88 protein-coding genes, 2 pseudogenes and 1 riboswitch are annotated in these 115,343 nt (G+C 46.0%); of the genes and pseudogenes, 55 read left to right on the top strand and 35 right to left on the bottom strand.

Going from position 1 to position 115,343, the window contains the following annotated elements; genetic code table 11:
* Positions 1-44: 44 nt before the first annotated feature.
* On the bottom strand, positions 45-1,706 hold the full coding sequence (locus L5M11_RS08535; RefSeq protein WP_263191872.1) for an MFS transporter: 1,662 nt from the start codon (positions 1,704-1,706) through the stop codon (positions 45-47).
* Between the two features lie 891 nt (positions 1,707-2,597).
* Between L5M11_RS08535 and L5M11_RS08530 the strand changes: the two genes are divergently transcribed.
* Both L5M11_RS08530 and L5M11_RS08525 read left to right on the top strand, forming a co-directional pair.
* A complete protein-coding gene (locus L5M11_RS08530; protein ID WP_263191871.1) occupies positions 2,598-2,891 on the top strand; it encodes a YciI family protein in 294 nt (97 codons plus the stop codon).
* 211 nt (positions 2,892-3,102) lie between these two features.
* Positions 3,103-4,110: a class I SAM-dependent rRNA methyltransferase gene (locus L5M11_RS08525; protein WP_263191870.1), complete on the top strand. Its 1,008-nt coding sequence runs from the start codon at positions 3,103-3,105 to the stop codon at positions 4,108-4,110.
* 82 nt (positions 4,111-4,192) lie between these two features.
* On the opposite strand, the gene L5M11_RS08520 is transcribed toward L5M11_RS08525, so the two are convergent.
* The 3 genes from L5M11_RS08520 to L5M11_RS08510 form a co-directional block, all read right to left on the bottom strand.
* Positions 4,193-4,642: a carboxymuconolactone decarboxylase family protein gene (locus L5M11_RS08520; protein WP_263191868.1), complete on the bottom strand. Its 450-nt coding sequence runs from the start codon at positions 4,640-4,642 to the stop codon at positions 4,193-4,195.
* Positions 4,643-4,679: 37 nt separating this feature from the next.
* A complete protein-coding gene (locus tag L5M11_RS08515) occupies positions 4,680-5,582 on the bottom strand; it encodes a helix-turn-helix domain-containing protein (RefSeq protein ID WP_263191867.1) in 903 nt (300 codons plus the stop codon).
* A 413-nt stretch (positions 5,583-5,995) separates the two neighbouring features.
* Positions 5,996-8,158, bottom strand: a complete 2,163-nt coding sequence (locus L5M11_RS08510) for a glycoside hydrolase family 97 protein (RefSeq protein WP_263191866.1) — start codon at positions 8,156-8,158, stop codon at positions 5,996-5,998.
* Between the two features lie 267 nt (positions 8,159-8,425).
* Here L5M11_RS08510 and L5M11_RS08505 point away from each other — a divergent pair, with 267 nt between their 5' ends.
* From L5M11_RS08505 to L5M11_RS08495, 3 genes are all read left to right on the top strand, one after another.
* Entirely contained in the window at positions 8,426-9,205 is a 780-nt protein-coding gene (locus L5M11_RS08505) for a tRNA (adenine(22)-N(1))-methyltransferase (protein ID WP_263191865.1), read from the top strand.
* Between the two features lie 284 nt (positions 9,206-9,489).
* Complete coding sequence (locus L5M11_RS08500) at positions 9,490-10,020, top strand: NUDIX hydrolase (RefSeq protein ID WP_173244689.1); 531 nt, start codon at positions 9,490-9,492, stop codon at positions 10,018-10,020.
* Positions 10,021-10,168: 148 nt separating this feature from the next.
* Complete coding sequence (locus L5M11_RS08495) at positions 10,169-10,777, top strand: tRNA-uridine aminocarboxypropyltransferase (RefSeq protein WP_263191863.1); 609 nt, start codon at positions 10,169-10,171, stop codon at positions 10,775-10,777.
* Positions 10,778-10,924: 147 nt separating this feature from the next.
* On the opposite strand, the gene trhA is transcribed toward L5M11_RS08495, so the two are convergent.
* Positions 10,925-11,608, bottom strand: coding sequence for a PAQR family membrane homeostasis protein TrhA (gene trhA / locus L5M11_RS08490; RefSeq protein WP_263191862.1), 684 nt, complete (start codon positions 11,606-11,608; stop codon positions 10,925-10,927).
* 495 nt (positions 11,609-12,103) lie between these two features.
* Here trhA and L5M11_RS08485 point away from each other — a divergent pair.
* From L5M11_RS08485 to L5M11_RS08445, 9 genes and pseudogenes are all read left to right on the top strand, one after another.
* A pseudogene (locus tag L5M11_RS08485) lies at positions 12,104-13,479 on the top strand (hypothetical protein).
* A gap of 167 nt (positions 13,480-13,646) precedes the next feature.
* A riboswitch (TPP riboswitch) is annotated at positions 13,647-13,745 on the top strand.
* A gap of 201 nt (positions 13,746-13,946) precedes the next feature.
* Positions 13,947-16,106, top strand: coding sequence for a phosphomethylpyrimidine synthase ThiC (gene thiC, locus L5M11_RS08480; RefSeq protein ID WP_263191860.1), 2,160 nt, complete (start codon positions 13,947-13,949; stop codon positions 16,104-16,106).
* A 2-nt stretch (positions 16,107-16,108) separates the two neighbouring features.
* Positions 16,109-18,049, top strand: a complete 1,941-nt coding sequence (locus L5M11_RS08475; RefSeq protein WP_263191858.1) for a bifunctional hydroxymethylpyrimidine kinase/phosphomethylpyrimidine kinase — start codon at positions 16,109-16,111, stop codon at positions 18,047-18,049.
* Entirely contained in the window at positions 18,042-18,941 is a 900-nt protein-coding gene (locus L5M11_RS08470; protein ID WP_263191857.1) for a HesA/MoeB/ThiF family protein, read from the top strand. The genes L5M11_RS08475 and L5M11_RS08470 overlap by 8 nt, the downstream gene beginning before the upstream one ends.
* 1 nt (position 18,942) lies before the next feature.
* Positions 18,943-19,146: a sulfur carrier protein ThiS gene (gene thiS, locus L5M11_RS08465; protein ID WP_263138807.1), complete on the top strand. Its 204-nt coding sequence runs from the start codon at positions 18,943-18,945 to the stop codon at positions 19,144-19,146.
* A gap of 1 nt (position 19,147) precedes the next feature.
* Positions 19,148-19,912: a thiazole synthase gene (locus tag L5M11_RS08460; protein ID WP_261761582.1), complete on the top strand. Its 765-nt coding sequence runs from the start codon at positions 19,148-19,150 to the stop codon at positions 19,910-19,912.
* Positions 19,909-21,024, top strand: coding sequence for a 2-iminoacetate synthase ThiH (gene thiH, locus L5M11_RS08455; protein ID WP_263191856.1), 1,116 nt, complete (start codon positions 19,909-19,911; stop codon positions 21,022-21,024). The genes L5M11_RS08460 and thiH overlap by 4 nt, the downstream gene beginning before the upstream one ends.
* 102 nt (positions 21,025-21,126) lie before the next feature.
* Positions 21,127-21,390, top strand: a complete 264-nt coding sequence (locus L5M11_RS08450) for a chemotaxis protein (protein WP_131524079.1) — start codon at positions 21,127-21,129, stop codon at positions 21,388-21,390.
* A 5-nt stretch (positions 21,391-21,395) separates the two neighbouring features.
* Complete coding sequence (locus L5M11_RS08445) at positions 21,396-23,612, top strand: putative metalloprotease CJM1_0395 family protein (protein WP_263191855.1); 2,217 nt, start codon at positions 21,396-21,398, stop codon at positions 23,610-23,612.
* A gap of 147 nt (positions 23,613-23,759) precedes the next feature.
* Here L5M11_RS08445 and L5M11_RS08440 read toward each other — a convergent pair whose 3' ends face one another.
* The 4 genes from L5M11_RS08440 to cmoA form a co-directional block, all read right to left on the bottom strand.
* Positions 23,760-24,668, bottom strand: a complete 909-nt coding sequence (locus tag L5M11_RS08440) for a LysR family transcriptional regulator (protein WP_263186397.1) — start codon at positions 24,666-24,668, stop codon at positions 23,760-23,762.
* A gap of 203 nt (positions 24,669-24,871) precedes the next feature.
* Positions 24,872-26,731 carry a M3 family metallopeptidase gene (locus L5M11_RS08435; protein WP_263191854.1) on the bottom strand — a complete coding sequence of 620 codons (1,860 nt, stop codon included), beginning with the start codon at positions 26,729-26,731 and terminating at the stop codon, positions 24,872-24,874.
* A 295-nt stretch (positions 26,732-27,026) separates the two neighbouring features.
* A complete protein-coding gene (gene cmoB, locus L5M11_RS08430; RefSeq protein WP_263191852.1) occupies positions 27,027-28,019 on the bottom strand; it encodes a tRNA 5-methoxyuridine(34)/uridine 5-oxyacetic acid(34) synthase CmoB in 993 nt (330 codons plus the stop codon).
* Positions 28,016-28,747: a carboxy-S-adenosyl-L-methionine synthase CmoA gene (cmoA, locus tag L5M11_RS08425; protein WP_263161336.1), complete on the bottom strand. Its 732-nt coding sequence runs from the start codon at positions 28,745-28,747 to the stop codon at positions 28,016-28,018. The genes cmoB and cmoA overlap by 4 nt, the downstream gene beginning before the upstream one ends.
* Positions 28,748-28,897: 150 nt before the next feature.
* On the opposite strand from cmoA, the gene L5M11_RS08420 reads away from it, so the two are divergent.
* The 11 genes from L5M11_RS08420 (at position 28,898) to L5M11_RS08370 (ending at position 43,408) form a co-directional block, all read left to right on the top strand.
* Positions 28,898-31,708, top strand: coding sequence for a transporter substrate-binding domain-containing protein (locus L5M11_RS08420; protein ID WP_263191851.1), 2,811 nt, complete (start codon positions 28,898-28,900; stop codon positions 31,706-31,708).
* Positions 31,709-31,892: 184 nt separating this feature from the next.
* A complete protein-coding gene (gene aspS / locus L5M11_RS08415; protein WP_028759851.1) occupies positions 31,893-33,671 on the top strand; it encodes an aspartate--tRNA ligase in 1,779 nt (592 codons plus the stop codon).
* Between the two features lie 312 nt (positions 33,672-33,983).
* Entirely contained in the window at positions 33,984-34,730 is a 747-nt protein-coding gene (locus L5M11_RS08410; protein ID WP_263186401.1) for a YebC/PmpR family DNA-binding transcriptional regulator, read from the top strand.
* Between the two features lie 104 nt (positions 34,731-34,834).
* A complete protein-coding gene (gene ruvC / locus L5M11_RS08405; RefSeq protein WP_006081743.1) occupies positions 34,835-35,356 on the top strand; it encodes a crossover junction endodeoxyribonuclease RuvC in 522 nt (173 codons plus the stop codon).
* A complete protein-coding gene (gene ruvA, locus L5M11_RS08400; protein WP_028759853.1) occupies positions 35,353-35,970 on the top strand; it encodes a Holliday junction branch migration protein RuvA in 618 nt (205 codons plus the stop codon). The genes ruvC and ruvA overlap by 4 nt, the downstream gene beginning before the upstream one ends.
* Positions 35,971-36,017: 47 nt before the next feature.
* The gene (gene ruvB / locus L5M11_RS08395; RefSeq protein ID WP_028759854.1) at positions 36,018-37,022 is read left to right on the top strand and encodes a Holliday junction branch migration DNA helicase RuvB; all 1,005 of its coding nucleotides are present in this window, start codon (positions 36,018-36,020) and stop codon (positions 37,020-37,022) included.
* Positions 37,023-38,022: 1,000 nt separating this feature from the next.
* Positions 38,023-40,542: a TonB-dependent receptor plug domain-containing protein gene (locus L5M11_RS08390; protein WP_131524072.1), complete on the top strand. Its 2,520-nt coding sequence runs from the start codon at positions 38,023-38,025 to the stop codon at positions 40,540-40,542.
* A 223-nt stretch (positions 40,543-40,765) separates the two neighbouring features.
* Positions 40,766-41,446, top strand: a complete 681-nt coding sequence (locus L5M11_RS08385) for a response regulator transcription factor (protein WP_028759856.1) — start codon at positions 40,766-40,768, stop codon at positions 41,444-41,446.
* 226 nt (positions 41,447-41,672) lie between these two features.
* Positions 41,673-42,800 carry a M14-type cytosolic carboxypeptidase gene (locus tag L5M11_RS08380; protein ID WP_105252564.1) on the top strand — a complete coding sequence of 376 codons (1,128 nt, stop codon included), beginning with the start codon at positions 41,673-41,675 and terminating at the stop codon, positions 42,798-42,800.
* A gap of 12 nt (positions 42,801-42,812) precedes the next feature.
* Positions 42,813-43,130 carry a zinc ribbon domain-containing protein gene (locus L5M11_RS08375; protein WP_105252563.1) on the top strand — a complete coding sequence of 106 codons (318 nt, stop codon included), beginning with the start codon at positions 42,813-42,815 and terminating at the stop codon, positions 43,128-43,130.
* Entirely contained in the window at positions 43,127-43,408 is a 282-nt protein-coding gene (locus L5M11_RS08370) for a YeaC family protein (RefSeq protein ID WP_028759859.1), read from the top strand. The genes L5M11_RS08375 and L5M11_RS08370 overlap by 4 nt, the downstream gene beginning before the upstream one ends.
* 303 nt (positions 43,409-43,711) lie before the next feature.
* Here the strand turns inward: L5M11_RS08370 and ansA are convergent, their stop codons facing one another.
* The gene (ansA, locus tag L5M11_RS08365) at positions 43,712-44,725 is read right to left on the bottom strand and encodes an asparaginase (protein ID WP_263191849.1); all 1,014 of its coding nucleotides are present in this window, start codon (positions 44,723-44,725) and stop codon (positions 43,712-43,714) included.
* Between the two features lie 137 nt (positions 44,726-44,862).
* Positions 44,863-46,710: a signal peptide peptidase SppA gene (sppA, locus tag L5M11_RS08360; protein WP_263186402.1), complete on the bottom strand. Its 1,848-nt coding sequence runs from the start codon at positions 46,708-46,710 to the stop codon at positions 44,863-44,865.
* Positions 46,711-46,875: 165 nt separating this feature from the next.
* On the opposite strand from sppA, the gene L5M11_RS08355 reads away from it, so the two are divergent.
* Positions 46,876-48,894: an NADPH-dependent 2,4-dienoyl-CoA reductase gene (locus L5M11_RS08355; RefSeq protein WP_263186403.1), complete on the top strand. Its 2,019-nt coding sequence runs from the start codon at positions 46,876-46,878 to the stop codon at positions 48,892-48,894.
* A gap of 386 nt (positions 48,895-49,280) precedes the next feature.
* Here the strand turns inward: L5M11_RS08355 and yfaE are convergent, their stop codons facing one another.
* The 5 genes from yfaE to ubiG form a co-directional block, all read right to left on the bottom strand.
* Positions 49,281-49,706 carry a class I ribonucleotide reductase maintenance protein YfaE gene (gene yfaE, locus L5M11_RS08350; RefSeq protein WP_028759862.1) on the bottom strand — a complete coding sequence of 142 codons (426 nt, stop codon included), beginning with the start codon at positions 49,704-49,706 and terminating at the stop codon, positions 49,281-49,283.
* Between the two features lie 38 nt (positions 49,707-49,744).
* Positions 49,745-50,875: a class Ia ribonucleoside-diphosphate reductase subunit beta gene (gene nrdB / locus L5M11_RS08345; protein ID WP_263172069.1), complete on the bottom strand. Its 1,131-nt coding sequence runs from the start codon at positions 50,873-50,875 to the stop codon at positions 49,745-49,747.
* 74 nt (positions 50,876-50,949) lie between these two features.
* Entirely contained in the window at positions 50,950-53,238 is a 2,289-nt protein-coding gene (gene nrdA / locus L5M11_RS08340) for a class 1a ribonucleoside-diphosphate reductase subunit alpha (RefSeq protein WP_263191847.1), read from the bottom strand.
* Between the two features lie 503 nt (positions 53,239-53,741).
* Positions 53,742-54,413, bottom strand: a complete 672-nt coding sequence (locus L5M11_RS08335; RefSeq protein WP_263138850.1) for an HAD family hydrolase — start codon at positions 54,411-54,413, stop codon at positions 53,742-53,744.
* 1 nt (position 54,414) lies between these two features.
* Positions 54,415-55,125 (bottom strand): bifunctional 2-polyprenyl-6-hydroxyphenol methylase/3-demethylubiquinol 3-O-methyltransferase UbiG, encoded by a 711-nt coding sequence (gene ubiG / locus L5M11_RS08330; protein ID WP_263191846.1) that lies wholly within the window; start codon positions 55,123-55,125, stop codon positions 54,415-54,417.
* Between the two features lie 385 nt (positions 55,126-55,510).
* Here ubiG and gyrA point away from each other — a divergent pair, with 385 nt between their 5' ends.
* The 3 genes from gyrA to L5M11_RS08315 all read left to right on the top strand — a co-directional run bounded on the left by gyrA (position 55,511) and on the right by L5M11_RS08315 (position 60,766).
* Entirely contained in the window at positions 55,511-58,261 is a 2,751-nt protein-coding gene (gene gyrA, locus L5M11_RS08325; protein ID WP_263191844.1) for a DNA gyrase subunit A, read from the top strand.
* Positions 58,262-58,396: 135 nt separating this feature from the next.
* Positions 58,397-59,488, top strand: coding sequence for a 3-phosphoserine/phosphohydroxythreonine transaminase (serC, locus tag L5M11_RS08320; protein ID WP_131524063.1), 1,092 nt, complete (start codon positions 58,397-58,399; stop codon positions 59,486-59,488).
* A 357-nt stretch (positions 59,489-59,845) separates the two neighbouring features.
* Positions 59,846-60,766 carry a LysR family transcriptional regulator gene (locus L5M11_RS08315; protein WP_263167341.1) on the top strand — a complete coding sequence of 307 codons (921 nt, stop codon included), beginning with the start codon at positions 59,846-59,848 and terminating at the stop codon, positions 60,764-60,766.
* Here L5M11_RS08315 and L5M11_RS08310 read toward each other — a convergent pair.
* The 3 genes from L5M11_RS08310 to L5M11_RS08300 form a co-directional block, all read right to left on the bottom strand.
* Positions 60,763-61,623 (bottom strand): YjjW family glycine radical enzyme activase, encoded by an 861-nt coding sequence (locus tag L5M11_RS08310; RefSeq protein ID WP_263191900.1) that lies wholly within the window; start codon positions 61,621-61,623, stop codon positions 60,763-60,765. The genes L5M11_RS08315 and L5M11_RS08310 overlap by 4 nt on opposite strands.
* A 26-nt stretch (positions 61,624-61,649) precedes the next feature.
* Entirely contained in the window at positions 61,650-63,197 is a 1,548-nt protein-coding gene (locus tag L5M11_RS08305) for a YjjI family glycine radical enzyme (protein ID WP_263191843.1), read from the bottom strand.
* A gap of 376 nt (positions 63,198-63,573) precedes the next feature.
* Entirely contained in the window at positions 63,574-64,764 is a 1,191-nt protein-coding gene (locus L5M11_RS08300; RefSeq protein WP_263181372.1) for an amino acid aminotransferase, read from the bottom strand.
* Positions 64,765-65,199: 435 nt separating this feature from the next.
* On the opposite strand from L5M11_RS08300, the gene aroA reads away from it, so the two are divergent.
* The 10 genes and pseudogenes from aroA (at position 65,200) to L5M11_RS08250 (ending at position 75,399) form a co-directional block, all read left to right on the top strand.
* Complete coding sequence (gene aroA / locus L5M11_RS08295; RefSeq protein ID WP_263181373.1) at positions 65,200-66,480, top strand: 3-phosphoshikimate 1-carboxyvinyltransferase; 1,281 nt, start codon at positions 65,200-65,202, stop codon at positions 66,478-66,480.
* A gap of 186 nt (positions 66,481-66,666) precedes the next feature.
* Entirely contained in the window at positions 66,667-67,359 is a 693-nt protein-coding gene (gene cmk, locus L5M11_RS08290) for a (d)CMP kinase (RefSeq protein WP_168827070.1), read from the top strand.
* Between the two features lie 99 nt (positions 67,360-67,458).
* Positions 67,459-69,129 (top strand): annotated as a pseudogene (gene rpsA, locus L5M11_RS08285) (30S ribosomal protein S1); the annotation flags it as partial.
* Positions 69,130-69,202: 73 nt separating this feature from the next.
* On the top strand, positions 69,203-69,490 hold the full coding sequence (gene ihfB / locus L5M11_RS08280; RefSeq protein ID WP_006081718.1) for an integration host factor subunit beta: 288 nt from the start codon (positions 69,203-69,205) through the stop codon (positions 69,488-69,490).
* A 122-nt stretch (positions 69,491-69,612) separates the two neighbouring features.
* Positions 69,613-69,888 carry a LapA family protein gene (locus tag L5M11_RS08275; RefSeq protein ID WP_028759876.1) on the top strand — a complete coding sequence of 92 codons (276 nt, stop codon included), beginning with the start codon at positions 69,613-69,615 and terminating at the stop codon, positions 69,886-69,888.
* Between the two features lies 1 nt (position 69,889).
* Positions 69,890-71,050: a lipopolysaccharide assembly protein LapB gene (gene lapB / locus L5M11_RS08270; protein ID WP_113940394.1), complete on the top strand. Its 1,161-nt coding sequence runs from the start codon at positions 69,890-69,892 to the stop codon at positions 71,048-71,050.
* Positions 71,051-71,095: 45 nt separating this feature from the next.
* Positions 71,096-71,791 carry an orotidine-5'-phosphate decarboxylase gene (gene pyrF / locus L5M11_RS08265; protein ID WP_011846776.1) on the top strand — a complete coding sequence of 232 codons (696 nt, stop codon included), beginning with the start codon at positions 71,096-71,098 and terminating at the stop codon, positions 71,789-71,791.
* A 186-nt stretch (positions 71,792-71,977) separates the two neighbouring features.
* The gene (locus L5M11_RS08260; protein WP_131524058.1) at positions 71,978-72,799 is read left to right on the top strand and encodes an SDR family oxidoreductase; all 822 of its coding nucleotides are present in this window, start codon (positions 71,978-71,980) and stop codon (positions 72,797-72,799) included.
* 70 nt (positions 72,800-72,869) lie between these two features.
* A complete protein-coding gene (locus L5M11_RS08255) occupies positions 72,870-73,412 on the top strand; it encodes a DUF2058 domain-containing protein (protein ID WP_028759879.1) in 543 nt (180 codons plus the stop codon).
* A 229-nt stretch (positions 73,413-73,641) separates the two neighbouring features.
* Entirely contained in the window at positions 73,642-75,399 is a 1,758-nt protein-coding gene (locus L5M11_RS08250) for an acyl-CoA dehydrogenase family protein (protein WP_168827074.1), read from the top strand.
* Between the two features lie 102 nt (positions 75,400-75,501).
* Here the strand turns inward: L5M11_RS08250 and dacB are convergent, their stop codons facing one another.
* Together dacB and L5M11_RS08240 are read right to left on the bottom strand one after the other, a co-directional pair.
* Complete coding sequence (dacB, locus tag L5M11_RS08245) at positions 75,502-76,998, bottom strand: D-alanyl-D-alanine carboxypeptidase/D-alanyl-D-alanine-endopeptidase (RefSeq protein WP_263191841.1); 1,497 nt, start codon at positions 76,996-76,998, stop codon at positions 75,502-75,504.
* 59 nt (positions 76,999-77,057) lie between these two features.
* The gene (locus L5M11_RS08240) at positions 77,058-77,234 is read right to left on the bottom strand and encodes a hypothetical protein (protein ID WP_006081710.1); all 177 of its coding nucleotides are present in this window, start codon (positions 77,232-77,234) and stop codon (positions 77,058-77,060) included.
* Positions 77,235-77,663: 429 nt separating this feature from the next.
* Between L5M11_RS08240 and L5M11_RS08235 the strand changes: the two genes are divergently transcribed.
* Together L5M11_RS08235 and pssA are read left to right on the top strand one after the other, a co-directional pair.
* Positions 77,664-77,996, top strand: coding sequence for a DUF1904 domain-containing protein (locus tag L5M11_RS08235; RefSeq protein ID WP_028759882.1), 333 nt, complete (start codon positions 77,664-77,666; stop codon positions 77,994-77,996).
* Between the two features lie 11 nt (positions 77,997-78,007).
* The gene (pssA, locus tag L5M11_RS08230) at positions 78,008-79,321 is read left to right on the top strand and encodes a CDP-diacylglycerol--serine O-phosphatidyltransferase (protein ID WP_028759883.1); all 1,314 of its coding nucleotides are present in this window, start codon (positions 78,008-78,010) and stop codon (positions 79,319-79,321) included.
* A 153-nt stretch (positions 79,322-79,474) separates the two neighbouring features.
* Here the strand turns inward: pssA and emrD are convergent, their stop codons facing one another.
* Together emrD and ampC are read right to left on the bottom strand one after the other, a co-directional pair.
* Entirely contained in the window at positions 79,475-80,707 is a 1,233-nt protein-coding gene (gene emrD / locus L5M11_RS08225) for a multidrug efflux MFS transporter EmrD (RefSeq protein WP_263186411.1), read from the bottom strand.
* 407 nt (positions 80,708-81,114) lie between these two features.
* Positions 81,115-82,272 (bottom strand): class C beta-lactamase, encoded by a 1,158-nt coding sequence (ampC, locus tag L5M11_RS08220; protein WP_411569096.1) that lies wholly within the window; start codon positions 82,270-82,272, stop codon positions 81,115-81,117.
* A gap of 435 nt (positions 82,273-82,707) precedes the next feature.
* On the opposite strand from ampC, the gene L5M11_RS08215 reads away from it, so the two are divergent.
* On the top strand, positions 82,708-83,472 hold the full coding sequence (locus L5M11_RS08215; RefSeq protein ID WP_263186414.1) for a tRNA-uridine aminocarboxypropyltransferase: 765 nt from the start codon (positions 82,708-82,710) through the stop codon (positions 83,470-83,472).
* Positions 83,473-83,620: 148 nt separating this feature from the next.
* Here L5M11_RS08215 and L5M11_RS08210 read toward each other — a convergent pair whose 3' ends face one another.
* Together L5M11_RS08210 and L5M11_RS08205 are read right to left on the bottom strand one after the other, a co-directional pair.
* Positions 83,621-85,678, bottom strand: a complete 2,058-nt coding sequence (locus tag L5M11_RS08210; RefSeq protein ID WP_263186416.1) for a PhoX family protein — start codon at positions 85,676-85,678, stop codon at positions 83,621-83,623.
* 419 nt (positions 85,679-86,097) lie between these two features.
* Positions 86,098-87,213 (bottom strand): tyrosine-type recombinase/integrase, encoded by a 1,116-nt coding sequence (locus tag L5M11_RS08205; RefSeq protein WP_263186417.1) that lies wholly within the window; start codon positions 87,211-87,213, stop codon positions 86,098-86,100.
* 590 nt (positions 87,214-87,803) lie between these two features.
* On the opposite strand from L5M11_RS08205, the gene L5M11_RS08200 reads away from it, so the two are divergent.
* The 4 genes from L5M11_RS08200 (at position 87,804) to L5M11_RS08185 (ending at position 91,442) form a co-directional block, all read left to right on the top strand.
* On the top strand, positions 87,804-88,331 hold the full coding sequence (locus tag L5M11_RS08200) for a hypothetical protein (RefSeq protein ID WP_263181381.1): 528 nt from the start codon (positions 87,804-87,806) through the stop codon (positions 88,329-88,331).
* Between the two features lie 168 nt (positions 88,332-88,499).
* A complete protein-coding gene (locus L5M11_RS08195; RefSeq protein ID WP_105252539.1) occupies positions 88,500-88,838 on the top strand; it encodes a hypothetical protein in 339 nt (112 codons plus the stop codon).
* 347 nt (positions 88,839-89,185) lie between these two features.
* Positions 89,186-91,174: an ATP-dependent DNA helicase RecQ gene (locus L5M11_RS08190; protein WP_263181382.1), complete on the top strand. Its 1,989-nt coding sequence runs from the start codon at positions 89,186-89,188 to the stop codon at positions 91,172-91,174.
* On the top strand, positions 91,167-91,442 hold the full coding sequence (locus tag L5M11_RS08185) for a hypothetical protein (protein WP_028759892.1): 276 nt from the start codon (positions 91,167-91,169) through the stop codon (positions 91,440-91,442). Before L5M11_RS08190 ends, L5M11_RS08185 begins: the two co-directional genes overlap by 8 nt.
* Positions 91,443-91,528: 86 nt before the next feature.
* Here the strand turns inward: L5M11_RS08185 and eco are convergent, their stop codons facing one another.
* The gene (eco, locus tag L5M11_RS08180; RefSeq protein ID WP_113940406.1) at positions 91,529-92,080 is read right to left on the bottom strand and encodes a serine protease inhibitor ecotin; all 552 of its coding nucleotides are present in this window, start codon (positions 92,078-92,080) and stop codon (positions 91,529-91,531) included.
* A gap of 641 nt (positions 92,081-92,721) precedes the next feature.
* Here eco and L5M11_RS08175 point away from each other — a divergent pair.
* The 5 genes from L5M11_RS08175 to L5M11_RS08155 all read left to right on the top strand — a co-directional run bounded on the left by L5M11_RS08175 (position 92,722) and on the right by L5M11_RS08155 (position 99,937).
* Entirely contained in the window at positions 92,722-94,026 is a 1,305-nt protein-coding gene (locus L5M11_RS08175) for a cation diffusion facilitator family transporter (protein ID WP_263191839.1), read from the top strand.
* Positions 94,027-94,521 (top strand): MarR family winged helix-turn-helix transcriptional regulator, encoded by a 495-nt coding sequence (locus L5M11_RS08170; protein ID WP_173496893.1) that lies wholly within the window; start codon positions 94,027-94,029, stop codon positions 94,519-94,521.
* 211 nt (positions 94,522-94,732) lie between these two features.
* Positions 94,733-96,826 carry a prolyl oligopeptidase family serine peptidase gene (locus L5M11_RS08165; protein ID WP_263186789.1) on the top strand — a complete coding sequence of 698 codons (2,094 nt, stop codon included), beginning with the start codon at positions 94,733-94,735 and terminating at the stop codon, positions 96,824-96,826.
* Between the two features lie 268 nt (positions 96,827-97,094).
* Positions 97,095-98,720, top strand: a complete 1,626-nt coding sequence (locus L5M11_RS08160; RefSeq protein ID WP_263191838.1) for a phosphoethanolamine transferase — start codon at positions 97,095-97,097, stop codon at positions 98,718-98,720.
* A 188-nt stretch (positions 98,721-98,908) separates the two neighbouring features.
* On the top strand, positions 98,909-99,937 hold the full coding sequence (locus L5M11_RS08155) for a GGDEF domain-containing protein (RefSeq protein ID WP_028759897.1): 1,029 nt from the start codon (positions 98,909-98,911) through the stop codon (positions 99,935-99,937).
* Between the two features lie 462 nt (positions 99,938-100,399).
* Here the strand turns inward: L5M11_RS08155 and L5M11_RS08150 are convergent, their stop codons facing one another.
* Positions 100,400-101,449 (bottom strand): DNA-binding protein, encoded by a 1,050-nt coding sequence (locus L5M11_RS08150; protein ID WP_109277765.1) that lies wholly within the window; start codon positions 101,447-101,449, stop codon positions 100,400-100,402.
* Between the two features lie 204 nt (positions 101,450-101,653).
* On the opposite strand from L5M11_RS08150, the gene L5M11_RS08145 reads away from it, so the two are divergent.
* The 3 genes from L5M11_RS08145 to L5M11_RS08135 all read left to right on the top strand — a co-directional run bounded on the left by L5M11_RS08145 (position 101,654) and on the right by L5M11_RS08135 (position 104,384).
* Positions 101,654-102,667 carry a tyrosine-type recombinase/integrase gene (locus tag L5M11_RS08145; RefSeq protein ID WP_037431571.1) on the top strand — a complete coding sequence of 338 codons (1,014 nt, stop codon included), beginning with the start codon at positions 101,654-101,656 and terminating at the stop codon, positions 102,665-102,667.
* A 26-nt stretch (positions 102,668-102,693) separates the two neighbouring features.
* A complete protein-coding gene (locus L5M11_RS08140) occupies positions 102,694-103,449 on the top strand; it encodes a helix-turn-helix domain-containing protein (protein ID WP_050991421.1) in 756 nt (251 codons plus the stop codon).
* A gap of 74 nt (positions 103,450-103,523) precedes the next feature.
* Positions 103,524-104,384, top strand: a complete 861-nt coding sequence (locus tag L5M11_RS08135) for a sterol desaturase family protein (RefSeq protein WP_037431573.1) — start codon at positions 103,524-103,526, stop codon at positions 104,382-104,384.
* A 66-nt stretch (positions 104,385-104,450) separates the two neighbouring features.
* Here the strand turns inward: L5M11_RS08135 and lspA are convergent, their stop codons facing one another.
* The 6 genes from lspA to L5M11_RS08105 all read right to left on the bottom strand — a co-directional run bounded on the left by lspA (position 104,451) and on the right by L5M11_RS08105 (position 112,415).
* The gene (gene lspA, locus L5M11_RS08130) at positions 104,451-104,987 is read right to left on the bottom strand and encodes a signal peptidase II (RefSeq protein ID WP_105934545.1); all 537 of its coding nucleotides are present in this window, start codon (positions 104,985-104,987) and stop codon (positions 104,451-104,453) included.
* Positions 104,988-104,991: 4 nt separating this feature from the next.
* On the bottom strand, positions 104,992-105,312 hold the full coding sequence (locus L5M11_RS08125; RefSeq protein WP_105934546.1) for a P-II family nitrogen regulator: 321 nt from the start codon (positions 105,310-105,312) through the stop codon (positions 104,992-104,994).
* A 77-nt stretch (positions 105,313-105,389) separates the two neighbouring features.
* The gene (locus tag L5M11_RS08120; protein ID WP_109277767.1) at positions 105,390-108,530 is read right to left on the bottom strand and encodes an efflux RND transporter permease subunit; all 3,141 of its coding nucleotides are present in this window, start codon (positions 108,528-108,530) and stop codon (positions 105,390-105,392) included.
* Between the two features lie 75 nt (positions 108,531-108,605).
* Positions 108,606-109,547: an efflux RND transporter periplasmic adaptor subunit gene (locus L5M11_RS08115; protein ID WP_109277768.1), complete on the bottom strand. Its 942-nt coding sequence runs from the start codon at positions 109,545-109,547 to the stop codon at positions 108,606-108,608.
* Complete coding sequence (locus L5M11_RS08110) at positions 109,544-110,884, bottom strand: TolC family protein (protein WP_140907667.1); 1,341 nt, start codon at positions 110,882-110,884, stop codon at positions 109,544-109,546. Before L5M11_RS08110 ends, L5M11_RS08115 begins: the two co-directional genes overlap by 4 nt.
* A gap of 631 nt (positions 110,885-111,515) precedes the next feature.
* Entirely contained in the window at positions 111,516-112,415 is a 900-nt protein-coding gene (locus L5M11_RS08105) for a cation transporter (protein ID WP_011711494.1), read from the bottom strand.
* A 77-nt stretch (positions 112,416-112,492) separates the two neighbouring features.
* On the opposite strand from L5M11_RS08105, the gene cadR reads away from it, so the two are divergent.
* Positions 112,493-112,900, top strand: coding sequence for a Cd(II)/Pb(II)-responsive transcriptional regulator (gene cadR, locus L5M11_RS08100; RefSeq protein WP_025265560.1), 408 nt, complete (start codon positions 112,493-112,495; stop codon positions 112,898-112,900).
* On the opposite strand, the gene L5M11_RS08095 is transcribed toward cadR, so the two are convergent.
* Together L5M11_RS08095 and L5M11_RS08090 are read right to left on the bottom strand one after the other, a co-directional pair.
* Positions 112,878-114,866: a cytochrome c/FTR1 family iron permease gene (locus L5M11_RS08095; RefSeq protein WP_105935173.1), complete on the bottom strand. Its 1,989-nt coding sequence runs from the start codon at positions 114,864-114,866 to the stop codon at positions 112,878-112,880. The two genes, cadR and L5M11_RS08095, sit on opposite strands and share 23 nt — an antisense overlap.
* 149 nt (positions 114,867-115,015) lie before the next feature.
* A partial coding sequence (locus L5M11_RS08090; protein WP_263191832.1) for a Tn3 family transposase occupies positions 115,016-115,343 on the bottom strand: 328 nt, incomplete at its 5' end.

Genomic DNA, 115,343 nt, shown 5'->3' with positions numbered 1-115,343 from the left:
TGCATTGCTGCATGTCGCCTAATGTGTATCGCTGTTATAAAGAGCTAACTTTTATTCGTTAATTTGCTTGTGGCTTTCGTGATTGAGTGGGTCTTGCGGTTCATCGCTGCACTTTGATTATTTGAGTTATTTTGTTCGACAATGTCTTGGTCGACAAATAATACGGCAATGCCTGCACACATCATCAAGACGCCACCAGTGATCAGTGCATAAATAGGTTGACCATCGAACAGACCATTGAGCACTAAACCCAGCACACTGGCGGCAAGAAGCTGCGGGATCACGATGAAGAAGTTAAAAATCCCCATGTAAACGCCCATTTTTTGCGGGGGTAACATGCCCGACAACATGGCGTAGGGCACAGATAAAATTGACGCCCACGCGATACCGACACCTATCATAGGCAGCCATAACAGGCTTGGGTCTGTAATAAAAAAGAAACTAATCAAACCTATACCACCACAGAACATATTGACTGTGTGGGTCAGCTTGATGCCAATACGCTTAGCCAGCATAGGAATAAAAATCGCGGCAATGGCGGCAAAACCATTGTAGGAGGCGAATAGTACGCCGACCCAATCTGCGCCGTCGTTATAAGCTTGGGACAACACATCGCTGCTGCCAAAATGGTAAGACGTCACGGCGGCAGTGGTGTAAATCCACATGGCAAACAGTGCGAACCAAGAGAAAAACTGCACGATCGCCAGTTGATGCATGGCTTTGGGCATATGGAACAAGTCATCGACCACGCTAAATACCATGCCGAGCTTATTGCGTTCAGCGGGTTGTGAATTGCCCAAACGCAGTGCGCAATACAGTTGTAATGGGCCAAAGGCGAAAATCCCTAAGCTCAAAATATACAGTTGCTTGTCTAAATCCTGCGCCCAAATAGCGAAGGTGAGCAGGGCGCCGAGACCCATCCACACGATGGAGGCAAATTGATAGTCCTTGCGGGTACGAGTGCGGGCTAAAGTTTCATCTTCAGCATCGGCTTGTTTTGCGTTAAAGGCGGCTAATTCTTCAGGGGAATATTCTCTTGACGATACGACAGTCCAACTGACGGCGAGCAATAATACTGTGCCACCGAAATAGAAGGCATAACGCACTGAATCGGCAATTTCCCCCGCTGGTGCAGTATTCGCAACATCAAAAAAGTGAGTCAAAATATAGGGTAAGGCCGAAGCCACCACAGCGCCAATGCCGATGAAAAAGCTTTGCATGGCATAGCCTTGAGTACGTTGGCTTTTCGGTAAATTGTCACCGACGAAGGCGCGAAACGGCTCCATGGCGATGTTGATCGAGGCATCCATGATCCATAACATGCCGGCGGCAATCCACAGGGTAGGCGAGTGCGGCATGATAAAAATGGCAAGGGTAGTAAAAATCGCGCCAATCAAAAAATAGGGGCGGCGACGGCCAAGGCGTCCCCAAGTATTATCACTCAAATAACCAATAATAGGTTGAACCAATAAACCCGTTAGCGGCGCGGCAATCCATAGTATGGGAATTTCATCGATAGAAGCCCCTAAGGTTTGAAAAATGCGGCTGACGTTGGCATTTTGCAGGGCAAACCCAAATTGAATGCCCAAAAAACCGAAACACATATTAAAAATTTGCCAGAAACTCAGCTCAGGTTGTTGCTTGAATGCATGCGGCAACTGAGGCGCTGCGGCTTGATGGGGATCTTGCTGGTGATTCGAAGACATTGAACTTCCTTTCTGTTGCCGGCAGTCGTTCTGCCTTGAGTGCTTATTGTTTTAATTGTTTTGCCTAGCAATGGATTGGCACTGTACTTTGCTTTTATGTGGTGAGCTATTTCATCACAGTCAAGAGCATACAATAAAAGCCAAGAGTCAGATTCATGGCTTATTCATGGTAGTTTCGCGCATGCCATTAATGAGTGTACTCTGTGAAAAAATGGCGAATATACTCCTCCCTCAGAAGCATATTCGCCGATAAATTCATTTCAAATTTGGACCTAACACCTTAATTCAAAAGGATTAGCCCAAGTGAGTGGCCTAAAGCCAGTCAGCAGAAAGAACTTAAGCCTGATAGCAATCCTTGTATGTAACCCTATCAGAAACGACCTCACAGATTTCAAACCCCACAAGCAGAGGGTGAAACGAGCGGATTTATAGTAGCCTCGGCGTAGATTTTTGCACAACTGCTTACATACGTATTCATCATGGCTTAGTAACTGGATGGAAACATAGGCGTAACGCATCTAGACGGTTTATCAATAGTCATAGGCTTGCTGGAATGCTCAAATAACTCTCTAATCTTGTTAGAATACTTGATGATCAGTCATTGCATTATTTTTCAGAAAAAAGTGTATTGTTATTGCGGATGTTAACTGAGTGATAAAATCAACCGCAGCATAACTGACGGCGAATTCAATGCACTTAATAAGAGTCAGCATGCAATAAATATCCAGTACGGATGCCGATAGCTTGACTCGAAAGTCGCGCACTCTGCACTATGATAATAGCCAGCCTAGATATGGTGGGATCAGATAGGTACTTAGCTTATGATGATTGCCAGATTAAGCGTTTTTCGTTCGATTATTTTAAATTTGTTCAGTTGATTAAAGGATCCCTATGTTTGTTGTCTCGCTTACCTATAAAAAGCCAATTGCAGAAGTGGAGTTACATTTAGCCGCCCATATTGCTTATCTTGATGAGTATTATGCCTCAGGGACTTTTGTCGCCTCAGGTCGTAAGGTGCCACGTACCGGTGGCGTCATCCTCGCCAAGGCTGAAAGTCGCGCGGCACTAGAGGCTATTTTGCAGCAAGATCCTTTCTGCATTGCCGATGTCGCTGAGTTTGAGGTGATAGAGTTTGTGCCGACTAAAACGGCGCCAGGGTTAGAGCCGTTGCTTGAAGTGATTTAACCTACATCTTTGTTTGAAAATTATTCCGTGCATTTGGTTATAACAGGCTTGGCGGGTTGGGGGACATAGAGTTCCCCCCATTTGGGTGTTAGTCGGTGTTTATGCTGTTTTCGGGGCGAACTTTTCCGATATTCTGCGACCTAGTTTGGTATTATGCCGTTTTCCCTCTTGAAACCTTACGCAGGTTTCCGCTGCGCGAGTCCCGCTTTTTATGTCTATTCAAACGCTGTTATCGACGGCTCTGGCGAAACGCCATGATTTTTTACAACAAGCTGAACAGGATCAAACCGATTGTTTTCGGGTGTTCCATGGCACAGTCGAAGGCGTGAGTGGCTTGAATGTCGATCGCTACGGCGATGTTTGGCTAGTGCAGAGTTTTCATCAAACCTTAACCGACGAAGAGTTGGTTGATATCGGCACTGTTTTGTTGCAACAGGCCGATTTGCCGATTGTGTATAACGATCGTTCATTAGGCCATTCCCGTGTATTGAATGCCTTATCACCCGCACTGACAGAGATTGCAAGTTCTGAGCGAGTAATGCAGGAAAATGGCATCAAGTTCAGCACTAAACTGCGCCACGAAGGACAAGATCCGCTGTTATTCCTCGATATGCGTATTGGCCGCGAATATGTGCGGGCACACAGCCAAGATAAAACCGTGCTGAATTTGTTTTCCTACACCTGCGGCATTGGTACTGCGGCAGCCATCGGCGGCGCGACTCAGGTGATGAATGTTGATTTTTCTTCCTTTGCTTTAGCGACGGGTAAAGCGAATGCGGCATTAAATCAGGTGTCGAATGTATGTGAGTTTGTGCAGAGTGATGCGTTTCCGGCATTGCGCCAATTGGCAGGCTTGAGTGTGGGAGGGCGCCGCAATCAAAAATTACCGAGTTATCCCAAATTGGCGCAAACCCAGTTTGATCTGGTGTTCCTCGATCCGCCGCGTTATGCCAAGAGTGCTTTTGGTATTGTCGATTTGGTCAATGATTATCAAGGTTTGTTTAAGCCCGCATTAATGGCAACCAAAGTCGGTGGCACTATCGTTTGCTGCAACAATGTGGCGAAAGTCGAGCGCCAAGCATGGTTTGACAGTTTAGTGCGCTGCGTTGAAAAACAAGGCCGTACAGTCACTACGCACACTTGGCTCGATCCCCATGAGGATTTCCCTTCGTTCGATGACAATCATCCACTTAAAATAGTGGCGCTGACATTAAGTTAACTATACAAACGGCATAGTGATAAGAACTACATAGTGATATCAACAAGCAGGGCACCCGATTCGGTGCCCTTTTTATTTGCCGCTAGATGGGCTGTAAATGGAAGGCTATCGCGATGCGGTTCCAGCCATTAATGGCAATGATTAAGCTGGTGAGGTCGACAATTTCTTTCTCGGAATAATGCTCTGCAAGCGCCGCATATTGACTGTCATGCACGGGGGCAGTAGCAACTTGGGTTAAGATTTCTGTCCAGAGCAGCGCTGCACGTTCCCGTTCATTAAAGATTCCATCGACCTCCTGCCAAGCGGCAAGTAAATCTAAACGCAGCTGTTCTTCACCGTCGCTTCTGGCTTCCTCGGCGTGCATTCGCTGACAAAACGCGCAGCCATTGAGTTGCGATGCTCTGAGCTTGACTAAATGCACCAGTAATGGTGCAAAGTGGGAATCACCGGCCGCTTTGTCTAAGCTTAACAGTGCGTTGGCGAGTGCGGGTTGTAGCTGGTAAATTTGCTGGCGTGGTATACGTTCTGACATAAAAGCCTCCTATAAGCTGAGGCTTCAATCTAAGCTGTTAGCGCGACGTAGGATTGGAGATTTGCGACATTTTACGCTTTTTGTATTGTCCTAGAGTTTGCTGTGTCACCCGTACAAAGTGTTGATGTAGATGGGCTTGATCGTAAAATCCGCAATCGAATGCGACTTGCACTAGGCTGAGGTTAGGTGATTGGCTGAGTAAGTTTCGGGCGATTTTGACTCTGTTTAATTGCAGTAACTGCGCGGGTGACAATCCGGTTTCTTGTTTAAATCTTCGTTCAAATTGACGGCGGCTTAAGGGCAGTTGCCTATAGAAATCCTCTAAGCTGGCTTGGGTTTGAGTAAGCTTTGGTAAACTCGCCTGCACTAAGCTAATCATAGCGCTTTTATGTCGAGATAAGGCCGCATCACATTGCTGCTGGGTGAGCTGCAATAACCAGTGCTCAAGTAGGGCGACGCGTTGGGTTGGCTGATTGGTTTCCGCCAGTTGCGATAGCAGTTGATCCAATCCTGTTAGCTGCAATTGCGTCGCATCAATAGCCTTCATTGATGCGGCAGACAGAATATCTTGCAGTTCAATGCCAAGTAAATGAAACGCGCCGCCGGGGTGAAAGCGAACTGTCATCAGCTCGATTCCTGGTAAAAAGGCGTGGGAATGTCGGCTCTGACCACAATGAAATAACACTTGAGGTTCATCGCCACTGAGTGTTTGAGTTGGGAAATAGAAATGCAGGCTAGTGCCGCCGTCTGGATAAAATGTCTGTTCAATGTTCTGCGGTAAATCAGTCGCAACGCGTAAATGAAAGTAGCGCTGCACCCAAGGGCGAAGTGGCGCTAAGGGTTTAAAATGGCTAAAGCCTAAGTGCGCGAGTTCAGTTTCGAAACGTTTAAAGCTGCGCATTTCTAATAAATTTGCCCGATATCGCAAGCTGAGCACCATAAGGAAGAAAGGAAGGTCAGATTAATCTAACTGAGGCATTTTTGCACCTGTGTTGGTTGTACGCCTTCGCCTTGTGCTGCTGTGGTCTGTCTATGGTGTTTGCGAGGGTATTTAAAGCCTGTTCATTCGGTTCATGCTGATTTGTTGGCCTAGGCACGAACTGAATTTACGCCAACATCAGCTAAGACGCTTCAAGGGGGATTAACTTTTACGTTTTGTATTGGGATAAACAGGTGCTATCTGGCAATAAAAAGTCACCAAGGACAAGGTACATCCTTGGTGACTTTCTGTTGTTTACTCTGTATTTTTACACTCGCTCAAACACTTAGTTAACGCGCTAACGTTAACATGCTGAATTTAAAGAGTTAAACCTAAAGTGCTGAATTTAAAGTACTAAACTTAAAGTACTAAATCTAAAGTACTTTGAATCTGATTGCCGTGCCGCCACTGCTGGCGAGTGCGAGGTTTAGGCTATCTTTAGCGCTCACCTCTTTTGTTTCAATCACATAATCATAGGGATTTGTTTTCCAATCGGCTTTTGCGCCATCGCGGTAAATTTGTGCTTGATAACGTTTATTCGGGGAGAGGAAATCCAGTTTGACCGTGACCTTGCGTGCGGTTTCATCCGTGAGTGCGCCTAAGTACCAATCATTTTGATCCTTCGCTTGGCGAGCAAAGACCACATAGTCACCGACTTCACCGGCCAGCGCGACACTTTGATACCAATCTGTGGGCACATCACGGATAAATTGGAAGGCATCTAAGTGCTTTTCATAATTGCGCGGCAGATCCGCTGCCATTTGGATTGGGCTATAGAGCACAACGTACAAGGCGAGCTGTTTGGTCAATGTGGTTTGCACACGATTTTCTGCATCCAACCCTTTGGGCGCTAAGTCAAAAATCCCTGGGGTAAAGTCCATTGGACCCGCAAGCATGCGGGTAAAGGGTAACATGGCCGTATGTTCAGGGCTGTTTGGTGGGCTACCCCAAGCATTGTACTCTTGGCCGCGGGCACCTTCGCGGGAGATCCAGTTCGGATAGGTTCGGCGCAGGCCTGTGTCTTTAATCGGCTCGTGGGTATTGATACTGATGTGGTGTTTCGCTGCTTCAGTGACATTGTGCAAATACTCACCGACCATAAATTGGCCGTCGTGCCACTCGTGACGGGTAATGCCTTTGTCATCTATGCGCTTGATTTGGCCACCATCGGCGACATAGCCCGTCTTGACTTGAGTAACACCATGCTGCTCATACAGGGCGAAGGCATCAGCCATTTGATCGCGATAATGGGTGACTGAACCTGCGGTTTCATGGTGGCCGATTAAACGTACATTTTGCTTTGCTCCGTAGGCTGTGATGGCGGGCAGATCGAAATCAGCATAGGCCTTGGTAAAGCTAAATTGATCGCCGTTGTGGAACCAGTCGCCGTCCCAACCTTCATTCCAACCTTCTACCAGTACGCCATCAAACTGATATTTAGCGGCGAAATCCATATAACGCTTTGTTTCACTGGTGGTTGCGCCATGGGTTGGGCCCGAGCCCCAGGTATTTTCGTTTAAGTGCATTCCCCACCAAATACCGACGTATTTCCCTGGTTTTACCCAAGTAACATCGCCGAGTTTATTGGGTTCATTGAGGTTTAGGATGAGGTGCGAATTGAGTAGCCCAGTTGCTTTGTCGGCAATTTGAATGGTGCGCCATGGCGTATAAAAACCCACTTGGGTTTTGACGCGAATACCATCTGACCAAGGCGTGAGATCGGCCTTAAGTTTGCCATCGCGCTGTTGATCTAAGGTCATGGCGGCAAAGTCCACCAAGGCGGCTTCGTGGATACTTAAGTGCGTACCATCCGCGAGTTTAAAGGTGAAGGGGGTATGGGCTCTATCGACGTCTTTAAGCGCTGTGGTGCGATATAAATATTCGTAGCGATTCCAGCCGCGGGCAGGGATCCACCATGCAGTGGCTTTATCGCTCTTGCCGACATTGAACTCGGTTAACTCGTCAGTGATGGATAGCGGCGAATTGGCGGGCAGGGCAGCTTGTGGGGCTAAGTGATAGCGAAAGCCAATCCCATCGTCAAAGGCTTTAAATTCGATTTCGAGTTGCACCTTGCCATTACTTAATACAGCAGTCAGTTGATTGTGTTGATCGCGGATCCATTCCTGTTCGCCCCAAGGTTGTTGCCACTTTTCATCAGCACTTTTTTTATCGCTGCTTTTTATCTGCAATCCTTGACCGAGTTCGCCAATGGATTGAAAAACTAAGCCTAAGCGGCTCGGTTCTATGACTGTTTTACCGTAAAAATCGATTTTATATTCGGGGCGGCCAGTATCATCACTCAAGCTGATTTGAATTTGTTGGTTGGGTGAGCTGACGGTAACGGTTTTAGCAAATACGTTGGCACTAAAAAGACTCGTGACCGCAAGGGCGATGGCTGTAGGGCTTAATAGCGCTTGCGATAGCTTTTGGCACGATGAGCTCTGGCGAGTGTGGCTGTTTGTTAAGTGGCAGTCTGTTACGTGACGGGCAGTTAAGTCGCTGCGAGTGAACTGAATAGGGTTGGTCTTGATGAACATTCCTTGATCCTTGTTTTTATAACGAATGTGACTCACAGCATACTAGTGGCGATGGCTTTTTAACCGCAACGGCCTGCATACGTATTCACCATATTAAGGCGTGGCGTAACAGACGTGACGTGAAGCACTGCGAGGGCACGAACAAAAGATGTGGTTTGCTTTTGACTCGGGTAAACTGCGCGCTTTCTTTTTGCTTAAAAATGCAATTTAGCGTGGGATTTACAGTGGGATTTACAGTATTTGGAGCCGCAGTAGTAAGGTCAAACCGTGAAAATTAGCCAACGTTTACAACAGATAAACAGCATGATCACTGGTCATTACGATCATATTTGGGATTGCTGCTGCGATCATGGTTTGCTCGGTATGCTGTTGTTAAAAAGGAATGCTGCCCGCCAAGTGCACTTTGTCGATTGTGTCCCTTCGCTGATGCAGGCGCTTGAGCTGCGTTTACAACGTTTCTTTCCCGCTGACATATCAGGCCAAAATCTACACTTAAACCCACATTTAAACCCAGACATAGACCCAAACTTAAGTTGTCACACTCAGTGGCAAGTGCATTGCCTCGATGTCATGGCTTTACCGCTCGAGCAAACCAGTGACAAAGATAAACAGTTGATTATCATCGCTGGCGTGGGTGGTGAATTGCTGGTGGAATTAGTGCGGGCAATTTTAGCTCAACACCCACTGCGGCACCTCGAGTTTATTTTGTGTCCCGTGCATCATAATTACTATGTCAGGCAATCACTTTCGGCCTTAGGGCTAGGGCTTAAGTCGGAACACTTATTGGAAGAGAATCAACGTTTCTACGAAATCCTCCATGTCAGTACAATCGTGGCTCCAAATGGTCTGCCTATCACTGCTACGGGGTCGTTAATATGGCAGACGTTAGATGAAGCAAGTTTGCCGCGAGCACACCGCTACCTGTCGCAGGTGATTGGCCATTACCAACGCATGCCGGCGCACAAGCAAACTCCTGAAATTATTCACGCCTATCAGCAGCAATTGGCCCAGCTCTTGAGTGAGCATAGTGAGTTTGAATGCGCTTGAGCATTTTTCCGCTTGGGCATTACGTTGAGAACTAAGATGAGAACCAAAGATGAGCAGCTAAGATGAGGATCAGGCGAAAGAGCTGATGCATCGCGATCTCGTTGTTAATATTATGGGTAAAACGATTTTAGCATAAACCGTTAACAATCAATATTGTAATCGTTAAAACCTATTAATCACTCGGACTGGACTGAGTGTGATTATTGCCTCTGTGGCAGTTTTTGATCTGCATTTGGCGCATTTTCGTTTATGCTGCGATTCCTTTTCGGCAAATGGCTACGACGATGCGTTTATTGAGAACTACCCAAGATCCTGCGGTTAACCTACAGACGGCACGCGTTTTTTATCGCAGAGCTGCCCGCGCGATAGTGTTATCGGGTGAAGACATTTTGCTACTTTATACCCAAAAATACCGCGACTACAGCTTACCCGGAGGCGGAATTGATGATGGCGAGAGTCTCGAAGATGGACTGATCCGCGAGCTTCAGGAAGAAACCGGTGCCTTAGACATTCAAGTGTTAGCGCCCTTTGGTCGCTATGAAGAGTTTCGACCTTGGTACCGTGAAGGAGCGAATGTAGTGCACATGGAGTCATTCTGTTATGTGTGCCGTATTGACATCACACTGGGTGAGCGTGGTTTAGGTGAGACTCGATTAGAAGCCCATGAGATAAAAAATGGCATGCGGCCTGAATGGCTTAATATTCATCAAGCTATCGCCCATAACGAAGATATTCAGCGCAATCATCCCCATAAAGGCCAATCAATAGAACGTGAAACTTTTCTGCTAAAACAGATAGTGTTGGAATGTTTTTAATTTTTATCACTTTAAAATCATGTATTTAATGTATGATTTTATTTCACGCATAACTGAGTGAGCAGGGTTTGGTTAGCGATTAAACGTCGTTATTTCAACGTGCTCTTTTAAGCTGATACTGCTTCGAGCCTGTTCCTAACATCGCTAGATGTTTAATGTTATTTCTCATTCTTTTGCAGCAGCAAGGAAGGCAATGCAGATTATTTTATTGACCCACGAGCGCGAGTTAACCCGCAAAACGAATACTGGCCAACTCGCGTTAGCCGCATTCCCTGAAGAGGTGAAAAGCATCGTCTGGTCGAGAACGGCACCTGATAACGATTTAGTGGCTATGTTGGCATCGCAGCAGGCTAAACTGTTGTTTCCAGCAAGTGATACTGAGCACACTGGGCCCATTGATCATAATGCCTTAGATACGGTTTTAGCTGAGCCAGCGCTCTCGAACGCACAAGCCTTGTTAGTGCATGCGCAATCTACAGTTATAGCAGCACAACGAATGCCGAACCAAGTGGTGATTTTAGATGCGACTTGGCAGGAGGCGCGTAAGATGCTGCGCCAGAGTCCCTATCTCAAAACAGCCGCACGAGTCAGTTTGCCGCCACTTATGCCTGAATCCGCCTTTATATTGCGGCGTAATCAGCAAGAAGGGGGCTTGTGTACCGCAGAATGTATTATTGCGCTTTGGCGCCAGTGTGGCAGAGCAGAACAAGCGACGGTATTAGCGTCGCTGTTTACTGAATTGAATAGCCGTACTTGATTGCGGTGTTTGAGAGAGCGTTCGAGGAAGTGTTTGAATAGATAATTAACGACTTTTAGCTTTGACCCATAGATAAATCACCGTCAGCTGAATCACCATCTGTTAAGTCATAGTCATTTAAATCACTATCAGTTAAATCATAGTCATTTAAATAACAGTCAGATATATACACAGAAAGTGGCTCATGGCACCGCCGAGCACAAACAAATGCCAAATGGCATGGTTGAATGGAATGCGTTTACCGACGTAGAATACAACCCCTAATGTGTAAAATAACCCACCTAAGATCAATAGATTAAACCCTACCTCTGACATCGCCGCCGTTAAATCGCCCATCACAGTGACACATAGCCAGCCCATAGCGAGATACAAGACTAAGCTTAACTTTTTGAATTTGTGAATAAACAGTGTCTTAAATAGGATCCCACCAATTGCAAGCGACCAAATGGCCGTTAAAATCACTATCGACTGCGTGCCTTGTAAGCTTATCAGCATCAAAGGTGTGTAAGTTCCTGCAATTAAACAGTAAATAGCGCAGTGATCGGCGATCTTAAGTTTATGTTTCCAGCCTGAATGGCTAACGCTGTGGTATAAGGTTGAGCATAGAAAAAGCACTATGATGCTCGCACCATAAATGGCAACGCCTGTTAGTTGAATTGGCGTTAGATGATCTTGCCCTTTGAGTAACATCAGTACCAATGCAACTATGCCTGCGATGACGCCTAAGCCATGGGATACGCTATTAGCGATTTCTTCTTTAATACTATACGGCCCAGACTTAGCTGAGATGTTAGCTGGGTTTTGTTGTTCGATAACACTTTGACTCGACATGGTAGATACACACTCGCAAACGATAATGACTGAGTCTATCAGTTAGGAAAATAAACCACCATATTTAAGCGTACACTTGTAAGCTTAAATTTCGTGATTGGCTTCTATTTTTCATCTTTTAGATTTTTAACGCCGTCTTGCACTCCCATCAGTGCATCGCATTGATGATGTTACTCGCTTCAAGACGTGAGATTTAACATTCAATTTAGCGCGATTATGATCCCAATTCCCAGCCTTATTTGTCTTAACTAACAAGTGACTTATCAAGCACTGGCGTAAAGTACTGTGCTTGTAGCGTGTTGTATTCGCGTTGAACTTTACCCTGTTTGCCTCCTCTAATCTGCGTTGAGCACTCGTAAGTAAATGCAATCAATAGATAATTCGCTTTCAATATTCACCAACCCGATATTGGATTGATATTGAATTAGAGTGTAATCGTTCCACGTTAAGCATCATTGAAATCAATGGATACTATACAAAACCTAAGGATGGATTTTGCCTTTTCAACATCAACCCAAGGCCGCGCCTTTATTGACAGCATCTCCTACAGCGATAGCGATTGGAGATGATGTCGATAGTGCTTTGCTGATTTCGGTCACATCGCCAGAAGGTGAGACTTTTATCGCCTTTGATCATCAGCTCGGTGAACTGGATGCTGCTCAAACGCCTGTTTTTACCACTGATACGGAGCCATTAGCGTTCAATAGCGATGCAGGTCATTCAGCCTCTAAGCATGACATCAAAGGCATAGCTCAAGATAAAACCCAAGATTTGGTACTGCAAGAAATCCATGCTGAACATCAAGATCAACATCAACATAAATTGGTTCCTGAGTCTGAATCCAAACCTGAACTGTCTGGGACGATACAAACTAGTGCTCAGGGATTGGGGACGGGATCCGTTTTACGTGCTCGTCAGCCATATTTCAAAGAATTAAGTCTGTTATTTTTTGTGGTCTTAGTGCATGCGTGTTTATTTTTACTTATCTGTATTTTGTGGCGCCCGCAGTTAAATCCCTTCGGATTGAAGGAAATAGAAAGTCGTGGCCCTAAAGTGGCAGCGATCAAGGCTTACTTTATTTATGCTCCCGCGGTAGAGAAAGCCGAAACCTCAGAGTCCGAAACTGAGATAAAGGCCGAGGATAAGACTGAAGCGACAAGTTCTGTTACGCCTACAATTGTTCCCACGCCTCCAACTCAAGTTAAGCCTCTGCCAATACTTGAAAAGGTCATGCCTGAAACAATAGCACCCGAAAAGGCCGTCTCTGAAAAAGTAGAATCAGAAAAAGTGAACCCAGATACGGTTAAACCGAACATCACTCAATCGAGCCAATCTCAATCAAAGAAAACTCAATCAATTGCCCCAAGTGATGAACAACCCACTGAAACGATGGCAATAAAACCAACGAATACGTTGGATACCTCAGAATTAAAGCCGCAGCTTGGCGCTAAGAGCTCGCCTGCAGCAGAAGGTGAGATCACAATAGCGACAAGCTCAAGCATGATTTATTCACGCAGCAATATTTTGAACGTCAGCGCGAGCAAGCGCTCGATGATCTCGTCATTGAACAGGCCGATAAGTTCACCCGGAAATCGAATATGAGTGAAATGAGCCCAGAGATGGAGGTGCTATTTGTCCCTAATGCCGATGATTTCGGTGACACAACGAGTCTAGATTTACCCTTAGACCCAAATCGTATTGTGCGTAAAGGGGATACTTGTTATCGCGTGGTACAAGTCGGCACTCAAGTTAATCCTTACGCCGAAAATTTAGGCTTCCCATTTGACTGCAGTGGCAAAAAAATCAATCAAGCTATTGATGATGCCATTCAATCTCGATTAAACAAAATGATGCTCAAACCCCATAAATAGTGACTTTCTTTCATGATCTATTTTCACGATAATCACAACTTTGCTAGTTTAATTTAATTTACTTAATTAAAAACAACAAATTATGAATCTTTATTTTGGATTGGTAGTTAAGGTTTTTAATTACTTTTTTCCTTGTTTGTTGCTGCCGCTTCTGTCTATACTGCGCACTCATCTTGTCGGAGTGCCTCTTGGCTGAGACCGTTTATTCGGGATCCGTTGAACCTGATCAGGTTAAAACCTGCGAAGGAAACAAGCGTAATAACACATATTAAATCGCCAAAATAGACGGCTTGAACACCTGTTAACTCAGCAGTGTTTTAAGACTTAATGTTTAGATTTAATTGTTATTGAGCAGGGTAACTCAATTTTTGAAGCCAGTGTTGGCCACAAAAATTGATTGCCGTGTCCAGCTATCAACAACTCAATTCTCCAGACAAGCAACTCCATTTTTTAACGTGAGATTGCTTATGTCCAGTTCAAACCAAAACCCAGCTGTAGCTGCCAATTCGATAGAAATAACAGCGCCAGAATCGACAATCCCTAATAAATCGACAGTGCCTAATAAATCGGCTGAGTCTAGTCAATCAATCGTGCCTAATAAATCGGCTGAGTCTAGTCAATCAATCGTGCCTAAGGCGCCGAGTCGCCGCGAAACCCGCGCGCAGGCCCAAGCCTTTATCGATACGTTAGCGCCGCTGCAACATCCTAATTCACAAAAGATTTATCTCGAAGGTTCAAGTGCCGATATTCGCGTTGGCATGCGACACATTCTGCAGACTGACACGCTGGTGGGCGGAACAGATGATGCGCCTATCATGGAGAAAAATCCGCCAATCCGAGTGTACGATTGCGCCGGACCTTATTCCGATCCTGAGGCCGACATCAATGTGCGTCTAGGCCTTGGTAAATTAAGACAAAACTGGATCCTAGCCCGCAACGACACAGAGCAATTACCCTGTGCCACCTCAGATTTTACCCAACAAAGACTCGCCGACGACGGTTTAGACCATCTGCGTTTTGAGGCAGGTTCGAGTGCAATTGTCCGCCCACGCAGAGCGCTTCAGGGTAAACGAGTCAGTCAATTACACTATGCCCGTCAAGGGATTATCACGCCCGAAATGGAATATGTGGCGATCCGCGAGAACATGGCACTCGCCGAAGTACAGGATGAAATCCTCAATCGTAAAGCCAAGGGCGAAGCCTTTGGTGCCTTAGTTGGTGAACCGATTACCGCCGAATTTGTCCGCGCCGAAGTTGCCCGTGGCCGCGCGATTATTCCGCTGAATATTAACCATCCCGAAGCCGAACCTATGATTATCGGGCGTAATTTTCTGGTGAAAGTGAACGCCAATATCGGTAATTCTGCGGTGACGTCTTCCATCGAGGAAGAAGTAGAAAAGCTCGTCTGGTCTACCCGTTGGGGCGCGGATACTGTCATGGATTTATCCACGGGTCGTTATATTCACGAGACCCGCGAGTGGATCATCCGCAACTCACCAGTGCCCATCGGCACAGTGCCGATTTATCAAGCGCTGGAGAAAGTGAACGGCGTAGCAGAGGATTTAACCTGGGAAGTGTTCCGCGATACCTTGATTGAACAAGCGGAGCAAGGTGTTGATTATTTTACGATTCATGCTGGTGTGCTGCTTCGTTATGTGCCGATGACGGCTAAACGCGTTACTGGGATCGTTTCCCGCGGCGGTTCAATCATGGCCAAATGGTGCTTGAGCCATCATAAGGAAAACTTCCTCTACAGCCATTTTCGTGAGATCTGTGAGCTTTGCGTCGCCTACGATGTATCCCTGTCTTTAGGCGATGGTATGCGTCCAGGCTCGATTGCCGACGCTAATGATGCCGCCCAGTTTGCAGAGCTTGAAACCTTAGGTGAACTAGTCAAAATCGCGTGGGAATACGACGTGCAAACCATTATCGAAGGGCCGGGACATATCCCGATGCAGCTCATTAAAGAGAACATGGACAAGCAGTTAGTTCACTGCGACGAAGCGCCGTTTTACACCCTTGGCCCACAAATCACCGATATTGCACCTGGGTATGATCATTTCACCTCCGGCATAGGCGCGGCCATGATAGCTTGGTACGGCTGCGCTATGTTGTGTTATGTCACGCCAAAAGAACACTTAGGATTACCGAATAAACAAGATGTTAAGCAAGGTTTGATTGCCTACAAGATTGCTGCACACGCCGCCGATGTGGCGAAAGGTCATCCGAGTGCGCAAATTCGTGATAATGCGCTGGCAAAGGCGCGTTTCGAATTCCGCTGGGAAGATCAATATAACTTAGGACTCGATCCTGAAACCGCGCGTGCTTATCACGATGAATCTTTACCGCAGGAATCCGCTAAAGTCGCGCATTTTTGCTCTATGTGCGGCCCTAAATTTTGTTCGATGAAAATCACCCAAGATGTTCGCGCCTATGCCGCTGGCTTAGAGGCGGCACAAGCGAAAGCGGAGCAAGTTGAAGCGGCTGCCCAAGCCATGCAAGTCACAATCAAGACGCCGCAGGAGTTGGAAGCGGCAATGGCGCTAAAATCGGCACAATTTGCTGCCTCGGGTGCCGAGATCTATCAGGTGATAGACAAGCTTGTCGCCGATGTTGAGGAAGCCTAATTATGCAGGGTATTCATGGGGGGAAATTGCCCATGAATACCGAGCGCCCCGCGATTGTTTGGACTATAGCTGGTTCAGACAGCGGCGGCGGTGCCGGTATTCAGGCGGACTTGGCCACGATTCAAGATTTGGGTTGTCACGGTTGCAGCGTGATCACCACAGTGACGGCGCAAAGCTCAGTGGCGGTCACTTTAGTCGAGCCCGTATCAGCGGCGATGTTAATGGCTCAGTTGACCACTTTACTTTCAGACTTGCCACCCAAAGCAATTAAAATCGGCTTACTGGCAGATCAAACTCAAGTGGCATTGCTGGCAGATTGGATCGCGAGTTTTAAAATCCACTATTCATCTGTGCCTGTCATTGTCGATCCTGTGATGGTCGCCAGTTGTGGCGATGCATTAGCAGTAGATAACTGTCAGGATATAAAAAGTACGGCTAAATCAGCCTTAGATTTTAGGCCTTTCAAAGGTTTAATCGAACTTATCACACCCAATGTGCTTGAACTTGGGCGGTTAACTCACAGTGATGTTTCAACGAAAGCACAATTCGCTGCTGCAGCACAGGCTTTATCCCAGAGTTTAGATTGCAGTGTGCTCGCTAAAGGGGGCGATGTGAGCTTTGGCAGCACTGATATTCTTGATGATACTCATGCTAAAACTCACGATAACACTCATGCTCAAACTCAGGCTAACGTTCATGTTAGCACTCTCGATAGCAACGGCTGGGATCATGGGCTGGCCGAGGATTATCTGGTTTGCCATCAAGTACGCGCGAGCTCTGAGCTGCATCAAAATGGGCGCTTCTGGTTAGCCAGCCAGCGGGTTAATACCCGTCATAATCATGGTAGCGGCTGCACTTTGTCATCGGCCATTGTCGCCGTGTTAGCGCAAGGTTTTGTATTGCAAGATGCGGTGGTTGTTGCCAAAGCCTATGTGAGTCAAGGTTTAAGCGCAGCGATTGGCTTAGGGCAAGGTCCAGGGCCGTTGGCCCGTACGGGTTGGCCTAATGACTTGTCCCGCTATGCCAAGATAAGGCAGTGTTGTGATAATGGTATCAATCAACACCTTGATGTTGGTAATGATTTAGTTGCAACAGTTTTATCCGCAACAGATCAGGCAACCGCTCAGGTAAGAATAGCCTCGACGCAACCTCAAAATATTTTATCCCACGGTTTTAAAGTGCTCGATGCCGATCTTGGTGTTTACCCTGTGGTGAGTGACTTAACCATGCTGGAGAGTTTGTTAGCTGCGGGCGTTAAAACCCTGCAGTTACGGATAAAAACCGACATCAGCGAATTAACTACTGCAGCGCCAGCCGAATCTAATTTAGGCAAGTCTGCGCTAAGTAGATGTGAGTCAGGCAAATCTAAGTTAGGCGAACCTGAGTTAATTGGCTCCGAATTAGAAGCACAAATTCAAACGGCCATTGCCTTAGGTAAGCATTTTAATGCGCAGCTTTTTATCAATGATCACTGGCAGTTAGCGATAAAATACCATGCATTTGGGGTACATTTAGGCCAAGAAGATCTCGCCGTTACCGACTTAGCGGCCATTCAAGCCGCGGGGCTCGCGCTAGGCATATCGAGCCACAGTTATTTCGAGTTGCTATTGGCGCATCAATACTCGCCATCCTACATAGCGCTTGGGCATATATTCTCAACCACGACGAAGCAAATGCCTTCGGCGCCCCAAGGGCTCGCAAAACTTAAACATTATGTGGCGTTACTCCAAGACCACTATCCCTTGGTCGCCATTGGCGGCATCGACTTAGCTAATCTGGCAAAGGTGAAAGCCACTGGGGTCGGCAATATTGCTGTGGTGCGCGCAATAACCGAGGCTCAGGATCCAGTCGCAGCATTTGCAGAGTTGAGCCAAGCTTGGGAGCAATGTAGCTTGTCTGAAGAACTGGCTGTAAAGCATGAGTTGGTTGCTAAGCATGAGTAAAAACCAACCGCTTGCTCACGCAGAGGTTCTTTGCGACGGTACACAAAGCGCTCATACACTCAGTGATGCTGATTTCATGCGTTATTCTCGGCAAGTCTTATTGCCAGAGGTCGGTGAGGCAGGGCAATTGCAATTGGTCGACGCCAGCGTTGTTATTGTAGGGCTTGGCGGCTTAGGGCAATTGGCGGCGCAGTATCTGGCTTGTGCTGGCATTGGCAACTTGACCTTAATCGACATGGATAAGGTTGAAGTATCAAATCTGCCAAGACAATTGTTATTCAACGATGCCGACATTGGACTCAATAAGGCCCGAGTTGCCAAGCAAAAGCTCAAAGGCTTAGCGCCACATTGCACTGTTACTGCCCATGAAACAGCATTTAGTGCTGAGACATCAGCTCATCACTTCGCTGAGGTTTTACAATTAAAACAACAGGGTAAAAGAGTGCTCGTGCTTGACTGTACTGATAACTTTGCGACCCGCCAAGCCATTAATCGCAGCTGTATCGAAGCTGCTTTACCTTTAGTCAGCGCGTCAATCGCAGCATTTAGCGGCCAATTGTTTGCAGTCGATCAAGTGCAGTTCCCCTCTGGTGGTTGTTATCACTGTATTTTCCCCGTACAGACGAGAGTGTCACAGAGCTGCAGTACCCAAGGCGTACTTGGGCCGAACGTGGGCGTGATGGCGTCAATGCAATCTTTGGTGGCTATGCAACTTTTGTTGAATATGGATAGTTGTAATGAATCGAAAAGTGCCTTGTTGGGGCGTTTTTGGCGCTTCGACGCTAAATCACTTTCATGGACTGCGGCGATATTAACGCGGGATCCCCATTGTGACATATGTGGCCCCAAAGGGGCTTATCTATCATCAAATAAAGATAATCTTGAGGTTTGATATGATTTTAATTCACATAAATAATATCCCACAGTCGTTGACTGAACCGACGTCACTCGCGGCTGTGATCCTCGCGCAAGATATTGCCCTCGACTCAGTTGCTATCGTGTTGAATGCAGAGGTGGTTCCGCGCAACCGCTGGCAATCTATTCTCTGCCAACATGAAGATAAATTAGAACTTTTTTCAGCAGTGGCGGGAGGCTAATATGTTAACGATTGCCGATGTGGAGTTTGAATCACGGTTATTTACCGGAACGGGAAAATTCAGCAATAGCCAAGTGATGCTTGAGGCGATAACGGCTTCAAAATCGCAGTTAGTGACAGTCGCGATGAAAAGAATTGATTTTAAAATGGGGCTTGATGATTTACTCACGCCGTTACGTCAAGCGGGTGTGAGGCTATTGCCTAACACTTCGGGGGCGAGAAACGCCAAGGAAGCGGTGTTTGCGGCAGAGCTTGCCCGTGAAATGCTGGGAACTCATTGGATTAAGCTCGAAATCCACCCCGATCCTAAGTACCTGATGCCCGATGCAATTGAAACCTTAGCAGCGGCCAAGATTCTCTGTGATAAAGGTTTTATCGTGATGCCCTATGTGCATGCCGATCCTGTGCTCTGTCGCCGCTTGGAAGAGGTGGGCTGCGCTGCTGTTATGCCACTGGCGAGTCCGATTGGCAGTAATCAAGGTTTAGTCACTGAAAGCTTTTTAAAAATCATCATAGAGCAGGCGCGGGTGCCAGTGGTGATTGACGCTGGCATTGGCGCACCTTCACAGGCTGCGCGGGCAATGGAGCTGGGCGCCGATGCTGTGCTCGTCAACACCGCCATCGCCAGCAGCGCGTCGCCGATAGTGATGGCCGAGTGCTTTAAAGAGGCGGTGCAATGCGGCAGACGGGCCTTTGAAGCTGGGCTTGGCCGAGTACAAACGGGCGCGGTACAGACCAGTCCTCTGACAGGATTTTTAAATCAATGAGTTTTGTAGCGGAATTTGCCAACATCCCACGGGATAAACTGTTACTCGATTTGTATTCTTGCACAGCCCAAGATGTCGAACGGGCGTTAGTGAGTCCAGCAGGGGATTTGCGCAGCTTACTGGCCTTGTTATCACCTGCGGCGGAACCTTATATCGAAACCATGGCGCAGCACTCTGCGGCGCTTACGCGGCAGCGATTTGGCGCGAATCTGGGCATGTATTTACCGCTATACTTCTCGAATCTGTGCGCTAATGATTGTGATTACTGTGGCTTTAGCATGAGTAACAAACTCAAACGCAAGACCTTGAATGAGCTGGAGTTGATGGCCGAAATGGCCATTATCAAAGATAGGGGTTTCGATTCTGTTTTACTGGTGTCGGGTGAGCATGAAACTAAGGTTGGTATCGATTATTTCACGCAAATGTTGCCGCTGGTAAAGCAGCAATTTAGCCATGTGGCGATGGAGGTTCAGCCCATGAGTGAGGACCATTATTGCCAGTTAGTCGCGCTAGGTTTAGATGCTGTGATGATTTATCAGGAGACCTATCAGCCCGAGACTTATGCTCGTCACCATTCCCGAGGTAAAAAAATGGATTTTGCCTATCGTTTAGCAACACCGGACAGAGTTGCGGCGGCGGGGGTCGATAAAATTGGTCTTGGGGTGTTACTGGGGCTGGATGATTGGCGTTTAGATGCGTTAATGATGGGATACCATCTCGACTATTTGGAGCGGCGCTATTGGCGCACTCGCTTTAGTATTTCGCTGCCAAGGTTAAGGCCTTGTACTGGCGGGATCACCCCAAAAGTTATTCTATCGGATTTAGGTTTAGTACAAATGATTTGTGCATTTAGACTTTTTAATCATCAGCTTGATATCAGCATGTCGACAAGGGAAAGCCCTGAGCTGAGGGATAATCTTTTATCACTTGGAATTACTCAAATCAGTGCGGGTAGTTCGACACAACCGGGCGGCTATCAAGCACCCGACAGTCAACTCGATCAATTTGAGATAAGCGATGATCGCAGCGTCGAGCAAGTCATCGAACAGATGCAACGGCAGGGTTTTAATCCCGTATTTAAGGATTGGGAAGCCAATTGGATCACAGGATAAATAAGACCGTAAATAAATGGTGAGAATGCGGATAAAACCTGTACTTTTGCAGGTGATTGGTCAATAATTGACCCATTAATCACAGCGTGCAGGAATACCGTTATGCAAATCCAATCTGCTTATTCATCCGGTCTGCAAGGCTTGCAAAGTGCTCAATCTGGGCTCACTCAAGCAACAATAGATGTGGCTAAACCTACACCGACTCAAAGTGCGGCTCCGGCTGAATCTACAAGAGATGTTGCGCAGCCTGATAAAACCTCGGCATTACTTAACGCTAATGAGTCATTAAGACAAGGGGAAGCGTCAACAGAAGTGATTGAAACTGATTCTGAAACGATAGGTTCGATCATTAATATTAAGGTGTAAATATCATGTCGGTTGTGGCGCTATCACCTAAGGTTGGAGCGCCATCCTCTTCATTTTCGGCACATGATAAGATGCTCAGCTCGAATCTAAGCCAGAGTCAAAGCCAGAGTCACGCTAATAGCACTTATCAAGGAGCCAGCGCTCACACTGCAGGCTCCGCAAAAATTGAAGCGAGTGGTGTCCATGAACTACAGGTTACTGGAACTTCATTTGCTCCAGTTCAAGCCACGCCTATTACTTCATTAGCTGCTAACGTTTCTCAATCTCTCCACTCATCACCGAATGTGTCTTTTGCTGCTTCTAGTGCTGTTTCATCAACTACTGCATCTGTACTTCCTGTACTGAATGGTGCAAGCCAAGCACCCAAGATCGATCCTTTTTCCGTACCAACGCCAAGGAGCAATCCTCAGGTAAATACGTTAAATGATCGAGCTAGCTTACATGCCGATGCGAGTTTTAGTTTGTTAACAGGACCAAGATCCATTTCTGGTGTACGCGGGGGACAGATTGCGGCACCTATTTCTACTCAGGTATTTTCGCCAGTCGCGGGTACGAGTAATAGCGGACTTGGGGTAAATTCCTTGGCTACAATAAGTCCAAATCTCAGTGTAACGAGCAATATTCCCGTTGATATTTTTACGCCTCTGAGTCCATCAATTGGCACTAGTGGTACTGATATTCCTGCTTTCAATCCATCTAGCACGGGTGATGTTTCTCCAATAATGCCTGATTTAGCTGCAGTGTTTGGACCACAAACTATCTTTACTGGAACTGCGTTAGTTGATCCCACTACGTCTGATTCTGCAATCAACAGTTCTGTAAATAAGAGTGCTGTAAATAAGAGTATAGCAACGAGTGCAGGGCCTGTTGGCCAGTCAAACTCTGCGCAAGCCGTAGATCAATCCGCTAGCAATGATGTTGTTCAACCGACTGTGGCAGAGCAATTTACTCAAGTTTTCGGTGAAGCTGAGGCTCAAGCTAGTCCTGTAGATGCTCCTGCGACAGCGTCTAACCCAGATGATAGTCAACAAGTCTTAGCTGCTGTCTTTGCCCCAAATGATAATCAGCTTGAAAAGCAAGTACGGGAAGAAGAATCGCAGAAACAGCAAATTGCAGCAGCGGAAGAGGCAAAGCAGCAATCACTGGTTCAACAGGCTCAGGAACAAGAGATACAAGCCCAAGAAAAAGCGCAGGCGCAACAGCAACAACAGGTTGATTCACTTAAGGCCAGAGATTCTGAGGTTAAAGCCCATGAGCATGCCCACGCAACCGTCGGAGGACAATACGCTCAGAGCCCGAGTTTTAAGTATGAAAAGGGTGCTGATGGCCAACGTTACGCCACCGATGGCGAAGTGCAGATTGATGTCTCTCCTGTGGGAGGCGACCCGCTTGCAACGATAAACAAAATGAAGCAAGTTTATGCCGCAGCAATGGCTCCTGTTGACCCGTCATCAGCGGATATCCGTGTTGCCGCGGAAGCCTTGCAAAAAATGAATGAAGCTAAGGTGATGCTGGCAGAGGAGCGACAAAAACAAATTGTTGACTTGCAAACGGCTCAAACATTAATAGACGCGGATGCTCAAATCAAAGAGTTGCCACCGTTAGAAAAACATACACCTGTGGTGACGGGAGATGTTGATGAGTCAGGTAATATTGTTCAACCCCAAGAGGCTGTATTCACCCCAGCCTCTACTGCGCTTGATAAGCTAAAACAAGCGATCGAGGCGCAAACGGTCAACACGAGAGTCATTGATACGGGTTCGAAAACCTCTTCTGATATCAGTGACTCAGTCACTACATCGACCACAGTGGAAACGATTGAGCCACCGACCGCAACTTTAGCATTTGGAGAAGCTTCAACTTCAGCGGATTTAGCGACGGGTTTTATCTCAAGATCCGATAGTGTTGCAAGCCGTTATTATGCCGCGGTTGCACAAGCTAGTGCCGGACCTTCAGCTCGTGTCGATATGACGTCGCAAGCCAATATTCAGCCTTCTTATCTGGCATCTTCAAATGATCTGCCTAGCAATTTGCAATCTACGGATGTTTTGTCCGCAAACAATGTAAATGAGCAGTCTTCAAATATCAGTGCTAGCGCGAATACGAATGTGTCTTTGCAGAGCGAGTTATATGTTGAGGATGACCTCTTGCAGGAGACGGGATTTATTCAGCCGCAATATTTGGGTTATCAACAAGCACGCTATGTCGACTTTAGTGTGTAAGATTAGGCTTTAACTATTCCCATGATTCGCTGTTCATCATCTTTTTCGAAACAACCTCTCAGTACCACTAAGAACTAAGCATTTTATCAGCAGTTGGCATTTATCATTTGGCTCACTCGAATTGATAACTCTTTTTGTATCTTGCTGTTAATGACTATTCGTCATTTCAATTCCATGCTGTTTTAAAATCAAGGAAGCAAGCAGTTTTGATGCAGGCCCTTGTTGATCTCTTTTAGGGATCACTAAGCTCAACATGATGCGACGTTTTTGGCTGCCCTCAAGATGTAAACGTACTAGATTACCCGAAGCCAATTCTTCTTGGACTAAGAAAGAGGGGATCCAACAGAAACCAATGCCTTGATTTAAAATGACTTTAGCTTCATGGAAGTTAGAGACAGTCCAGCGCTGCTCAGCTTTGAGCCAGCCGATATCAATGTTGGATTGCACTCCAGTATCTTTAATCACTAACTGTAAATATTGTGCCAGTAGTTTATCGTCTTCAATTGTGCCTAAGTCAGCGAGTGGGTGATTTGGATGACAGACGAGGTAGAGTTCTTGTTCACATAAGGGTTCGGATAAATACCCTTTAGGCGGCACCCCTGCACAGATAGCAATATCGACTTTACTCTGCAGAATGAGCTCTTGAGTGCCGGTGATCACTGAGTCCAGCATGATGATTCGAGTGCCACGACTGTGGGGTAGAAACGCATTGAGGGCACACACTAAGCTTTCCATCGGATAGATAATTTCACGGGCAATCGTGAGTGTCGGCTCCCACCCTTGTTCAAGATTACTCGCAAGTTGTTCTAACTCGTTGACGGCTTGGGTGACATGCCGTGAGCGGCGCAGCAGCACTTCGCCCTGCGGGGTGAGATAGGCTTTACGGCCTTTGACTTCGAGTAGCTCGATACCTAATTGATGCTGTAATTTGGCAACGGCATGGTTAAGTGACGATTGACTCTTGTTGAGTTTTTCGGCCGCTTGGGCATAGCCGCCAAAATCGACCACCGCTTGCAAAATACGCCATTGTTCTAAGGTAGATTTAGCTCGAGTCATTATAATCTCAAAAAACCGATAGATTGAGGCTTATAGTGGCCACTTCTTACGACTTTTTCAATTAAATATCATAGAGTCAGTCGTTTTCACGACATACAGCTAACTATGTCGCGCTAAGTTATTAAGGTGATAGAGAGGCGAATCATGACGATTAGCTGTGTTTGCGCCCGAGCGAGTCACAAACACATCCTAAGCATTAACACTTAAAACGCACAAGAACCTGTTGCGTCGAAAGCTTGGGTGTTGGAATTGTCAGCATGTTCTGAAGCGGTGCTATTTGAAATTCTTTGGATCAGCGCAGCACTATCAACGGGGGCGCCAATGACCGCTTTTAATTGGTCACTTAAGCTCAAAGCGTCTTCATTGATGACTAATACATTGAATAATTTTAGTTTGTCTTGGCAGTTGAATGTGGATTGAGCTACCAGCTGGGCTAGCGATGCTTGCCAGAGTGATTGGTAGTAGAGCGGTCCTTCGTTGGCGATAGCATTGAAGCTATAAGGATAATCCTGTGTTTGTGGCCAGTCTTGACCAAAGCTCGCATTAAACTCCGCACCGAGATCGGGGTAGACTTGTGCACTTGAGTTTTGGTAAAAGTTGACTGCAACCTTAGCGCGAAAGACTTTAAGCTGCTTCGAATAAGCTTTAGCCAGTGTTTCACGCTCCTGTAAATAGGTGTGCTCAAACTGCGGAAAGAGTTGATGGCGCAGTACTTCTGCTAACCAAAGACTCGCCACAAAATAGCTATCTTGACTCTGTCCCATGGCATTGTTGAGGTAGAAATGGCTCGCTTTAGCAAGAGAAGTGACAGCCTCTGCGATAGACTCGGTTAATTGCTCAATGTCTTTGTAGTTACTCAGCTGTGGCTTGAGATCTAAAGCTTGTTGTCCAAATTGCTGGCCGAGTACACTTTGGCGCAATGTCTGCTGTTGACTACCTTGCTGTGGATTTGGGTTGTACGCCACATAGATTTCACCTAACAATCTTTGCTGGTGGTAGACCCTAACGATATGCGGCCGATTAGGAACGGTTGGTATTTTCTCGACCTTAGCGGTTTCTATGGTCTCAAAGTGTAAACCAAACACTTGCAGATAAGTAAAGCTGCGACTCAAGACGTCAGAGGTTTGCCATGTCGGCCCCTTGGCTGATGCTTGTTGTGACAGGGTTCGCCCAATATCCCAAGGAGCCACCTGCAGATCTTGGGTTTGGCTATCGAGAAAGGCTTTGACTAATTCAGGGGACGATAACTGCTGCGAACTAAGCGCTAATGCGCTGTAATCGGTAAAGCCTGCAGCAGTGGCGGCTTGTTGGCGCTGCTCAGCAATTCGCTCTAATGCCGTTTGGTTGGTTTCACTGGCTCTGGCTTGGTAGGCCTGCCATACATTTTGGCGACATACGGCGTTTTCTTGCGTCAGTAAGTAACTGGCGATAGTGCCAGAAAAGTCGCTCTGCTTTGAACTGTCGGGCTTCGGCTCGTCACTTTTATCCTCTTTTTTATGCAGATGTTGCTGCTGAGTCACTTCGGGTTGGCATTGGCTGTCATTGAAGGCAAGACTAAATTGTTGACTGCCTAACCCTTGGCTTATGCTGGCTTGTGCAGTATGTAATTTCGCTTTCTCCTCGGCGCTCCAATGCTGTTGTAGTAACTGTTTAAGCTGTTGGCTCAGCAGTATTTGTTCTGCATTGCCTTGGGCTAAGGCGTAGGCTAGTTGACTCCATTCAGTTTGGCTGAGAAGTTGCGACAGGGTGTCGGCGAGGTGTAGCTGGCATTGCAGTAGACCCTCGCGTTCCTCGCTTGGTAAGTTAAACCCACGGTAATAGTTGAGCCTGTCGTTGATATTATTAAGCCCTAACATCTGTTGCTCAAAAATAAGCGCGCGCTGGGCCAAGGTTAATTCAGACGCAGTTAAACGTGCATTGGCGAACACAGTCGCGAGATCAATACTTGGCAAACGCAGGCATTGTTCAACTAAGAGGGGAACAGGGCTTGGCGCCGCATAGGCGGCATTCGTAACATAAAGGCTCAAGCCAAACAGGCTAACCAGTAAAGTGGGTTTTAACATGGGTTATGTGTTCTGCATCTGTGATGGAATGAGTTAACTTTGACTTAGTATCCAATTGAGTTAGCTTCAAGTCATTGTTATGCATGAAACCCTGTTCTGTTCTGGATGTCAACGATAAGGGTGGGAGTCGCAAATGTATTGCTATTCAAGGAAGGAGTTACACTGAGCTGCTGAACACTTACATATTCCAGATGTACTAGAGGAATGGTGTTCTTTCGGCTTTTGATATCAGCCATTACCAACTCAAACTCTGAGGACGTAATGACTGATATTCGCTTACTTCAGACTGAAAAGGTTAGTTTAAATCCTGATTAGGCTGATTTTTTACTGCGATAATCGTGGCGCGTTTGGGCGCAGGATAACCTTCAACCGTTTTGGTGATGTCGTTAGGATCTAGGTATTCAACCAGTGATTCGTTGGGCATCCAGTCGGTACGGCGTTGCTCGGCAAGGGCTGTGACATCGGTATCGACACAACGGATATCAGTGAAATCACACTTTTTTAACCATAGCATGAGCGCGGCAACGGACGGAATGAACCATACATTATTCATTTTGCCATATCTATCTTGAGGCACGAGTACGGCATTTTCGTCGCCATCTATCACCAAGGTTTCTAGCACGAGCTCACCACCGGTGCGCAATTGATCACGCAGCTGTAACAAGTGATCGATAGGCGAACGTCTGTGATATAAAACGCCCATGGAGAAAACTGTGTCAAATGCATCGAGCGGTGGCAGCTCTTCAATACCCAATGGTAACAGGTGTACAGGGTGATGTGTGCCCGCTAAACGTTTGACGGCTTCAAACTGACATAAAAACAACGGCGAAGGGTCGATACCGACGACACGTTTGGCATCTGAGCCCAACATGCGCCACATGTGATAACCACTGCCACAACCGACATCGAGCACAGTGCGGTTGTTTAGCGGCGAAATATGTTGCTTAACGCGGTCCCATTTCCAGTCACTGCGCCATTCGGTATCGATGTGGATGCCATGAATGTGGAAGGGGCCTTTACGCCATGGCATAAACAAACGCAGCAGGTTTTCAAGCTTCTCTTTTTCGCCTGGGCTAAGTTGCTCGCCGCTACCGACGGTCACGCTATCGATAAAATCTATTTGATCTGGTGCAGGATAGTGCAGCTTGTTGAGCACTTTTTCCCACTTTGGCAGGTTGCCGTGTTTATGATCCCGTTGCCACTTGCCTAAAATGCTCGGCAGGGTTTCGAGCCAGTGTTGTAGATTTGAATCGGCGATTTGTTGGTAAAACGAGCTAAAGCTGATCACTTGATGGCCACCATAGAAGCAAAGTTAAAGCATTGGAACCAGAGACTAAAGTGACTAAAGCCTTGGCTGGTGAGTCGTTGTTGATGCGTGGTTAAGGTGTCTGGCTTCATGACATTTTCCAGCGCACTGCGTTTTTGGCTGATCTCAAGTTCGCTGTAACCATTAGCGCGTTTAAAGTCTAAATGTTGCTCTTCCAATAGGGTTTGGATAGGAGCATCTTCGAAGCGAATTTTTTCTGATAGTACTAACATCCCGCCGGGATTCAGACCTTGATAAATCTTCGCTATCAGGGTTTCTCTGTCTTCTGGCGGTAAAAATTGCAAGGTAAAGTTGAGTACCACCAATGACGCATTTTGAATATCGATATCGCGAATATCACCGCAAACCAGATCGACATCCGTATCGCTGACATAGGCATTCAGGTTCTCTTGGCAGCGTGCGACCATAGATTCACTGTTATCTACAGCAATAATGCGACATTGGCGGCCTTGGATTTGGCGACGAATACTTAAGGTCGCAGCACCGAGTGAGCAACCCAAATCGTAAATTTGAGTATTTGGCATGACGAAACGATCTGCAAAATCGCCTATGGTATTGATAATTTGCGCATATCCAGGCACTGAGCGGCGGATCATGTCACTGAATACGCCTGCTACACGGTTATCAAACTGGAAATCGCTAATATGCTCGCTCGCTTGAGCGTAGATAGTGTCTTGAGAAACGTTCATCTGAGATTTTTCATGGGAATTCAACTGTGCATTTTAACGAATCAGAGCGATTAGCAGCAAGTCTCATGCTAGTAATTTGCGATAAATTTTTGTCTAATACTTAATAGATAACAAAATCGTTACATGTACATCAAGTACTAAGGGCTCAACTTGAAGTTTGTGATCCACTTAATTGTGATCTTGTGCAGCTGTTTTTTGAGCATAACGGGGCAGGCAAGTCCGTTGTCCTCTGAGCCATTAATCATCGTTATGGGTGAGGATAGCTTTCCCTATCAATATGTCGACAACGATGGCGAGCCGACTGGATTACTGGTTGATTTATGGAAAGAGTGGGCTAAACAAAGCCATACCCAAGTCGTTTTTGTGGCGCGCCACTGGCATGAGTCCCTTGATCAACTGCGGCAAGGTAAGGCGCAAGTGCATATCGGCATGGGGAAAATCCCAGAGCGAGAGCAAGAATTTGATTTTGCAGTGCCCATTGCGGATGTGGGCACTTTTTTGTATTTGCATAAATCCTTGCAGGGCAAAAAATCCATCAAAGAACTGATCCCCTTTCAAATTGGTGTGGTAGCGGCTTCATCCCATGAAGCGGAATTACACCGTATCGAACCGCAGCTTGTGTTTAAACGCTACGAAAGTCGTGAGAAATTATTGGCAGGGGTCGCCGCGGGCGAGATCGTAGTCTTTGCGGGGTTAGAAGGCTATTTGAAAGATCCCGACTCATCCCAAGAGATTGCCGCAAACTTTCCCAATACTGCCCGCCTTCAAATTAAGGCGATGCAGTTTGTACCCGCAGTTCAAAAGGGCAATCTTGCATTAGTCGATAAAATCAATAAAGGTTTCACTGCGCTCGATGCGCACTTTATTCAGCAAACGGAGCGACGTTGGCTTGGCTATCAACGTCAACAAGCTGGACTCGTTATTTCGATGCAACTGGGCGTCGAGCCTTTTGTGGACTTAGGTGTCGATGGTTTACCCCATGGCTTGTATGTGGACATGTGGCAGCTTTGGTCTGAGAAAACGGGTATTGCCGTTGATTTTATTTCTGGTGATATGAACTCTAGCGTGGACGATGTTCGTCGTGGTCTCGCCGATGCCCATATAGGTTATCCTGAAAGTGATGATGTTAAAACGGGCCTTACTCAGGCTTGGCATTTATATACAGTGAAGAGTCGACTCTTTCTCTATCAGCAACAGTTAACCGATTTAGACAGCTTAAAAGGTAAACGTATTGGTGTGGTGCCGACAGCGCCTTATTTGGTGGATTTGCGTAAAGCATTACCCCAAGTGTCACTGCGTTATTACGACAGTATGGATGCCATGGTGGCGGGGGCGAGGTCTGGAGAAGTTGTCGGTTTTATCGCCGCGGGTGCATGGACATCCCATTATTTACTGCTCAATAAAGGCTGGTCTGACTTTAGCCAGTATCCTGATCTCGAATTTAGCACCAACATTTATGTGCTGACCCGTAGCGATGATGCTGGCCTTACACAGAGGATAGCCAATGGGTTTAACAGTATTAGCAATCAAGAATTTGCTGAGATTGAACATAAATGGATGCTCAATCCTAAAGATCATGTTTTTACCCAAGCTGAGCGCCATGTCAGCTTAAGCCCCGCTGAGCAGGCCTATGTGGAAAGCGTAGGCGAGCTCAAAGTCGGTTATCTAAAACAATGGCCACCGATGGAGTTTATGGATGAACAGGGTGAGTTTGCGGGGATCAATAGCGATATCGTCAAATTGCTCAAGGAACAACTCAAACTTAAGCTCACGCCCGTTGCCTTTGATGATTGGCATTCGTTAATCGAGGCGTTGCAAAAGGGCGAGGTGAGTTTAGCCGGCAGTGTCGCGCAAACGGCGGAGCGCCAGCAGCGTTTAGCGTTTAGTGAAGCCTATTGGCCATCGCCGTGGGCCTTAGTGTCGCAACTGGAACAAGTCTCGGTTTTTAATATTGCTCAGCTCGCAGGTCAAAGGGTGGCTGTGGTTGAGGGATATCATTTAGTGGCGCAATTGATGAGTCTGGAGCCTTCGCTCAAGTTAGTCATAGTGCCAAATACGCAGGCCGGATTAGCGGCCGTGACGAATGGCAATGCGGATGTGTTTATCGATAAAGTGGTGACTTTAGCTTCTGAGCTTAAAACCAGCCACTATCCGACACTGAAAATGTCGCTGCTCAGTGATCTCGCCGATCAGCATAGTCATATTGGTGTTTATCCTCAATTTGCGCCGCTGGTGCTGCTGATTAATAAAGCTTTGGCTTTGGTTGATGCTCAACATCAGCAAAAAATATATACGCGCTGGGTGTCATTTTCTGTGGCGACAGAGAGTGCTAAATATCTGCAATGGCTGCGTTATATCGTATTTGGCGTAATAGTCTTATGCTCAGTGATGGTGGCGGTGTTGTTAGTGAATCGCCGCTTAAATCGTGAGATCACCCAGCGATTGGTGGCAGAAAAACGTTTGCTGCATGTGGCTAATCATGATGCTTTAACTCAGTTGCCCAATCGCGCCTTACTTGATGACAGACTAACCCAAGCTTTGCTATCTCATCGCAGAGAACAGGCACATTTCGCTTTGTTATTCATCGATCTCGATGGTTTTAAACAAATCAATGACCAACACGGTCATCCCATTGGCGATGAATTACTGGTACTGGTCGCCCAAAAGTTAACCAAGGTTATCCGTGGCTCAGATACCGTTGCGCGATTTGGCGGCGATGAGTTTGTTATCCTGCTAAATCGTGTGCAAGATCTCGATGCCGTTACCCAAGTAGCTGATAATATTCTACAGGCACTGTCGAGCCCTTTGCTTATTCTAGGCGTCAGTGTCAGCATAGCCGTTAGTATCGGCGTGGTGATTTACCCCCGCGATGGTGACACAGCGATAGGTTTGTTGAAAAAAGCCGATCAGCTGATGTACCAAGCAAAAAGTAGCGGCGGGCGTTGTTATCGCTCAGCTTGATGTTTTTTTGAACGCTCATGCTCAGATAGTGCGTTCGCCTCTAGTCAAGGGCGTAAAACTGTTTGATACTTCACCGCCTAAGTGTGAAGTACTTTGGTAATCGGCATTATTTTACTATAATGCCGCTTTTATCTCGTTTTGATTATTTCCAAAGCACCGGTTTCCGGATAAAGGATAGAGTTAGATGCGCAGTCATTATTGTGGAGACGTCAATAAGTCTCACGTTGGACAAGAAGTTACCTTGGTAGGTTGGGTTAATCGTAGCCGTGATTTGGGTGGCGTTGTCTTTTTAGATTTAAGAGACAGAGAAGGTCTCATCCAAGTGGTCTATGATCCAGACTTACCTGAGGTGTTCAATGTCGCTAGCACGCTGCGCGCTGAATTTTGCGTTCAGGTCAAAGGCTTAGTTCGTGCCCGTCCTGATAGCCAAGTCAATGGTCAAATGAAGACGGGTGAGATTGAAGTCTTAGGTCAAGCCTTGACGATTATCAATGCTGCCGATCCACTGCCATTGAGCATGGATAACTACCAGAACAACAGCGAAGAGCAACGTCTTAAGTATCGTTACTTAGATTTACGTCGCCCAGAAATGGCGCAGCGATTAATTTTCCGCGCTAAAGTGACCAGTTCTGTGCGTCGTTTCCTCGACTCAAACGGTTTCTTAGACATAGAAACCCCGATCCTGACCAAGGCAACCCCAGAAGGTGCCCGCGATTATTTAGTACCAAGCCGTACTTATAAAGGTCAGTTCTTTGCCTTGCCACAATCGCCGCAGCTGTTTAAACAGTTACTGATGATGTCAGGCTTTGATCGTTACTACCAAATCGTAAAATGCTTCCGTGATGAAGACTTACGTGCCGACCGTCAGCCAGAATTCACCCAAATCGATATCGAAACGTCTTTCATGAGCTCTGAGCAAGTGATGGCGAAAACCGAAGAGATGATGCGTGGTCTGTTCCTTGAAATGCTGAACGTCGATCTCGGCGAGTTCCCGCGCATGACCTACAACGAAGCGATGCGTCGTTTTGGTTCAGATAAGCCAGATTTACGTAACCCATTAGAGCTGGTGGACATTGCCGATTTACTCAAAGAAGTGGAATTTGCGGTATTCTCTGGTCCTGCGAACGATGAAGAAGGCCGTGTTGCTGCGCTGCGTATTCCGGGCGGCGCTGCGCTGTCTCGTAAGCAAATCGATGATTACACTAAGTTTGTTGGCATCTATGGTGCTAAAGGCTTAGCATGGATGAAGATTAATGATCTAAGCCTTGGCTTAGAGGGCATTCAATCACCTGTGCTGAAATTCTTAAACGAAAGCATAGTCAATGAAATCGTCAGCCGCACTGGCGCGCAAACTGGTGACATTATCCTGTTTGGTGCAGATCAGGCGACTGTGGTTGCCGAATCTATGGGCGCACTGCGTCTTAAAGCGGGTGAAGATTTCAGCTTATTACAAGGTGAATGGCGTCCACTGTGGGTAGTTGACTTCCCAATGTTTGAGAAAATCAACGGCAACTTCCACGCGGTTCACCATCCGTTCACCGCACCGCGCGGCGTAACGGCGGCAGAACTTGAAGCTAACCCAGCAAATCGCGTTTCTGATGCTTACGATATGGTATTAAACGGCTGCGAATTAGGCGGTGGTTCAGTGCGTATCCACAACCAAGAAATGCAGTCTGCGGTATTCCGTATTCTGGGCATTACTGACGATGAGGCTAAAGAGAAATTCGGATTCCTGTTAGAAGCGCTGCGTTACGGCACACCGCCACATGCTGGTTTAGCGTTTGGTTTAGACCGCATCATCATGCTGATGACGGGCGCAAGCTCAATCCGTGATGTGATGGCGTTCCCGAAAACCACCACTGCCGCTTGTCCGCTGACTAACGCGCCTGGTTTTGCCAATCCGCAGCAATTAGCTGAACTGGGTATTGCCGTGGTTGAGAAAGCTGTTAAAGCGGAAGACTGATCTTTTGTAAGAGGGCTTTGTAAGGCGACTTTTGTAAATCGACCTTATTCAAATCGACATTATGTAAATCGTTTTAGTGTAACTCGTTTTAGTGTAAGTCGATTGACGTTAGCCTTGTCAGTTATTTTTAGTCGTACCGAAAACCGAGGCATGAGCCTCGGTTTGTTTTAGTGAACCGCCATTCCACCGCTTATCAATATCTGTTAGTTCAATCCTTTAAGTAAATAGCCGTTATTTAGTCTCATTCCATATTCGGCTCTTGATAAGCTTTGCGATGGCACCTAGATGATACCTAAGTAGAGGAGACTTCCCATGGCAGGTCACAGTAAATGGGCCAACATTAAGCACCGTAAAGCGGCTCAAGATGCTAAACGCGGTAAACTCTTTACTAAATTCATTCGCGAGTTAACCGTTGCAGCCCGTGAAGGTGGCTCAGATCCCGACTCTAATCCACGATTACGTGTCGCCATCGATAAAGCCCTCGGTGGCAATATGACCCGAGAAACGGTTGAGCGTGCGATTAAACGCGGCGCCGGTGAATTAGAAGGCCAGCAACTCGAAACCATTCTCTATGAAGGTTATGGCCCAGGCGGCACTGCTGTGATGGTTGAAACCATGACGGACAATCGTAATCGTACTGTGAGTGGTGTACGTAATGCGTTTAGTAAATCGGGCGGTAACTTAGGCACGGATGGGTCGGTTTCTTATCTGTTCACTCAGCGTGGGGTGTTATCCTATGCGCCGGGAACTGATGAAGATGCATTGATGGAAGCGGCGCTTGAAGCGGGCGCGGAAGATATTGTCAGCTATGATGATGGTGCTGTGGATGTGTTTACTGATCCCGTTGATTTCTATACGGTGAAAGAGCAGCTCGATAAAGCCCATTTTGTGGCGGATAATGCCGAAATCGCGATGATAGCCTCGACGAAAGCTGAGCTTGATCTAGAAACCGCCGAAAAATTTATGCGCCTTATCGACACCCTTGAAGATCACGATGATGTGCAAGAGGTGTATCATAATGCGGAAATCTCCGATGATGTGATGGCAAGCCTAGGCTAGATAGAGTGTGAGCTGAATTGGGGCTTCAATTGATGCCAATTTCAACTCGCAAATGCTAACGTAGGAACAGGGACGCAAATGTAGATCCCATATTAAGGTATTGAATGGCAATTATTTTAGGTGTTGACCCAGGTTCACGGATCACAGGCTACGGCGTGATCCAATGTCAGGGACGGCATCAGATTTACCTCGGCAGTGGTTGTATTCGCACTTCGTCTGAAGAGCTGCCTGGCAGGCTCAAGCAAATATTTGATGGGATCACTGAGATTATTCGTCAGTATCAACCGGACGAATTTGCGATTGAGCGCGTATTTATGGCAAAAAATGCCGATTCTGCGCTCAAGTTAGGCCAAGCACGCGGCGCGGCCATTGTTGCTGCCACAGTCGCCAATTTACCTGTGGCCGAATACAGTGCGACTCAAATTAAGAGCGCCGTCGTGGGTACGGGGCGAGCACAGAAAGCCCAAGTACAACACATGATCCAACAACTACTTAAATTACCCGCTGCCCCACAAGCTGACGCCGCAGATGCACTCGGTGTTGCTGTGTGTCATTATCACACCAGCCAGAGTTTAATTGCATTGAGTGGCCGGGCAACGGCAAGAACATACGGACGGTACAGATGATAGGTCGTTTACGGGGCGTGCTCGTTGAGAAACAAGCACCAGAAATTTTGATCGATGTTAATGGTGTTGGTTACGAGTTGCAGATGCCGCTTACTAGCTTTTATGAGCTGCCTGAAGTTAATCATGAAACTATGGTCTACACCCACTTTGTGGTTCGTGAAGATGCACAGCTTCTCTATGGTTTTATCACTAAGCAGGAAAGGGCGTTATTTCGCTTACTGATCAAGACCAATGGTGTCGGTCCCAAGCTCGCACTGACCATTTTATCAGGCATGACAGCCGCAGAATTTGTGGGCTGCGTTGAGCGCGATGACATAGTGACCTTAGTGAAATTACCGGGTGTCGGCAAGAAGACCGCCGAGCGGTTACTGGTAGAAATGCGCGATAAGCTCAAGAGCTTGATGGAAGCCTCCGCAGGCTCAGAGCGTGAGTTCGTGCTGCAATCCAATTACTCACCCGCACCGACAGTCAATAGCGCCGAAGAAGATGCTATTTCAGCTTTAATTTCACTGGGTTATAAACCACCGCAGGCGAGCAAATCGGTTTCTGCAGCCTACAAAGAGGGCATGGATTCAGAAACCCTGATCAAAGCCGCCCTTAAATCGATGCTTTAATTGAACAATGATGATAATTAAGATGAAAGCTGCGATAAGGAATAACAATGATTGAGGCAGACAGACTCATCCAGCCGCAGATCCAAGCTCAAGATGAATCCATCGACAGGGCGATGCGCCCTAAAATGCTCGATGAATACACGGGTCAAGATGACACTCGGGCACAGCTTAAGGTGTTTATTCAAGCGGCAAAGAATCGTAATGAAGCCTTAGATCATATGTTGATTTACGGTCCGCCGGGATTGGGTAAAACCACCTTAGCCATGATTGTTGCGAACGAGATGGGGGTGAACATTAAATCCACCTCTGGGCCTGTGCTGGAAAAAGCGGGCGATCTCGCCGCACTTTTGACCAATCTCGAATCCGGTGATGTGTTATTCATCGATGAAATCCACCGATTAAGCCCTGTGGTGGAGGAGATTTTGTATCCAGCGATGGAAGATTATCAGCTGGATATCATGATAGGTGAAGGGCCGGCAGCGCGCTCTATCAAGCTTGATTTACCGCCGTTTACTCTAGTGGGTGCGACAACACGGGCAGGAGCTTTGACTTCACCACTTCGGGCGCGTTTTGGGATCCCGCTACGGCTTGAATTCTATAACATCAAAGATTTAAGCACCATAGTCACGCGTTCGGCGCAGGTGATGGAACTGGATATTGATGCTGAAGGTGCATTTGAAATCGCACGCCGTTCACGTGGTACACCGCGGATAGCTAACCGACTGCTTCGCCGCGTGCGGGATTACGCGCAGGTGAAGCATGATGGCGCTGTCACTAAGTTTGTTGCCGACCATGCACTAGACTTGCTGGATGTTGATAATGAAGGTTTCGATTATATGGACCGCAAGTTACTACTCGCCATTATCGATAAGTTTATGGGTGGCCCAGTTGGACTCGATAACTTAGCTGCAGCCATAGGCGAAGAGCGCGAAACCATTGAAGATGTGCTAGAGCCATTTTTGATCCAGCAAGGCTTTATCCAACGCACGCCCCGCGGCCGTATTGCAACCGCACGGGCATATCAACATTTTGAGTTGATCAAACCCGAGTAAATATCAGTTTGATGATTTATATGGTTAAGAGGCGGCCTGAGAGTCGCCTTTTTTATGGGAAAAATTTACCTTTGCATACAATTTGGGTGAAGTAAAAGCGATATTTAAACAAATTAAGGGGCGGTAATTGGAGGGGATAATGAGCTTTTATGAGTTGATAGGTATAAATTCTCATTATTAAATTGTATCAAAACTCCAAAGTATTATGGCTGTTTTCAGCTCGTTATTTAGACGTTAATAATGGATTTTATATAGAAATCTATATATTTACAGCTATCTACTGATGCCCTTTATTTATCAACAAGTGTATCAGCGTGGTGTGTTTGTTGAGCTAAAGTCTGAGATCTTCACTATTAAGGTTGATTTTTTCTCTGAGATTAATTTAATTCAACAAATTGGATTTAGGCCATTAAATTCTCAAAACAAATAGTCGCTACAGTTACCTTTTTTAGGTTTTTCATACGGAACAACTTGTAATGATATTGTTTTGTTTTTATTGATGGCTTTGTTTTTATGCATAGATAACACAATTGATGCTGATTGTATCTTTTGTTATGTACTGATTTAGCGAGATTATCTTAATTATTATGGCTATTTCTAGTTGCTCACGCCTATAGATATGCAGTTTAAGTGGTAGTTAATCAATACTTCATTCCAATTCAAGGCTCTCGCTGTATCGAATAAGTGTGATGTATATCACACTTATTGGTATTGAATATGTTTCGCAAAAGTAATTTGTTAACAGTGTTAATCACTGGTAAATCATTATAATTAAGGCTTAATCTCTGTGTAATTATATATATTAAGTCTTATTGAAAATAAAAATCATAAAATTAAACAAATTAACTCAAATTTATTAACATTAATTTTTTATTGGTTAATATTTTGAGCATTGACGGAGTTAAAGTGAATCATCAGTATCGAGTGCAACACTAGTACAGCAATAGTTGTACAAGCTGTAAGCATAAAAATAATAGTAAGATCTAGGGAGCATTCATACATGATCAAAAGAACGAAAGTTGCGTCAGCTATTAATTTAGCTATCGTTGCATCTATCACTACAGGTGCATTTGTTACGTCAAGCGCATTTGCTGCTGAAGAAAAAGCAAAAGTTGAACGTATTGAAGTTACAGGTTCACGCATTCAACGCCAAGATATGGAAACAGCATCTCCTGTGACCGTTATCGATGCTGCTGCGATTAAAGCGGAAGGTTTCACTTCTGTTGACCAAATGCTGCAAGTACAGACTTCGATGGCGGGTGCGGCAGTGGGTTCAACCACAAACAACGGTGCTGACGGTGTTGCCCAAGTTGACTTACGTGGTATGGGTTCACAACGTACGCTTGTGTTATTGAATGGTCGCCGCATGGTTAACTCAGGTTCAGGCGCTGATAGTGCAGTGGATCTGAACTCGATTCCAGTCGCTATGATTGCGCGTGTTGAAATTCTGAAAGACGGCGCATCAGCGGTTTACGGTTCTGATGCCATTGCTGGTGTAGTGAACATTATCACGAAGAAAGATTTTGAAGGTTTCCAGTTCGATTTTAACGGCAGTGGTACAGATAAAGGCGATGGCGAAAGTGGTGATGTCAGTGCACTATACGGTTTTAACACCGATGGTGGTAATTACACCTTTGGTGCCGCTTTTTCTGACCGACGTGGTGTGATCCAATCTGATCGTGATTGGACTAAACCTGGTGCGAGTGGAATTATACCAACGGGTTCACTAGATGGTATGGTTCAAGATGCTAATGGTAATTGGGTAGCACAAACAGAGACTTATGATTTCACCCAAGATAGCTACTATCAAACACCAAGTGAACGTCGCAGTTTATTTGCTAACATGACTCAAGAGCTGGGTAATGATGTTGTGTTAACTGCAGATGCTATTTATACCAACCGTCGTTCTCATCAGCAAATGGCAGCTCAACCTGCACAGCTATATCTTGATGTCTGTGGTCAACCAGATGCAGATCCATTAAAGTGTTTAACACTTGATAGTGATATGATTGCTGCAGGTATTAAGCCTGATGATCATGGGCAAGTCTTCTATGCTAGACGTATGAATGATGTAGGTCCTCGTATTTATACTCAGGATACTGATACTTGGCGTTTATCAGGTGGTCTAGCGGGTACTTTAGACGTTCATACAGGTATGAACTGGGATGTTACTTATACATTTGGTAAGAACAAAGCAGAAACCGCAGTAGAGAACTCTATCAATGCTAGCGATATGCGTAACGCTATTTATGCTAATCCTGATGCTTGGTTGAGTGGTGCACCACTTACACAAGCGATGAAAGATGCTGTTGGTTATACAGAGGCTGCAAATGGCGGTAATGAACAACAGACATTATCTGCGGGCTTGAATGGTGAGTTGTTTGATTTAAAAGCGGGTGCCGTTGGTTTTGCGATTGGTGCTGAATACCGCCGTGAGAGTGGTTTCTATAATCCCGATCCAATTGTTGTCGCAGGTGAAAGTACTGCAGCACAGCAAGATCCAACCGATGGTAACTACAACGTTATTTCGATTTTTCAAGAAGTAAGTGTGCCTTTCACCGAGAAATTAACGGGTGAATTCGCGCTGCGTTTAGACGATTACTCAACATTCGGTAAAGCGACCACTTGGAAAATTGGTTTAACATACACTGCAACAGATGACTTAATGGTTCGGGGTGTTGCGGCTACAGGCTTCCGTGCTCCAAGTGTTGCTGAATTATATGGTGGTAATTCGGGATCGTTTGATTACCTTACAAATCCTTGGTTGTCAGATGATGAACAGCCAGGACAAATTTTGGTAAACCGTACTTCTGATCCAGATTTGAAGCCTGAAGAGTCAGAGTCTTATACTGCTGGTTTAGTGTATTCGCCAAGCTATCTTGATGGTATGTCTCTGACATTAGACTACTGGCGCTTCAAAGTGGATAACGCGATCGCCCGTTTAGATACTCAGGCTGGCTTAGATGATTGTAAAGATGGCATTACGTCAGCTTGTGAAACGTTTAATATTACCCCAGAAGGTGACTTGCGTAATTTAACGAATGCGTTAACCAACGTAGGTTATCAAGATACTAGCGGTATTGATTTTAACTTAGCCTATAACTTTGAAGGCTTAGGTTTGGATTGGAAAATCAGCAATGACACTACATATTTATTGAACTTTGAGCAGGATAATAAAGATTACACTGATACTATCGACGGTAACTTCGGTGCTTACGCTAAGGTTCGTAATAACTTCAGTCTCTCAGCTGGTCAAGATGATTGGAGTGTTATGTACTTCAACCGTTATATTGGTGAGATGACAGACTTGGCGAAAGGCTATGATGTTGACTCAGTGCTATACCACAATATTTCTGGAACATATCACATCACAGATATGACAACTGTTAGTTTAGGTGTGAAAAACTTCACTGATGAAAAACCATCACGTGTTTCTAACGGTAGTGATGGTGGCACAGTTCCACAAGTATATGACACAATCGGCCGCGTGATTTACGGTGGTGTAACGGTTAAATTCTAAGCTAAGTTCAGACTCTTAGTTTCTAAAAAGCGCCTTAGGGCGCTTTTTTATTGGGAGTTTACGAGATGAGTTTAGATTCGCTAATCATCAGTTGATTGGTTGTTAATATCGTATTTTGTTCACAGTTTTCAACATCACACTTCTTAACTAATGTAATAGCGCTAGAGTCGTCTCGATTCGCATGGTAATATAAATGATATAGATTCTCGTTTGGGCTTTAAGGATGAGTAAAATACTCTTGGTCGATGATGATCCATTGTTTAGCGTTTGGTTAGCTGATGCCCTATGTACGCAAGGGCATGAGGTTAAGTGTGCGGTTAATGGCATCGAGGGTCTGGCATGCATTGAAAGTTTTGCTCCAGACATCATAGTGCTTGATTTAGTGATGCCACAGATGAATGGATTTGAGTTGCTAAAAGCGCGTGAATGTTCAACGCCAGTATTGATGATTTCAGCACGTGACAATGAAGATGATCGCATCACTGGTTATGAATTGGGGGCAGATGATTTTCTGAGTAAGCCGTTTAGCATAAAAGAGATTTTTGTCCGCTTACGAGCCTTAGAGCGGCGTCTCTGTGCCGGTCACTCTCACTCGCCGCAAATGGCGACTGTGGCGGCTAAAGTGATTAACTTCGATGAAATGAGTTATAGGATCACTATTGGCACCCGCTATGTCGATTTGACCCAAACCGAGTTTAAATTATTTAAATATCTTTTTGAAAGAAAAGGCCAAGTCATCACTAAGCAAGAGTTGCAGCGCTCAGTGCTACAGAAAGATTTGGGCCGATTTGACCGTAATCTGGACATGCATATTAGTAACACTCGCCGCAAGCTAGCCAATATCAGCTTGCCGCGTAATTTGATAAATACAGTACGAGGCCAAGGTTATAGTTTTATGGTCTAATATCTTCATTAATTTATAGCGAAAGGCTCTTTTTTTTGTGGATTTTAGGCGTGTTAACTGGTTAATTAAAGGCCGATTGCAAGTGTCTTGACTGAATTTAATGGCTTTCGTTTTCCCCTTGGGATGTTTTGGTTTATTCTATCGGCCATATAATAAAATGTGCCGTGTGCTATCTGTCGCACGCCATTAAATTGCCCTTAGTTTTAACAACCTATTAGGAATCATTATGCGGATCAGTGCCAACTTTGATGGCGGAAATATCCAAGTCGTCAATCTTGATAATAAAGACGATATTCAACTTGCTATCCGCCCTGATGCGGGTGGTGAGTTTTATCAATGGTTCAATTTTCGATTTGAAGGTGAGGTGGGTAACCATTACACCTTGAATATTATCAATGCGGGAACCGCTTCTTATACCAAGGGATGGGAAGATTATCAGGCGGTGGCCAGTTATGATCGCCAGCATTGGTTCCGTATTCCGACTCAATATCAAGACGGTAAACTGAGTATTAGCATAGAGTTAGATTGCGATGCCATTCAAATCGCTTACTTTGCACCCTACAGCTATGAGCGTCATTTAGATTTACTCAGCGGCGCCCAGTTACACCCAGATGTCAATTTAGAGCATTTAGGCCTGACCTTAGATGGCCGCGATATTACTCTGATGAAAGTAGGGAATGGCGATCCTTCTAAACGCAATATTTGGATCACCGCCAGACAACATCCGGGTGAAACGATGGCTGAATGGTTAGTTGAAGGCCTAGTGAATCGTTTACTCGATAATGACTGTCCCACGGCAAAGGCGCTGCTTGATAAGGCCAATTTCTATATAGTGCCCAACATGAATCCCGATGGCAGTGTCAGAGGTCATCTGCGCACTAACGCGATTGGGATTAATCTAAACCGCGAGTGGCAAACACCGAGTTTAGAAAAAAGCCCTGAGGTATATCACGTCGTCAACAAGATGCAGCAAACGGGTGTTGACCTGTTTTATGATGTGCATGGTGATGAAGGCTTACCTTATGTGTTTCTAGCGGGTTGTGAAGGCGTTCCCGCTTACAATGATAAACTCGCGCAGCTGCAAGCGGACTTTAGTCAAGCATTGACCTTAGCCAGTGCCGATTTTCAAACTCAGTATGGGTATGATAAAGATGAGCCCGGTCAAGCGAATCTGACCGTAGCGTCTAATTGGGTTGCCCAGACCTTCAAGTGTTTATCAAATACCCTTGAGATGCCGTTTAAAGACAATAACAATCTGGCCGATCCTTTTGTGGGTTGGTCACCAGAACGCAGTATTTATTTAGGTGAAGCATCGCTAATTGCCATGCTCGCCGTTGTTGATAAGTTACGTTAGGGCTAGGCTGATATGGCATTAATTGAATGTCCGGTGTGTCGTAAACGTATGTCGAGCAAAGCGTCTTCATGCCCCCATTGCCAAGCAAAAACCGATGGCGACAATGAGTCCTTATCGCGCATTAGTCATATTCAAAAGTCCAGCAGCTTAATGAATCAGAGTTTCGTTGCTATGACCTTGTTCATTGCTGGTGTGGTGATTTGGTTTTGGGGTGGGGAACCCGCCGAAGGTATGCGTGCGAATATCGCCGGAATATGCTTTGTGTTTGGTTTTGTAGGTTATCTCATTACACGAGTCAGAATCGTGTTACATAAGCGGAAAAGTGTATGACGGATATCAATCAAGTGATCGATCAAATGCCCATTGAAGTTTATGAAAGGCTTCGTAGTGCGGCTGAGCTGGGTAAGTGGGAGGATGGTACTGTGTTGAGTGAGACTCAGCGTGAATCGACTCTGCAGGTGGTGATGTTGTATCAAGCGCGTAAGCTTGAGCAAACAGAGCATTTCACTATTGCATCTGACGGTAAAATAAATGAGCTGTCTAAGGCCGAGCTGAAAAAGCAATTCCGTGGTGAGCCAATTGCTGGCTTTAAAGCACAGGATTTATAATTTCTGACTGGCCGCGCAGATCGGCTTGCAAGGTGTGCTTTATTAGGAATTAGGTGTAAGTCTGAGGTTGGCAAGGGGAATTAGCATTTTATCTTTTGTTAGTGATATCAATGCTAATATTGATTTGATATCAAATAACTTCAATGCAAATCTTGGTCCGCAAAGCCTTAAAATAAACACTCATTTAGTGCTGTTAAGTCTGAGCGAAAATCTAGTCTGAGTTTAAATCAAAAAAGCCCATCAAATATGGGCTTTTTTGTTGCTAGCGTTTGAGGGCAACAAACAGATTAGAAGACTATATCTTTAATCTATGCTCAGTTCACCGAGTAGATTTTGTAACATGGCCGCTTTTATCTCAGCTGGCTGCAAATTTTTAGATAGCAAATAATGCAGTTTTGCTAAGGCCGCTTCTATGGTCATATCGGCGCCACTGATCACGCCTGCTTTGGCTAATGCATTGCCTGTGGCGTAGCCGCCCATATTCACCTTACCTTGGAAACATTGGGTTAGATTCACCAGCACTATGCCACGTTCATCTGCTTGCCTTAAGGTTTTGAGTAAGGCGGCATCCTGCGGCGCGTTACCCACACCAAATGTCAGCAGTATGAGGGCTTTAACTGGCTGTTGCAGAATGTTCTCAAAAATCTGTGTCGATATCCCAGGATACAAGGTCACCACACCGACTGGTTGTGGGCTGATATGAGCGACTTCTAATGGGGTATCGTTGGCAACGGTGATCTTGCCTGCGCGCAGATTGATTTTGATCCCCGCCTCAAGCAGTAGCGGGAAGTTGGGTGAGGCGAAAGCATCGAAGCCATCGGCGTGGGCCTTAGTCGAGCGATTACCCCTAAAGAGTTTGTTATTGAAGAATAAACACACTTCAGCGACTGGATAATTCGCCGCTATATAGAGTGAGTTCAATAAATTGGTTTGGCCGTCTGAGCGTAGCTGGGCGAGGGGAATTTGCGAGCCCGTCACTATCACAGGTTTTGACAATCCTTGCAGCATAAATGATAGTGCTGAAGCCGTGTACGCCATGGTATCTGTGCCGTGAAGGATCACAAAGCCATCGTACTTATCGTAATTAGCTTGTATATCGTCGGCGATCATCTGCCAATCGGTTGGTGCCATATTGGAAGAGTCGATAAGCGGGCAGTATTCGTGGATGACGAATGTCGGCATTTCTTCATGGTAAAACTCAGGCATAGATTGCACGCACTGAGTCAGGAATCCCGCGACGGGAACAAAGCCGTTATCGGTCTTTTGCATACCGATGGTGCCACCAGTATAGGCAACATAAATGGAGCGTTTAGTCATTCTTGTCGTTTTCTTAGCTTCAAGTGGCCGAATTATACGATTTTACTGACATAAACCCAATAAAAAAGCCCGGAGATCCGGGCTTTGTCTTTGTCATCATCTTGAAGTTGCGAGCTGCAACCTAAACGCTGGCAGATTTAGTTCATCATATTGCAAGTATCACAGTAGATGTAGACGTTATTTGGATCATCGAAAGAGGTGAGTGTTTTCAAACTGCTAGTCCACTGTTGTAGCATTTGTTCTAACATCGATGACTGACTTAGTGAGGCGGGCAGGTAGCTCGATACTGAGGCAAACATCTGCTGCATGAATTTTTGTTCGGGTGTCAGCTCTTGTTCGATGACGCGGGTATCAAATAGCGTCATATCCGCGAGTTTAGCGGCTTTAGCTATGGCTTCATCTACATCACCCAGTTCATCGACTAAGCCAAGCTCCAGAGCCTTTTTACCGCTCCACACACGGCCTTGAGCAATCTTATCGACTTGTTCTATGGTCATGTTGCGTTCTTTGGCGACCAGGGAGATAAAGTCCGAATAGCCGCGTTCAATATGACGTTGGATAATCGCTTCAATCTGGGGGGAAAGTGTGCGGGTAACAGATAATCCTGCCCATTCTGAGGTCGATACGCCATCGGTATGCACGCCTATACTGGCCAATGAATCTTCAAAGGTAGTGATCATACCAAAGATCCCAATCGAACCCGTGAGTGTTGTTGGCGTTGCGAAGATATAGTCGGCACTGGCTGAAATCCAGTAACCACCGGATGCGGCTAAACTGCCCATGCTCACAACCACGGGTTTACCTGCTGCTTTAAGTGCAAGTAATTCTTGACGAATTTGCTCAGAGGCAAAGGCGCTACCGCCAGGGCTATCAACGCGTAATACTAAGGCTTTAATGTGTTTATCAAAACGTGCCTTACGTAGCAGTTCGGCGGTGCTTTCGCCGCCAATTTGGCCCGCAGGTTGAGTGCCGTTCAAAATTGTGCCACTTGCCACAATAATACCAACACTGTCTTGCTCTACAAAGCTGGGTAATGGTGTCACTAAGGTTAAGTAATCATAAAAACTGACTTGCTTGAAACTGTCACCACTGCTGGCTTTTCCTACTGTTTCTAGCATGGTTTTACGAAAATCTTCTGTGGTCGCTAGGTTATCAACCCATTTCATGTTGATTGCCATTGTGGCTGAATCGCCATTGGCTTTATCGAGTTCTGCCAAATAAGTGGTTGCGTCGGGCACCAGAGAATTCGGTTCGATATTGCGATTGCCTGCAACCGTTTGTGTGTAGCTTTGCCATACATCGGCTAACAGTGCACTACTGGCTTCCCGCGCAGCATCTGACATATCGTCACGTATGTAGGGTTCAACCGCAGATTTAAAAGTCCCCACGCGGAAAATATGCGCTTTGACTTTGAGTTTTTCTAAGGCCGATTTGAAATATTGGTTGTACATACTCAGGCCATCAAGCGAGACACCGCCTTGGGGATTGAGGTAAATGGTGTCGGCAAAACTGGCGAGGAAATATTGATTTTGCTCGTAGTAGTTGCCGATGGCGATGACTTTTTTACCGCTCTCTTTAAAGCGATTGAGTGCATTGCCGATAGATTGTAGTTTGCTGATCCCAGCACGTTTAAGATCGACCAGGTCGAGCACTAGTACGCTAATACGTTGATCTTGCGCTGCATTGTCAATGACATAAAGCACATCGGCGAGTAGGATTTCACCATCGGCGTTGGCATTTTGGCCTTGTTTGAATGCGGCTTCTAAGGGATCGACTTGTTGTTTCTGATCGACAATAGAGCCGGCTAAATTAAGCACCAGTGCCGAATTATCTTCAACTTGGATATCTTCGCTACTGCCAATGGAGATAATGATCGCGGCTAAGAGTCCAAAAAAGATTAGATTGAGGATGAGTTTACGCGTCCCGTTCAGGGTGTGCCAAATAAACAAACATATTCTCTTGAAAAACGATGGGTTAGCGGACATCTGCCACTCCTTTATAAGTCCAATCTGCCAATGCTAACTGAAAATGGCGCTACAGGCTAAACACAATTGTAAAGGATTTTGACTGATGGCCTCGATCCAACGGTTGAGCTTAGATTTGACACAAGGTATGCTGATTTAAATCACTTGTTTTAAAAGGATGTTTGAATGTCGTTTCCCCATTTATTAGAACCCTTAGATCTGGGATTTACCCAGCTCAAAAACCGTGTGCTTATGGGCTCAATGCACACAGGTTTGGAAGAAGAAAAGGGCGGATTTGAGAAACTGGCAGCGTTTTATAAAGAACGCGCTCTGGGCGGTGTAGGTTTGATTGTGACGGGCGGTATTTCCCCCAATCTTCGTGGTCGCCTTACGCCCCATGCATGCCAGCTGAGTTTTCCTTGGCAAGTGGGTAAGCATCGCGTGGTAACGCAGGCGGTGCATGAGGCTGGCGGTAAGATCTGTATGCAAATTTTGCATGCGGGACGTTATGGCTATCATCCTTTTTCCCAAGCACCAAGTAAGATTAAGTCACCCATTACACCCTTTACGCCGTCTGCTATGTCCAGCCGTCAAGTGCGCTCGACCATTAAGGATTACGCCAGTTCGGCCGCCCTTGCCAAGAAAGCGGGTTACGATGGTGTTGAGGTGATGGGCTCTGAAGGATATTTGATTAATCAGTTTGTCAGTGCGCGTACCAACACCCGCACCGATGAATGGGGCGGTGCGTTTGAACAGCGGGCGCAATTCCCAATTGAGATTGTTAACGCGATACGGGCAAAAGTCGGAAAAGACTTCATCATTATCTTCCGTTTATCTATGCTCGATCTAGTGGATAACGGTTCGACTTGGGATGAAGTGGTGCAACTTGCGCAGTGGTTAGAGCAAGCTGGCGTGTCCATTCTAAATACGGGCATTGGCTGGCATGAAGCGCGTGTACCGACCATTGCGACAAGCGTGCCCCGTGGCGCCTTTGCGTGGGTGACGGAAAAGCTCAAACAATCTGTTTCCGTTCCCTTAATTGCGACTAACCGCATTAACACCCCTGAGATTGGTGAGCAGATTATCGCCTCTGGTCAAGCTGACATGGTGTCGATGGCGCGGCCTTTCCTCGCCGATCCCGAGTTCGTGAATAAAGCGGCTGCGAACACACCGGAGCTTATCAACACCTGCATTGGCTGTAACCAAGCATGTCTTGACCATACCTTTTCCCTCAAGCGCGCAACTTGCTTAGTGAATCCTCGCGCCTGTTATGAGACTGAAATCAACTTCTTACCCACAGTAAATAAAAAGCGTATTGCGGTGATGGGTGCAGGCCCTGCGGGCATGGCGTTTTCTGTTTATGCCGCTATGCGAGGCCATCATGTTGTCTTGTTTGAAGCGAAATCTGAGGTGGGTGGTCAGTTTAATCTCGCCCGTAAAATCCCTGGGAAAGAAGAGTTTAACGAGACTATTCGTTATTTCATTAACCAAATTAAGCTGCATAAGGTGGAGCTGAGATTAAACACTCGTCTCGATGCCAGTGTGCTGGCGACGGAAAAGTTTGATGAAGTGGTAATCGCCTCAGGCGTTGTGCCGCGTGATTTAGTCTTACCCGGTTTTGACGACCCACGGGTGGTCGATTATCAAAAAGTGCTCTCGGGTGAAGTGACTGTCGGTAATACGGTGGCCTTGATTGGCGCTGGCGGTATAGGATTCGATATGGCGCACTTTTTGTGTGAGCGCCAGTCGAGCACCTTGAACCCCGATAAATGGCTGCAACAGTGGGGCATAGATAAAACTTACCTGCATGCAGGCGGCCTAACTGAACCTCATTCCGACAATACTGATCATCGTAAGGTGTTTTTACTGCAACGTAAAACGTCGAAGATGGGCAAGGGCTTAGGTAAAACAACAGGCTGGATCCACCGTCTTGTGCTTAAGCAACATGATGTGAAGATGAAAACGGGCGTGAGTTACGATAAGTTTGATGATGCCGGACTGCATATTCGCGTGGGTGAAACCGCTGAAGTGCTGGCCGTTGATAACGTCGTTTTGTGTGCTGGGCAAGAATCGAATCGCACGTTAGTGGATGAGATGAAAGCGACGGGCCTGCCTGTGCATCTGATTGGTGGCGTAGATGTCGCGGCAGAGCTTGATGCTAAGCGTGCAATCCGCCAAGGCGCTGAACTGGCAATGCGTTTATAAAAAGTTGATAAGCCTTACGTTTTAAACCTTAACGTATTCAATTTTAGATCCTGAAAGCCTGAACTTGTGTTCAGGCTTTTTTGTTTTAGTTTGTTTTAGTTTGTTTTAGTTTGTTTTAGTTTGTTTTAGTTTGTTTTAGTTTGTTTTAGGTTTTTTAGTGTGAATGCATTGAAAATAGAGAGAAGGGAGAATAGTGGGTTTTAATACGTTTGGTATCTAATGGCGCGGATTGAATAAGGCTGTATTGAAAGGGGCAGTTTGTCTTAAAGCTACTCTTTGTTTAAGAGATACTCTTTGTTTAAAAGCTCATTTTTGTTTTAAAGCGATTTTGGGTTTTAACGCCACATCTTGTTTAAAACAGCTTATTGAACAATCGAGTCTTGCCGTTATGAGTCTTCAAACACTGCCTGTTTCTGCGTGCGTGTGTCACTTGCTACATTTTGTGTTTGCTTTGGCTTAGCCAAACTGGCTTTATTCTGATGAGATTGACACGCATAGGTGACCACAGCTGCACCTTCAGGTGACAAGTCCAGCTCTAAATCTTCGGTTGGCACACAGCAGCAGGGCAAACATTCATCATGTTTGAGTTCGGCTAAGGGTTCGTTTAAGTAGCTGACTTTTCCGCTGATGACGCGTGTTTTGCAGGCGCCGCAGAAACCGTTGCGACATTCTGAGAAGATTTTAACTTTTTTAGCTTCGAGCGCTTGCAGCAAAGTGCCTTGTTGCTCGGTAAAGAGCAACACAGGTTGACCTTGAAGGCGCACGATTGGCGCCTTCGCAAACAGGTTTTGTGGCCGTTTTTTTGATGTCACTGTTTTAATGCCATTTTGTAACGTCACTTTTAAGTGTCTTATAGATCGAAGTCGAGGAACTCATCACCATCAACCGCGGAGTCAATTTGGCCGACAAGGTATGAAGAGACTTCAACTTCCTGTGGTGCAACTTGCACTGCATCGCTTTCTAACCAGTTTTTCATCCAAGGTAATGGATTGGTTATTTCTGGGTATGGTTGTGGTAGATTCACCGACTTCATGCGTTGATTAGTAATAAACTCAACGTATTGGCACAGGATCTGTTCATTCAAACCTATCATAGAGCCGTCTTTGAACAGGTATTTGGCCCATTCTTTTTCTTGCTCTGCGGCTTTGAAGAATAAATCGAAAGCTTCCTGTTGGCATTCTGCAGCAATTTCACCCATTTCTGGATCGTCTTTACCGCCTTGCATGATGCTTAAAATATGCTGAGTGCTGTTTAAGTGTAAGGCTTCATCACGGGCGATTAAGCGAATAATTTTCGCGTTACCTTCCATGAGCTTACGTTCAGCAAAGGCAAATGAGCAGGCGAAGCTAACATAGAAACGAATGGCTTCTAGGGCGTTGACTGACATCATGCACAGGTACAAGGCTTTTTTCAGGGTGCGGGTGTTTACTATGACTTCTTTGCCATCGATGACATGGGTTCCTGCACCGAGTAAATGGAATATCTGAGTTAGTTGGATCAAATGATCGTAATAAGCGGCGATATCGGTCGCACGGCTTAAGATTTCTTTGTTCACGACGATATCGTCGAAGATCACTGAAGGATCGTTAACAATATTGCGAATGATGTGGGTGTATGAGCGCGAGTGAATCGTCTCAGAGAAAGACCAAGTCTCAATCCAGGTTTCTAATTCAGGCAGTGACACCAGCGGCAAAAAGGCCACATTGGGCGAGCGGCCTTGAATCGAGTCGAGTAGGGTTTGGTATTTCAGGTTCGAAATAAAGATGTGTTTTTCATGATCAGGCAATGCACCGTAGTCAATCTTATCGCGACTGACGTCTACTTCTTCCGGGCGCCAAAAGAAAGATAACTGCTTTTCTATCAGTTTTTCGAACACTTCATATTTTTGTTGATCGTAACGAGCCACGTTGACCGATTGACCAAAAAACATAGGTTCACGGGTGGCATCGTTGGGTGTTTGACAGAAGGTAGAGTAGGCCATGGTGCTATTTTTCCAATGGATAGGGATCCACTAAATAGGGATCCCTATAAAACCGTTAACGTTAAAGTTAAAGACTAGATTTTACATGCGCCGCCGGCGCAACCGTCATCTTCTTTCTCTAAATTGGTGATGTCATCGTGTGAATCCGACGCACCATCGCGAGTGTTATGGTAGTAAAGCGTTTTAACACCTAACTTGTAAGCATTGAGTAAATCTTTCAGCAGGGTTTGCATGGGGACTTTACGGCCTTCAAAACGTGAAGGATCGTAGTTAGTGTTAGCTGAAATCGCTTGGTCAACGAATTTCTGCATAATACCCACTAGCTGTAAGTAACCGTCGTTGCTTGGCATTTTCCACAGCAATTCATAGCTATCTTTCAGTGTATCGAAATCTGGTACCACTTGTTTTAGCTGACCGTCTTTGCTCGATTTCACGCTGATAAGGCCACGTGGTGGCTCAATACCATTGGTCGCATTGGAGATTTGCGACGAGGTTTCTGATGGCATTAATGCCGACAGCGTTGAGTTACGCAGGCCATATTGCTTGATATCGCTACGCAGTGATTCCCAGTCTAAGTGCAATGGTTCGGCACAAATTTTATCCAAGTCACGTTTGTAGGTATCGATTGGCAAAATACCTTGAGAGTAAGTGGTCTCGTGGAATAACGGACACGCACCTTGCTCTTTGGCCAAGTTCATTGAGGCTTTCAGTAAATAGTACTGAATCGCTTCGAAGGTTCTGTGGGTTAAAGCGTTCGCGCTACCATCAGAATACTTCATGCCGTTTTTCGCTAGATAGTTAGCGAAGTTGATCACGCCTATGCCTAAGGTACGGCGATTCATCGAGGCGATTTGCGCGGCCTTGATAGGATAATCTTGATAATCCAATAGATTATCCAGTGCGCGTACGGCGAGGTCGGCTAATGGCTCAATATCTGATAACTCTTTGATAGAACCTAAGTTAAGTGCTGACAGCGTACAAAGCGCGATTTCACCTTCTGGATCATCGATGTTGTTCAATGGTTTAGTCGGCAGGGCGATTTCAAGACACAGGTTAGACTGTCTGATCGGCGCGACTTTTGAATCGAACGGGCTGTGAGTGTTGCAGTGATCCACGTTCTGAATGTAGATACGGCCCGTTGAAGCACGCTCTTGCATCATCAGTGAAAACAGCTCAACTGCTTTTATCGTTTTCTTACGAATGTTGCTGTCTTGCTCATATTGCAGATATAAACGTTCGAATTCGTTTTGATCTTCAAAGAAAGCATCGTACAAGCCAGGTACGTCAGATGGGCTAAATAAACTGATGTTTTCGCCTTTGATCAGACGTTGATACATGACTTTGTTCAACTGCACACCGTAGTCTAAATGACGGATACGGTTGTCTTCGACGCCGCGGTTATTTTTCAATACCAGCAGAGATTCGACTTCTAAGTGCCAAATAGGGTAGAACAGGGTCGCAGCACCGCCACGCACGCCGCCTTGAGAGCACGACTTCACTGCGGTTTGGAAATACTTATAGAAAGGTAAGCAGCCTGTGTGGAAGGCTTCACCACCACGGATTGGGCTACCTAAGGCACGAATACGACCGGCGTTAATACCGATACCCGCACGTTGGCTGACGTATTTCACGATAGACGAAGCGGTCGCGTTGATAGAATCTAAGCTGTCACCACATTCGATCAGTACGCAAGAGCTAAACTGACGCGTTGGGGTGCGCACACCGGCCATAATTGGCGTTGGCAGCGACAGTTTAAAAGTTGATACCGCGTCATAGAAATCTTTAACGTATTTCAGGCGCGTCTCTTTTGGATAACGGGCAAACAAGCAAGCCGCGACCAAAATGTAAAGGAACTGCGCGCTCTCATAGATTTCGTGGGTCACACGGTTTTGAACTAAATATTTGCCTTCAAGCTGTTTTACCGCTGCGTAAGAGAAGTCCATATCGCGCCAATGGTCGATATAGGTATCCATCACATCCAGCTCTTCGCGGGTGTAATCTCTTAAAATGTGTTGGTCGTATTTACCCAGCTCAACCAATTTAGTCACGTGAGCATACAATGCGGGCGGCTCAAACTGACCGAAGGCCTTCTTACGCAAATGAAACACCGCTAAACGGGCAGCGAGGAACTGATAGTCCGGTGATTCTGGAGAAATTAAATCTGCCGCAGCCTTGATAATGGTTTCATGGATAGCTTCGGTTGGGATGCCATCGAAAAACTGTAGGTGCGAGCGAAGTTCAACTTCCGAAACAGAAACGTTTTTTAATCCCTTGGCTGCCCAAGTAATTACGCGGTGTATTTTTTCGAGATCGATATTCTCACGATCGCCACAGCGTTTTGTGACTGTCATAGTGCTATTCATTTGGAGATAGGCCTTGGTTCTTATATGTATTTAGGTGAGCAAAATCACCGTACGTATCCTTGTAAAACAATCAATAATCGTCCCTTAAATACAGCTGACTGGTTAAAAACGAGTCAATTAAGCGGCGAGCTTCTAGTGTGTCTGATTGTTACCTATACACAAGATATGGTGTTTTAAATTATATGGGATACAAGATAGTGAGGTTTGCCCCTATTTGCAAGTCTGAATTCAGGGGACATCTTGTGGATAACGTGAGGATAAACTTTTGCGTTAGTAACGACTAACCTTGAAGCTCAATTTCAGGTTAGCGTGTCACACTCATGGGGGATTTTTAGGCGATCTTTTTCTTTAGATCGCGTTCGCTCACGAGTGCCGATCTTTTATGCGCCTGACTTTTTCCGTGGGTCATAAATAGTATGCTGACACACTGATGTCCGTCAGTGAAGTTACGTATTGGATGCCTTATTCGTGAGCATTGTAGGCGCTGTTTTTGGTTGATATTGTTAAGCCAATGCTTCGATTAGTGCTTGATGTAGCTCAGTTGGGTTCGCAAAATGCGCGTGCGCTGGCCATTGCAACGGCTTGTCGTTCACGCCCAGATAACCCCATAGGGCCACGCCGCCTAACATGCCAGCAGCCTTGGCCGCGAGCAAATCTCGCTCGGCATCTCCAAGATACAAAATCTGCTCTGGAGCACAGTTCAGTTGTTGTGCGCCTAACAGCATAGGTGCAGTGTGGGGTTTTGGGTGTTTTGTAGAATCGCCACTGATGATAACGGGCATACGCAAGTGTAAATTCAGTTTTCGCAATAAGGGACGGGTAAACCGGGCTGGCTTGTTGGTGATCACCCCAAACGGCAGCTGAGTTAACTCGAGCCAGTCGAGTAATGCCGCTATGCCTGTAAATAGTGCACAGTGATCGCCATTAATGCGCTGATAGTGGGCGAGCAGTCCTTGCTGTACTTGAGATCGAAGATCTTCTGCCGCATCAGGGATCGCGGCATCGACTAAGGCAAAACTGCCGTGGGATGCGGCGTAGCGCATGGCCGCTAACGGCTGCGCGGCGATGCCGACGTCTTGAAGGCTTAAATTAAGGGCCTGCACCAGATCCGGCGCGGTATCGGCTAAAGTGCCGTCGAGATCGAACAGTACGCCTTTGATCTGTGCCAGACTCATATTAATCAACCTTACGCGTCGCTATCATGTAATTTACATCAACCTTAGGCGTGTATTTGAAAATGCCCGTCAACGGGTTGTAGCTGATGCCTAATGCATCGGTACAGATCAGATCTGTATTGTCCACAAGCTCAATCAGCTCAGAAGGCTTAATGAATTTTTTATGCTCGTGGGTGCCAACTGGCAGCATCTTCAGCAAATATTCCGCGCCTAAAATGGTATACACATAGGATTTAATGTTGCGGTTGATGGTGGAGAAAAACACAAAACCACCGGGTTTGACCATGCCACAGCAAGCTTTGATCACAGATTGTGGATCGGGCACATGCTCCAGCATTTCCATGCAGGTCACCACATCGTAGTAAGCTTGATGATCTTGGCTGTGGGCCTCGGCGGTATTTTTTACATAATTTATGTTTACGCCGGTTTCGAGGGCGTGAAGGCGGGCGACTTCGAGGGGCTCATCACCCATGTCGAGACCATCAACCTCGGCGCCGATGCGGGCCATGCTTTCAGATAAAATCCCGCCGCCGCAACCGACATCGAGCACTTTCTTGCCAAAAATACCGCCTGCGGTTTGGTCGATATAGTTTAAGCGCAGCGGGTTTAATAGATGCAGCGGCTTAAATTCGCCGTTGAGATCCCACCAAGTTTCGGCCATACGTTCAAACTTTGCGATTTCCTGTGGGTCTACATTGGTATTCTGATGCATGCTATTACCTGAAGAAGCTGTATTGTGCGGCTATTATAACGACTATGTTTGATAAACAAAGTGCTCGACTGAGCTAAGCCCTTGTGGTTGAGTGAATTTTCAGCAGTTATCTGCTTTTATGTTAATTGTTGTGCTCCGTATCGACCTTTTACTTTATCCCTTTGACGATTTTTCCTCATCGTAAGCCGTGAATTTCAACGCTTGTTTATCGCACAAACGACCAAATTGACAGTGTTTTCATCTATTAAGCCACCAGACTCTCAATTCGATAATGATAGGTCTGGCGACATTAAATAACTGTGTTAGAATGCCAAATCACGTTTTTGGGCTAGGCAATGATACGGATTATACGTTGTCGGCTATTTTTCAGGGGAACGAGCAGTTTATGACTGATCTGGCATCATCTATTTCGCCAATTAATATCGAAGACGAACTAAAGAATTCGTACCTTGATTACGCCATGAGCGTTATCGTGGGACGTGCATTACCAGACGTGCGCGACGGCTTAAAGCCAGTTCATCGCCGCGTTCTGTTTGCCATGAGTGAATTGAAGAACGATTGGAACAAGCCTTACAAAAAATCTGCCCGTGTGGTCGGTGACGTCATCGGTAAATATCACCCCCATGGTGATTCTGCTGTTTATGACACTATCGTCCGTATGGCCCAGCCATTCTCACTGCGTTACACCTTAGTAGACGGCCAAGGTAACTTCGGTTCGGTCGACGGTGACTCAGCGGCGGCAATGCGTTATACCGAAATCCGTATGGATAAGTTAGCGCACCAATTACTGGCCGATCTTGAAAAAGAGACAGTGGATTTCGTCCCTAACTACGACGGCACAGAACAGATCCCAGCTGTATTACCTACACGCGTACCTAACCTGTTAATTAACGGTTCATCGGGTATTGCGGTAGGTATGGCAACCAACATCCCACCACACAACCTAACGGAAGTTGTGAAAGGCTGTTTGGCATTGATTGAAGAGCCTTCACTGTCGATTGAACAGTTGATGGAATACATTCCAGGTCCGGATTTCCCCACTGCAGCGATTATCAATGGCCGTAAAGGCATTATTGATGCCTATAAAACTGGCCGTGGCCGCGCGATCATGCGTGCTCTGGCAGATGTGGAAACCGAAGATAATGGCCGTGAGCGCATTATCGTCACTGAAATCCCGTATCAGGTGAACAAAGCCCGTTTAATCGAGAAGATTGCCGAGCTGGTTAAAGATAAAAAGCTTGAAGGGATCAGTGGTCTACGCGACGAGTCTGATAAAGACGGTATGCGTATCGTTATCGAAATTAAGCGCGGTGAAGTGGGCGAGGTTGTACTCAATAACCTTTATGCTCAAACGCAAATGCAGTGCTCTTTCGGGATTAACATGGTGGCCCTGACCAATGGTCAGCCTAAACTGTTTAACCTTAAAGAAATGCTCGAATGCTTTATTCTGCATCGCCGTGAAGTCGTCACGCGTCGTACCGTATTTGAACTGCGTAAAGCCCGTGAGCGTGCCCATATTTTGGAAGCGCTGGCGGTTGCACTGGCTAACATCGACCCAATTATTGCACTGATCAAAGCCTCTCCAACGCCTGCGGATGCCAAAGTGAAATTGGTTGAGCAAGGTTGGGAATTAGGCCACGTTCAAGGCATGCTGGAAAAAGCGGGCGATGACGCCGCGCGTCCAGAGTGGTTAGAGCCACAATACGGTATTCGTGACGGTCAATACTTCCTGACTGAGCAACAAGCTCAGGCCATTCTGGAACTACGTTTACACCGTTTGACCGGTCTTGAGCACGATAAGATCATCGCCGAATACGAAGAACTGCTCGAATTTATCGCGGGTCTGCTGTTTATTTTGCGCAGTCCTGAGCGTTTGATGGAAGTGATCAAGGAAGAATTAGTTCAAATCCTTGAAGAATATGGTGATGCGCGCCGTACAGTGATCAATGCCAACGAAGTTGATATGAGTCTTGAAGACTTGATCAACGAAGAAGACGTTGTAGTAACACTGTCGCACTTAGGTTATGCCAAGTATCAACCCTTGACCGATTACCAAGCCCAGCGCCGTGGTGGTAAAGGTAAAGCCGCGACGAAAGTGAAAGATGAAGATTTCGTCGAGAAGCTGTTAGTTGCCAATACCCATGACACCATTTTGTGCTTCTCTGATTTTGGTAAGATGTACTGGCTCAAAGTGTATCAATTGCCATTAGCGAGCCGTACGGCACGCGGTCGTCCAATTGTTAACTTGCTGCCGTTATCCGATGGCGAGCGCATTACTGCGATTCTGCCAGTACGTGAATACGCGGCTGACAAGTACATCATCATGGCGACCTCACACGGTACAGTGAAGAAAACCGCACTGACTGCTTATAGCAACCCACGTGCAAACGGCATTATCGCCGTTAACCTCAAAGACGGTGATCAACTGATCGGTGTCGATATCACTAACGGTGATAACGAAATCATGTTGTTCTCGAACGAAGGTAAAGTGGTTCGCTTTGGTGAGAAAGTTCGTGATTCTGAAACAGGCGAAGTGAAAACCGATCCTGAAACCGGTGAAGAAGTCTTGTCCTTACGTCCTATGGGCCGTACTGCAACAGGCGTTCGTGGTATTCGTTTAGAAGAAGGTCAGAAAGTCGTGTCGCTTATTGTACCCAAAGGCGATGGCGCGATTCTGACTGTGACTGAAAACGGTTACGGTAAACGGACGCAACTGTCTGAATATCCTGCGAAGAGCCGTGCGACTAAAGGTGTAGTTTCAATCAAGGTGAGCGAACGTAACGGCGCTGTTGTTGGGGCTGTTCAAGTCGGTCTTAACGACGAACTGATGCTCATCAGTGATAAAGGTACTCTAGTGCGTACACCTGCGAGTGGCGTGTCTATCATTGGCCGTAACACTCAAGGTGTAACGATTATCCGTACTGCGGGCGACGAGAAAGTGGTCGGCCTACAACGTATCGACGAAATCCAAACTGAAGAAGATGAAGTCGAGCTGGATGAAAACGGTTTACCGATTGTTCCTGTCATTATCGAAGGTGAATTAGCCGACGAGGCTCTTGAAGAAGCGCTGGATGACGAAGAAGAGTTGGACGAAGATGAAGACGAGCTTGCTGATGATGAGCAAGACGAAGAGTAATTAAGTGTCATATTAACGAGCGTCCAATTGGACGCTCGTTTTTTTAATGGCATTGATGTTGATAGCATTGTTCGTTTTAGAATGGTTTCGTATTTATCAATACCTACATCATGGTTGGGATTAAGGAGAGTGTCAGTGAGCGCGATTTATAATTTCTGTGCTGGACCTGCAATGTTACCCGCAGCGGTAATGAAAAAAGCACAACAGGAATTACTTGATTGGAATGGCCAAGGCGTTTCCGTGATGGAAATCAGCCACCGAAGTAAAGAGTTCATCGCGCTTACACAACAAGCCGAGTCCGATTTACGTGAACTGATGCAGATCCCCACAAATTACCATGTGCTATTTATGCACGGCGGTGGTCGTGGACAGTTCTCCGCTGTTGTGAATAATTTTTTAGGTAATCATGGCCGAGCTCTGTATTTAGTCAGTGGTCAATGGTCATCTGCCGCATTAGCCGAAGCACAAAAGCTCGTGGGTGAAGCGCAGATTGATAGCTTGAATATTGTTGAAAAACACAATGGACTCAATGCGGTTGTCTTGCCTGATTTACATAAAATCGATGCCGATTATCGCTATGTTCACTACTGCCCTAATGAGACAGTAGATGGTATCGAAATTTTTGATGAATTAGACTCACCTTGGCCAATTGTTGCCGATTTATCGTCAACCATTATGTCACGTGAAATCGACGTCAGCCGCTACGGTTTGATTTACGCTGGCGCACAAAAGAACATAGGTCCATCGGGTCTGTCGATAGTGATAGTGCGCGATGACATGTTAAAACTGCCGAGTTTACCGCAGTCGTCCATCATGGACTATCGTTTAGCCGTTGAGCATGACTCTATGTTCAACACACCGCCAACCTTTGCTTGGTATCTCGCCGCTGAAGTCTTTGCTTGGCTTAAGTCCATTGGCGGCATTGCGAGTATTGCAAAAATTAATCAACAAAAAGCGCAGATGTTATATCAATGCATTGATGGTAATGCTTTCTACCGTAATGGGGTTGTTGCAGCGAACCGCTCACAAATGAACGTGACTTTCCAATTAGTCAACGAAGCGCTCGATAGTGAGTTCCTAAAGCAAGCCCAAATAGCTGGACTCGTTGCCTTAAAGGGCCATCGTATCGTAGGGGGTATGCGTGCTAGCCTCTATAATGCAATGCCACTCGATGGCGTAGTTGCTTTGGTCAAGTTTATGAATGAGTTTGCAAACAAACATAGCTAGGCTTAGCTGTATTGAGTCACTCATTAGCTTGCGACGCTTAGCGTCTAGGCTTTGCTGCCTGAATATCAACGTTATGCTTATTGAATGTTGATCATCAGTTAGCCATCTCAAGTGAGACATCCCAAAAGCGAATGCTCAAATGCATTCGCTTTTTTGTTAACTTTAATTTATCGACAATGGCGTTAAGCAAGATGACGTTGAGACCAGATGCCTTCAAGAACACTCGTTTTGAGAAAGCCTGTGAGCTGACGCGCATTACTGAGTAAGATGCTGTGTTAGTTGTATGTTATTGTTTATCATAATTAAAAGAACGTATCTTTAGATGTGTATACACGATAAATCAATAGGATGTTACAGATGGATTTGGCCAAGCTTTCGCGGATTAGTATGAAGCATTTGATCACTTTGCATGTGATGCTCGATACCCTGAGTGTAACCGCCAGCGCCGAACGTTTATGTTTAAGCCCCTCATCCGTCAGTAAAACCTTAAGCCAGCTCAGGGACAGTTTAAACGATGAACTGTTCTATCGTAACGGCAACTCACTGGTAGCAACCCCATTGGCAAGACGATTAGGGCCAAGCGTGCAACAGATGATCAATGATATGAATCAGATCATGAGTCAGGATGCGTTTAACCCTGCTCATTTTGAGGGGCGTTTCTCGCTGGCGATGCGCGAAAGTACCTTTGAGCTGCTGGCCGCCAAGCTCAGTGCCCATATTCTGAGCTTGGCTCCTAATATCCGCCTCGATATTTACAGCAAAGACAATATTGGTTTTGATGGATTGCTTAAAGGTACATTAGACTTTGTGCTGTTACCCCATGATCTGAGTCAACCTAATCCTCTTCAAGACGATCTGGTGTGGGAAACCTTATTCAGCGATGAAATGGTCTGCCTGATGAATTCATCCCATCCCTTGGCTAAACAGCCGCATATCAGCTTTGATGATTACCTAAGTTTTAGCCATATTGGCATTACAGACACAGATCTGAGCACGCCTTTTTTTGATATTTTGCTCGCCCAGCAATCTAAAAAACGGGCCGTTCCCATTTCGGTCCCAGACTTTGGCAGTGCGGCGTTAATGTGCCATCACAGTGAGTTGCTCTTTACCTGCTCGCGCCGCTGGGCATCCATCGCCAGCCAAGCTCAAGGCTTAACGATTAAATCTTTACCCATAGAATATGGCAAAGTGGCTTACAGCCTAGTTTGGCATAGTCAAAGCATGAAAGATCCCGCGCTGCGCTGGCTTTATGAGCAAATTTTGCTTTGCAGTCGTTAAAGGTATATGGAAGGTAACACGAGATTGGTTACGCCTCGCTTTGTAAGGGTTGCGGCTAAGCGTTCAATATTGGCTTGTTTACAGCTTGGCCAATTGAGTGCTTCATCGACAACACCATGATGGTGAAAGGCATTTAACTTAACTCGCGTATCTGGGCCTAGCAGAAGTAAATAAATCGCTAGTGCGTCTATTTCTTCCTCATAATCCGTGATGCTCGGAATGTGCAGCAATCTCACCTCATACAGTTTTTGCTGTTTAGCCAATAACTGGATTGATTTGAACACGGCATGGTTATCACGACCGGTAATATACCTATGGGTATCCTGTTGCCACGCTTTAAGATCCACCATAGCTCCATCTAAAAACGGCAGCAGTTTATGCCATCCCGTTAGGCTCAAACTGCCATTGGTGTCGAGCATGCAAGTTAAGTGTGATAACGACTCTGTCGCCTTAATTCCTTTAAACAACGCAAGAATAAATGGCAGTTGCAGACTCGCTTCGCCGCCGCTCACGGTAATACCATTAATAAAGTGACGCTGACTATGGAGAATCGTCAGTATCTCCTCAACGGTGTAACGACTGACCTTGGGGCTCGCTTGTTTTGGGCATACGGCAAGACAAGTATCGCATTGGCTACAGCAATCCTTATCCCAACGAATGTGAGGCTTATTACTGAGACTCATCAATGTCAGCGCATTTTCAGGGCAGGTGGTGACACAATCGCCACAAGCATCACATAAGCCTATGGTATGTGGGTTATGGCAGTTTTTGCATTGATAGTTGCAGCCCTGCAGGAATAATACGAGCCTGCTGCCAGGCCCGTCGACGCATGAAAAGGGCAATAGCTGACTGACTATTGCCTGTTTATTTATGGCCGGTTCATTTAACAACACAGGGGTGAGTGCTCATGGGCGATAACGCGTGCTTGTCGTTGCTGTATTCCCGTATTAACTGCCGCTTCTGCGGCTAAACCTGTGGTATTGAGACGTGAGCCGCACTGTTTAAACGCTTCAATATCTGAGCGTTTTACCATATAGCCAGTCACGCGCATTAAATCGTTAGAGGCGACATTGGCGGTAAACTCCCTAAAACCTAACTCAAGCGCGGCTTTACACAATTGGAACATAGCTTGAGGATTGGATTTCACGGTTTCATCTATGGTCAAAATATCGCTAATCCCCGCCGTATAATACTGATGATGTTGCGCTAGGGCTTGAATATGGGCGATGGGATTCGGTTCAGTGCCATAGGGGATGCGAACGCCAGGAGTCACATCATTGTCGATACTAATACCGCCCTGTGAATGCAGTAGTGCCCGCCCATGGTAACCATGTGTGACGGGTGTGGATTTCACTATGGCATCGAGCGCAGCAGAAATACGATAGCCCAGCTGATTTGCATCCGTTTCATGACCATATCTAGCGTGTTTAGCTGACTTAACTTTTCCACTGGCCGTTAATGCCTGCAGAATATTCACGGCTTCTGCCATGCCGTAAATACCAAACATGGGTGCAAAGCGCGATTCATCAATCAATTGCTCTTTAACTAAAAAGCTGTCAAAGAAGTGTGATTCTTGATGCAAAAATGCCGAGCGCGCGTCAATGAGCTCGAAGGTGAGTGAGCAGTAATTTGGCAATACAGTATCAAAAAAATCGTTTATAGAATTTGCCTTTAACGCAACTTCTTTAAGATTAAGTCGAACTAAGGTATTGGCGCCGCCCGCTAACGGCAACGCGTTGTAGCAACTGACAATACCAAAACCGCGCTCATCAAACGCACTGGCATGCAGAGGGTAATTCGCGATATGCGGCTTACTGCACTGACAAATATTGGTGGTCGCAAGCAACAACAATTCATCCGGTGTGACGGCGGGGTCGTACATAAAGGTCAAATTGGGGGCAACTTGTTTTAACTCTGCATCAATGCGCAGTAGGGTGCGGCAAACGATGTTATCTGTAGGACCAATATTCACGTGCATAAAGGCATCGGGCAGGGTTCTGTCGAGCATGATCCAGAACAGTTTAAGTTTACGATAAAGGACTTCCGCATCCATTCCTTCAACGAAAGGCATCAAAATGTCATCCAGCTGACCTAAATACACGGGGATATTGGTCACCGATGGCACGTGATGATACAGAATCGTTAAGGCATTGATGGCTTCGTCCAAGTTTTTTGCCGCTGATAACTCTAAGTATTCAGAGCCTTGTTGAAGGTAGCGGGCATAATCTGGCAACACATAGCGTGGTTTAAACGGCGCATGGCCTTCAAACATGTCGCAAATAATACCGTCATTCATCGCCGCTTTTACCTCGGGCGATATCGACATATAGGGCAAACTGGCTTCCGCTTCTAATGCTAAATAGTTGGATTTTTGCTTGGGTGAAAGCAGCGGGTTGGTGACGATTTGCACTAATTTATCTTGTAATAACATGGCTGAACATCCACAAGTTCTATGATGACCACTAATCTACTCAGTGGCGTTGGCTTTAAAAAGTGAAAATAGCCGCAGTCCTGATTAATGAAATGGAAATCCGCCGACCGAGTTCACAATTTGTGGCTTATTGCGATAAAGCCGCGATGTCAAAATCACTAGAATGTGGTTTTACGATTAAAAATAAATGCTTGAACAGTGAGACGTGACCTTGCTTGTCATATTCGGGGATATGCAACAGAGGATAATAAACTGTCAAAACTTATCGGGTGGGATGATTGAAAAATTTAACACTTGAGGCGGTAAATGAACTCTGCTGTATTCCTTTATTGCGGGAATACAGCAGAGTGAGCGGTGCAGATAAACTCAGCGGCGCTTAGAGCACTTTAGCAATTGATTGGGCTAAGTAATCGACGTTATCTTCACTGATCCCAGCAATACTGATGCGGCTTGAACCTACCATATAGATGCTGAATTCTTTTTGTAGGCGCGCCACTTGCTCTGGAGCCACCCCAAGGAAAGAGAACATACCTTTTTGGCGGGCGATAAAGCTAAAGTCACGGTTTACGCCATTGGCTTTAAGTTTATCTACTAAAATGGCGCGGTTGCCGTTGATGCGATCGCGCATCACTTTCAGCTCATCAAGCCATTCTTGGGTTAATTCTGCCGATCCTAAAATTGTCTCAACAATCGCGGCGCCGTGGGCAGGCGGCATAGAGTAGAGACAGCGAACCACATAAAGCAGCACAGATTGCGCGACATTGGCGGTATGGGCATCTTTGGCAATCACAGAGCAGGAACCGATACGCTCGCGGTACAAACCGAAGTTTTTCGAGCATGAGCTGCAAAGGATCATATTATCGACCGCTGCCGCCATTTGACGCACGCCGTAGGCATCGATATCAACGCCATCACCAAAGCCTTGGTATGCCATGTCAATCAGTGGGGTAAAGCCTTGCTCTTTTGTCAGGGCAACCACTTTATCCCATTGTTCTGTAGTTAAATCCATTCCGCTCGGGTTATGGCAACAGGCGTGGAATAACACCACATCATCAGGGCTGACTTGCGATAATGCAGCAAGCATCTCATCAAATTTCAATGACTTGCTATCGTAGTCATAATAAGGATAGGTTTTAACGGTAATGCCAGCCGCTTCGAATAAACCGACATGGTTTGCCCAAGTTGGGTCGCTTACCCATAACACCGCATTCGGGTTGCAGCGTTTGATAAAGTCACCCGCCACGCGCAGCGCGCCTGTACCACCGGGTGTTGAAACGGTGCGGATACGGTTAGCGATAATGGCACTGTGGCCAGCACCAAAGGCTAATTCCGTCATCAAGGTGTTGAATTGTGGTGAGCCTGTTGGGCCGATATATACTTTGGTGGTTTCGGTATCGAGACGGAATTTTTCCGCTTTTTTCACGCAGCTTAGAATAGGGGTAACGCCGGTAGGATCTTTATAAACGCCCACACCTAAATCCACTTTTTGTGGGTGAGAGTCTTCGCGGTACTGAGTTAACAAGCCAAGGATGGGGTCCGCTGGCATTGCGATGAGTGAGTTAAACATAGCTCCATCTACCTTTCTGGTTATAGTGCAAACGTGATTGTTCGTATCAGATATGCGTTATTTATCGTTTGGAGGCTAGAATAGCGCGGAAAGGTAAAGTAATTAAAGTGAAAACTGTGATTACACGCCAGTTATCTTGGCAAAAAAGCCTGCCAAAAATACGGTTAAATCATAAATTAACCGCTTAAATTTTGCGTTTTTGTTATTTTTACACTGATCTCAGCAAATAATCTGACCAAAATGCCATTTTTCTTGAAAAAACGGTTGAATCCTTAGCGGCAATCGGTAATTTTATAACGACGAAGCACCAACAAGGCCCCAATCTCCTTTTATTTGTAATCTTAACTTGACGCGCTGTAGCGTGAAGTTGCCATTTTGCGTATTCAGTCCGCGTGATCGTGATGATGACGCCCTATAGAGAAAGAAGATTTATTCATGAAGCAATTACGTCTTGAACCTGTTGTGCAAGTCCGCGGTGAAATTAATATTCCGGGCTCAAAAAGTATTTCAAATCGTGCCTTATTATTGGCCACCTTAGCCCAAGGCACGACCACGCTCACCAATCTGCTCGACTCAGATGATATCCGCCACATGTTGGCCTCCCTCAAGCAGTTAGGGGTGAACTACCGTTTATCGCAAAACAATACTGTGTGTGAACTCGATGGCTTAGGCGGTGTGATTTCCTCTGAATCTGCGCAGGAATTATTTTTAGGTAATGCGGGTACCGCAATGCGCCCCTTATGCGCCGCCTTAACCTTAGGCCAAGGTGAATTTACCCTCACGGGCGAACCACGTATGGAAGAGCGTCCGATTGGCGATTTAGTCGATGCCTTAAGGCAACTCGGTGCCAATATTGTTTATCTTAAAAATGACGGTTTCCCGCCACTGACGATTAATGCCACTGGCCTTAATGGCGGTGATGTTGAAATTGCAGGCGATTTATCGAGCCAGTTTTTAACGGCTTTGTTGATGGTGGCGCCGCTTGCTAAGGGCAGCGTCAATATCCATGTCAAAGGTGAGTTAGTCTCTAAGCCTTATATCGATATTACTATCGCCTTGATGGCGCAGTTCGGCGTTAAAGTCATTAACCATGACTACGCGCGTTTTGAGATTGTTGCAGGCCAGCGTTATATATCACCGGGTAAAGTACTGGTAGAAGGCGATGCGTCATCGGCATCGTATTTCCTCGCGGCAGGGGCGATTAAGGGCGGCGAAGTCAAAGTCACGGGTGTGGGCCGTTTGAGTATTCAAGGCGATGTAAAATTTGCCGATGTGCTCGAAAAAATGGGCGCAGATATCGAGTGGGGCGATGACTATATTATTGCCCGTGGCTCCCAATTAACGGCCGTCGACTTAGACATGAACCACATTCCCGATGCGGCCATGACCATTGCAACCGCAGCCTTATTTGCTAAAGGCACGACGGTTATTCGCAATATCTATAACTGGCGTATTAAAGAAACCGACCGGTTAGCGGCTATGGCAACTGAACTGCGAAAAGTGGGCGCCGAGGTTGAAGAGGGGAATGACTACATTAAAATCACTCCGCCTGCTGTGATTAACACCGCTGAAATTGATACCTACAATGATCACCGCATGGCCATGTGCTTTTCTATGCTGGCATTTGCCGATTGCGGTATCACCATCAATGATCCTGACTGTACTTCTAAAACATTCCCTGACTATTTTAAGCAGTTTGCGAGCCTGCAAGGCTAAGTCTGTTTGTTTCGTCATTGTTACAACCATCAATGTCAAGAATAGCAAGCCGTATTTGTGCGGCTGCTAATCTTCATAAAAAATCAACGGATTTTGTTTGTCTTTTGTTGTACAATGCGGCGCGCTCATTTTCGGGGGCTCACTTGATGAACTCACGGATGATGGTTATTTTTTGCGGAGGAATGTATGTCTGAACGGGCTCCTGTAGTCACAATCGACGGCCCAAGTGGTGCTGGCAAAGGTACAATTAGTCAATTATTGGCTCAGCATCTAGGTTGGCAACTACTTGATAGTGGTGCCATTTACCGAGTTCTTGCGCTTGCAGCAATTCATCATAACGTTGAACTGGAAAATGAAGAGTCTATCACGTTGTTAGCGGCACATCTGGATGTGAAGTTTCTAACAGGCAATGATAAAGATCCGGTTCAAGTGATATTGGAAGGTGAAGACGTCACCAACGACATTCGCACCCAAGAGTGCTCGAATGCCGCTTCAAAAGTCGCTGCCTTTCCACGGGTGAGAGAAGCCTTATTACGTCGCCAACGGGCCTTTAAAACGGCGCCAGGATTAATTGCCGATGGTCGTGACATGGGAACAGTCGTTTTCCCAAGTGCGCCGGCAAAATTATATTTAACCGCCTCAGCTGAAGAGCGTGCCCAAAGACGCTATAATCAGTTGCAGGACAAGGGCTTCGATGTTAATATCGAGCGCCTTTTAAGTGAAATTATCGAACGTGATGACCGCGATATGAATCGTCCGGTGGCTCCTTTAGTCCCCGCCGAGGACGCGCTCATTATCGATACTAGCGGTAAGGGTATTGATGAAGTGCTAGCGCTTGCGCTTAACTTTATCAACCAAAAATTATCCGGCACTAACTAAGTTAGTCCACCGGATAGGTATTCGTATTAAGGATGATACGGATAATTTGACTGACTCCACGTCTAGGACGGACAGTGGTTTAATAAAGAAAGTAACCTAAACATGACTGAATCTTTTGCTGATCTATTTGAACAATCCCTTCAAACTCTGGAATTCCGTCCAGGCTCTATCGTTCGTGGTACTGTTGTATCAATCAAAAACGGTATGGTACTGGTTGACGCGGGTCTGAAGTCTGAAAGCCCAATCCCAGCTGAACAATTCAAAAACGCTCAAGGCGTTTTAGAAATTCAAGTTGGCGATGAAGTTGACGTAGCTCTTGACTCTGTTGAAGACGGCTTCGGTGAGACTCAACTGTCTCGCGAAAAAGCGAAACGTCATGAAGCTTGGATCGTTCTGGAAAAAGCTTATGAAGATGCTGAAACTGTAATCGGTATCATCAATGGTAAAGTTAAAGGCGGTTTCACTGTTGAATTAAACGGTATCCGTGCCTTCTTACCAGGTTCTCTAGTTGACGTGCGCCCAGTTCGCGACACCGCTCACTTAGAGTACAAAGAATTAGAATTCAAAGTTATCAAGCTAGACCAGAAGCGTAACAACGTTGTTGTTTCTCGTCGTGCAGTTATCGAATCAGAAAGCAGCGCTGAGCGTGATGCACTGTTAGAAAACCTGCAAGAAGGTCAAGCAGTTAAGGGTATCGTTAAGAACCTGACTGACTACGGTGCATTCGTAGATTTAGGTGGTGTTGACGGTCTGCTACATATCACAGATATGGCGTGGAAACGTGTTAAACATCCATCAGAAATCGTCAATGTTGGCGATGAAATCAACGTTAAAGTACTGAAGTACGATCGTGAGCGCACTCGTGTGTCTTTAGGTCTGAAACAACTTGGCGAAGATCCATGGTTAGAAATCAGCAAACGCTACCCAGAAAACACACGTTTAACTGGTCGCGTTACTAACCTAACTGACTACGGTTGCTTCGTAGAAATCGAAGAAGGCGTTGAAGGTCTGGTTCACGTTTCTGAAATGGATTGGACTAACAAGAACATTCACCCATCTAAAGTAGTTAACTTAGGTGATGAAGTTGAAGTTCTGGTTCTGGACATCGATGAAGAGCGTCGTCGTATTTCTCTAGGTCTGAAACAATGTAAGACCAATCCATGGGATGACTTCGCAACTCGTTACAACAAAGGCGACAAGGTTTCTGGTAAGATCAAGTCAATCACTGACTTCGGTATCTTTATCGGTCTTGACGGCGGTATCGATGGTCTAGTTCACCTGTCTGACATTTCTTGGAACGGTACTGGCGAAGACGCAGTTTCTGAATACAAGAAAGGCGATGAAATCCATGCAGTGGTTCTGTCTGTAGATCCAGAGCGTGAGCGCATCAGCTTAGGTGTTAAGCAAACTGAAGATGATCCATTCAACGCATACTTGGCTGACAAGAAGAAAGGTACTATCGTAAACGGTACTGTTTCTGCTGTTGATGCTAAAGGTGTGACTGTTGAACTGGCTGACACTGTTGAAGGTTACATCCGTGTAGCTGACATTTCACGTGAGCGTATCGAAGATGCATCTACTGTCTATAATGTAGGTGATGCAATCGAAGCTAAGTTCATGGGTGTTGACCGTAAGAACCGCTCTATCAGCCTGTCAATCAAAGCGAAAGACGAAGCTGAAGAGAAAGAAGTAATGGCGACTCTGAACAAACAAGATGACGCTGTTATTAGCAATGCAATGGCTGAAGCGTTTAAAGCAGCTCGTAAATAATCGCCTGTTGTTTGGGGAGACATCTCTCCCCATTAGGCGACTGTGTTTGGCTTGATAATAGGGGATAGCTAGGATGACGAAATCTGAACTTATCGAAAAACTCGCCACCAGGCAGTCGCAGCTGTCGGCGAAAGAGGTTGAAGGCGCAATCAAAGAAATGTTGGAGCAAATGGCAACAACATTAGAAAGCGGTGATCGTATTGAGATCCGTGGCTTTGGTAGTTTCTCGCTTCACTATCGTGCACCGCGGACTGGCCGTAATCCAAAGACTGGTTCATCAGTCGATTTGGAAGGTAAATACGTCCCGCACTTTAAGCCAGGCAAAGAACTGCGCGAGCGTGTTGACGCCGTTAATGTGTGATTGACCGCATAGTAAAAAGCCTCCGTTAGGAGGCTTTTTTGTATCGATTGCAAGGCAATGCTGGTCAGCTTAGTAAATTTCTTGGATAATCATTAAATTGAAACGCGTTTAGGGAGTGCAGCGTGAAATCATTTGTAGCAACTGTGCTTGTGGCACTGTTATTTATTTTGGCGTTGATTTTTGGCGCGCGCAACGAACAAGTGGTGACTATCAGCTATTTTGTCGCACAGGGTGAATATCGTTTACCTGTTGTGTTAGCGATTGTCTTTTTTGCTGGTTTTATTTTGAGTTGGTTATTTGCTAGCTACTATATTGTTCGCTTGAAATTAAGTTTAGCGGCAACTAAAAAGAAACTAAATCAAGTGATCGCTAAAATCCCTCAGGATGTAGACGCCTAATATGCTTGAGATCCTCTTTCTGTTGCTTCCCATTGCTGCCGCCTATGGCTGGTATATGGGGCGACGGAGCATAAGGCAGAATCAAAGTAATCAACGTAAACAATTGAGCCGGGATTATTTTACTGGCCTCAATTTCTTACTGTCGAACGAATCGGATAAAGCCGTCGATTTGTTTATCAGTATGTTAGATGTTGACGATGAAACCATAGATACCCATCTGTCACTCGGTTCGCTGTTCCGTAAGCGAGGCGAGGTCGACCGCTCTATTCGTATCCATCAAAATTTAATCGCGCGGCCTACATTAACTAATGAGCAGCGTGACATCGCTATGATGGAGCTGGGTAAAGATTATCTAGCAGCAGGTTTTTACGACAGAGCTGAAGAAATCTTTATCAACTTGGTCAGCCAAGACGATCACAGTGAAGAGTCTGAAACACAGCTTATTGCTATTTATCAGGTGATTAAAGAGTGGCAAAAAGCCATTGATATCACTAAGCGTTTGAGTCGTAAACGTCAGCAAGTTTTAAAGCCGTTAACGGCGCATTTCTATTGCCAGTTAGCCGATGAAGCCAGTGATGACGCGCAGAAAATTAAACTGCTACAGCAAGCGCTGAAGCAAGATCCCCAATGCGGTCGTGCATTATTGACCCTAGCGAAAAAATTCCTCGATATTCAAGATTATGCCCAGTGTAAGCAAATGCTGCTGCAACTGAAAAAAGCCGATATCGAGCTTTTTGCCGATGCGATTCCAACGGCCAAACAAGTTTATCGCGACACGCAAGATAAAGAAGGTTTTCAAGAATTACTCGCGGGCGCAATGGCCGATGGCGCCGGTGCTTCTGTGGTGGTCGCCTTAGCGCAGCACATGATAAGTCTTGATGAGATTAAAGCGGCAGAGACCATGGTGCTCGATGCGTTATATCGCCATCCGACCATGAAAGGTTTTCAACACTTGATGCAGATGCATTTGCGCCAAGCCGAAGAAGGGCAAGCCAAGCAAAGTTTAACTATGCTAGAGCAGCTCGTTGAACAACAAATTAAATTCCGTCCGAGTTACCGTTGTAAGGAGTGTGGTTTTCCTTCCCATGCGCTTTACTGGCATTGTCCTTCCTGTAAAAACTGGGGCAGCATTAAACGGATCCGAGGCCTAGACGGCGAATAATCTATTAGAAGAATACACAGTTTGTGTAACCCTGTTGGAGAGATGATGACGACTAAACCTATCCTCGTAGCGCTTGATTACGATAATAAAAACCATGCTTTACAACTGATAGAAAAACTCGATCCCAACATGTGCCGCCTTAAAGTCGGCAAAGAAATGTTTACCTTGTTTGGCCCGCAACTGGTGAAAGATATCCATGATCGTGGTTTTGATTTATTCCTTGATTTGAAATTTCACGATATTCCCAATACTGTCGCCAAAGCCGTGGCCGCTGCTGCAGAGCTTGGCGTATGGATGACGAACGTACATGCCAGCGGTGGCTTAGCCATGATGGAAGCGGCTAAAAAAGCCTTACTGCCCTACGGCGATAAAGCGCCTATGCTGATCGCGGTTACGGTATTAACCTCGATGAGTGATGACGATCTTAAATTACTCGGCATCAATGTGCCTGCGTTTGAGCATGTGCAACGTTTGGCGAAGCTCACGCAACAAGCGGGACTCGATGGCGTGGTGTGTTCCGCCCAAGAAGCGACAGCCTTGAAATCACTGTTAGGTCAGGATTTCAAACTCGTGACGCCGGGGATCCGCCCAGTTGGCAGTGATGCTGGCGATCAACACCGCGTGATGACGCCACCTCAAGCGATAGCAGCGGGTTCTGATTACTTAGTGATTGGCCGCCCAATCACCAAAGCTGCCGACCCGTTAGCAGCATTGCAAGCGATTCACCAATCATTGGCATAGATGCCACACTAGCCGTCTAAAGCGCGGTTTGAAAGTCGTTTGACCGTCGTTTAAATAAAAAAGGCTTGGAATCGCTTGTTGGTATCCTTGATATGATTGATAAAAGTTGAAATAGTATCTTGAATGACAGCATAGAATAATGAATCACACCCTGAGTGCTTATCTCACTGTTCACGGAGAACGCCCATGTTTAATGCTACGATGTTTAACTATCAAGGTAAGAATGTTGTCGTTGTCGGAGGAACCAGTGGGATAAATCTCGCGATTGCCATTGCGTTCGCACAGGCTGGCGCAAATGTGGCCGTTGCAAGCCGCAGTCAAGATAAAATCGATGCCGCGGTATTGCAGCTGCAACAGGCCAATCCTGACGGTATTCATTTGGGTGTGAGTTTTGATGTGCGCGATCTTAGCGCCCTTGACGTTGGTTTTGATAAAATCGCTTCTGAGTTTGGTTTTATCGATGTGCTGGTAAGCGGCGCGGCGGGGAATTTCCCCGCCAGCGCCGCAAAACTTTCGGCCAATGGTTTTAAGTCGGTGATGGACATTGATTTGCTCGGCAGTTTTCAAGTGCTAAAGCATGCTTATCCTTTGCTGCGTCGCCCCAATGGCAATATTATCCAGATTTCGGCGCCGCAGGCTTCGATCGCTATGCCAATGCAAGTACATGTGTGTGCGGCTAAAGCGGGTGTGGATATGCTAACGCGAACTTTAGCGTTAGAGTGGGGCTGTGAAGGGCTGAGAATTAATTCGATTATGCCTGGCCCCATCGCCAATACTGAAGGTTTTAATCGCCTTGCCCCCAGCGCCGCATTACAGCAAAAGGTTGCCCAATCCGTTCCGCTAAAACGCAACGGCGCAGGTCAGGATATCGCCAATGCCGCACTATTCTTAGGCTCTGAATTAGCTTCCTATATTACGGGAGTTGTGCTGCCGGTTGATGGCGGTTGGTCACTTGGTGGCGCCAGTATAGCGATGACAGAGCTTGGCGAACTGGCCGCAAAAATGTAGTTTGGTTTTAGATTATTGATATTCAAAATCGAGAACTTTGATTTTATAGAAATTAAGTAGGTAATGATCCATGGCTAATGCATTACAAGAGCAGCTACTCAAAGCAGGGCTTGCCAGTAAACAAAAGGTTCGCGACGTTAAGACTCAAAAACGCCGAGATAAAAAATCTCGAGTTGATGATGGCTCAAGTGCTTTTAAGCAAGAAGTGGCAGAGCAAAAACGGTTGCAGGCGCAAAAAGATAAAGCGCTAAATGAGCAACGTTTTGCAGAGGCATCTGAGCGTGGACAGGTGCGCGGTTTAATCACTGAGTTCACTAAGTCTGCGATAAAGATCCCAGCTTATGCTGAAGTGAAATTTAACTATACTCTTGATAATAAAATCTATTCTTTATACATAGATGAAAAACTGCAGGCAGAATTGCTTAAAGGGCAGTTAGGCATAGTACGTTACGAAGATAAGAGTTACTTAGTACCACATAAGTTGGCCGAACGAGTCAAATTGCTGGTGCCGCAGTGGTGTGGTTATCTGTGGCAACAGGATGAATCTAAAGCTGTGGTCGTTGAAGATGATCCCTATGCAGATTACGCAATTCCTGATGATTTAATGTGGTAATTGCCACAAGCTTGTGAGCTAACGCTGCGACAACACTGTGGTAAAGCTTATAAAATAGAGACCCTTAAGTTCAGGCTTAAGGGTTTTTTTATGAGTTGAATTTATACTTAGCTCACACACTCGCATACTTTTATATTATTCGCGGCTGTATTTGTAATGAGATTGTTTTCTACAGTGAACTGGTATAAATTAAAACAACTGTTTTAATCCTACGTTTAAGAGTCTACCAATGAATCCTTACCAAGCCCCGTTGACGGATATGCGTTTCCTACTGGAACAGGTATTTGATGCTCCAAACACTTGGGCACAATTGCCTGAGATTGCAGAAATGGTCGATATCGACACGGCTAATGCCATTTTGGAAGAAGCAGCCAAGATAAGTTGTGAATTGATCCATCCGCTGAACCGGACGGGCGATGAGCAGGGCGTGTTGCATCAAGACAATCAAGTGATTACCCCTGATGGCTACAAAGCCGTTTATGAGCAGTATTCCCAGGGCGGTTGGATTGGTTTGTGTGGCGATCCTGAATTTGGTGGTATGGGGATGCCGAAGATGCTGGGGATCTTAGTCGACGAAATGGCTTACAGTGCTTGTAATGCGTTTACGCTTTATGGCTCGTTAACTGCGGGGGCAGCTTTATGTATCAATGCCCACGGCAGCGAAGAATTGAAACAAGCTTATTTGCCTAAGTTATATTCCGGCGAATGGGCGGGTGCTATGGATATGACAGAGCCGCAAGCGGGTTCTGATCTACGTAATATCCGCACTCGAGCTTTACCGCAGGATGATGGTAGTTATGCCATCACGGGCAGCAAGATTTTTATCACGGGTGGCGATCATGATTTAACTGAAAACGTCATCCACTTAGTGCTTGCTAAGCTGCCGGATAGCAAAGGGATTTCACTCTTCCTTGTACCTAAAATATCGGTAAATACCGATGGCAGCTTAGCCAATGCCAATGGTGTATCAGTGGGGTCTATCGAGCATAAGATGGGCCTTAAAGGTTCTGCGACCTGTGTGATGAACTTTGATAATGCCCAAGGCTTCTTGATTGGTGAGCCTAATCGTGGCCTCGTATGCATGTTCACTATGATGAACTATGAGCGTTTAGCGATAGGTATTCAAGGGCTTGGCAGTGCGCAGGCGGCGTACCAGATGGCGGCCGATTATGCTAAAGAGCGTAATCAAGGCATCGCCGCTGGCGGCTCACCGACGGGCAGTGATTCTGATCCCATTATTGTCCATGGCGATGTGCGCCGTATGTTGTTGACCATTCGTGCGATGACAGAAGCGGGCCGTGCTTTGTCTGTGTTTACAGGACAACAGCTGGATTTAGCAAAATATGCCCAAGATGAGGTTAAGGCTAAAGCGGCGCGTTATGTGGGTTTATTAACGCCAGTGGCGAAAGCATTTTTAACCGATCGGGGTCTAGATGCGACTATCATGGCGCAACAAGTCTTTGGTGGACATGGTTATATTCGTGAAACAGGTATTGAGCAATTAGTCCGTGATACCCGTATCGCTCAGATTTATGAAGGTACCAATGGCATTCAAGCCATTGATTTCCTAGGTCGTAAAGTCACTGGCGATAACTTAGCCGCATTAAACGAATTTGTGGCAGACTTGAAGGCACAAATGCGGGCATTCACCCATGTTGATGCGGTGAAAGTGGCGGCAGTATGCGCACGTTTAGATGCATTAGTTATAGTCGCCGAGTCAGTTAATGATCGCAAAGTGGCTCAGCCTGCACTTATTAATGCGTGTGCGGTCGACTTTTTAGATGCCTTTGGTTACACCCTGTATGGTTTCTACTGGTTGGCTATGGTTGATAAGGTTGCGGATCATGAAGATAAAGCTTTCGCCGAGCAGAAAGTCTATTTGTCTAAGTTCTATTTTGATAAGTTATTGCCAAAAGCGGATTACCATATCGCTCAAGTCAGAGCTGGTGATGCGACGACTATGGCGATGCCTGCGGAGTTGTTTTAACAAGGCTTCAATATATTCGTTTAGATAAAAACTGAAAAAGCACTGATGACTCAGTGCTTTTTTGTGCAAGTTTTTTTACTCTGTAGCAGTTAATTAATGACTCTAGTGAGCCGCAGTATTCACAGTCGCAGTGGTTGATGATGACGGTTGTAGTACTGAAATCAATTGTTTAAGAAACTCGGCATTGAATGAGGGGTTATGCTGATTTTTCAATTCAGGACTCATGCCATTCTCAAGGATTACAAACAAGGTATCGTTATGCTGGGGCAAACGGATAAAGCCCGCTAAGTTAGACACGCCTTGCATCGAGCCTGTTTTAGCAAAAATTTGCTGTTTAAGCGGCGGTTTATTGTAGCCCATGCGATATCTTAAGGTGCCGCTGATCCCCGCCTGTGGCAGACTCGTGATTAACGGACTAAAGCGGCTATCTTGGTGGATTAGCGCCAACACCGCGGCTAACTGCTTGGCATTGAGCAAGTTATAGCGTGACAATCCTGAACCATCCACAATATTGGCGTTACTCAAATCTATGCCTAAATTCGTTAAAATTCGCTGCATGGCAGCGGCACCATTGGTAAAGCTGCCTTGGGTCTTAAAATAACTTTTACCAAGTTGCTTAAAAAGGCTATCGGCAATCAAATTATCTGACTTGAGCAACATAGTCTCGAGCAGCTCAGGTAAGGGCGCCGAGCTATGGCTGGCAATTAGTTTTGCCTTTTGGGGGAAGCTAGTGCCGAGTTGTACTTTACCCGCAAGAGACATCTCGCCTTTAAGTAGAGAGGTGAGGTTATCTTGGGCAAATTTGAACGGATCGCTGATTGCAATTGCCAGTGGTATCGCCTCACCGCCAGGGTAACAGCCGCGTAAATGGTAGTTATTTTGACCTAATCTGACCATATCAAGTTGGCAAAATTCGCGGCTCGCCTTTTGGTCAAACACCGCATCGCTGCTGATTTTAACTCCATAACTTCCTGCACGCAGACTTACCTGTGAAGGTTTGCTGGTAGAGCTTGGGCTAAACTGACCATAGACGCAGTTCTGATTGATAATATAACTCGACACTGGCGCGGCAAAACAAATGCCCAAATCATCCCAAACCCAACCCGGAGCTTGCATTTGCTCTTGTTTATCGCCGAGTAAATACAGATGTCCATCAATGCGATTAATGCCTTGTTTTACGAGATTGGCAAAAATGGCCTTGAGATCGGCTTGAGTCAGCGTGGGATCGCCACTAAAACGCAGATAAGCACTGCCTGCGATATGGCCCTTGCGTATCGGTGCATCTGTCCATAATTGTGTGACATAACGAAAATCAGGCCCAAGCTGAGCCATAGCACTGACTGCCGTGAGCAGCTTTTGGGTACTGGCTGGAATAAACAAGGTCTCAGCTTGTTGGCTATAGATCACTTGATTGTTCGACATATCCATTGCCAGTAAGGCGATTTGTGAATGTCGAGGGCTGATCTTACTGATTGCTTGGCTAAGCGAAGTGGTTTGAGCACTTATCGGCCTAGAATCATGTTGCTCTGCATAGGCCATATTATGACTTGCGGCTAGGAGCAGGCAGGCATATAGAGTGGTTTTCAGTAACTTTTCCATGTTAGCTATTGGCCATTTTTATCAAAACATCATTAAGATTAGGTTGGTATTGTGTGCGGTTAATCCTCACTGCTGCCGTCATCCTTTTCCATCAAGCGATATAAACGTAGGGTAACAAACAATACCAGCCCAATAAACAACGGCAGGATGAGTAACCCTAACTGGGTTTTAAAATGGAAAATACCCCAAGCAAACAGCAATGTCAGTGCTAACGTCAGCAGAATTTTTTTGTTCATAGTCTTAATCTTGTATCGTGTGGTCTAATCGCAAATAGGCGGTTTAGTTTACGCTAAATCACTGGATTCGGGGTGAATGAAATGGGTTTGAAGATTATTTTGTGATTTGGCAGACATTTTGGGTGCAGTTTAGTGAAATTTGGACTGATTTGTAGCGTTAAGAATCACCCTATTTAGGGGCAACATATTGTGTGGACGGGCAAATAATGCCGAAAATATCCGCCGTAAAATGCGATTTCAAGCAAGGATAAATGAAGAAGATTTTTAGGTAAATCGGTGCACTGAAGTGGAATAAAATCGCGTGAGGTCAAATTACCAGCAAAACCGTTAGGTTTAACAAGACTTTTGGGAGAAAAGTCTTGCCGAGACGAGGTGAAGTCGGTAATTTCTACCCCTTACGATTTTAGGTTCTTAGGTAACAACTAAACCATGCCACATATTAGTATGCGCGGCTTACCACAAGCGGTCGTTGCAGCGTTCAGCCAAACATTACTGCAGTCATTGGCGGATATATGTAAAGGTAATGCAGAGAGTTTCACATTAGATTGGATCCCAAGCATCAGTTTTAGAAATGGAAAAATTGATCAACGCTTTGTCCAAGTTGAGTTACTCTGGTTCCCTAAGGACCCTGATATACATCTTAAAGTAGAACAAACGATCAGGTTGGCAGTGACAGAGGCCTATCCAGAGTTAACACATATTGCTGTGATGTTTTTATCACTGAACCCTAGTGCTTCCTATCGGGGTGGTCAGCATGTTTAAAGGAGGATGCCTTGCTAGATAAGCTTGGTGGAATAGCCGTTCAACCCGAGGCTTTAACGTGGTTGCTCACGCCATGCCGTTTCAAGGCAGAATTACTCGCTCGTATTGCGAGCGCCAAGCACAGTATTTATATTGCGGCGCTGTATTTAGAAGATGACGAAGCGGGTCGTGAGATATTACAAGCCCTCATGGATGCCAAAGCGGCAAATCCAACGCTTGATATCAAAGTGTTAGTCGATTTTCACCGTGCGAGACGTGGCTTGATTGGCCATAAAGGTGATAGCGGCAACTATTTGATGTACCGTAGAGTTATGGCTGAAGCCGAACATCCCATAGATATCTTAGGTGTACCCGTCAAATCCCGTGAATTTATGGGTGTGTTGCATCTTAAGGGATTTATTATCGATGATGCCGTGATTTATAGCGGTGCCAGTCTCAATAATATCTATTTGCAACAACACGATAAGTACCGTTTCGATCGTTATCACTTGATTGAGTCTGCCGAATTAGCGCGCAGTATGCGCGCGATGATCCAGAAAAATATCATTTCTGATCCAGCTGTGTGTTCATTAACGCAAGATGCCGAGCAAGAAGTGCTACCACCAAAGACGGATATGCGTAGCTTTAAGCTGAGACTGTCTGATGCTGAGTATCAGTTTAAGGAGACCCGTGATGGCAATCGCATCACGCCGTTACTTGGGCTAGGACGTAAGAAAAACTTGCTCAATAAAGTGGTTGTCGCCTTGGTGGAAGAGTCAAAAGACTCGCTGTTTATTTGCACGCCCTATTTTAATCCGCCGTACATTTTAGTGCGCGCTTTAGCTAAGCATTTACGCAATGGCAAACGCATCGATATCGTTGTGGGCGACAAGACGGCTAACGATTTTTATATTCCGCCAGAGCAGGATTTCTCAACCATAGGTGCCTTGCCCTATATGTATGAGCAATCATTGCGTAAGTTCGCTAAACGCCAACAGTGGGCGATTGATAATGGTCAGCTGAATATCCATTTGTGGAAACATGGTATCAACAGTTATCACCTCAAGGGCATCAGTGCCGACGGTAATAAGCATTTGATCACAGGCTCGAACTTGAATCCAAGAGCTTGGGCGCTGGATCTTGAGAATGGTTTGTTGATCCAAGATGAAATTGGCTGCTGGAAAGCCCAGTTTGAAGCCGAGCAGGCACATATTCTGGAACACACACAGCGGTTATATCACTACAGCCAAGTGGACACCTTACAGAGCTATCCTGCGCCAGTGAAGAAGATCATGACTAGAATTCGTCGCCTTAAAGCTGATTTTTTACTGCGTCGCATTCTGTAACGATTAAAGCTATAGAAGCAATAAATTAATCGATATTTTTGATTTATTACAGTGTCTTATCGATTTAAAAAGCCCACAACAATGTGGGCTTTTTATTGACTGATGGTAATAGATTTAGCTTAAACCAAGAATTGTAGTTTCAAATCATATCCATTAAATCTGTGGCATTAAATTCTGGTGAGTATCATTTTGATCTTTGGCGTAATACAGAGACAGGATCACTAAAACCACCATCACAGCACTTAATAAACCTATGCTCAACTGGCCGCCCATAGGCACTAAAGACATAGTTAATGCGGCAAGTCCGGCGCCAAAATTTTGTAATCCCCCCAGTAATGCGCCCGCAATCCCCGCCTGACGTGGAAATGGCTCTAACGCAGCAGATGTTAGGGTAGGGAACAGCATGCCTGCGCCACTGAAGAATAAAATCGATCCAATAAGTAAACTCCAGCCAACCACTAAATTAAAAAGACCTGGGATCAACATAAATAATGCGCCAGCACCGAGTAACGCAACACCTTGGTAAACAACTCTTTGTGGCTTATTCTGTCGGCCCGCGATGAGTGCCCCCAGTAAGTAGCCAGGAATTGGCGCAACAAAATAGCAACTGACCATAAAAGGTGTCAGTCCGAGATATTGGCCATAGAGTACACCAGCAATGGCTTCAAACGCCGCAATACCGGCAAAGGTGGCGATCAATGAAAATAAATAAGCGCGAAACGCTCTATGGCGTAGGACATGCTTATAGGATTTGAAAACGGCTTGATGTTCCCGTTGCGTCTTGGGTAAAGACTCTTTAAAGAGGAATATTAACAACAGCCAGACCGCGACACCGAATCCCGCTAATACCCAGTATACGGCTTGCCAGCCAAAATAGGCCGCAGTGGCGCTGCCGATAAATGGTGCAAGCAAAGGTAAAAACACTACAGCCATAGAGACATAGCTATTAAATTTTACCAGTCGGTCACCAAAGTAGTGATCGCGGGGAATGCTACGGCATAATGCGCCTGCGCTGGCTGTGCCTAATCCTTGGATAAGGCTTGCCATAATTAGTTGGTTAAAGCTTGTGGCCTTCGCCGCGAATACAGCGCCTAGAACGAAAATTGCGATACCCACGACGAGTGGCATTTTGCGGCCAACGCGATCTGACACTGGGCCATACACAAATTGAAACATCCCGTAGGAGAGTAAGTAACAGGCCATCACGGCTTGTAGTTGGCTGGCGTCCACATGGAGCCCGAGTGCGATTTGTGGAAGGGCAGGTACAAAAATCGTCTGCGCCATTTGGCCACAGGCGACCATAAAGACAATCATTAACAGTAGGCTAGACTGACTCGCCGCTGGAGCGACATCGTGATGAATAGGAGAATGTGGCGTGCCTGACATGATATTTCCGAAAAAGGTCACTTAAGGTATTTGCGCGCATCTTACTCCCTAAAAGCGTAACTTCAAGTGTCAATCACATTGATTTAACGAAATAATTTTTAATGCGATGCATAAGTTTTTATCCTGATTTTAAGCTGTAAAGCTAAACTTACGATAGGTTATTTGTCTGTTAACTAGGTCGATGAGTTGCAAATGAATTAATACTCAGATTAACCCTTCACTGCCTATTTTCTTACATGGGAGTTTGCTTAAAAATATTGGCTATTAAGAGATTGGAGGTAAGTAAGTGGATAAGGTGCTTAATACAAGCCACCCTAAAAAAATCACGCTAAAAGGAACAAATAAGAAAGGAGATTGCGAATCGGCCTATCTCCTTATCTCCTTTAATAGTCGCGACTAGCAAGATGCTATTTTTGTAATTTCTCTATGCCCGTTAAAATCTGATACCCCACAGTCACCCGAGGCGGTACGGGATAATTTTTATTGCTTAACAATACTATGCCAAGCTTTTGCGCGGGAATAAATGCTGCATAAGCGGCAAAACCGCCAGTAGAACCTGTTTTATTGATCCACACATTTTGCTGCGGCGCGAGGGGCGGCACTATGGGTTTAACGGGTGTACTGCCAAACACGACTTCCTGAGTATGGCCCATAAGTATTTTATCAAGATCAATAGGATATGAGTAATGCTCCCAAATCATATCTTGGGTCATCATGCCCACATCAAAGTATCCCGTGTGGGTCTCATCGAGTGCCGTTTGCAGTGGTTTGGCAAGCGGGTGCATTTGCATATTGGCCTCAACAAATTGCAGTAAATCCTTGGCAGAGGTTTTAACGCCATAGGCTTCATCGGCTAATACACCGGGATTGACTCGCACTGGCATGTCTTGCTTATCATAGCCTTGGGCATAATCGGCCATTTTACTGCTCGGAACGTTAATGTAGCTGCTTGTCATACCCAATTGTGGAAATAGTGTTTGCTCAAGGGCTTGTGGAAAAGTTTTCCCTAAACTCTGCGCGGCAATCATACCGAGCAGCCCAATACTCGGATTGGCGTAATTTCTGTGGGTCCCCGCGGCAAATGACGGTTGCCAATGCTTAAGGTAATCCATTAACTCTGCGTTATTAGTGACCTTATCAGGAACTTGCATCGGCAAATCACCCGCTGTGTGGGTGGTTAAATTGATGAGACTAATCTTATCAAAATGGCTGCCTTTTAATGCTGAAACATAATCACTGGCCATATCCGTGAGTGTTAATTTACCTTCGCCCTGTGCATAGTTAGCCAGTGTTGCGGTAAAGGTTTTACTGATAGAGCCAATCTCGAACAGGGTATCTTCAGTCACACTTTGCCCAGAGGTTTTAGAACTGACGCCATATTGGTAAAAATACTGTTTACCCTCTATGGTGACGCCAATCACTGCGCCGGGAATAGCGTACTCAGCCATCAAAGGTTTCACCGCCGAATCTACAAGAGTCTGTATTTCTTTGGTATTAAGTGTTTTGGCGGCAGTGGCATGAGAGAATAGGGCCGCAGAGATGAGGATGCCGTTTAATAACGGCATTAAAGCGAACGGGGCTTTTGGGTGCATAATTGACCTTTCATTGAGACTGTATTTGTAGAGTAGATTTTCGCATGATATTAGGGCAATTCCACACTAAGTTAAGTCATTACTGATATTTAGCTTAAATACTCCCCCAATAAGTAAGTTAAACGTTAATTTGGTCGGTTTAGTGTTGCACGCTATTGCATACTAAGTGGTAACACAGATTAATACATTACAGCTTTTTTAAGAGATAATTGCTCGGTGCTCTAAAATTATCTCGCTGACGTTAGGCTGCAGATGAAACCATCAACCACTGACACCGGCCTTTTATCACGATAATGTATTACGCGATTGCACCATTGATGGCCAAGGGATAAACTGCGCCACCGCGACAAAAAAGTGCTAAATGATGTGGTCGCGATCCTTAATAAGTTTGATAGAGAATTGGTTTTTATGGCTTTAGCCCCCCATGCAGTGCACCATTTATATCAGTACCGTAAGTCTATTTCGACTAAACCCTTTGGTGCCCGCGGTAAAAAACTGATCCGCTGTCCATTATGCCTCTTAGGTGAGCAGTTCTGTACCTGTACGCTACGCCGTCAGTTAGATACTCACGCCAGTTTTCTGCTGATTATGTATAACGATGAGGTGTTAAAGCCGACTAATAGCGGACGACTCATCGCGGATCTTATTCCTGATACCCACGCCTATATTTGGTCACGTACAGAACCTGAAGCTGAGTTGCTTGCTTTGCTGAATTCGCCGCAATATCAACCCTATTTAGTGTTTCCTGCCCAGTATGCAGAGCAAGGGCAAACCGTACTGAACCAAGTGCCGATGTCGACATTGGCCGAAGGCAAACGGCCGCTACTTGTTCTGCTTGATGGCAGTTGGCGTGAAGCGATTAAAATGTTCCGTAAGAGTCCTTACTTACACTCACTGCCGTTGCTTTCCTTCGATCCAGACACGCTCGCGACCTATGCATTGCGTAAAGGTAGTCATGATTTTCAACTTGGCACCGCCGAGGTGGCATCATTGGCTTTAGGAGCGATTGGCGAAGCGGCTAATGGCAAAGCCTTAAGTACTTGGTTTGATTTGTTTGTTGAATCTTCCTTACTTGGCCGCAATCGCCGTTGCCGTGAGGACCTTCTGCCAATTACAGATTTTACCGATGCTTTTGAACTGGCCTTTGAACAAGCAAGTCGTAGTAAGAGTTAATAGATGTTGGATTTAATCTATTTTGAAAAAGGCTAGTTAACTATCTTCTTAAATAAAAAATCCCCTACAGTGAGGGGATTTTTTATGTGTAGCAATTAACTTATAGGAACTTCATATTTAAGAAGATACCTCGCACAAGCATAATTGTTTATACCGCGACTTCTTTACCATCTAACTTACGGATAACGACCGTAGCGGCGCGAGGGCGTAATGTGGTGCCCGCAGGCGTTTTTTCAGAGGCATTGGACGAATAAGGCCAATTACCGGGATGCTGAATGTTAGCAAAAACAGAAGTGTAATCAGGGCTAATAGCAAAACCCGTAACCTCACAGTCGTTTGGTCCAACAAAGAAACGCTTTAATTCCATTTGGTTATCAGCCGTTACGCCGAGCTGTTTCTCTTGGCCATCAACAAGCGTTGAAGGCACTATCGCTAGCATCTGATCGTTGGTTTCTTCTGCGACCTCCTTGGCTCCATTGTCGGTTTGAACCCACAAAATACCGCGTTGATCGAAGGCCAAACCGTCTGGGCTGGCAAATTGGTTAAGATCTGTTAAGCCTGATAAGTTTGTCTCTGCGTTACCATCACTTGGTGATCCGAATACGAAGATATCCCATGTAAATTCAGTATCTTTGTCACTTTCATCCCAACGAATAATATGGCCAAAGTGGTTTTTCAATCTTGGGTTCGCTGGATTGGTTTCAGTTCGTTTTGAGTTGTTGGTCAGGGTCAAATAAATTGAACCTGTGAAAGGATCGACAGCACACCATTCAGGGCGATCCATAGGTGTTGCACCAACAAGATCCGCTGCGCCCGCGGTGTTCAAAATAATCTCGGCTAAGCTAGCGAAAGTATTGCCTAGGGTTTTTCCGTCCGTAGTCTGGCTATCTAAGGTTAAAGGCAACCAAACACCACCACCATTTGCATTAAACTTAGCTGCATATAAAGTACCTTCGTTCATATACTTATCGCCAGTTTGTATGCGATTGCTGCTGTCAGCATCTTTTGCATCCCATGCCGCGGCCGAGACAAATTTATAGAGGTATTCGAATTGTGAATCGTGGCCAGAATAGAATACTACTGGCTTACCTTCGGTTAACTTGCCAAAGGTACATCCTTCATGGCGGAAACGACCAAGCGCGGTACGCTTTACTGCGCGTGATGTTGGATTGAAAGGGTCAATTTCAACAATATAACCGTGACCATTCGCTTCATTACGATAGTCATCTTGAGCACTTGCACCTTTTGGGGTGACATCAAAACGTGCGAATTCATCGAGACGTTCCTCATCATGACCTGCAAGATCATCCCAGCCATAACGTGTGCTGGTTTTGCTGATCCCAATGCGATTTTGCTCGGCAGTTAACGTACCACGGTTTGCGAAATAGCCTGGCCAGTTTTCTTCACAGGTTAAATAAGTGCCCCAAGGCGTGTAACCATTGCCGCAGTTATTTAATGTACCGCGAGCCTGACTACCGTCGGGAGAATAGCGGGTTTCGAGTAGAGAAGAGTAGGCGAGAGGACCGCTAATATCCATTACAGTCGCACCGGTGAATCGGCGGTTATGGTTATCATTGCTAACCACTTCCCATTGATTATTAACCAGTTTTATACGTACAACCGATACGCCATGGGCGTTGATTTCTTTACGTACCTCATCGATAATAGTGCGTAAACCTGAAGTAGGATCAAAAGTTTGTCCTGCAGGATGTAATGCAACTTCATCAATATATTCATGGTTAATGCAAAGTAAACCGTCATTACCCGTATCATTTAATGGAAAGAAATGCATGCCATCGTGGTGCATACCGACTGAGTTCGCTTGGTCATCGGCAGTGTTACTACCATCACTTTTCCATGGTGCTGCTTTTGCATTTAATGGTGTGCCCCATGGTGCAAGTACCTGCGCTGTATAGCCTTCTGGCACAACGACGGCATCTAAACGAGAACCCGCAACTGACGTAAAGTTTAGCTTGGCGGTACTTTTTGTCGGTGGCAAAGGTGTCACTGGATCAACAGGTTTTGTAACAGGGGCGTCATCTGATCCGCAAGCAGTTAAGCCTACACTGGCAAAAGCTGTCATAGCACTGAGGCCTAAACCACTTTTTACGAAGTTACGGCGAGATAAATGTTTATCCAACACTTGGTTAAATGGCTTGTTATTACTTTTATTATAAAGTGTAGGATCAAAGGTGGCCTTACTCATATATTACTCCGGCTAGTACGATGGATTAAATTTCGTGACTAAGGCTAAAGTATCAATATGACAATAAAGATGATTTTATATTACAATAATACTGCAGTGAGCAATAAACCCGATATGCTATAAAAATGTTAACCAGCAGTTTGCTATGGTCTAAGCTGCTGAGGTCAAAGTACCTCAATTAGGGTTTTTATTCTGCTATGATGTCAAATGTTGTGTCACAGATAAAAATATATAATGTGAAGTTATTGCTTTAATTATTTTTCAAATTAAAAATTGGAAATAATTTTAATATAATTACTGAATATCATTTTTTTCATAAACATGATAGATTTATATTTAACATTAAAATTGCTATTTTATTTTAGGTAAAAGACTAACTGATTCTTATCGAGTCATGATCTAGTTTAGTCTTTTGTGTTTTAGTCTCTTGGTTTTAAATAATGGCGAAGTGAGCGCGGATCGGTATGGCCAGTTCTGGCCATAATGTATAAATGATCTTTATCATTTTCATAGAGTTGAGTGACACAACCACTACGCAGACTGTGGGCACCATAAAACTTTGCAGGTAGGCCCGCTTTTGTGCAATATTTTTTAATGATGCGATAAATATCGTCTCCCGTGAGAAAACCACTATTTTTATGTAAACTTGAATTAGCTTCAGAGTGATGTTCTACTATTTGATAAGGGCGTAAATATTTCCCATCACGGGAAAGCGATCTAAATAAATGTCCATCCTCTATATTGGCGAGTGATAACCAATTTTTTACCGCGTTGAGTGCTGCAAAAGGTTCATGATCCGGCAGGTCTTTCCATTCCCGTTGACCTTGCTGATTGCTCTTCGAATAAGGTAGGCGCACTTTTAGCTTATTACGTAAAAAACTGACATATTGAACTTTTATATCTGCAAGTTCAGAACGGCGAAACCCACCTTGTAATCCTAACTGAATAATGGCTTTGTCTCTTGCTCGGGTTAATGGCTGCACTTGTTCATCGATAGCTTGAATGAGCATTTCCACTTCATCATACATAATCGGTTGTTGATCATAATCACTCACATGGCGAGATTGATTTCTGCTCAAGCCACGCATCACTCTGATCACCAGTGGATGTTCGGTAGGCGAGTGGAATCCTGCTTGAATATGATGGTAGCGAATGGCTGCCAACCTTGTGGTTAATGTTTGCTTTGAAAGTTGAACGCCAGTGCTTTCTTGGATCAATTCTTTTTGATGACCAATAAATGAAATTACGCTTCTTGGATCTGCGGGCAGGGCCTGCAGTTGGTGTTCGGCACAATAACGGCTAAATAGACTAAAGCTCGTATTATAAACACGGCGGGTGTTGGCTGAAATTTCATATTCAGTTTCTTCGGCAGCACTTAAATAATCACTTCGAACAGATTGTGGCAGGAAAGTCTCTTCAAAAAAACGTGGCCGTTCAGCACGGTTATTATTGTGATGATCTGATCCTGTCACTCTTTCATTCGTTACATTGGTGTTATTTTGAGCATTACTATTTGTCCGGATCATTTTAGACATGCCGTTGAAGTCACCTGATATCGAATTAAGAAGACGTAATTATACGCAAATCACACCTACATCTACCAGTGATAATCGTCATTATCACTGGTAGAGTGCTTATTTGTTCAAATAAACTTCTGTTATCGGAATAGGGCGCATTAAATAGCATTTAGTTGGTTTTTTTAGTTTAAAAAATAGCCAAGATAAACCTATTCTAACAATGGCGATTAATTAAGCGGATATAAAATTAAAGGCAATAATAGTATGAAATTCGTACTTTCTCTATGCAGTGGTTTCGAACTTAGTTAGTCAAAGATGCATAATTTTAAAGAATGGTTTAACCATTTTATTGGTTTTCTTGAATGGAATGCCGCTAAACTAGACTTGCGTGTTGGGTGAAATTTAAGCTAATAACGACAACCGCTTATCGGGTTATTAGCCTGTTATGAGTTGAGCTATTTCTGCCAAAGGCAAAATGACGCATAAGGGATCGATTCCCAGTCAATAAAATGGTTGAACCATATATTAATACTTATCGATTTGTACTAGCATGTGGTCCCATTTATTTCATCCGCATTAAACGCATGCTTAACTAAAGAAACTTATTTATGGAACCGCAAGCTTGGATATATCAACAAGACAAACCTACAGCAGGAAGAAAATTATTATTGCTTGAGGAAGCAGAATTAATTTTTGCCTTACCCTTAATTTATCGCCTTATCAATCCTGAAGCTGTGGCATCTAAACCGGATTGGTTTTGTGACGCTGAGTTACAAACGGTTTTCTATACTAAGTTGGTGACACAACTAAATGAATTGGTCCGATTACGCAAAAAGGCACAGCGGATCGACAACGAGCTTACTAATGTAAACAAAATGCTCAATCAGTATTTTACTGATTTTGGCTGGCGTATGGTTCGCAAAGAATTATCTCAAATAAAAAAACGGCAAAAAAAGTCTCATATTGAGCTGAGCAGGGATATTATTTTGAGGTTAAAACGTTATATGGAAACTCAAAAGTTAGACAGTTTTGACCAAGCCATTGATACCCTATTGTCAGAGCATAATGAAAATATTTCGCTTAATGTTTTACAACATACTGATGAGGATGTTGTAGGTGACATTATTGATGAATAGAACAAAATAACCGCGGATCTATGTTTTGAAGAATATGATTTTAAAGTTGTTCTATTGCCTAAAATGGATTATCTAATAAAGGTAAGTTAGCCGTGACTTATCTGTGCAGACACGTAAAATTACTGTTAAGATCTTATTTTTACGACTAGATAAGGCGGGGCATTAGAGATGAGTTTAAGTATTGCAAACGATAGGAAAATTGCGGTTTTATGCCGAATTGAACCTGGCTGTCTCGGACCTGATGGCGTAGATCATATTGAGGCTTTTTGTGCTTTAGCCCAGAAAGCGATGCAACATTTTGACGTCGATGTCGGCACTTGGGTATTGATCCCAAGATATGATAAAACCTTAGAAGAGATGCAATATAGTCTTGCAAATAAGCTGCTTTCGCGTGAGCAGGCAACTAAATATTTAGTTTCTATAGGGCGTGACATTGATGGTTTTGAAGAAAGATTTCAGGACAAACTGACGTCGCTGATCAATCTATATCTTGCTAGAAAACCTTAAATGCTCAATTTATCGGAGATGTATTTTTTGCTGAGATTCATCTGACGTCTTGTTTTTTCATAGGAGATATCGGATCGAATTTTTACAAATCGGTTTTATTTTCATATTTAATTGCTGACTAAAAAAGTAAATTAATTATATATTAATCATAGTTTTGCAACAAAATCTTCACCTATAATTACGCTCCTGATGAGCAGTTAAGTTGGCTTGAAAACTCAGTTGTTGCTAATTAACTCCGTAAAGTACGTCAAAATTTGCTAGACTAGTCGACTCACTTAATGCTGAATCTTTTTCTTGCGGTATGCCCGAATTTTGTGGGTGGTAAGGATAAGTGTAAAGGACGGTTGATGTTCAATCCCATTCCGGAAACCAATCCATACGTTAGTTTATTGCAGCAGGATTTCGGGTTTTCTGAATTTCGTCCTGGTCAAGCGCAAACGATAACACAACTTTTAGCAGGGAAGTCGAGTTTAGCGATTTTCCCGACAGGTTCTGGTAAATCCCTTTGTTATCAATTTACAGCATTGCAGTTACCCCATTTGAGTTTAGTGATTTCGCCTTTACTCGCCTTGATGAAAGATCAGCTGGAATTTTTGCAATCTAAGGGAATTCATGCGGCCAGCATAGATTCAACCTTAAGCGCTGAGCAGAGTCAGCAAGTGATGACAGATGCGCGCTCTGGCAAATTGAAAATTTTAATGGTCTCGGTGGAACGTTTCAAAAATGAACGCTTTAGGCAGTTTATTCAATCTGTTCCGCTGTCTATGCTGGTCGTCGATGAGGCGCATTGTATTTCAGAATGGGGTCACAATTTTCGGCCTGATTATCTTAAATTACCCGATTATCGGCGCGAGCTTGAGATCCCGCTGGTACTGTTACTGACGGCCACCGCGACACGTAAAGTGAAACTGGATATGGCCAAGCGTTTCGATATCGCGCCTGAACACATAGTACAAACGGGATTTTATCGACCCAATTTAGATTTGACAGTTCTGCCCGTGTCGACTCAAGAGAAAAATGCCTTACTGGTTAACCAGATAACATCATTCTCAGGTGCTGGTATTGTGTATGTGACATTACAGCAAACCGCCGAAACAGTCGCACGACTCTTGAGTCAACAAGGCATAGTTGCCAGTGCCTATCATGCTGGATTTGAAGATGAAAAACGTCAACAAATTCAAAATGATTTTATGCAGAATAAGCTGCAAGTGGTGGTTGCTACCATCGCCTTTGGTATGGGAATAGATAAGAGTAATATCCGTTTTGTGATCCACTATGATTTGCCTAAATCCATTGAAAACTACAGTCAAGAAATCGGCAGAGCAGGGCGTGATGGTGCGTTATCCCATTGTGTGACTTTAGCCAATCTTGACGGACTCAATACCGTTGAAAATTTTGTGTATGGCGATACGCCTGAGCGAGAAGGTATAGCGCAAGTCATTGAAGCAATTCGACTTGAACAAGATTCTGATCAGTGGGAATGTCAGCTTAATGGCGTGTCGACGGCGAGTAATATTCGCCAGTTGCCGTTAAAAACGTTACTTGTGCAGCTAGAAATTCTAGGTGTGGTTAAGCCGTTATTTGCTTACTACGCCGATGTTAATTACAAATTTTTAATGGATAAACATGTCATTCTGAGCCGCTTTAATCCAGAGCGGCAGGCCTTTTTGACGCAAATTTTTAATCATACGCAGATGAAGAAAATATGGGGCGCGTTAGATTTTGATGCCTTGTACAGTGCGACGGGCCATGAACGCAGTCGTGTATTGGCCGCGCTGGAATATTTAGCTGAACATCAGTTGATTGAATTAGAAACCAAACGAATTACCGATGTGTATCGGGTGGATGTTGCCGCATTAGCGCGTCCGGAACTCATCGATGAGCTGTACCATTATTTTATTGATAAAGAGCAGAAAGAAATTGCGCGAATAGCGCAGTTAGTCCGCTTTTTTGAGCTTGAGACGTGCTTAAGCCACAATTTATCGCGTTATTTTGATGATAATGAGGCACCGGCGGTCTGCGGTCATTGCAGTGTCTGCCGCGGTCATTTCGCTAAGTTGAGTTATTCGACGGAACCTACTTGGCCGACAGAACAGCAGATATTGGCTGATTTGCGTGAGTTGAAACATCATTTAACGGCTAAAGGCATTGGTGCATTGTCAATCGATACCTATTGTCGTTGCCTCGCTGGTATGTCAGTTCCTTTGGTGAGTCGTTTTCAAGTGCGTAAGTTGAGTGGTTTCGGCCGCTGTGAAAAATTGAGATATGCTGAAATTAAACAGAAAGTTGAGTCACTGTTGTCGCAACTAGATGATAAAAGAGTTGAACATGAATAAGGCCGTAAAAAAGATGTTAGCCACCCATGAACATTTGGTTCACTCTGAAGGTGTGACTGTGGTTTCGCATATGCAAAGGGAAAAGGCGGAGTGGATACAGCATACTGTTATGATTGAAGATTGTGACGTGCCGTTTAAATTTAGACGGGTCAAAAAGTATCGTAATCTGCAAGGGCAAAAGATCAATGTCATCTATTACCCAGAGACAGAAACTGTGGCAGGTTTTGAAATAGAAATTATGCAAGTCGTTAGAATTAAACGATTCTAGTTAATGCGCTTCGAGTCTTTGCTTTTATTAATCAGCAAAGACTCGAAGCGCATTTGATTGATGATGCAAGAGTTAAATTCGGCTATTTACTTGGAATATTGATAGGTTGAATCTACTTTCCAAGTTCTGAAACGCAGTTCAGCGCCTTCTGGTAGATAAAACACCTTAGGCAAGCGACTGTCGTAGCGCATTTTTAGTTCACCCGGAATACGTACAAAAGCTTCTTTCTTCGCCAATTCGAAACAGGCCATCATAGTGCTCGGGCCTTCAGCGATTTCATCCACTTGATAGTAGTTATAACCCCAACCTTGCACTGTCAGTTCCTTCAATTCCCCGCTTAATCCATGCTTATTGCAATCAACCATTTGAGTCTGACCAATTTGGATTTCGACCATGTAGTCATCTTCGTTTTCTAATTTAGGTAAGCTTAAAATGTGCTGCACCATACCTGCTGCCGGAGCAGGGAACATCTTAGTTGCTTCCTGTGCGCTGTAATCTTTTGGATCGAAACGTTGAATACTGATCATAGGCGCATTTAACCCTGTTGGATGTGGTGGGCTCACCGCCGCGGCATTGAATGACAATAGTGCAAATGCAAGGGGAACAGCGCTAACGCTAAATAAGGTCTTCAATTTCATTTTATTTCTCCTATCCGAACTGAATTGATGTCGATAAATTTGTCTGTGTTCTGCTCCCTATAAACGCAGCAGAGGTAAAAAAGGGTTAAATTATTCAATAAAAAATCGATTTTTTATTCAAATAATCTTTATCAATCTGAATAATAAGGGTTAATTACACTTTTCAATGACTTATTTTGTTAAGTTCGCAGCTATTTCAATTCTTTGCTGTGACTCTTTTATGACTCATATCATGCGAAAAATATACGAAATAGCCTAGATAAAAACCTTAAAACTTGGATTTCAACTTGCACTGAAAAGCCACCGCTGTGTCTGTCTATAACTGCATAAGGCTGTAATAAAGCCAATCTAACTCAGCTATGTGAGCTGTTTTTACTCATAAATCAAGCGCTAATCCATTAAACCTTGCCTGATATCCTTTGCCTAGTCTAGCTGCCTATCTTAATTCACATATCAGTGTCTCGACTGATGGCAGGAGGGCAGATGCATTATGGGGATTCAAATACATGTTTAAAAGTTTGAAAACAGTATATCTTGATAAATATTTAATTTGATCTTCATATATTTTGATTTTCAAACTATAATCCAAGCGACGAGTTTTTCACCATGAATAGCGATAGAAATGGAGCAGGGGCCATACAATGAAATCAATGACAGCCGAGCAAGCGACAGGGCATCAAGCTACTACGGGAAGCCGCCAAGGGCATTCACTCGCCCAGTGGCAGCACGCCCATGAGTTTTCGAGTCAGAACCGCGATGGCGAGAAGAACACTCGCTATGTACTGTATTTAACCGTGATCACTATGGTGGCTGAAATTGCTGCCGGAACCATCTACGGTTCTATGGCACTGCTCGCCGACGGTTGGCACATGGGAACCCATGCCGCGGCCTTTATGATCACGTTATTCGCCTATTCGTATGCCCGTAAACATGCTAACGATCCTGCATTTGCTTTCGGTACTGGCAAAGTGAGTGTGCTTGGCGGTTATACCAGCGCAATAGCGCTAGGACTTGTGGCACTGGTGATGTTAATTGAATCGGGAATGCGACTGATTAACCCTGAGCAAATCCATTTTAACGAAGCCATATTTGTGGCTGTCATAGGTTTGAGCGTTAATGTGCTGAGTGTATTTTTACTCAAAGATCACCATACCCACGACCATGGGCATCACCACGGGCACGCTCATGGTCATAGTCACGATCATGGACATCAAGATGATCATGAAGACGAGCATGCTCATCACAGCTGCGAAGCACACTCCTCCCATGACGATCACGTCCATACGGCTCATTCACATGGTGCGGGTCCACATTCACATGATGACTCACATGCACACGATGAAAGTCATCAAGATCATAGCCATTGCCATCATAAACAGGAGCACCATGCTGCTGAGCATGAGCATGAGCATGAGCATGAGCATGAGCATGAGCATGAGCATGAGCATGAGCATGAGCATGAGCATGAGCATGAGAGTCAGAAGGCACACGGTGGTCATGATCACAACCTACGCGCCGCCTATTTTCACGTATTAGCCGATGCGTTAACGTCAGTGCTCGCCATTGCGGCCTTGTTGTTTGGTAAATACATGGGACTGACTTGGCTCGATCCAGTTATGGGTATCGTGGGTGCTGTGATTATTAGTCGTTGGTCATGGGGCCTCATTCAGCAAACGAGTCCTATCTTACTTGACGGTGGTGTTAAAGCGTCATTGCAGCGTAAGGTCGTGGAAACTCTTGAGGCCGTACCGGATCATCAAGTGGCCGATTTACATCTTTGGCGAGTGAGTGCCGATCACCATGCTATTATGGTGTCTATCGTGTCCCATTCACCGAAAGATGTCAGTTATTTTAATCAGTTACTGTCACAATTTCCTGAATTGGCCCATATCACTATTGAACTCCATACTTGCCGTCAGCGCGAGTGTATGGCTAAGGAAGCCTAAATGACTGTTAAACATCATCATTCATCAAACCTGAATTCAAGTGAGCCGCATTTGCCTACTGCTCATTCAACGGCCGCACATTCAACAGATCATGCATTAAATCATGTGATTATTGAATTTTACGAAAAACTGTCATCTTGGGAACACGCCATTGTGCGTGACAAAGGTTTTAGCCTATCGCAGGTGCACACCATTGAGTTACTCGGCGTGCACGGCGCTATGAGGATGAAAGAACTGGCGGATAAAATTGGTGTCACAACAGGTACACTAACGGTTCAAATCGACAAAATGGTTGAAGCTGAGTGGGTTGTACGTCGTCCCCATGAAACCGATCGTCGTTCGATTCTGGTGGAGTTAACCGAAAAGGGCCAAACTTTGTTCCTCGAACATGATGCATTACATCTACAACTCACTACAGATCTCACCGCTAAAATGAGCAGTGAGGAACGAATCGTACTTCTCAATTTGTTGTCTCGTATGAATAACGAGTTTTAATTTACCCTATTTCATCCACTAAAAAGCGTCCCTCGTGGACGTTTTTTTATAGCATGACATTTTTAAAAACGCGATTCATTCTAGATTAATCATCAGCTATTACAGTATCTTACCTTTTGTTACATTCTTGTTGGATTAATAGTTCAACTGGATATTAATTAAGGTAATGTAAGGGCAGATCTCAAGATGGACTTTGTTTAAAAGGAATAGAATGAATAATAAATTACTGCCTTTGTGCATTGCAGGAGTGCTCGGTATGAGCGGTCAACTTCACGCAGAAGAAGATAAATACATTTGGTTAGAAGATGTTGAAGGCGCAAAGCCGATGGAATGGGTGAAAACCCAAAATGCTGCATCTGCCGCCGAAATTAAAGCGTTTAAAGGTTTTGATACCTTAGTGGCGAACAGTCTCGCCATCCTGAACGATAAAGAACGCATTCCCTACGCGACCCACATTGGCGACAAGTTATACAACTTTTGGAAGGATGACACCCATGTGCGCGGTATTTACCGCCGTACTACCATGGAAGAATATGCTAAACCCGATCCCAAATGGGAAACCGTGCTTGATATCGATGCCCTAGGTAAAGCTGAATCCGTCAATTGGGTATTTAAGGATATTAGCTGTCAGTATCCCGAAAATGAGCGCTGTTTTGTCTCACTTTCCCGCGGCGGTGCCGATGCGGTGGAAGTGCGAGAATTTAATTTAAATACTAAATCCTTTGTTGCCACCAAAGATAAGCCATTCTTTTTGAAAGAAGCCAAATCAAGTCTGAGCTGGATAGATAAAGACCACGCCTTTGTCGGTACTGATTTTGGTGATGGTCAAAGCATGACTGACTCAGGTTATCCACGGGAGGTGAAACTCTGGCAACGTGGTACAGCACTCGAGCAAGCGAAACCGATTTTCACTGGTGACAAAACCTCTGTCGCTGTATCAGGCTGGGTTTTATTCGATGATAAAACGCCGCTGAGTTTAGTCACCGAGGCACATACTTTTTATACCGCCAGCCAATATGTCTATCAAGATGGCAAACTCATAGGGTTGCCATTACCTCAAGATGCTGAGATTAAAGGTTATTTTAAAGGTAAGTTATTTATTGAGTTAAAGAGCGATTTAACCAATAAAGACGGTAACTTTAAGCAAGGCGCGGTCGTGTATGCCGATGTGGCGGATCTTATCGCCCAAAAAGCCAAATTTAGTTTATTTGTGAGCCCGACTCAGACCGCATCGATAGCGCAGCTTAGTTTTAGTAAGAGTGCGATTTTCGTTAATTGGCTCGATAACGTGAAAAGCAAATTAGTACGGTATGAGCAAGACGAAAAGGGCGCTTGGCAAAGCTCCCAAGTCCCATTCGAAGCGAATGGGACCTTGACGGTAATGGACGTTGAGCAAGACAGTGATGATTTTTTCGTGAATTACACCAGTTTTCTTGAGCCTTCAAGCCTCTATACGGTTAATGTAAAAACCCTAAATCCGAAGAAAATTAAAGGTATGCCGCAACAGTTTGCTGCGGATAAGTTTAAAACTGAGCAATACTTTGCGACGTCTAAAGATGGCACTAAAGTACCGTACTTTGTGGTGATGGCTAAGGATCTTAAGTTAGATGGCACTAATCCTACGCTACTTTATGGCTATGGTGGGTTTGAAGTCTCACTGCGTCCATCCTATTCGGCCACCATTGGTAAGAACTGGTTAGAGCAGGGCGGCGTCTATGTGTTATCTAACATTCGTGGCGGTGGCGAATATGGCCCAGCTTGGCATCAAGCGGCGTTAAAGCAAAATCGACATAAAGCCTATGAGGATTTCGAGGCAATAGCGGAAGATTTGATTGCCCGTAAAATTACATCAAGTAAACATTTAGGCATCCAAGGAGGCAGTAACGGTGGCCTGTTAATGGGGGCGGCATTTACCCGCAGACCGGATCTGTACAACGCTGTAGTGTGCCAAGTACCTCTGATTGACATGTTTAGATTCAATAAGTTACTCGCCGGTGCCAGCTGGATGGGCGAATACGGTAATCCGGATATTCCTGAGGAATGGGCTTACATTAAAACTTATTCTCCGTACCATAATCTGCATAAAGACGTGCATTATCCAAAGGTCTTTTTCACCACATCGACCCGTGATGATAGGGTTCACCCAGGTCACGCCCGTAAGATGGTTGCTAAGATGAAAGACATGGGAATTGATGTCTTGTACTACGAAAATATTGAAGGTGGCCACGCCGGCGCTGCAGATAATAATCAAGCCGCGGAACTTAATTCAATGGCGTTTGCCTACTTATTACAGCAATTAAGATAATTACCGCTGGGTTAGCATGAATTGTTAACTCTTCACTGGTAAAACCGAGCAAGACCCTAATAGGTTGGGGAGCAGAAAACGGTCGAACTTATTGAGGTTCGGCCGTTTTTTTAAGTTTATTATTTAATGTTAACAATACCCACAGATAATTTGAGCCATTGCCGAGAGCTTGCTACTATTGCGAAAAAATTTCACTGTCAAAGGCTAAGACTACCTTAAGAATACTAAGTTATTCTCGACAAACAACTAATTTGAGTGAGAGCTATCAGTGTTAGCAAGATTTAAGACTCTATCGGTGAATCGATTCACTTTTATCACAGCGTTATTTTACGTCTGTATTTTCAATATCCCATTGTTTGGCATCATTAAGAAAGGCATTGAAAAACAACCTGATGTAGATCCTATCTTCATCGCTACTGTGCCGTTGTTTTTAACCTTTGCACTCAGTTTTATATTTTCCTTATTTACGGTGAAGTATCTCGTTAAACCGTTTTTCATCTTACTCACCTTGTTATCATCGAGTGTGTTCTTCGCTGCCTACCAATACAATGTCGTCTTCGATTACGGCATGATAGAAAACACTTTTCAAACCAATCATGCCGAAGCGTTCATGTATGTGAATTTCGCTTCAATAATGAATATGTTACTGACGGGGATTTTACCCGCGTACCTTATCTATAAAGCGGATATTCAGTACAAACCTTTCCTAAAAGAATTACTGCATAAAGTGCTTTTTATGCTAGCGATGTTGGCAGGACTGGGCATTATTGCTTTCTTCTATTTTCAAGATTACGCGGCCTTTGGCCGTAACAACGACGAGCTAAAACGTTATATCGTGCCGACGTATTTTATCGGTGCGGTGTCTAAGTACATCAATGTGCAGTACTTGCAAACGCCAATGGAATATCAGCAACTTGGCCTCGATGCAAAAAATGTCAGTGCCAACTCAAATGGAAAACCGAATTTATTAGTCCTAGTCGTGGGGGAAACCGCGCGTTCAATGAGTTATCAGTATTATGGCTACGACAAGCCAACCAACGCCCATACCCAAGACCAAGGATTAATAGTCTTTAAAGATACCCATTCATGTGGCACGGCAACGGCGGTATCTTTGCCTTGCATGTTTTCTCGCATGGGACGGGAAGATTACGATTCACGCCGTGCCTATGCTCAAGACACCGCCGTTGATGTGTTGGATCATGGCGGTATTAAAGTGCAATGGTTTGACAATGATTCTGGCTGTAAAGGGGTGTGTGACCAAGTTGAAAACATAACCATTGATTTGAACAGTGATCCTAAGTTGTGCACAGGCCAATATTGTTTCGACCAAGTATTACTGAACAAATTAGATGAAGCCTTAGCCAACGCAGAACGCAAAGATACTGTGATTGTATTGCATGTTATTGGTAGTCATGGCCCGACTTATTTCTTACGTTATCCAGCAGAACACCGTAAGTTCACACCGGATTGTCAGCGCAGTGATATACAAAACTGCAGTGAAGATGAGCTGATGAATACCTATGACAATAGTATTTTGTACACTGACTATATTATTAGCGAAGTGGTTAAAAAGTTAGAAAACCAACAAGATAAATTTGATCCAGCCATGTTGTATCTGAGCGATCATGGCGAGTCTTTAGGCGAAAAAGGCATGTATTTACATGGCGCGCCTTACAGTATCGCACCGATTGAGCAGACGAGCATTCCTATGCTTGCTTGGGTGTCAAAAGATTTTAGCAAAGATAATCAATTGGATATGGATTGTTTGGCTGAGCATGCGGCGAAAGGTGGTTTTTCCCATGACAATTTATTCGATAGTCTATTGGGACTAATGAATATCAAAACTGAGGTATATCAGCCTGAATTAGATATCTTTGCTCGCTGCCGCGGTTAATTGTGGACTTAATTGTCGCGAGGTTTAGCTCGTTCTAGTTGGTTCGACACCATGATGAGGAAGAGGATGGCAACATCCTCTTTTCTTTTGCTCCCTGTCATAATAATTGATTTCTCTCATATCCAAATCGAATCAGTTGAGTTAACTTAATATATACAAAAACATAACAAATCTATGGTTCGCGATTTATGTCTTCTACTGCAGAAAATAAAGAACTTGATTCTGCCGCGCAAATTTTACGTTTGGCCGTGCCGCAAATGTCTGCCCTCGATATTCCTGTTACTCCTGAAAATTACACTGTTTGGTATGAATATTTTGCAGGCACAAATCTCGATTTAAATCGCGCGATTGATGGTTTTTTGGCGAATTCTGTCTCTTTTACCAAGGAAGTTAATACCAGTCTTTATAAAACCTTTATCCAAGAACAGTCACCAGAAGTAATTGAAAATGTTCAGATTGAAACACAAATCTTGATCAATAGCCTGCTGAATAAAATCAGCCAGTTGAGTCAAGGAACCGCGGCATTTTCTGGCTCATTAGCCGAGTTTGGTTTGCGATTACAGACTAATCCCGATATCAATACCTTGAACGAGCTGGTTGATGGTGTGGTCGATGAGATGCAGATGCTACTTATCAACAACCGTGAGATGGAGCAAAGTCTGTGTACCATGGGTCAAGAAGTACAAAATCTTAAATCTGAAATGGAAAATCTTAGCCTCGCGGCTATGACAGACCAATTAACGTCTCTGCATAATCGCCGCGCCTATGAATTGAGTATTCAGGATCAAATCTACCGTTCACAAGATCACCAGACCCGCTGTAGTCTCTTACTGATTGATATCGATAACTTTAAAGCCTTTAACGACACCTATGGCCATTTGACCGGCGATAAAGTATTGGCCTATGTCGCATTAGCCTTAAAGCAATGTGTGCGTGGGGATGACTTTGTTGCGCGTTATGGCGGCGAAGAATTTGTGGTGGTGCTACCTAACACCCATTTTCACGACGCATTGCAAGTGGCTGAAAATCTGCGTGAACGTATTTCTGAGCGACGCTTAACGGTAGGGAAAGACAAAAAGCTTTCCCTTGGCGCGATTACTGTCTCGATTGGGATGGCCTCATTGCAACAGGGGGATGATGCTGAAACGCTGTTTAGTCGCGCCGATAAAGCACTGTACCAAGCTAAGTCCGAAGGCCGTAACTGTGTTAGAGGCTGAGAATGTGGGTGCGAGTGTCGATGTTTCAAGACGTTAAGTATTAGCTCGGTCGCTATTTCGTTAAATAATCATTTACTTAGGATAACAAAACGCCGCAATGATTTGCGGCGTTTTTGTTCGTCTGGGACCAGCGGGGGCATTTGAACGAAAACCTACGGTTTTGAATCCTGTGGCACCCTCGTAACCGTAGGTTTTCGTTTGATAGCCGTTAATCCCTGTATTTGAGGTTCGGCTGCATTCGGCCGGTAAAAGCGTTGAATTTAGCCGCAAAACCTATAACACATTGATAATATGTAGGAATATCAATATTCTTTTTCCACCTGACGTTGGTCGAATCGATGCTTCTCCTTGGCCTGCAGGGTCTTGTGGAAGAACCGACAAATTTGCCAAGTTTGCTCGTTTAGGGGCTGGCAACGATTTCTGCATTTGCAGCCAGACGATCAAAACACATCCATTAAATCGTTATAGCGAACTTTGAAGCTGTTTAAACTGCCCTTGGATCACTGCTTTTTCCTGAAGAATCACCTTATTCTCATCGGTCAGAAATGCCACTTTATCCTGGGCGGTTTTCAGTTCTGCTTTGGTGGTCTCCAATGCGTGGGATAACACGGCCACTTGCTTTTCGATATCAGCTTTCTGAGTGGTGAGCACGGCCATGCTTTCCGCCAATTGATCATTTTTATACTGGTATTCCCGGCAGCTTGTCACGGCTTCTTCATACTCGTGTTTTAGGTTCTGGATATCTTCTATCTTTCCCTTCAGGTCGCTATTTAGCGCCGCATTGGCCTGTTTTAATTCATCGGCATGTCGTTGTAACTGCGCATTGGAGTTATACAGCTCTGACGCTCTCGACTCAGCCTGGGCGAGCCGGTGTTGCAGATCCGAGATCTGATCCTTCAGCCCCTGGTTAACTGAATGGAACTGTTCGCGCTCCTGCTGGCGGTCTTCGGCAGTACGCTGCTGGTAATGTTCGAAATGATCGCGAATATCCCGGTTTTCTTGCCTGAGTTCACTGATACTCTCCTTCAAGTCGTTGGCTCGCGTAAGCGCTTCGTCCCGCTGAGACTCGGCCTTTGCCAGGCTGACACGCGCGTCTTCCAGGGACTTGTCTTGTAGGCTTTTTTCCTCGGTAATTCGTGCTATCTGGTTCTCAAGGTCCCGTTGTCGGGCAGTAATTTGCGCGATGGTGTTGTTGGCATAGGTCAACTCTTTGCGGAGTTCTTCCTTTAAAGTTTCGAATTCCTGGCGAGCTTGTTCGATACGGTGGTCGGCCATCTGCTGTACCCGCTCATGCAGGGACTTTACCACTTCGATCAAGTCGTTCGGCAGTCCACTGATATCGGCTGCCTCCCCATTGTCCGACCGCCAACGCTTGAGCAATGGCGCGATGGTGCTTTTGCTGCCGGTGCCCAGGTGTTCGCGCACCCTATCCACCGTGGGTTCCTGGCCATGTGTTTTAATGACTTCAGCGGTTTTAGCGATATCGTGATAAGTGACTCCGGCACGGGCCATGGTGATTCCTCTCGGATTATTTAGTAACATATTACATAACACGTAATATACCATTATATTAGTGTTTTTCAAGATTCCTTGAATCCCAGATATTAACCTACGATAATCTAACTTATCGTAGGTTAATGGATCTTGACGTAAATTTTCGACTTGTAACGCCGGTACATAGCCGCCTTTTGAGCGACATCGAAGGAAATCCTATTCATGAACAACAAACCGCCAAAACCGGCTAGCAACTTGCCATTACGTAATGAGGAATCGACCCTGATTGAACGTCAGGAAGCCGAATCATTGCGGCACTACCTCCAGGCAGCGACGTCCGACAACACGCGCAAAGCCTACCGCTCGGCCATTCGCCAATTTGAAAAATGGGGTGGTCGCCTGCCCTCGGATCGGGATACTGTCGTGCGTTACCTGCTGGCCAGAGCCGAATCGCTCAACCCCCGGACCCTGGATCTGCACCTGACCGCCATTAGCCAATGGCACCATTACCAAGGGCTCATCGATCCGGTAAGCGATCCGTTGGTCCGCAAAACCATGGAAGGCGTTCGTCGTACTCAAGGCCAACCCAAACGCAAAGCCAAGGCATTACGTTTGGAGCACATTGCCCAGATGGTGAATCACTTGCGGCAACTGCCTGACACCAAAAAGAAACAGCGGGATATCGCGCTGGTGTTGACCGGCTTTTTTGGCGCCTTTCGTCGTAGCGAATTGGTGGCCATTCAAATCGGTGATCTGGTGTGGGAACCAGAAGGACTTCTCATCCGGCTGTCTCGTTCCAAGACCGATCAACAAGCCATGGGCTTAGTGCGAGCATTACCTTTCGGTGCACCAGGCTGCTGTCCTGCTATGGCCATGAAGAACTGGATAGAATTGGCTGATATCAATGAAGGTCCGGTTTTTCGTCCCGTTAACCGTTGGGATAAGGTTCAACCCAAAGCACTGAATCCCGGTGGCATTAATCAATTACTCAAGACTCTGGGCAACGCCTGTCAGTTCGATTTCGTGCCGGACTTGAGCAGCCATAGCTTTCGGCGTGGCCTCTCTACATCGGCAGCGAGGGAAAAAATCGACTTTGAGTTTATTAAGAAACAAGGCGGCTGGAAGAGCGACGCTACCGTATGGGAGTACATCGAAGAAGGACAGCAATTCACCAATAATGCCTCATTTATCCTCCTAGAAAAGTTGCAAGCGCTTATAGACAGTCAACTACAATGAAAAGCTGCCTTTGTAGAGATAGGGTAATGATCACAACAAATACTTTAGTGAACCCATGGCGCGGCTCAGTAGCGATAACACCAGGTATCGGTGCGTTCCTCGGCGAGTCAGGAGACAATAAGCCCCATAAACATTGGGCGCATCAAATCGCGATCGGTTTAGATGCAAACGTTGAAGTCATTTCCAGCGAAACACGGCACAAAGAAAAGGGGTTATGGATACCGGCTGGAGTTACTCATCAATTGATAATGGCCGAGGTACTGTGTATTTATATCGATCCAACCCATGATATTTGCAAAGCCTTGCTGCCTCACATAAAAAATCCGTTGATGCAACCCATTGGGACACTCCGTGAGGAATTCAATACAGCGTGTTTATCTCGCTTTACTGCCACGGAAAACCTTTCATTCGAACTGGAGGCTTTCGAGCGTCACTACCGGCACGATCAAACATCTGATCCAAAGAGCAGATTGAGCCACATTTTAAAAGCATTACATGCCGAAGCCATGGATGGGCGATCAATCTCTAGAGCAGAGTTGGCAAAGAAAGTTCGTCTTTCCCCAAGTCGTTTTTCCCACTGGTTTTCCGAAAGCACCGGCTTACCTTTACGCAGCTATAAAAAGTGGTTAAAACTATTAACGGGGTTTGAGTTATCACGCCAAATGTCACTCACCGATGCGGCAATTGCATCGGGATTTTCCGATCAGGCCCATTTCTGCCGGTCTGTTACCGAGGCTTTTGGCGTTTCCCCGGCAGTTATTCAACGGCTTTTGTCAGAATAAACAGCACTTTCGTTCAATGTGGCTACGTGTAAACATGAGATGCTGAACACTCTCAATCAGCGAGGAGTGTTAAAATGATTCGTAGCATAACGTGGTTGGTTAGGCTCCTGTATTTGCCGTTGTTTTTGCTCGTCGGAAATGGCGTCGCTATCTATCTTGTTACCGAGGGTTTCAACCACGGTTGGCTGGTATTTTTGATCTTGGTATTTATAGGAATTTCCTTCGCCACCGAAAAACTGACACCCTATGATCGTGAGTTTAATGAACCGCAACAAGATCAGCGACGCGATCTTCTTCACGCCTTTATGAACGAGTCACTTAATGTTATTGGCGTTGCTGTACTCCCGTTATTTGGTGGCTTGCTGGTCTTGGCACCGATATGGCCTTCCGGGTGGCCGCTGGCTTTCCAGTTACTATTGGCGATCCTCATTTCTGATGTTGGCATCACCCTGGCGCATTTTGCCAGTCATCGCCTCTCTTCACTGTGGCGCCTTCATGCCGTTCATCACAGCGTAAAACGGCTATACGGTTTTAATGGTCTTATGAAACATCCATTGCATCAATTGATAGAAACCGTCGCAGGAACGACACCATTGCTCTTTGTAGGAGTGCCACAAAATGTCCTGATGTTGTTGGTGGTTGCAGTAGTGCTTCAATTACTATTGCAGCACTCGAACGTGGCGTATTTTACTGGACCGCTGAGGAGGGTTCTCGCAATCAACGCGGTGCATCGTTTCCACCACTTAAATACGGCAGAAGAAGGCGATGTGAACTTCGGGCTTTTTACCACCTTGACGGATCGCCTGTTGGGAACGGCTTATTTTGACTCTGAACGAACGATCGGTACTAAGGATCTTGGTATCGCTTCAACGCCGAATTATCCAGCTGACTATTGGCAACAGTTGATGCAGCCTTTTCAACGGGACAAGACATGAGGTTATTTAGTAATTGATAAATCCGAGAACACGCTCCACATGCCACAGCGGGAGCGTGTTCTCCACTTACCTCATTCCTTTGTTGTTTTCATGGTCGCTGTTATCGCCTTCATCATGAACTTGATGATTCCTACTACCTATGATACTCACAATAAAAATACATACCCCTATGAATATCGCTGTATCAGCCAGATTGAATGCTGGCCAATGAGAATAGCTCCAGTGAAAATCAAGAAAGTCCACTACCGATCCACGCCATACACGATCAACCAGGTTGCCCAATGCACCACCAAGCAGCATCGAATAGCTCGCCGCTTCAAGCCGAGTTGGACGCCGCCGCATTGTCCAAACCAACCAAATCGATACGCCAGAGGCTAATGCAATAAAGAAATAGCGTTGCCAGCCACCAGCATCAGCTAGCAAGCTGAATGCAGCCCCAGGATTCATCATGTGTACGATATTAAGAATTGAGTTAATCTCCACGCGCTCACCGTACTCTATCGTACGCTCAACGGCATACTTACTCGCCTGGTCCATCAGTAATATCAAACCGGAAAGACACAGCCAACCACAAAAGGTGTTTGTCGGGTTAGAGTTCGCCATGAAGTTAATTTTCTTTTCCTCCAATCGGTAGCGCTTGCTCGACAGGGGTGACGTATACCCAACCGGATATGTTGGGTCCGATTTTCCCGGTTTTGCGTATGATAGCCGTCACCTCATCCACCTGATTGTCATCACAGACCAGAGATAATTGTACTTCTGAGATAACCACGCCAGCTTCGGCAGAATAGGCCAATTCCCGCTCTCCGAGGGGCTTCAAAGTACCCTTGATGTCGAGTAGCGATAGGTTTTTGTAACCTGCGTCACGCAGTGCGTCGATGACATCGGCGGATCGAACGTGGTGGATAAAGGCGGTAATTTGTTTCATGTAAATACTCCAAAAAAATTCGCTATTACTGTTAGATGGATCGCGGCAAGAGGATACTTGCCGCGATCCTGAGGGTGTCACTGAGCGATCGGATCGCCGTTGTCATCAATCTCTTTTGGCTTTCGCCAAGCCAGTCGATAAAGGCCGGGAAGTACCAATAGAGTGAGTAACGTGGATGAGATAATGCCGCCGATGACTACCGTGGCCAGTGGTCTTTGGACTTCTGCTCCAGTGCTGGTGTTGAGTGCCATCGGCAAGAAGCCTAATGCAGCCACCAGAGCGACCATCAAAATCGGCCGCAATCTCAACATGGCGCCGCCCTGAATCGCCTGCTCGACGGATTCACCCCGATTGAGCTCATCTCGAAAGGCCGACACCATCATGACCCCCGTCAGTACAGAAACCCCGCATAAGGTAATAAACCCAACGCCGGCTGTGATCGAGAGGGGAATATCTCTTAACCACAAGGCGATAACGCCACCGGTCAGCGCCAGCGGTACGCCACTGAAGACCAATGCCGCATCTTTTGCCGAACCAAAGGTCATCATCAACAGTGCAAAAATCATCACCAAAGTGACGGGGACAAGCAGGCTTAACCGCTGCGAGGCCGATTGCAGTTGCTCAAAGGTGCCTCCATACTCCAGCCAATAGCCGGGCGGCAATTTCACCTGCTGCGCAACTTTGCCCTGAACTTCAGCCACAAAACCACCCAAATCACGACCGCGAACGTTCGCGCTGACAACCAGTCGCCGCTTGCCGTTTTCGCGAGAGATCTGATTAGGTCCAGGGGCCAGCGTGAGACTGGCCACTTCCCGCAGCGGTACGTAGCCGCCCTCTGGCAGCGGTATCGGCAAACGTTCCAACGCGCGCAAGTCGCCCCTTATGCCCTCGGCCACTCGCACCACTATCGAAAACCGCTGGTCGCCCTCAAAGATCAGGCCGGCTTCCTCACCACCCGTGGCGGCGGCGACCACGTCCTGTACATCGGCGACATTCAAACCATAACGATACAGGGCTGAACGATCCGCATTAATGGACAGAATAGGTAACCCAGACACCTGCTCGACCTTAACCCCTTCGGCGCCCTCGATGCCAGTCAATACCGCCGCGATTTCGCTGCCCGATTTAAGCAGCTGGTCCAAATCATCGCCGAACACCTTGATCCCGAGGTCTGATCGCACACCAGAAATCAATTCATTGAAGCGCAGTTGGATCGGCTGGCTGATCTCATAGGCATTTCCCGGCAACAACGTCAGTTTCTCACCAATTTCTTCCAACAGCTGCGCTTTGGTTTTATCAGGATCGGGCCATTCACTGCGATCCCTGAGCATGACATAGCCATCGGAAATGTTGGGCCCCATGGGGTCACTGGCAACTTCGGCCGTGCCGACGCGCGCGAAGTAGGTTTTGACTTCAGGGATTTCCAGAACCGCTTTTTCCAGTTGAAACTGCATATCCAGGGATTGAGTGAGACTGGTGCCGGGTATTCGCAGTGCCTGGACGGCAATATCGCCCTCATCCAGATTAGGGATAAATTCCGTCCCCATCCGCGTGGCCAGTGCGCCGACCAAAACCACAAAGATCAGGGCCGCAGACAATACGAGAACGCGAAACTTTAGCGCCCACGCCAAAACCGGGGCGTAAAACCGTTTGGAGTGGCGAACAATAAAATTGTCCTTCTCCTCGATATGCCCCGTCATAAACAGCGCCACGGCGGCAGGGACGAAGGTGAGTGACAGCACCAACGCAGACAGCAAGGCCATGATCACCGCCATAGCCATGGGCGTAAACATTTTGCCTTCCACGCCCGTCAAAGCCAGGATGGGTAAGTTCACCAGAATCACCACTAACACGCTGATCAAACTCGGCGCAAAAACCTCGCGGGTGGCCGCAAACACCGTTTGAAAACGCTCATCCAGTTTTAAGGTGCGCCCAAGATGATGCTGTCGCCCAGCCAAGCGCATGATACAGTTTTCGACAATGATCACCGCACCATCCACAATCAAGCCAAAATCGAGTGCGCCCAAACTCATCAGATTGGCGCTGACCTTGGTTTGCACCATGCCCGTCATCAACATCAACATCGACAATGGAATCACCATTGCGGTGAGTAAGGCCGCCCGGACGTTGCCGAGCATGATCAGGAGCACGACGACAACCAATACCGCACCTTCGGCCAGGTTGGCCTGCACCGTGGCAATGGTTTTATCGACCAGTACCGTACGGTTATAAACCGGTTCGGCAATCACGCCCTCGGGCAGCGTCTTATTGATCTCCAACAACTTGGCCGACACATCCTGGGAAACCGTCCGACTATTACCTCCCAGCAGCATGACGGCGGTACCCAATACAGTCTCCTCACCATCGCGAGTAGCGGCACCTGTGCGCAACTCTTTGCCGAATCCGACCTCGGCCACATCAGCCACGGTAATGGGTAACCCGGCTCGACGAGCGACGATGATTTTTTCGATCGCAGGGATGTCAGCCACCTGTCCGGGGGCGCGGATTAAATATTGCTCACCATTTTTTTCAATATAGCCAGCACCGATATTAGCGTTGTTTTTCTCCAGTGCCGCTACTAAATCATCAAAGCTGAGCTGGTAGGCCAGCAGTCTTGAAGGTTCCGGCGTGATGTGGAACTGCTTCTCGAAGCCGCCAATGGTATTGACTTCGGTGACGCCGGGAACCAGGCGTAACTGCGGACGGATCACCCAATCCTGCAAGGTACGTAAGGCCGTCGCATCATAGGGCTCACCATTTTCTTGCAAGGCGCCCGGTTTCGCATGCACTGCATAGTGAAAGATTTCACCGAGTCCTGTGGCAACGGGCCCCATCACCGGACCGATTCCTGAAGGCATCTCGCTTTTTGCCTGCTGCAAGCGCTCGTTGATAAGATTGCGGGCAAAGTAAATGTCCGTGCCTTTTTCAAACACCACGGTCACTTGGGACAGAGCATAGCGTGATACCGAACGTGTACTCTCCACGTGGGGCAGCCCTGTGATCGCCAGTTCCACCAAGTACGTAATGCGTTGCTCCACTTCCAGCGGTGAGTAGCCGGGAGCTTCGGTATTGATTTGCACCTGGACATTGGTGATATCGGGTACCGCGTCGATGGGTAGGTGCTGATAGTTCCAGACACCCAGGGCACCAGTTACCAGCACCAGAAACATCACCAGCCAACGGCGTGCGATGGAAAATTGAATCAGTTTATCGATCATCAGACACTCCTTCGATGAGCGGCAATGAAAATGCTGTTCCGGCCGATGGTATGCAGAATGTCTTTCAGGAAGTGATTAATCATCATCGCCAACCTCCCCTTTACCCAATTCCGCTTTCAAAATAAAACTGTTGTTGCTGACATACACTTCATCTGCGGACAGGCCGGACACTACTTCGCTTAGCTCGCCGTCGGTGCGTCCCAAAGTCACTGTACGTGCTTCAAAACCTTCCTCACCCCGAACAAAAACGACAGGGTTATCCTCGACGATTTGCAAGGCTTCGTTGCGGATCACCATTGGAGCGGCTATTTCGGCGCGGGTGATTTGCGCGTTGACAAAGAGACCGGGTTTCCAAATGCCATTCGGGTTGTCGATCAAAGCGCGCGCCATAATGGCCTGATTACCAGTTTGGCCAAGCGGCGCAATATAGATGATTTTTCCCTCTGCGATATGGGTCGAATCGAGACTGAGAATGCGAACCCGCTGGCCTAATTCAACCTGAGCAACATCCTTGGGAAAAACCGACAGCTCCACCCAAACCGTTGAGAAATCCTGTACTACCAACAACGGGATATCCGTAGTGTGCTCGCCAGCGTTTGCATTCCGCTGGGTAACGGCACCATTGAGTGCGGATACTATCGAATAGGTTTTCAGACTTTCATTCGCTTCCACAGTCACCAGGGGTTCGCCTTTGCGAACCGGATCACCAACACTTTTTTTAACTTCCCGAATAACGCCGTCGAAGCGTGCCGTTACCGACTGTACACGCTCTGCGTTGGTGGCGACGACGCCATATACTGGCAAAACATCGCGGATGGTGCCCGAGGTAACGGTTGCCAGCGTAATGCCGGCACGTTTTATCTGCTCCTGGGTCAGCTCGACGTGGCCTTCTTCACCGTGCTCTTCCTCTTCTCCGTGACCCGTCTCGGCGAAAGTTTGTCCAGACAACAGGGTGATCGCAAAGCAACACGTAATTAGACGGATAAATGATTTTTTTAACTGGGTATTTGATTTCATTGTGGGGTTCCTGAAAATGTGTTGTCTTCGCCATACTGTGTCAAGGCCAAGGGCTCTGCTGTTAGCTGCTCAATTTCTGCACCATAGGTTAAGGCGGCTGCGGCCGCTTCGATCTGGGTGCGCCTGGCGCTCAATAATTCCTGCCGCGCGCTGACATAGTCGAGATACCCGTAGCGACCGCGTTGATAGGCCGCCTGAGTTTCTACCAGGGCCTGCTCAAGGGCGGGAATGATGGCGGTGCGCAGTGCCTCTACCGCGACAATGGCTTGTTTGCGGTTGTGAAAAGCCCGGAACAGTTGCGTGTGTAGATCCAGCAGCATTACATCGCGCTCTGCCAACACCTGATTTTTTTCGGCCAACGCGGTCGAAACGGCGCCGACATTTCGCTTGCCGGAAAACAACGGCATGCTGAAACCCGCTACCAACGCGGTGTCATCGGTTTCCTGCAAGCGACGAACCCCCACCGACCAACTGATATCGGCACTGGATTGGGTTTGAGCAAGGCGTATTTCTGCTTCTTTGAGGCGGGACTCTGCTGCGAATACTTCTATCGCAGGATTTTTTTCAACTTTGGCGTACAACAGGTCGAATGCCACGTCCTCGCCAAACTGGAATAGATCACCTTCCACTTTGTCAAAGTCCGGTGAGGTTACCCCCCACAGGGCAGACAACGACACTTTCAAATAAGCAAGCCGTTGCTGCTCCGAAAGCAAAGCGAGCTTCGCTTGCTCGGCAGCGGCCTGTGCCCGTTTGACTTCCGCCTCGGGTGTCGCTCCCGCCGTAGCCCGCTTTTTCACAATGCGTAAGCTCTCGCTCGCCAACTGGGCGGCCTCGCCAGCCAGGGTGACCTGCTCCTGTGCCGCTAGCACATCGACGTAACGGCGGGTGACTTCGCCCAATAAGGCCAAGGATTCCACCTGTCGGCTGGCATTGAGCACCGACCGACTGTGGGAGATTACGCCTTGCCGTGCCGCGCGCTTATCCCCCATTTCGATGACCGAAGACAGCGCAATGGTGAGTTCAGCACCACCTGCACCGCTGAAGTCCCCAGTGCCCCCGACATTTTCAGCGTCAAATCCCAGCTCATACGCCGGTCTTAACCCGGCTGTTTCGGCCTGCCCTTGAAGGGCTGCGTAGCGGTAGGGAAAAACTTTCAAAGACGGGTTTTGTGACAGGGAGCGCTGCACCGCATTGGTCAGCGTGATCGTTGAGTCCCCAGGCTCGGCGCTAAGCCCCGACGAAGAAATGAAAAATAATAAACTGAACAGAATACATCGGCTTTTGATATTCCTCCGCCCCAAAGCGCCAGAACCCGGCGCAGTACGTATTGATAGCATATGGTAGATCCTACTTATTTAAGATAATTCAAACCGCGCGTTGCAACGATAACGGCAACACAGAAAAAACATAATCGGTAAAATCAGGCGATTGGAGGGCGGTACAGCGACGAGGATGGGGCCTCGGGAATGAGGGCTTGAGAGTCGTTATGCAACGAATGTTTATGCAAAAAGTTTGGGTGAGTCAGGTTACCGGATAAATAGACATGGCAATGGCAGCCATGGTGATGGCAATGAAACAGGCAGTCAGTGGACATATTCTGATCAGTGGGATCAGTAGCGGTCGAGCTATCCAGTACTCCCGATGATGAGCCATCGATGAAATCAGAGGAATAAGGGGCTGTATCCGAATAATTAATGGGATGCACGTCAGCCATCGCTGTCACTGATTGCAGTGCAATCAAGAGTAACAGCAGATAAGACAGTGCTTTTCGACTCATAAACCGAACATAACCCCAATGAAATGGAATAAACTGCGAAGCAGTCCACCCTTGATTACGGATTCAATCCCCGATTGTCCCAGCGCCTTTCGTTTACCTGTTATCCGCTTATCAAAGCGAGCCAGGTCGAGGATTTTTATTGGCGAGTTATCAAAAAAAGACCATTGCTTGTTGTTCATATTGTGCTCGGCTCAGGACTTGAGCTGCAAGATACGGCGCGCACCATTCAACACAATCAAACCGATGATAAGGCCAATCACCAAGTCTGGATAACGTGAGCCCGTCCAGGCCACCAATCCACCGGCAAGGATCACCCCTAGATTGGCAATCACGTCATTGGCGGAGAAAATCCAGCTGGCTTTCATATGGGCGCCGCTATCCCGGCTTTTGGCAATCAACAGCAGACAGGTCACATTGGCCGCCAAGGCAACAAGCCCGAAGCTCATCATCAAAGTGGAAACCGGTTCACTACCCAATACTAATCGCCTTACCACCTCGCCCAAAGCGCCCAAGGCGAGAATGATCTGAAGCCAACCGGAAAAATGGGCTGCACGCAACTTCATCCGCACACTGTGCCCTACGGCATACAGCGCCACGCCGTAGACGGCGGCATCAGCGAACATATCCAGGGAGTCCGCAATCAAACCAGTGGATTGCGCCCACCAGCCGACAGTAATTTCAATGACAAACATGATGCCATTGATTGCCAGTAGCCACTTGAGAATGCCAGCTTCTCTTTCTGCCTCCTGTTTTGCAGACGCCTGCGCACGGGCGATGGACTCGCTGGCGACGGGCATTGTACTGACAAGTCTCGCGCCCAGACCGACTGATTGCATTCTTTTTTTAATAAGGTCAGCGTTATCACCATGGTAGACACTCACCTTGCGCTTGGGGGTATCGAATTCCAATGTGACTTTAGGATGCACACTGTCCAACGCCATACGGATCATGCCTTCCTCTGAAGGACAGTCCATCTTGGGGACATGATACTCACTAACAAAGCCGCCATGAGAAGCGTCGTGTACTTCGGCAATTTGGGGAGTGTTCTCCGTCGCGTTATTTTGGCAATTGCCACCGCATGTGGTCGTCATAAAAAACCCTTGTTCTATCCAAGGTGGGCAGTTTAAACTCTATAGTTACTATAGAGTCAAGCACAGAGATTGAATAAATGAAGATTGGCGAGCTGGCAAAAAAGACGGATTGCTCGGTGCAAACTATCCGTTACTATGAAAAAGAACAGTTGCTGTGCACGACACAGCGTAGTGACGGCAATTTTCGACTTTACGATGAAGCTGCTGTCGAACAGCTGCTATTTATCAAGCTCTGCCGTAACCTGGATCTCAGTTTGTCCGAGATCCGCCAGCTACTCACATTAAAACGCTCACCGGGTGCGCAATGTGATCAAGTCAATCGCATGATGGATACGCACATTCAACAAGTGGAAACGCGCATTCAGGAGCTGGTTCAGCTGCGCGAGCATTTGAAAGTACTTCGCCGCAGCTGCTCCAGTGAAAGGACGATCGAACAGTGCGGCATCTTGCAAACGTTAACCACTAATCAGCATCAGAAGCGGTAACACTTACGCGCTTGAAATCGGACGCCTGTGTTATCGGCGGTGATGTTGCGCGTTTTGATTTGGATAGTATTAAAAATACCAGGTAAACCAGAAGTACCGAAAGTTGCGCAAGCACGCCTTGCCAGGTGGATTTGACGCCAATCCAGTCAATCTCAAAACTCACAGGTAATGGCGTCATACCGATGATGGCCGCCTCCTGTAATGCCGACACAGCTTTGCCCATCAGGACAAATGCCAGCGCTAGCAGCAAGTAGGTGGTGGCTGAAAAGAATTTGGCGATCGGCAGCTTGACGGAAAAGCGAATCAACACCCACGCCAATATGGCTAACAGCAACAAACCGAGCGCAAAGCCACCACCAACAGAAGAATATTGGGTTGATACCGCCTGCGTTAACAGCGATTGATAAAATAATACGGTTTCAAACACCTCCCGGTAAACCGCCACAAATGCCAACGCCACCAGCCCCCACAAGGTGCCAGACTTAAGTTGGGTATCGACATGTTGCTGAATGTAGGCTTGCCATTGTGCAGCCTGGGTTTTGCTATGCATCCAGATCCCAACATAGAGCAGTACCAACGCGGCCAATAAAGCGGCAATTCCCTCCATGATTTCACGATTGGCACCACTGATCGTGATCAACGATTGAGCGGCGATCCAGGTGGCACCACCGGCAAGTAATGCCGCAATCCAGCCTATGTGGACATATTTAAGCGCATCCCGACGCCCGGTTCTTATCAAAACCGTCGTTAAGGCAATGATAACCAGCAATGCCTCCAGGCCTTCGCGCAACAATATGACCAGACTAGCAGTGAATAAAGTTCCTTCGGACAAGGTGGACTCTGATAACAAACGTTGTGCGTCATCCAACAAATGCCGCGTCTCCGCCATTAGCGCACCCAATTCTCCGTTTACGTCGGGGCGGCTGGTCAATTGTCGTAGTGCCATCATGTTGGACTCGATGGATTGGCGCAGTGCTTTGTCATGCGCATCGAGGCTGTTTTCAATCAGTTCAAAACCGTCCAGATAAGCACTGACGGCGAGTTCACTTGCGGTTGAAAAATCTCCCTTCTGATGCGCTTTTTGGGCGGCTTGAAGTCGATTCCATGTGATTGCCAAGGGATCTTGGGATGCCTTGAATAATGCCGAGGGGTTAGCGCGTAAACTCTCCAAAGCTTGTAGGGTTATATCAGGGCGTGCTGCTGCCAGTTGCAGTGGGTTGTGATTAATCAGCTGCAGTTTGGTAATATTCAAATCATTGTGAGTAGGTTCGCTGGATTGAAAAGCGAGTCCACCGACATAGAATGCCATTGACCAACGCTCTTGCTCCGTTAGTTGTTGAAAAGATGGCATGGCGGTGTCGTCAATGCCATTGGTAATGGCGTCGTATAAACCCAAAATTGATCGATTTAATGCCCGCTCTTTATCGGTAAAGTCCGTGGGTGCGGGATCGAGTTGTGCTGCCAGCACTCCGTCACCTTGACCAGATACTCCATGGCAAGATCCGCAGTTAGTCTCAAATACCGGCCGGATTTTTTCTTGAGGTAATATCCGTTCCGGCAGGGATAAATGTGGCATCAATCCCAACAATGTGCCGCGTAGGCTGGCACTCATTTGACGGATCTCATCAACACCTTTCTTATCATGGATGGCCCTCTGCAATGCCATTGCTTGCACTGCGAGTGACTCTGCATCAGCAGTGGCGGCCAGCGAGCTCTTGCTAACAATCAGTTGTGAAAACTCCACCATCTCCTGATATTCATTGTCATTAATTACCTGACCGTTTTTCACCGCTTCGGCATAATCAACGCCTATGTATTCAGCGAGCTGTGCCAGTTGCCGGAGTTGAGTAACGTTGTCTGGGATCTCAGCTTCATTCGCCCCGGCAGATAGAGAAAGTGGCAGCATCAGAAATATGATGGCATGAAGGGTGGCTCGTTTCAGGCGTTGCAATCTGCAATCAAACATCTCGGTGTTCTCTTATTCATGAATCGCTAATGATTATTGATCGCAATTGTAAACTCTATAGCCGCTATAGAGTCAAGAGAAGTAAAAATTACAGTCGGTTGGAAACCGTTTTGATAGGGGTCGTCTCAGAAAACGGAAAATAAAGCACGCTAAGCCGGTGGCAGCGGTCGCAATGGCCTGAACTTCCCCGCACCGACCTTGGCACTGCTGCGCCATAGGTAATCGCCGGTCAGGTTGATATGCTCCCACCCCAGCGGGGACAGATATTGCAGCAACGTGTCGTCCAGCGCCATGCCGTGGGCACGCAAAGCACTGGTGGCACGCTCCAGATAGACCGTGTTCCACAACACGATGGCCGCCGTCACCAGATTGAGGCCGCTGGCCCGGTAGCGCTGCTGCTCAAAACTGCGGTCGCGGATTTCACCCAATCGGTAGAAGAAGACCGCCCTGGCCAGCGCGTTGCGCGCCTCGCCTCGC

The sequence above is a fragment of the Shewanella sp. SM87 genome (genome assembly GCF_025653705.1).
GTDB classification, from domain to species: domain Bacteria; phylum Pseudomonadota; class Gammaproteobacteria; order Enterobacterales; family Shewanellaceae; genus Shewanella; species Shewanella oncorhynchi.
Note: the sequence above shows the minus strand (reverse complement) of the source record. Positions and strands in the feature narration are given on the sequence as shown.

Excerpts from the sequence above, each read along its gene's own strand:
- L5M11_RS08535 (WP_263191872.1), bottom strand. The coding sequence starts at position 1,706 with ATGTCTTCGAATCACCAGCAAGATCCCCATCAAGCCGCAGCGCCTCAG.
- L5M11_RS08530 (WP_263191871.1), top strand. The coding sequence starts at position 2,598 with ATGTTTGTTGTCTCGCTTACCTATAAAAAGCCAATTGCAGAAGTGGAG.
- L5M11_RS08525 (WP_263191870.1), top strand. The coding sequence starts at position 3,103 with ATGTCTATTCAAACGCTGTTATCGACGGCTCTGGCGAAACGCCATGAT.
- L5M11_RS08520 (WP_263191868.1), bottom strand. The coding sequence starts at position 4,642 with ATGTCAGAACGTATACCACGCCAGCAAATTTACCAGCTACAACCCGCA.
- L5M11_RS08515 (WP_263191867.1), bottom strand. The coding sequence starts at position 5,582 with ATGGTGCTCAGCTTGCGATATCGGGCAAATTTATTAGAAATGCGCAGC.
- L5M11_RS08510 (WP_263191866.1), bottom strand. The coding sequence starts at position 8,158 with ATGTTCATCAAGACCAACCCTATTCAGTTCACTCGCAGCGACTTAACT.
- L5M11_RS08500 (WP_173244689.1), top strand. The coding sequence starts at position 9,490 with ATGCGTTTATTGAGAACTACCCAAGATCCTGCGGTTAACCTACAGACG.
- L5M11_RS08495 (WP_263191863.1), top strand. The coding sequence starts at position 10,169 with ATGTTTAATGTTATTTCTCATTCTTTTGCAGCAGCAAGGAAGGCAATG.
- trhA (WP_263191862.1), bottom strand. The coding sequence starts at position 11,608 with ATGTCGAGTCAAAGTGTTATCGAACAACAAAACCCAGCTAACATCTCA.
- thiC (WP_263191860.1), top strand. The coding sequence starts at position 13,947 with ATGTCCAGTTCAAACCAAAACCCAGCTGTAGCTGCCAATTCGATAGAA.
- L5M11_RS08475 (WP_263191858.1), top strand. The coding sequence starts at position 16,109 with ATGCAGGGTATTCATGGGGGGAAATTGCCCATGAATACCGAGCGCCCC.
- L5M11_RS08470 (WP_263191857.1), top strand. The coding sequence starts at position 18,042 with ATGAGTAAAAACCAACCGCTTGCTCACGCAGAGGTTCTTTGCGACGGT.
- thiS (WP_263138807.1), top strand. The coding sequence starts at position 18,943 with ATGATTTTAATTCACATAAATAATATCCCACAGTCGTTGACTGAACCG.
- L5M11_RS08460 (WP_261761582.1), top strand. The coding sequence starts at position 19,148 with ATGTTAACGATTGCCGATGTGGAGTTTGAATCACGGTTATTTACCGGA.
- thiH (WP_263191856.1), top strand. The coding sequence starts at position 19,909 with ATGAGTTTTGTAGCGGAATTTGCCAACATCCCACGGGATAAACTGTTA.
- L5M11_RS08450 (WP_131524079.1), top strand. The coding sequence starts at position 21,127 with ATGCAAATCCAATCTGCTTATTCATCCGGTCTGCAAGGCTTGCAAAGT.
- L5M11_RS08445 (WP_263191855.1), top strand. The coding sequence starts at position 21,396 with ATGTCGGTTGTGGCGCTATCACCTAAGGTTGGAGCGCCATCCTCTTCA.
- L5M11_RS08440 (WP_263186397.1), bottom strand. The coding sequence starts at position 24,668 with ATGACTCGAGCTAAATCTACCTTAGAACAATGGCGTATTTTGCAAGCG.
- L5M11_RS08435 (WP_263191854.1), bottom strand. The coding sequence starts at position 26,731 with ATGTTAAAACCCACTTTACTGGTTAGCCTGTTTGGCTTGAGCCTTTAT.
- cmoA (WP_263161336.1), bottom strand. The coding sequence starts at position 28,747 with ATGAACGTTTCTCAAGACACTATCTACGCTCAAGCGAGCGAGCATATT.
- aspS (WP_028759851.1), top strand. The coding sequence starts at position 31,893 with ATGCGCAGTCATTATTGTGGAGACGTCAATAAGTCTCACGTTGGACAA.
- L5M11_RS08410 (WP_263186401.1), top strand. The coding sequence starts at position 33,984 with ATGGCAGGTCACAGTAAATGGGCCAACATTAAGCACCGTAAAGCGGCT.
- ruvC (WP_006081743.1), top strand. The coding sequence starts at position 34,835 with ATGGCAATTATTTTAGGTGTTGACCCAGGTTCACGGATCACAGGCTAC.
- ruvA (WP_028759853.1), top strand. The coding sequence starts at position 35,353 with ATGATAGGTCGTTTACGGGGCGTGCTCGTTGAGAAACAAGCACCAGAA.
- ruvB (WP_028759854.1), top strand. The coding sequence starts at position 36,018 with ATGATTGAGGCAGACAGACTCATCCAGCCGCAGATCCAAGCTCAAGAT.
- L5M11_RS08390 (WP_131524072.1), top strand. The coding sequence starts at position 38,023 with ATGATCAAAAGAACGAAAGTTGCGTCAGCTATTAATTTAGCTATCGTT.
- L5M11_RS08385 (WP_028759856.1), top strand. The coding sequence starts at position 40,766 with ATGAGTAAAATACTCTTGGTCGATGATGATCCATTGTTTAGCGTTTGG.
- L5M11_RS08380 (WP_105252564.1), top strand. The coding sequence starts at position 41,673 with ATGCGGATCAGTGCCAACTTTGATGGCGGAAATATCCAAGTCGTCAAT.
- L5M11_RS08375 (WP_105252563.1), top strand. The coding sequence starts at position 42,813 with ATGGCATTAATTGAATGTCCGGTGTGTCGTAAACGTATGTCGAGCAAA.
- L5M11_RS08370 (WP_028759859.1), top strand. The coding sequence starts at position 43,127 with ATGACGGATATCAATCAAGTGATCGATCAAATGCCCATTGAAGTTTAT.
- ansA (WP_263191849.1), bottom strand. The coding sequence starts at position 44,725 with ATGACTAAACGCTCCATTTATGTTGCCTATACTGGTGGCACCATCGGT.
- sppA (WP_263186402.1), bottom strand. The coding sequence starts at position 46,710 with ATGTCCGCTAACCCATCGTTTTTCAAGAGAATATGTTTGTTTATTTGG.
- L5M11_RS08355 (WP_263186403.1), top strand. The coding sequence starts at position 46,876 with ATGTCGTTTCCCCATTTATTAGAACCCTTAGATCTGGGATTTACCCAG.
- nrdB (WP_263172069.1), bottom strand. The coding sequence starts at position 50,875 with ATGGCCTACTCTACCTTCTGTCAAACACCCAACGATGCCACCCGTGAA.
- nrdA (WP_263191847.1), bottom strand. The coding sequence starts at position 53,238 with ATGAATAGCACTATGACAGTCACAAAACGCTGTGGCGATCGTGAGAAT.
- L5M11_RS08335 (WP_263138850.1), bottom strand. The coding sequence starts at position 54,413 with ATGAGTCTGGCACAGATCAAAGGCGTACTGTTCGATCTCGACGGCACT.
- ubiG (WP_263191846.1), bottom strand. The coding sequence starts at position 55,125 with ATGCATCAGAATACCAATGTAGACCCACAGGAAATCGCAAAGTTTGAA.
- gyrA (WP_263191844.1), top strand. The coding sequence starts at position 55,511 with ATGACTGATCTGGCATCATCTATTTCGCCAATTAATATCGAAGACGAA.
- L5M11_RS08315 (WP_263167341.1), top strand. The coding sequence starts at position 59,846 with ATGGATTTGGCCAAGCTTTCGCGGATTAGTATGAAGCATTTGATCACT.
- L5M11_RS08305 (WP_263191843.1), bottom strand. The coding sequence starts at position 63,197 with ATGTTATTACAAGATAAATTAGTGCAAATCGTCACCAACCCGCTGCTT.
- L5M11_RS08300 (WP_263181372.1), bottom strand. The coding sequence starts at position 64,764 with ATGTTTAACTCACTCATCGCAATGCCAGCGGACCCCATCCTTGGCTTG.
- aroA (WP_263181373.1), top strand. The coding sequence starts at position 65,200 with ATGAAGCAATTACGTCTTGAACCTGTTGTGCAAGTCCGCGGTGAAATT.
- cmk (WP_168827070.1), top strand. The coding sequence starts at position 66,667 with ATGTCTGAACGGGCTCCTGTAGTCACAATCGACGGCCCAAGTGGTGCT.
- ihfB (WP_006081718.1), top strand. The coding sequence starts at position 69,203 with ATGACGAAATCTGAACTTATCGAAAAACTCGCCACCAGGCAGTCGCAG.
- lapB (WP_113940394.1), top strand. The coding sequence starts at position 69,890 with ATGCTTGAGATCCTCTTTCTGTTGCTTCCCATTGCTGCCGCCTATGGC.
- pyrF (WP_011846776.1), top strand. The coding sequence starts at position 71,096 with ATGACGACTAAACCTATCCTCGTAGCGCTTGATTACGATAATAAAAAC.
- L5M11_RS08260 (WP_131524058.1), top strand. The coding sequence starts at position 71,978 with ATGTTTAATGCTACGATGTTTAACTATCAAGGTAAGAATGTTGTCGTT.
- L5M11_RS08255 (WP_028759879.1), top strand. The coding sequence starts at position 72,870 with ATGGCTAATGCATTACAAGAGCAGCTACTCAAAGCAGGGCTTGCCAGT.
- L5M11_RS08250 (WP_168827074.1), top strand. The coding sequence starts at position 73,642 with ATGAATCCTTACCAAGCCCCGTTGACGGATATGCGTTTCCTACTGGAA.
- dacB (WP_263191841.1), bottom strand. The coding sequence starts at position 76,998 with ATGGAAAAGTTACTGAAAACCACTCTATATGCCTGCCTGCTCCTAGCC.
- L5M11_RS08240 (WP_006081710.1), bottom strand. The coding sequence starts at position 77,234 with ATGAACAAAAAAATTCTGCTGACGTTAGCACTGACATTGCTGTTTGCT.
- L5M11_RS08235 (WP_028759882.1), top strand. The coding sequence starts at position 77,664 with ATGCCACATATTAGTATGCGCGGCTTACCACAAGCGGTCGTTGCAGCG.
- emrD (WP_263186411.1), bottom strand. The coding sequence starts at position 80,707 with ATGTCAGGCACGCCACATTCTCCTATTCATCACGATGTCGCTCCAGCG.
- ampC (WP_411569096.1), bottom strand. The coding sequence starts at position 82,272 with ATGCCGTTATTAAACGGCATCCTCATCTCTGCGGCCCTATTCTCTCAT.
- L5M11_RS08215 (WP_263186414.1), top strand. The coding sequence starts at position 82,708 with ATGGCTTTAGCCCCCCATGCAGTGCACCATTTATATCAGTACCGTAAG.
- L5M11_RS08210 (WP_263186416.1), bottom strand. The coding sequence starts at position 85,678 with ATGAGTAAGGCCACCTTTGATCCTACACTTTATAATAAAAGTAATAAC.
- L5M11_RS08205 (WP_263186417.1), bottom strand. The coding sequence starts at position 87,213 with ATGTCTAAAATGATCCGGACAAATAGTAATGCTCAAAATAACACCAAT.
- L5M11_RS08200 (WP_263181381.1), top strand. The coding sequence starts at position 87,804 with ATGGAACCGCAAGCTTGGATATATCAACAAGACAAACCTACAGCAGGA.
- L5M11_RS08195 (WP_105252539.1), top strand. The coding sequence starts at position 88,500 with ATGAGTTTAAGTATTGCAAACGATAGGAAAATTGCGGTTTTATGCCGA.
- L5M11_RS08190 (WP_263181382.1), top strand. The coding sequence starts at position 89,186 with ATGTTCAATCCCATTCCGGAAACCAATCCATACGTTAGTTTATTGCAG.
- L5M11_RS08185 (WP_028759892.1), top strand. The coding sequence starts at position 91,167 with ATGAATAAGGCCGTAAAAAAGATGTTAGCCACCCATGAACATTTGGTT.
- eco (WP_113940406.1), bottom strand. The coding sequence starts at position 92,080 with ATGAAATTGAAGACCTTATTTAGCGTTAGCGCTGTTCCCCTTGCATTT.
- L5M11_RS08175 (WP_263191839.1), top strand. The coding sequence starts at position 92,722 with ATGAAATCAATGACAGCCGAGCAAGCGACAGGGCATCAAGCTACTACG.
- L5M11_RS08170 (WP_173496893.1), top strand. The coding sequence starts at position 94,027 with ATGACTGTTAAACATCATCATTCATCAAACCTGAATTCAAGTGAGCCG.
- L5M11_RS08165 (WP_263186789.1), top strand. The coding sequence starts at position 94,733 with ATGAATAATAAATTACTGCCTTTGTGCATTGCAGGAGTGCTCGGTATG.
- L5M11_RS08155 (WP_028759897.1), top strand. The coding sequence starts at position 98,909 with ATGTCTTCTACTGCAGAAAATAAAGAACTTGATTCTGCCGCGCAAATT.
- L5M11_RS08150 (WP_109277765.1), bottom strand. The coding sequence starts at position 101,449 with ATGGCCCGTGCCGGAGTCACTTATCACGATATCGCTAAAACCGCTGAA.
- L5M11_RS08145 (WP_037431571.1), top strand. The coding sequence starts at position 101,654 with ATGAACAACAAACCGCCAAAACCGGCTAGCAACTTGCCATTACGTAAT.
- L5M11_RS08140 (WP_050991421.1), top strand. The coding sequence starts at position 102,694 with ATGATCACAACAAATACTTTAGTGAACCCATGGCGCGGCTCAGTAGCG.
- L5M11_RS08135 (WP_037431573.1), top strand. The coding sequence starts at position 103,524 with ATGATTCGTAGCATAACGTGGTTGGTTAGGCTCCTGTATTTGCCGTTG.
- lspA (WP_105934545.1), bottom strand. The coding sequence starts at position 104,987 with ATGGCGAACTCTAACCCGACAAACACCTTTTGTGGTTGGCTGTGTCTT.
- L5M11_RS08125 (WP_105934546.1), bottom strand. The coding sequence starts at position 105,312 with ATGAAACAAATTACCGCCTTTATCCACCACGTTCGATCCGCCGATGTC.
- L5M11_RS08120 (WP_109277767.1), bottom strand. The coding sequence starts at position 108,530 with ATGATCGATAAACTGATTCAATTTTCCATCGCACGCCGTTGGCTGGTG.
- L5M11_RS08115 (WP_109277768.1), bottom strand. The coding sequence starts at position 109,547 with ATGAAATCAAATACCCAGTTAAAAAAATCATTTATCCGTCTAATTACG.
- L5M11_RS08110 (WP_140907667.1), bottom strand. The coding sequence starts at position 110,884 with ATGCTATCAATACGTACTGCGCCGGGTTCTGGCGCTTTGGGGCGGAGG.
- L5M11_RS08105 (WP_011711494.1), bottom strand. The coding sequence starts at position 112,415 with ATGACGACCACATGCGGTGGCAATTGCCAAAATAACGCGACGGAGAAC.
- cadR (WP_025265560.1), top strand. The coding sequence starts at position 112,493 with ATGAAGATTGGCGAGCTGGCAAAAAAGACGGATTGCTCGGTGCAAACT.
- L5M11_RS08095 (WP_105935173.1), bottom strand. The coding sequence starts at position 114,866 with ATGTTTGATTGCAGATTGCAACGCCTGAAACGAGCCACCCTTCATGCC.